The 112941-nt window shown below is 71.5% G+C and carries 104 protein-coding genes, 1 pseudogene and 1 riboswitch; of the genes and pseudogenes, 40 read left to right on the top strand and 65 right to left on the bottom strand.

Annotated elements, in window-relative coordinates; all coding sequences use genetic code 11:
• Window positions 1-28: 28 nt before the first annotated feature.
• Together rsrA and ACZ63E_RS13455 are read right to left on the bottom strand one after the other, a co-directional pair.
• Window positions 29-349 (bottom strand): mycothiol system anti-sigma-R factor, encoded by a 321-nt coding sequence (gene rsrA / locus ACZ63E_RS13460; protein WP_284744382.1) that lies wholly within the window; start codon window positions 347-349, stop codon window positions 29-31.
• Window positions 346-969 (bottom strand): sigma-70 family RNA polymerase sigma factor, encoded by a 624-nt coding sequence (locus tag ACZ63E_RS13455; protein ID WP_465312868.1) that lies wholly within the window; start codon window positions 967-969, stop codon window positions 346-348. Before ACZ63E_RS13455 ends, rsrA begins: the two co-directional genes overlap by 4 nt.
• Before the next feature lie 194 nt (window positions 970-1163).
• On the opposite strand from ACZ63E_RS13455, the gene ybaK reads away from it, so the two are divergent.
• The gene (ybaK, locus tag ACZ63E_RS13450) at window positions 1164-1640 is read left to right on the top strand and encodes a Cys-tRNA(Pro) deacylase (RefSeq protein WP_465336218.1); all 477 of its coding nucleotides are present in this window, start codon (window positions 1164-1166) and stop codon (window positions 1638-1640) included.
• A gap of 9 nt (window positions 1641-1649) precedes the next feature.
• On the opposite strand, the gene ACZ63E_RS13445 is transcribed toward ybaK, so the two are convergent.
• The 3 genes from ACZ63E_RS13445 to ACZ63E_RS13435 are packed head-to-tail and all read right to left on the bottom strand — an operon-like array spanning window position 1650 to window position 3782.
• Window positions 1650-2408, bottom strand: a complete 759-nt coding sequence (locus ACZ63E_RS13445; protein ID WP_465336217.1) for a phosphotransferase — start codon at window positions 2406-2408, stop codon at window positions 1650-1652.
• Between the two features lie 10 nt (window positions 2409-2418).
• Window positions 2419-3027 carry an alpha/beta hydrolase family protein gene (locus tag ACZ63E_RS13440; RefSeq protein WP_465336216.1) on the bottom strand — a complete coding sequence of 203 codons (609 nt, stop codon included), beginning with the start codon at window positions 3025-3027 and terminating at the stop codon, window positions 2419-2421.
• Window positions 3024-3782: an SOS response-associated peptidase gene (locus ACZ63E_RS13435; protein WP_465336215.1), complete on the bottom strand. Its 759-nt coding sequence runs from the start codon at window positions 3780-3782 to the stop codon at window positions 3024-3026. The genes ACZ63E_RS13440 and ACZ63E_RS13435 overlap by 4 nt, the downstream gene beginning before the upstream one ends.
• A gap of 117 nt (window positions 3783-3899) precedes the next feature.
• Here ACZ63E_RS13435 and rsgA point away from each other — a divergent pair, with 117 nt between their 5' ends.
• The 4 genes from rsgA (at window position 3900) to ACZ63E_RS13415 (ending at window position 7655) form a co-directional block, all read left to right on the top strand.
• Entirely contained in the window at window positions 3900-4922 is a 1023-nt protein-coding gene (gene rsgA / locus ACZ63E_RS13430) for a ribosome small subunit-dependent GTPase A (protein WP_465336711.1), read from the top strand.
• Between the two features lie 101 nt (window positions 4923-5023).
• Window positions 5024-5917, top strand: a complete 894-nt coding sequence (locus ACZ63E_RS13425; protein ID WP_465336214.1) for an SCO4651 family lipoprotein — start codon at window positions 5024-5026, stop codon at window positions 5915-5917.
• Window positions 5918-5987: 70 nt separating this feature from the next.
• Entirely contained in the window at window positions 5988-6734 is a 747-nt protein-coding gene (locus tag ACZ63E_RS13420) for an SCO4651 family lipoprotein (protein ID WP_465336213.1), read from the top strand.
• A 33-nt stretch (window positions 6735-6767) separates the two neighbouring features.
• Entirely contained in the window at window positions 6768-7655 is an 888-nt protein-coding gene (locus ACZ63E_RS13415; RefSeq protein ID WP_465336212.1) for an NAD-dependent epimerase/dehydratase family protein, read from the top strand.
• A 39-nt stretch (window positions 7656-7694) separates the two neighbouring features.
• Here ACZ63E_RS13415 and ACZ63E_RS13410 read toward each other — a convergent pair whose 3' ends face one another.
• Together ACZ63E_RS13410 and ACZ63E_RS13405 are read right to left on the bottom strand one after the other, a co-directional pair.
• Window positions 7695-8186: a DUF6912 family protein gene (locus ACZ63E_RS13410; RefSeq protein ID WP_465336211.1), complete on the bottom strand. Its 492-nt coding sequence runs from the start codon at window positions 8184-8186 to the stop codon at window positions 7695-7697.
• Window positions 8183-9589: a WS/DGAT/MGAT family O-acyltransferase gene (locus tag ACZ63E_RS13405; protein WP_465336210.1), complete on the bottom strand. Its 1407-nt coding sequence runs from the start codon at window positions 9587-9589 to the stop codon at window positions 8183-8185. Before ACZ63E_RS13405 ends, ACZ63E_RS13410 begins: the two co-directional genes overlap by 4 nt.
• A gap of 34 nt (window positions 9590-9623) precedes the next feature.
• Between ACZ63E_RS13405 and ACZ63E_RS13400 the strand changes: the two genes are divergently transcribed.
• Window positions 9624-10385: a TrmH family RNA methyltransferase gene (locus ACZ63E_RS13400; protein ID WP_465312879.1), complete on the top strand. Its 762-nt coding sequence runs from the start codon at window positions 9624-9626 to the stop codon at window positions 10383-10385.
• Window positions 10386-10390: 5 nt separating this feature from the next.
• On the opposite strand, the gene ACZ63E_RS13395 is transcribed toward ACZ63E_RS13400, so the two are convergent.
• Window positions 10391-10765, bottom strand: coding sequence for an HAD-IA family hydrolase (locus ACZ63E_RS13395; RefSeq protein WP_465336709.1), 375 nt, complete (start codon window positions 10763-10765; stop codon window positions 10391-10393).
• A gap of 163 nt (window positions 10766-10928) precedes the next feature.
• Between ACZ63E_RS13395 and ACZ63E_RS13390 the strand changes: the two are divergent.
• Window positions 10929-11306: pseudogene (locus ACZ63E_RS13390) on the top strand (Rv3235 family protein); the annotation flags it as partial.
• Window positions 11307-11720: 414 nt separating this feature from the next.
• On the opposite strand, the gene secA reads toward ACZ63E_RS13390, so the two are convergent.
• The 7 genes from secA to ACZ63E_RS13355 form a co-directional block, all read right to left on the bottom strand.
• Complete coding sequence (gene secA / locus ACZ63E_RS13385; protein WP_465336209.1) at window positions 11721-14609, bottom strand: preprotein translocase subunit SecA; 2889 nt, start codon at window positions 14607-14609, stop codon at window positions 11721-11723.
• Window positions 14610-14813: 204 nt separating this feature from the next.
• Complete coding sequence (hpf, locus tag ACZ63E_RS13380; RefSeq protein ID WP_465336208.1) at window positions 14814-15500, bottom strand: ribosome hibernation-promoting factor, HPF/YfiA family; 687 nt, start codon at window positions 15498-15500, stop codon at window positions 14814-14816.
• A 1094-nt stretch (window positions 15501-16594) separates the two neighbouring features.
• The gene (locus ACZ63E_RS13375; protein WP_465336708.1) at window positions 16595-17389 is read right to left on the bottom strand and encodes a ComF family protein; all 795 of its coding nucleotides are present in this window, start codon (window positions 17387-17389) and stop codon (window positions 16595-16597) included.
• A 72-nt stretch (window positions 17390-17461) separates the two neighbouring features.
• The gene (locus tag ACZ63E_RS13370) at window positions 17462-19171 is read right to left on the bottom strand and encodes an LpqB family beta-propeller domain-containing protein (protein ID WP_465336207.1); all 1710 of its coding nucleotides are present in this window, start codon (window positions 19169-19171) and stop codon (window positions 17462-17464) included.
• Window positions 19168-20889, bottom strand: coding sequence for an MtrAB system histidine kinase MtrB (gene mtrB / locus ACZ63E_RS13365; RefSeq protein ID WP_465336206.1), 1722 nt, complete (start codon window positions 20887-20889; stop codon window positions 19168-19170). Before mtrB ends, ACZ63E_RS13370 begins: the two co-directional genes overlap by 4 nt.
• Window positions 20890-20896: 7 nt before the next feature.
• Entirely contained in the window at window positions 20897-21574 is a 678-nt protein-coding gene (mtrA, locus tag ACZ63E_RS13360) for an MtrAB system response regulator MtrA (protein WP_005150760.1), read from the bottom strand.
• A gap of 157 nt (window positions 21575-21731) precedes the next feature.
• Window positions 21732-22046: a bifunctional 3-phenylpropionate/cinnamic acid dioxygenase ferredoxin subunit gene (locus tag ACZ63E_RS13355; RefSeq protein WP_465336205.1), complete on the bottom strand. Its 315-nt coding sequence runs from the start codon at window positions 22044-22046 to the stop codon at window positions 21732-21734.
• Window positions 22047-22210: 164 nt separating this feature from the next.
• Here ACZ63E_RS13355 and ACZ63E_RS13350 point away from each other — a divergent pair, with 164 nt between their 5' ends.
• Window positions 22211-22996, top strand: a complete 786-nt coding sequence (locus ACZ63E_RS13350) for an IclR family transcriptional regulator (protein WP_465336204.1) — start codon at window positions 22211-22213, stop codon at window positions 22994-22996.
• Here ACZ63E_RS13350 and ACZ63E_RS13345 read toward each other — a convergent pair.
• Window positions 22993-23961 (bottom strand): helix-turn-helix transcriptional regulator, encoded by a 969-nt coding sequence (locus ACZ63E_RS13345; RefSeq protein ID WP_465336203.1) that lies wholly within the window; start codon window positions 23959-23961, stop codon window positions 22993-22995. The genes ACZ63E_RS13350 and ACZ63E_RS13345 overlap by 4 nt on opposite strands.
• 64 nt (window positions 23962-24025) lie before the next feature.
• Here ACZ63E_RS13345 and ACZ63E_RS13340 point away from each other — a divergent pair, with 64 nt between their 5' ends.
• The 3 genes from ACZ63E_RS13340 (at window position 24026) to solA (ending at window position 27750) form a co-directional block, all read left to right on the top strand.
• Window positions 24026-24499, top strand: coding sequence for a hypothetical protein (locus tag ACZ63E_RS13340; protein WP_465336202.1), 474 nt, complete (start codon window positions 24026-24028; stop codon window positions 24497-24499).
• 66 nt (window positions 24500-24565) lie between these two features.
• Entirely contained in the window at window positions 24566-26623 is a 2058-nt protein-coding gene (locus ACZ63E_RS13335; protein WP_465336201.1) for an FAD-dependent oxidoreductase, read from the top strand.
• Window positions 26620-27750 carry an N-methyl-L-tryptophan oxidase gene (gene solA / locus ACZ63E_RS13330; RefSeq protein WP_465336200.1) on the top strand — a complete coding sequence of 377 codons (1131 nt, stop codon included), beginning with the start codon at window positions 26620-26622 and terminating at the stop codon, window positions 27748-27750. The genes ACZ63E_RS13335 and solA overlap by 4 nt, the downstream gene beginning before the upstream one ends.
• On the opposite strand, the gene ACZ63E_RS13325 is transcribed toward solA, so the two are convergent.
• The 3 genes from ACZ63E_RS13325 to ACZ63E_RS13315 all read right to left on the bottom strand — a co-directional run bounded on the left by ACZ63E_RS13325 (window position 27739) and on the right by ACZ63E_RS13315 (window position 29793).
• Window positions 27739-28392: a dTMP kinase gene (locus tag ACZ63E_RS13325; RefSeq protein WP_465336199.1), complete on the bottom strand. Its 654-nt coding sequence runs from the start codon at window positions 28390-28392 to the stop codon at window positions 27739-27741. The two genes, solA and ACZ63E_RS13325, sit on opposite strands and share 12 nt — an antisense overlap.
• Window positions 28393-28453: 61 nt before the next feature.
• Complete coding sequence (locus ACZ63E_RS13320; RefSeq protein WP_465336198.1) at window positions 28454-29218, bottom strand: hypothetical protein; 765 nt, start codon at window positions 29216-29218, stop codon at window positions 28454-28456.
• Window positions 29215-29793: a papain-like cysteine protease family protein gene (locus tag ACZ63E_RS13315; protein ID WP_465336197.1), complete on the bottom strand. Its 579-nt coding sequence runs from the start codon at window positions 29791-29793 to the stop codon at window positions 29215-29217. The genes ACZ63E_RS13320 and ACZ63E_RS13315 overlap by 4 nt, the downstream gene beginning before the upstream one ends.
• Before the next feature lie 247 nt (window positions 29794-30040).
• On the opposite strand from ACZ63E_RS13315, the gene ACZ63E_RS13310 reads away from it, so the two are divergent.
• Complete coding sequence (locus ACZ63E_RS13310) at window positions 30041-31039, top strand: hypothetical protein (RefSeq protein WP_465314230.1); 999 nt, start codon at window positions 30041-30043, stop codon at window positions 31037-31039.
• On the opposite strand, the gene ACZ63E_RS13305 is transcribed toward ACZ63E_RS13310, so the two are convergent.
• On the bottom strand, window positions 31040-31645 hold the full coding sequence (locus ACZ63E_RS13305) for a TetR/AcrR family transcriptional regulator (RefSeq protein ID WP_465336196.1): 606 nt from the start codon (window positions 31643-31645) through the stop codon (window positions 31040-31042).
• Window positions 31646-31694: 49 nt separating this feature from the next.
• On the opposite strand from ACZ63E_RS13305, the gene ACZ63E_RS13300 reads away from it, so the two are divergent.
• Window positions 31695-33122, top strand: a complete 1428-nt coding sequence (locus ACZ63E_RS13300; RefSeq protein WP_465336195.1) for an MFS transporter — start codon at window positions 31695-31697, stop codon at window positions 33120-33122.
• A 1-nt stretch (window position 33123) separates the two neighbouring features.
• Here the strand turns inward: ACZ63E_RS13300 and ACZ63E_RS13295 are convergent, their stop codons facing one another.
• The 4 genes from ACZ63E_RS13295 to ahcY form a co-directional block, all read right to left on the bottom strand.
• Window positions 33124-33465, bottom strand: a complete 342-nt coding sequence (locus tag ACZ63E_RS13295; protein WP_465336194.1) for a VOC family protein — start codon at window positions 33463-33465, stop codon at window positions 33124-33126.
• A complete protein-coding gene (locus ACZ63E_RS13290; RefSeq protein WP_465336193.1) occupies window positions 33462-33905 on the bottom strand; it encodes a type II toxin-antitoxin system VapC family toxin in 444 nt (147 codons plus the stop codon). Before ACZ63E_RS13290 ends, ACZ63E_RS13295 begins: the two co-directional genes overlap by 4 nt.
• Window positions 33899-34186, bottom strand: a complete 288-nt coding sequence (locus ACZ63E_RS13285) for a FitA-like ribbon-helix-helix domain-containing protein (protein WP_465336192.1) — start codon at window positions 34184-34186, stop codon at window positions 33899-33901. Before ACZ63E_RS13285 ends, ACZ63E_RS13290 begins: the two co-directional genes overlap by 7 nt.
• A 110-nt stretch (window positions 34187-34296) precedes the next feature.
• Window positions 34297-35769 (bottom strand): adenosylhomocysteinase, encoded by a 1473-nt coding sequence (gene ahcY / locus ACZ63E_RS13280; protein ID WP_465314236.1) that lies wholly within the window; start codon window positions 35767-35769, stop codon window positions 34297-34299.
• A 91-nt stretch (window positions 35770-35860) separates the two neighbouring features.
• On the opposite strand from ahcY, the gene ACZ63E_RS13275 reads away from it, so the two are divergent.
• Window positions 35861-38116, top strand: coding sequence for a hypothetical protein (locus ACZ63E_RS13275; protein ID WP_465336706.1), 2256 nt, complete (start codon window positions 35861-35863; stop codon window positions 38114-38116).
• Window positions 38117-38164: 48 nt separating this feature from the next.
• Here the strand turns inward: ACZ63E_RS13275 and ACZ63E_RS13270 are convergent, their stop codons facing one another.
• The 4 genes from ACZ63E_RS13270 to ACZ63E_RS13255 all read right to left on the bottom strand — a co-directional run bounded on the left by ACZ63E_RS13270 (window position 38165) and on the right by ACZ63E_RS13255 (window position 42226).
• Window positions 38165-38827, bottom strand: coding sequence for an LPXTG cell wall anchor domain-containing protein (locus ACZ63E_RS13270; RefSeq protein ID WP_465336191.1), 663 nt, complete (start codon window positions 38825-38827; stop codon window positions 38165-38167).
• 270 nt (window positions 38828-39097) lie between these two features.
• Window positions 39098-40624 (bottom strand): amino acid permease, encoded by a 1527-nt coding sequence (locus ACZ63E_RS13265; protein ID WP_465336190.1) that lies wholly within the window; start codon window positions 40622-40624, stop codon window positions 39098-39100.
• Between the two features lie 86 nt (window positions 40625-40710).
• Window positions 40711-41628, bottom strand: a complete 918-nt coding sequence (locus ACZ63E_RS13260) for a cation diffusion facilitator family transporter (RefSeq protein ID WP_465336189.1) — start codon at window positions 41626-41628, stop codon at window positions 40711-40713.
• An 85-nt stretch (window positions 41629-41713) separates the two neighbouring features.
• On the bottom strand, window positions 41714-42226 hold the full coding sequence (locus tag ACZ63E_RS13255) for a helix-turn-helix domain-containing protein (RefSeq protein WP_465336188.1): 513 nt from the start codon (window positions 42224-42226) through the stop codon (window positions 41714-41716).
• Between the two features lie 240 nt (window positions 42227-42466).
• Here ACZ63E_RS13255 and ACZ63E_RS13250 point away from each other — a divergent pair, with 240 nt between their 5' ends.
• Entirely contained in the window at window positions 42467-45385 is a 2919-nt protein-coding gene (locus ACZ63E_RS13250) for an AfsR/SARP family transcriptional regulator (protein WP_465336187.1), read from the top strand.
• A 705-nt stretch (window positions 45386-46090) separates the two neighbouring features.
• Here ACZ63E_RS13250 and manA read toward each other — a convergent pair.
• From manA to ACZ63E_RS13225, 5 genes are all read right to left on the bottom strand, one after another.
• Window positions 46091-47320: a mannose-6-phosphate isomerase, class I gene (gene manA / locus ACZ63E_RS13245; protein ID WP_465336704.1), complete on the bottom strand. Its 1230-nt coding sequence runs from the start codon at window positions 47318-47320 to the stop codon at window positions 46091-46093.
• 54 nt (window positions 47321-47374) lie between these two features.
• On the bottom strand, window positions 47375-48469 hold the full coding sequence (locus ACZ63E_RS13240; protein WP_465336186.1) for a hypothetical protein: 1095 nt from the start codon (window positions 48467-48469) through the stop codon (window positions 47375-47377).
• Complete coding sequence (locus tag ACZ63E_RS13235) at window positions 48453-48674, bottom strand: Trm112 family protein (protein WP_465336185.1); 222 nt, start codon at window positions 48672-48674, stop codon at window positions 48453-48455. The genes ACZ63E_RS13240 and ACZ63E_RS13235 overlap by 17 nt, the downstream gene beginning before the upstream one ends.
• Before the next feature lie 77 nt (window positions 48675-48751).
• A complete protein-coding gene (locus ACZ63E_RS13230) occupies window positions 48752-50107 on the bottom strand; it encodes a phosphomannomutase/phosphoglucomutase (RefSeq protein ID WP_465336184.1) in 1356 nt (451 codons plus the stop codon).
• An 80-nt stretch (window positions 50108-50187) separates the two neighbouring features.
• On the bottom strand, window positions 50188-50544 hold the full coding sequence (locus ACZ63E_RS13225; RefSeq protein ID WP_465314245.1) for a DUF3499 domain-containing protein: 357 nt from the start codon (window positions 50542-50544) through the stop codon (window positions 50188-50190).
• Between the two features lie 79 nt (window positions 50545-50623).
• On the opposite strand from ACZ63E_RS13225, the gene ACZ63E_RS13220 reads away from it, so the two are divergent.
• A complete protein-coding gene (locus tag ACZ63E_RS13220) occupies window positions 50624-51088 on the top strand; it encodes a metallopeptidase family protein (RefSeq protein WP_395926432.1) in 465 nt (154 codons plus the stop codon).
• An 8-nt stretch (window positions 51089-51096) separates the two neighbouring features.
• Here the strand turns inward: ACZ63E_RS13220 and ACZ63E_RS13215 are convergent, their stop codons facing one another.
• From ACZ63E_RS13215 to ACZ63E_RS13205, 3 genes are all read right to left on the bottom strand, one after another.
• Window positions 51097-51564, bottom strand: coding sequence for a hypothetical protein (locus tag ACZ63E_RS13215; protein ID WP_465336183.1), 468 nt, complete (start codon window positions 51562-51564; stop codon window positions 51097-51099).
• A complete protein-coding gene (locus tag ACZ63E_RS13210) occupies window positions 51561-54830 on the bottom strand; it encodes a glycosyltransferase (RefSeq protein WP_465336182.1) in 3270 nt (1089 codons plus the stop codon). Before ACZ63E_RS13210 ends, ACZ63E_RS13215 begins: the two co-directional genes overlap by 4 nt.
• Before the next feature lie 287 nt (window positions 54831-55117).
• Window positions 55118-55405, bottom strand: a complete 288-nt coding sequence (locus ACZ63E_RS13205; protein WP_465314302.1) for a WhiB family transcriptional regulator — start codon at window positions 55403-55405, stop codon at window positions 55118-55120.
• Window positions 55406-55666: 261 nt separating this feature from the next.
• Between ACZ63E_RS13205 and ACZ63E_RS13200 the strand changes: the two genes are divergently transcribed.
• Window positions 55667-56428, top strand: a complete 762-nt coding sequence (locus tag ACZ63E_RS13200; RefSeq protein ID WP_465336702.1) for a site-2 protease family protein — start codon at window positions 55667-55669, stop codon at window positions 56426-56428.
• 9 nt (window positions 56429-56437) lie between these two features.
• Here ACZ63E_RS13200 and ACZ63E_RS13195 read toward each other — a convergent pair whose 3' ends face one another.
• The 4 genes from ACZ63E_RS13195 to mshB all read right to left on the bottom strand — a co-directional run bounded on the left by ACZ63E_RS13195 (window position 56438) and on the right by mshB (window position 59304).
• Window positions 56438-57193: a hypothetical protein gene (locus ACZ63E_RS13195; protein ID WP_465336181.1), complete on the bottom strand. Its 756-nt coding sequence runs from the start codon at window positions 57191-57193 to the stop codon at window positions 56438-56440.
• Window positions 57194-57285: 92 nt separating this feature from the next.
• Complete coding sequence (locus ACZ63E_RS13190; protein WP_465314247.1) at window positions 57286-58077, bottom strand: hypothetical protein; 792 nt, start codon at window positions 58075-58077, stop codon at window positions 57286-57288.
• Window positions 58070-58462: a hypothetical protein gene (locus tag ACZ63E_RS13185; RefSeq protein ID WP_465336180.1), complete on the bottom strand. Its 393-nt coding sequence runs from the start codon at window positions 58460-58462 to the stop codon at window positions 58070-58072. The genes ACZ63E_RS13190 and ACZ63E_RS13185 overlap by 8 nt, the downstream gene beginning before the upstream one ends.
• Window positions 58459-59304: an N-acetyl-1-D-myo-inositol-2-amino-2-deoxy-alpha-D-glucopyranoside deacetylase gene (mshB, locus tag ACZ63E_RS13180; RefSeq protein WP_465336179.1), complete on the bottom strand. Its 846-nt coding sequence runs from the start codon at window positions 59302-59304 to the stop codon at window positions 58459-58461. The genes ACZ63E_RS13185 and mshB overlap by 4 nt, the downstream gene beginning before the upstream one ends.
• A gap of 113 nt (window positions 59305-59417) precedes the next feature.
• Between mshB and ACZ63E_RS13175 the strand changes: the two genes are divergently transcribed.
• A complete protein-coding gene (locus tag ACZ63E_RS13175; protein WP_465336178.1) occupies window positions 59418-61199 on the top strand; it encodes an ABC transporter ATP-binding protein in 1782 nt (593 codons plus the stop codon).
• Window positions 61200-61440: 241 nt separating this feature from the next.
• Here the strand turns inward: ACZ63E_RS13175 and ACZ63E_RS13170 are convergent, their stop codons facing one another.
• From ACZ63E_RS13170 to typA, 6 genes are all read right to left on the bottom strand, one after another.
• Window positions 61441-62457 carry an ABC transporter permease gene (locus ACZ63E_RS13170; RefSeq protein ID WP_465336177.1) on the bottom strand — a complete coding sequence of 339 codons (1017 nt, stop codon included), beginning with the start codon at window positions 62455-62457 and terminating at the stop codon, window positions 61441-61443.
• A gap of 82 nt (window positions 62458-62539) precedes the next feature.
• Entirely contained in the window at window positions 62540-63469 is a 930-nt protein-coding gene (locus ACZ63E_RS13165) for an ABC transporter permease (RefSeq protein ID WP_465336176.1), read from the bottom strand.
• The gene (locus ACZ63E_RS13160) at window positions 63462-64478 is read right to left on the bottom strand and encodes an ABC transporter permease (protein WP_465314253.1); all 1017 of its coding nucleotides are present in this window, start codon (window positions 64476-64478) and stop codon (window positions 63462-63464) included. Before ACZ63E_RS13160 ends, ACZ63E_RS13165 begins: the two co-directional genes overlap by 8 nt.
• A 188-nt stretch (window positions 64479-64666) precedes the next feature.
• Window positions 64667-66478: an ABC transporter family substrate-binding protein gene (locus ACZ63E_RS13155; protein WP_465336175.1), complete on the bottom strand. Its 1812-nt coding sequence runs from the start codon at window positions 66476-66478 to the stop codon at window positions 64667-64669.
• A 290-nt stretch (window positions 66479-66768) separates the two neighbouring features.
• Window positions 66769-68505, bottom strand: a complete 1737-nt coding sequence (locus ACZ63E_RS13150; protein ID WP_465336174.1) for an ABC transporter family substrate-binding protein — start codon at window positions 68503-68505, stop codon at window positions 66769-66771.
• 376 nt (window positions 68506-68881) lie between these two features.
• Entirely contained in the window at window positions 68882-70807 is a 1926-nt protein-coding gene (gene typA / locus ACZ63E_RS13145) for a translational GTPase TypA (protein WP_465336173.1), read from the bottom strand.
• Window positions 70808-71001: 194 nt separating this feature from the next.
• Between typA and ACZ63E_RS13140 the strand changes: the two genes are divergently transcribed.
• A complete protein-coding gene (locus ACZ63E_RS13140; protein WP_465314257.1) occupies window positions 71002-71157 on the top strand; it encodes a hypothetical protein in 156 nt (51 codons plus the stop codon).
• 12 nt (window positions 71158-71169) lie between these two features.
• On the opposite strand, the gene ACZ63E_RS13135 is transcribed toward ACZ63E_RS13140, so the two are convergent.
• Complete coding sequence (locus ACZ63E_RS13135; protein WP_465336172.1) at window positions 71170-71469, bottom strand: YciI family protein; 300 nt, start codon at window positions 71467-71469, stop codon at window positions 71170-71172.
• 213 nt (window positions 71470-71682) lie between these two features.
• Here ACZ63E_RS13135 and trpS point away from each other — a divergent pair, with 213 nt between their 5' ends.
• Window positions 71683-72648 (top strand): tryptophan--tRNA ligase, encoded by a 966-nt coding sequence (trpS, locus tag ACZ63E_RS13130; protein WP_465336171.1) that lies wholly within the window; start codon window positions 71683-71685, stop codon window positions 72646-72648.
• An 80-nt stretch (window positions 72649-72728) separates the two neighbouring features.
• Here the strand turns inward: trpS and ACZ63E_RS13125 are convergent, their stop codons facing one another.
• From ACZ63E_RS13125 to ACZ63E_RS13115, 3 genes are read right to left on the bottom strand one after another with little or no spacing between them, the layout of a single operon-like run.
• A complete protein-coding gene (locus ACZ63E_RS13125; RefSeq protein WP_465336170.1) occupies window positions 72729-73118 on the bottom strand; it encodes a (deoxy)nucleoside triphosphate pyrophosphohydrolase in 390 nt (129 codons plus the stop codon).
• Window positions 73119-73165: 47 nt separating this feature from the next.
• Window positions 73166-74485 (bottom strand): ATP-binding protein, encoded by a 1320-nt coding sequence (locus tag ACZ63E_RS13120; protein ID WP_465336169.1) that lies wholly within the window; start codon window positions 74483-74485, stop codon window positions 73166-73168.
• Complete coding sequence (locus tag ACZ63E_RS13115; protein WP_465336168.1) at window positions 74482-75198, bottom strand: response regulator transcription factor; 717 nt, start codon at window positions 75196-75198, stop codon at window positions 74482-74484. The genes ACZ63E_RS13120 and ACZ63E_RS13115 overlap by 4 nt, the downstream gene beginning before the upstream one ends.
• 147 nt (window positions 75199-75345) lie before the next feature.
• Here ACZ63E_RS13115 and ACZ63E_RS13110 point away from each other — a divergent pair, with 147 nt between their 5' ends.
• The 3 genes from ACZ63E_RS13110 to ACZ63E_RS13100 are packed head-to-tail and all read left to right on the top strand — an operon-like array spanning window position 75346 to window position 78289.
• Window positions 75346-76443 (top strand): LolA family protein, encoded by a 1098-nt coding sequence (locus ACZ63E_RS13110; RefSeq protein ID WP_465336167.1) that lies wholly within the window; start codon window positions 75346-75348, stop codon window positions 76441-76443.
• Window positions 76440-77414, top strand: a complete 975-nt coding sequence (locus tag ACZ63E_RS13105) for an ABC transporter ATP-binding protein (protein ID WP_465314264.1) — start codon at window positions 76440-76442, stop codon at window positions 77412-77414. The genes ACZ63E_RS13110 and ACZ63E_RS13105 overlap by 4 nt, the downstream gene beginning before the upstream one ends.
• The gene (locus tag ACZ63E_RS13100) at window positions 77411-78289 is read left to right on the top strand and encodes an ABC transporter permease (protein ID WP_465336166.1); all 879 of its coding nucleotides are present in this window, start codon (window positions 77411-77413) and stop codon (window positions 78287-78289) included. Before ACZ63E_RS13105 ends, ACZ63E_RS13100 begins: the two co-directional genes overlap by 4 nt.
• On the opposite strand, the gene ACZ63E_RS13095 is transcribed toward ACZ63E_RS13100, so the two are convergent.
• A complete protein-coding gene (locus ACZ63E_RS13095) occupies window positions 78259-78990 on the bottom strand; it encodes a dienelactone hydrolase family protein (protein WP_465336165.1) in 732 nt (243 codons plus the stop codon). The genes ACZ63E_RS13100 and ACZ63E_RS13095 overlap by 31 nt on opposite strands.
• 134 nt (window positions 78991-79124) lie before the next feature.
• On the opposite strand from ACZ63E_RS13095, the gene ACZ63E_RS13090 reads away from it, so the two are divergent.
• The gene (locus ACZ63E_RS13090; protein ID WP_465336164.1) at window positions 79125-79934 is read left to right on the top strand and encodes a helix-turn-helix transcriptional regulator; all 810 of its coding nucleotides are present in this window, start codon (window positions 79125-79127) and stop codon (window positions 79932-79934) included.
• Between the two features lies 1 nt (window position 79935).
• Here ACZ63E_RS13090 and ACZ63E_RS13085 read toward each other — a convergent pair whose 3' ends face one another.
• The 3 genes from ACZ63E_RS13085 to ACZ63E_RS13075 are packed head-to-tail and all read right to left on the bottom strand — an operon-like array spanning window position 79936 to window position 83602.
• Complete coding sequence (locus ACZ63E_RS13085; protein ID WP_465336163.1) at window positions 79936-80943, bottom strand: ABC transporter ATP-binding protein; 1008 nt, start codon at window positions 80941-80943, stop codon at window positions 79936-79938.
• Window positions 80943-82574 carry an ABC transporter permease gene (locus ACZ63E_RS13080; protein ID WP_465336162.1) on the bottom strand — a complete coding sequence of 544 codons (1632 nt, stop codon included), beginning with the start codon at window positions 82572-82574 and terminating at the stop codon, window positions 80943-80945. The genes ACZ63E_RS13085 and ACZ63E_RS13080 overlap by 1 nt, the downstream gene beginning before the upstream one ends.
• Window positions 82550-83602 carry a thiamine ABC transporter substrate-binding protein gene (locus ACZ63E_RS13075; RefSeq protein WP_465336161.1) on the bottom strand — a complete coding sequence of 351 codons (1053 nt, stop codon included), beginning with the start codon at window positions 83600-83602 and terminating at the stop codon, window positions 82550-82552. The genes ACZ63E_RS13080 and ACZ63E_RS13075 overlap by 25 nt, the downstream gene beginning before the upstream one ends.
• Before the next feature lie 22 nt (window positions 83603-83624).
• Window positions 83625-83732: riboswitch (TPP riboswitch) on the bottom strand.
• A gap of 32 nt (window positions 83733-83764) precedes the next feature.
• Between ACZ63E_RS13075 and ACZ63E_RS13070 the strand changes: the two genes are divergently transcribed.
• Both ACZ63E_RS13070 and ACZ63E_RS13065 read left to right on the top strand, forming a co-directional pair.
• Window positions 83765-84049 carry a 4a-hydroxytetrahydrobiopterin dehydratase gene (locus tag ACZ63E_RS13070; protein ID WP_465336160.1) on the top strand — a complete coding sequence of 95 codons (285 nt, stop codon included), beginning with the start codon at window positions 83765-83767 and terminating at the stop codon, window positions 84047-84049.
• A 75-nt stretch (window positions 84050-84124) separates the two neighbouring features.
• A complete protein-coding gene (locus ACZ63E_RS13065) occupies window positions 84125-84253 on the top strand; it encodes a hypothetical protein (protein WP_364453334.1) in 129 nt (42 codons plus the stop codon).
• A gap of 177 nt (window positions 84254-84430) precedes the next feature.
• Here the strand turns inward: ACZ63E_RS13065 and ACZ63E_RS13060 are convergent, their stop codons facing one another.
• The 3 genes from ACZ63E_RS13060 to ychF all read right to left on the bottom strand — a co-directional run bounded on the left by ACZ63E_RS13060 (window position 84431) and on the right by ychF (window position 86635).
• The gene (locus tag ACZ63E_RS13060) at window positions 84431-84898 is read right to left on the bottom strand and encodes a hypothetical protein (protein WP_465314272.1); all 468 of its coding nucleotides are present in this window, start codon (window positions 84896-84898) and stop codon (window positions 84431-84433) included.
• The gene (locus tag ACZ63E_RS13055) at window positions 84898-85485 is read right to left on the bottom strand and encodes an ArsR family transcriptional regulator (RefSeq protein WP_465336159.1); all 588 of its coding nucleotides are present in this window, start codon (window positions 85483-85485) and stop codon (window positions 84898-84900) included. The genes ACZ63E_RS13060 and ACZ63E_RS13055 overlap by 1 nt, the downstream gene beginning before the upstream one ends.
• Before the next feature lie 67 nt (window positions 85486-85552).
• Entirely contained in the window at window positions 85553-86635 is a 1083-nt protein-coding gene (gene ychF, locus ACZ63E_RS13050; RefSeq protein WP_465336158.1) for a redox-regulated ATPase YchF, read from the bottom strand.
• 102 nt (window positions 86636-86737) lie between these two features.
• Here ychF and ACZ63E_RS13045 point away from each other — a divergent pair, with 102 nt between their 5' ends.
• Window positions 86738-88138 (top strand): DNA-3-methyladenine glycosylase 2 family protein, encoded by a 1401-nt coding sequence (locus ACZ63E_RS13045; RefSeq protein ID WP_465336700.1) that lies wholly within the window; start codon window positions 86738-86740, stop codon window positions 88136-88138.
• A gap of 7 nt (window positions 88139-88145) precedes the next feature.
• Here ACZ63E_RS13045 and ACZ63E_RS13040 read toward each other — a convergent pair whose 3' ends face one another.
• The 3 genes from ACZ63E_RS13040 to ACZ63E_RS13030 are packed head-to-tail and all read right to left on the bottom strand — an operon-like array spanning window position 88146 to window position 92458.
• Window positions 88146-88337, bottom strand: a complete 192-nt coding sequence (locus ACZ63E_RS13040; RefSeq protein ID WP_465336157.1) for a DUF1737 domain-containing protein — start codon at window positions 88335-88337, stop codon at window positions 88146-88148.
• A 21-nt stretch (window positions 88338-88358) separates the two neighbouring features.
• The gene (locus ACZ63E_RS13035; RefSeq protein WP_465336156.1) at window positions 88359-91310 is read right to left on the bottom strand and encodes an AAA family ATPase; all 2952 of its coding nucleotides are present in this window, start codon (window positions 91308-91310) and stop codon (window positions 88359-88361) included.
• Entirely contained in the window at window positions 91307-92458 is a 1152-nt protein-coding gene (locus ACZ63E_RS13030) for an exonuclease SbcCD subunit D (RefSeq protein WP_465336155.1), read from the bottom strand. The genes ACZ63E_RS13035 and ACZ63E_RS13030 overlap by 4 nt, the downstream gene beginning before the upstream one ends.
• A gap of 226 nt (window positions 92459-92684) precedes the next feature.
• Here ACZ63E_RS13030 and rmuC point away from each other — a divergent pair, with 226 nt between their 5' ends.
• Together rmuC and ACZ63E_RS13020 are read left to right on the top strand one after the other, a co-directional pair.
• Entirely contained in the window at window positions 92685-93599 is a 915-nt protein-coding gene (gene rmuC, locus ACZ63E_RS13025; protein WP_465336154.1) for a DNA recombination protein RmuC, read from the top strand.
• 1118 nt (window positions 93600-94717) lie between these two features.
• Window positions 94718-95602, top strand: a complete 885-nt coding sequence (locus ACZ63E_RS13020) for a DUF6542 domain-containing protein (protein ID WP_465336153.1) — start codon at window positions 94718-94720, stop codon at window positions 95600-95602.
• A gap of 69 nt (window positions 95603-95671) precedes the next feature.
• On the opposite strand, the gene ACZ63E_RS13015 is transcribed toward ACZ63E_RS13020, so the two are convergent.
• Entirely contained in the window at window positions 95672-96667 is a 996-nt protein-coding gene (locus ACZ63E_RS13015) for a 4-hydroxy-3-methylbut-2-enyl diphosphate reductase (protein WP_465336152.1), read from the bottom strand.
• Window positions 96668-96818: 151 nt separating this feature from the next.
• Here ACZ63E_RS13015 and ACZ63E_RS13010 point away from each other — a divergent pair, with 151 nt between their 5' ends.
• The 6 genes from ACZ63E_RS13010 (at window position 96819) to ACZ63E_RS12985 (ending at window position 101293) form a co-directional block, all read left to right on the top strand.
• Complete coding sequence (locus ACZ63E_RS13010; RefSeq protein WP_465336151.1) at window positions 96819-97550, top strand: lipid droplet-associated protein; 732 nt, start codon at window positions 96819-96821, stop codon at window positions 97548-97550.
• A complete protein-coding gene (gene xseA, locus ACZ63E_RS13005; protein WP_465314285.1) occupies window positions 97547-98782 on the top strand; it encodes an exodeoxyribonuclease VII large subunit in 1236 nt (411 codons plus the stop codon). Before ACZ63E_RS13010 ends, xseA begins: the two co-directional genes overlap by 4 nt.
• Complete coding sequence (locus ACZ63E_RS13000) at window positions 98779-99168, top strand: hypothetical protein (protein WP_465314286.1); 390 nt, start codon at window positions 98779-98781, stop codon at window positions 99166-99168. The genes xseA and ACZ63E_RS13000 overlap by 4 nt, the downstream gene beginning before the upstream one ends.
• Entirely contained in the window at window positions 99165-99389 is a 225-nt protein-coding gene (locus ACZ63E_RS12995) for an exodeoxyribonuclease VII small subunit (RefSeq protein WP_465336150.1), read from the top strand. The genes ACZ63E_RS13000 and ACZ63E_RS12995 overlap by 4 nt, the downstream gene beginning before the upstream one ends.
• Window positions 99390-99475: 86 nt before the next feature.
• Window positions 99476-100531, top strand: a complete 1056-nt coding sequence (gene glpX / locus ACZ63E_RS12990) for a class II fructose-bisphosphatase (RefSeq protein WP_465336149.1) — start codon at window positions 99476-99478, stop codon at window positions 100529-100531.
• A 9-nt stretch (window positions 100532-100540) separates the two neighbouring features.
• Window positions 100541-101293, top strand: coding sequence for a S1 family peptidase (locus ACZ63E_RS12985; RefSeq protein ID WP_465336148.1), 753 nt, complete (start codon window positions 100541-100543; stop codon window positions 101291-101293).
• Between the two features lies 1 nt (window position 101294).
• Here the strand turns inward: ACZ63E_RS12985 and ACZ63E_RS12980 are convergent, their stop codons facing one another.
• From ACZ63E_RS12980 to ACZ63E_RS12970, 3 genes are all read right to left on the bottom strand, one after another.
• The gene (locus tag ACZ63E_RS12980) at window positions 101295-102284 is read right to left on the bottom strand and encodes an NAD(P)/FAD-dependent oxidoreductase (protein ID WP_465336147.1); all 990 of its coding nucleotides are present in this window, start codon (window positions 102282-102284) and stop codon (window positions 101295-101297) included.
• Between the two features lie 67 nt (window positions 102285-102351).
• Window positions 102352-102999 carry a TetR/AcrR family transcriptional regulator gene (locus tag ACZ63E_RS12975; protein WP_465314291.1) on the bottom strand — a complete coding sequence of 216 codons (648 nt, stop codon included), beginning with the start codon at window positions 102997-102999 and terminating at the stop codon, window positions 102352-102354.
• 53 nt (window positions 103000-103052) lie between these two features.
• Window positions 103053-104363 (bottom strand): lipase family protein, encoded by a 1311-nt coding sequence (locus ACZ63E_RS12970; RefSeq protein WP_465336146.1) that lies wholly within the window; start codon window positions 104361-104363, stop codon window positions 103053-103055.
• 148 nt (window positions 104364-104511) lie between these two features.
• Here ACZ63E_RS12970 and ACZ63E_RS12965 point away from each other — a divergent pair, with 148 nt between their 5' ends.
• Complete coding sequence (locus ACZ63E_RS12965) at window positions 104512-105909, top strand: class II fumarate hydratase (RefSeq protein ID WP_465336145.1); 1398 nt, start codon at window positions 104512-104514, stop codon at window positions 105907-105909.
• A 4-nt stretch (window positions 105910-105913) separates the two neighbouring features.
• Here the strand turns inward: ACZ63E_RS12965 and ACZ63E_RS12960 are convergent, their stop codons facing one another.
• Window positions 105914-106939, bottom strand: a complete 1026-nt coding sequence (locus ACZ63E_RS12960) for an aldo/keto reductase (RefSeq protein ID WP_465336144.1) — start codon at window positions 106937-106939, stop codon at window positions 105914-105916.
• Between the two features lie 99 nt (window positions 106940-107038).
• Here ACZ63E_RS12960 and ACZ63E_RS12955 point away from each other — a divergent pair, with 99 nt between their 5' ends.
• The 4 genes from ACZ63E_RS12955 (at window position 107039) to ACZ63E_RS12940 (ending at window position 112777) form a co-directional block, all read left to right on the top strand.
• Window positions 107039-107902, top strand: coding sequence for a helix-turn-helix domain-containing protein (locus ACZ63E_RS12955; protein WP_465336143.1), 864 nt, complete (start codon window positions 107039-107041; stop codon window positions 107900-107902).
• Window positions 107903-107954: 52 nt separating this feature from the next.
• Window positions 107955-109643 (top strand): PstS family phosphate ABC transporter substrate-binding protein, encoded by a 1689-nt coding sequence (locus tag ACZ63E_RS12950; protein ID WP_465336142.1) that lies wholly within the window; start codon window positions 107955-107957, stop codon window positions 109641-109643.
• Between the two features lie 40 nt (window positions 109644-109683).
• Complete coding sequence (locus ACZ63E_RS12945; protein WP_465336141.1) at window positions 109684-111216, top strand: ATP-dependent DNA ligase; 1533 nt, start codon at window positions 109684-109686, stop codon at window positions 111214-111216.
• Window positions 111217-111484: 268 nt separating this feature from the next.
• A complete protein-coding gene (locus tag ACZ63E_RS12940; RefSeq protein WP_465336140.1) occupies window positions 111485-112777 on the top strand; it encodes a S53 family peptidase in 1293 nt (430 codons plus the stop codon).
• The last annotated feature ends 164 nt before the right edge of the window (window positions 112778-112941 follow it).

Raw genomic sequence — 112941 nt, 5'->3', positions numbered from 1 at the left:
GTGCGGGGGCCTTTGTCGTGCTCGGGCGCTATTCGGAACGCTGCTCGAGGGTGATCTCGGTGCGTTCGACCGTCACGCCGCCGCGCGTGGCGACGGTCTGGCGGATCGACGCGCGCAGCCGGCTCTTCAGCTCGGCCGGGGCGTGGTCACCGCCGCACTTGCGGGCCAGGAGCTGCTTGATGTGCTCGTCGATGCCGTACTCCTCGAGGCACGGCGGGCAGTCCTCGATGTGGGCGCGCAGCGCGGCGTCACGCTCGGCGCTGCACTCCCGGTCGAGGAGCAGGTAGATGTCGGCGAGCGCCTCTTCGCAGCGGACCTTGTCGGACGCGCCTTCGCACATGTCGTTCATCGCCCGGCCACCTCTTCCTTGGCGCCACGGATGAACCCGCGCTCGGTCGCGACGTCGGCGAGCAGGTCGCGCAGCTGGGCGCGGCCGCGGTGCAGGCGGGACATCACGGTGCCGATGGGGGTGTCCATGATCTCGGCGATCTCCTTGTACGCGAAGCCCTCGACGTCGGCCAGGTAGACGGCCAGCCGGAACTCCTCGGGCAGCTTCTGCAGGGCGGCCTTGACGTCGGTGTCGGGCAGGTTGTCCATCGCCTCGACCTCGGCCGACCGCAGCCCGCTCGAGGTGTGGCTCTCCGCCTTGGCGATCTGCCAGTCGGTGATCTCCTCGGTGGGCTGCTGCACCGGCTGCCGCTGCCGCTTGCGGTAGCCGTTGATGTAGGTGTTGGTCAGGATGCGGTACATCCAGGCCTTCAGGTTCGTCCCGGCCTTGAACGACGCGAAGGCGGCGTACGCCTTCAGGTAGGTCTCCTGGACCAGGTCCTCGGCGTCGGCGGGGTTGCGGGTCATCCGCATCGCGGCCGAGTACAGCTGGTCGAGCAACGGCATGGCGTCCCGTTCGAAGCGCTCGGCGCGCTCCGCCTCGGTCGCTTCTTCCGGCGCTGAGTTCTGCGTGCTCGGCAAACCGTTCCCTTCCCGCTCGGCGTCGACGCGCGTGCGCGCATACGACGACGTCGAGTTTACGCGGGGGCCGGGCACACCGCGGTTCGCCGGTGCCTCGGGGCGGCGACGGCTGCGAGAGCGTGTGGTGGCAAGGGTGGTGGTCACGTCCCGTACAACCGATCGGGGGCAGTGGACATTCCCTAGACTTCCGTCCCATGGCTGGCAAGGGCACCCCGGCGACCGCGGCGTTGACCAAGCAGAAGGTGGCGCACACGCTGCACGCGTACGACCACGACCCGCGCGCGGAGTCGTTCGGCCTGGAGGCGGTGGAGGCCCTGGGCCTCGACCGCGCGAGGGTGTTCAAGACCCTGGTGGCCGAGGTCGACGGCCGCTTGACGGTGGGCGTGGTCCCGGTCACGGGCCAGCTGGACCTGAAGGCACTGGCGGCCGCGGCCGGGGGTAAGAGGGCCAAGATGGCCGACCCGGCGGCGGCGCAGCGGGCGACGGGGTACGTGCTGGGCGGGATCTCGCCGCTGGGCCACCGGAGCCGGCTGCCGGTGGTGGTCGACCAGTCGGCGGAGAAGTTCGAGACGGTGTTCTGTTCGGCCGGGCGGCGGGGGCTGGAGGTGGAGTTGGCACCGGGGGATTTGATTCGGCTGACTGGGGCTGTTGTGGCTCCGATCGCGGCTTGACCTGCGGTTTCACGCGAGCAGCGCACGCAGCCAGACGCCACGGTGCTGCTCGAGGTAGTCGGCACGGCGGCGCCAGTGCGTGCCGTGGCCCTCGTTCCAAAGCCGGAGCCAAGGCTCGGTCCCCGCGGCCGCCTGCGCGGCCAGGAAGTCGTGCATCGCGCGGGCACGCGGGCCCAGCAGGCTCGCCAGCTCACAGCGCTGGGCTTCGGCCAGGTCGTAGGCGTCGGCGAGCAGCCGCATCCGCCGGGCCGCTTCGGCCGGTGCCACCCCGCCGGTGAGCAGCGCGAAGTCGTTCGCCGGGTACGCGAGGTCCCACAGCCGGGTGCCGGGCGCCGCGGTGTCCCAGTCGATGAACGCCCAGCGGGGGCCGGCCACCAGGTTCCACGGCGCGAGGTCGTGGTGGGCGATGATCTCGGCGCCGTTCGCGGGGATGAGCACCTGCCACGACGCCCCCGGCGGCGGCACGAAGCCGGCGACCGCGTCGTGGAAGTCGCGGACCAGGCGGCCTACCGCGACCACCGCCGCATCCGGCTCCAGCAGGTCGATCCGGCCGGGCCACGGCACGTCCCCCGGGATGAACTCGAGCACCTCGCGGCCGCGCTCGTCCAAGCCCAGCGGCCGGGGCGCGCCGCCGAACCCGGCCGAGTGCAGGTGCTCGAGCAGGGCGTGCACCGATGGCGTCCACGGTCCGGCCGGCCGGCGCACAGTGGCGCCCACCCGGACCACCCCGGCGCTCACGTTTCCGCCGGTGAGCGGGATCTCCTCCACGACCGAAGCCTCAGCCGAGCGGGCGCAGCACCCGCGACAGCCACTCCGTCGCCGCCCGCGCCACCGTGTCCAGGTCCTTCGACAGGCTGTGGTCGCCGTCGACCAGGACGATCTCGTGGTGCGGGCCCGCCTTCGGACGGCCGAACGGGTCGCTCTCGCCCTGCAGGACCAGCACCGGGACCTCGACCGCGTCCAGCTCCGGCTGGCGCGTCTTCTCCGGGCGGCCCGGCGGGTGCTCGGGGAACGCCAGGCACAGCACCGCCACCGCCTGCCCGGCCGCCGCCGTCCGGCAGGCGACGCGGGCGCCCGAGGAGCGGCCGCCGAACACGAGCGGCAGGGAGTCGAAGCGCTCCGACAGCTCGTCCGCGATCGTCAGCCACGCCGTGTCCAGCTGGTTCGCCGGGGCCGGCGCGCGGCGGCCGGCCACCCGGTACGGCTGCTCGACCAACGCCACGTGCACGCCGGCGCCCTGCGCCGCGCGGGTCACCGCGACCAGGTCCGCCGCGCCGAGGCGGCCGCCCGCGCCGTGGCCGAGCATGAGCACCGCCGACCCTTCCTCGGCGCAGTGCAGGTAGACCCGGGCCGGGCCGTACGCGGTTTCGATCGCGAGGGCGGTCATGACTTCGGCACATCGAACAGCGCGCCCTCTTGTGCCGGGTCGACACGCTCCAGCAGCTCCGGGCCGTTGTTGCGGACGTTGTTCACCCGGCTCGAGATCGGCCGCAGCTCCAGCGACGACACGATGTTCTCGGGTGTCGGCACCAGCAGGTCCTTGACGTCTTCGCGGTCCGGGTCCAGCCAGCCGTCCCAGTGCGCCTTCGGCACGATCAGCGGCATCCGGTGGTGGACGTCGGTGAGCTGCCCGGCGGAGTCGGTCGTGATGATCGAGAAGGTGATCAGCGGCGCCGCGTCCTTGTCGTCCTTCGGGTGCCAGCTCTCCCAGATCCCGCCGAACGCGATCGAGGAGCCGTCCGGCTCCGTCATGTAGAACGGCTCCTTCTCCTTGCCGGTGCGGCGCCACTCGAACCAGCCGTCGGCGGGCACCAGGCAGCGTCGCGACACGAGCGCGCGGCGGAAGGCGGGCTTCTCGGCGGCCGTCTCGGCCCGCGTGTTGATCATCCGCGAGCCGACCGACGGGTCCTTGGCCCAGAACGGCACCAGGCCCCACTTCATCATCCGCAGCGAGCGCTCGGCGGGCTCGTCGGAGAGCACCTGGCCCTCGTCGTCACGCGGGTGCCGCTGGACGACCGTGACCACGGTCTTCGTCGGCGCGACGTTGTGGTCGGCGCGCGCGTGGCCTTCGGTGAGGTCGATCGCGTCGAACTCCTCGATCAGCTTCGCCGGGTCCTTCGTGGCGGCGTAGCGGCCGCACATGACCAACCTCCTCGCGTACCGGAACAGCCGGGACGCCATCGTTACACGCAGGCCAGGGCCGTGGCGAGCGGCGTGGGATCATTCGGGTGGGCACCGGTGCACGAGAGGACGACGGGTTTGGCGCGCAACGACTGGAGCAAGCTGGACGAGTCCGACGTCCGCGTGCGCCCCGGCAAGGGCACCCGGCCTCGCAGCAAGCGCCGTCCCGAGCACGCCGACGCCGTCAACGCCATGGTCATCGGCAAGGACCGCGGCCGCTGGACCTGCGCGGTCAACGCCGACCCCGGACGGGTGATCACCGCCATGCGGGCCCGCGAGATGGGCCGGACGCCGGTCGTGGTCGGTGACCGCGTCGGGATCGTCGGTGACGTCTCCGGCAAGCCGGACACGCTCGCGCGCATCATCCGCGTCGACGAGCGAAGCAGCTCCCTCCTGCGCACGGCCGATGACACCGACCCGTACGAACGGCTGGTCGTCGCCAACGCCGAGCGCCTCCTGATCGTCACCGCGCTCGCCGACCCGCCGCCACGCACCGGATTCATCGACCGCTGCATCGTCGCCTGCTACGCGGGCGGCGTCGAGCCGGTGCTGTGCCTGACGAAAGCCGACCTGGCCAGCCCGGACGAGCTCCTCGCGGGCTACGCGGGTCTCGACATCCCGGCGATCGTGACCCGCTACGACGAAGAGCCCGAAGGCCTCTCGGAGATGCTGAAGGACCGCGTGACGGCGCTGGTCGGGCACTCCGGCGTCGGCAAGTCCACGCTGGTCAACCGCCTGGTGCCGGACGCCGAGCTGGCCACCGGCGTGGTGAGCGCGGTCGGCAAGGGGCGGCACACGTCCGTCGCCGCGGTGGCGCTGCCGCTCCCGGACGGCGGCTGGGTCATCGACACGCCCGGCGTCCGGTCGTTCGGGCTCGCGCACGTGACCGCGGACGACATCGTCGACGCCTTCGAAGAGTTCGCCGCGGCCGCCGAGGAGTGCCCGTCGGGCTGCGGGCACCTCGGGCCGCCCGAGGACCCGGACTGCGCGCTCGACGACGTCGTCACCGACGGCACGGCGCTGCCCGAGCGGCTCGCCTCGTTGCGGCGCCTGCTGGCCTCGCGGGGTGGCCACGAAGTGACTCGCGCCACGGATTCCTGAGGCAACGCGGAACCCGATGCGGATCGTCACCGTCACATCGGTAACCATTCGCCCGTTCGGGCGATATGCCGAGCGGAAGATCCAATCCTGAGGGGATTTTGATGCGTAAGACCACCCTGGTCGCCGCCAGCGCCGTCGCGCTGGCGCTGACGCTGTCGGCGTGCTCCGGCAACTCCGCCACCGGTACGGCCCAGCCGGCCGCGGGCCAGTCCCAGCCCGACGGCGGCAGCGGCCTCGCCTCACCGTTCACCGACGCGATCCAGCTGGCGTCGGCGTCGAAGCAGGGCACCGAGAAGTCCAAGTCCGCGAAGTTCACGATGGAGGGCTCGGTCGCCGGCCAGACCCTCAGCGCGAACGGCGCGATGGCCATCGACGGCGCGAACACCAAGTTCTCGATGACCAGCACCGCCGCCGGTGAGACCACCGAGATGCGCATGGTGGACAAGGTCATGTACATCAAGCTGCCGGCCGAGCAGCAGAAGCAGATGGGCACCGACAAGACGTGGGCCAAGATCTCGGCCGACGGCACCGACCCGATCTCGCAGGCGATGGGGAGCGCGCTTTCGCAGTCGGCGGAGCAGAGCGACCCGAGCAAGATCCTGGACCAGGTCTCGAAGGCCGGCCGGATCATCTCGTCCGACCAGGCCGAGCTGAACGGCGAGCAGGTCAACCACTACAAGGTGGAGCTCGACGTCGCCAAGGCCGTCGACCAGTTCACCGGCCAGGTCCCGGCCGCGGCGCGCCAGAAGCTCACCGACATGCTCAAGGGCAAGGACCTCAAGATCCCGGCCGAGCTGTGGCTGGACAAGGACAACCTGCCGGTGCAGGTCACGATGGACCAGACCTCGATGATGCAGGCGCTGGGCATGCCCGGCGGCACCGAGTCGAAGTTCACGATGAAGTACAGCGACTGGGGCACCCAGGTCGACGTGGCGGCCCCGCCCGCCGAGCAGGTCGTCGACCTCGGTGAGCTGATGAAGAAGGCCGGCCGCTGAGCTAGCGACCGTGCGTAGCGGCGGCTCCCCCGAACGGGTTCGGGGGAGCCGCTGTGTTTTTGTTGTCCCCATGCGCAAAGCCGCCGTCGTGCTGGTGCTCGCCCTGCTGGCCGGCGCGTGCTCCGATCCGCCGCCGCCCCCGTCGTTCTCCGACGCCCGGGCGCTGGCCGACGCGGCCACGGCGGCGACCACGGCCGGCGGCTCGGCGAAGTTCGCCACCGACGTCGCCGTCGGCTCGGTGCGGTCGAAGGGCCAGGGCCAGGCGCGCTTCGGCGCCGGCGGGACGTCCCAGGTGATGACGACGGACTTCATCGGCGAGCCGATGGAGCTGCGGCTGGTCGGCGGGAAGCTGTACGCGAAGGTGCCGGAGGGCTCGCGCGACGAGGTCGGCGCCGGGAAGCCGTGGGTGGTGGTCGCCCAGGACGGCACGGACCCGTTCTCGCAGGTCCTCGGGGGCAGCCTCGCGCAGCTGGCGGCGCAGAACGACCCGGCGCACACGCTCGGCGAGATCCGCACGGCGGGCACGATCGTCTCGGCCGAGCGCACCGACCTCGGCGGCGTGGCGGCCGAGCACTACCGCGTCGACCTGGAGCTGGCCCGGCTGGGCAGCGACCTGCCCGCGGGCCTGTCGGCCGACGAAGCCGGGCGGCTCGGCGGCAAGTTCCCGGTGGAGCTCTGGCTCGACACCACGCACCGGCCGCTGCAGATCGTCCTCTCGCCGGCGCTGCAGGGCGGCGAAGCCCGCATCACGACGCGGTACAGCGACTGGGGCGCACCGGCCGACATCCAGCCGCCGCCCCCGGACGAAGTCGGCTAGTCACGTTTTCTCCCGCGGCCTCGTCCACGCCGCATGAGCAAACGAGTGATGGTGATCGGGGCGACGGGCGTGCTGGGCCGCCCCGCGGTGCGGCGGCTGCTGGCGGCAGGGCACGAGGTGAGCGGCCTCGCGCGGTCGGCCGACCGGGTCGCAGCGGTGGAAGCGACCGGCGCGAAGCCCGTGACCGGCGACCTGTTCGAGACGGCTTCGCTGGTCACGGCGTTGCGCGGGCACGACGCGGTGCTGAACCTGGCCACGCGGATTCCGTCGAAGCCGACCAGTCGGTCCGCCTGGGCCCTCAACGACCGCGTCCGGCTGGCCGGGAGCGCGGCGCTGGCCGCGGCGGTCCGCGAGGTCGAGGAGGTGCGCACGGTTGTCCAGGAGGGGATCACGTTCGTCTACGCCGACGGCGGCGACCGCCTGCTCACGGAAGACGCTCCCCTGCGCCCTCGCGGCGTGACGGCGTCTTCGGTGACGGCGCACGAGAACGTGGCGGCGTTGACGGACCGCACGGTGGTCCGGCTCCGGATCGGCACGCTGGTGGGCACGGACGCGCTGACGGCAACGCTCCTGACCGCGGCCCGGCGCGGGGCGCCGCTGATCATGGGCTCGCGGCAGGACTGGACAACGGCCATCCACCCATCCGACGCGGCGGCGGCAGCGGTGGCGGCTTTGGACGCGCCTTCCGGGGTTTACAACGTGGGGGCGCCGGCGGTGGTGAAGGGCGTGCTGGGTGAGGCGATGGCCGCGGCGGCCGGGGTCCGGAAGGCGCGGGCCGTGCCGAAGTGGCTCCTGTCGCGGGTCCCGATGGCCGAGCCGATGGCGCGGTCGCAGCGGGTGGATTCGACGAAGCTGACGGCGGCTACCGGGTGGACGTGTGAACGGCCGGTGCCGGGGCCGGAGTGGTTCACGGAGGACTGATGCACAAGTTGTCCACAGGTGCACCCACCTGTGGACAACTCAGAGAAGCTCCAGCAAGAACGGGAGTTCCTGCGGCGCGTACCAGGCCAGCTCGTGGTCTTCCGCGTCCCCCAGCGTGAACTCCGCATCGGGGTCACCCAGATCCGCCGCGTCGATCACCGCAGACGCGGCGGACACCGCCTCGGCCGCCTCGGCCGCGTCCACGTGGATGGCCGCCACCGCCGAAAACGGGATCGGGCCGCCGATGCGGACCACCGGGGCGTCGAGGTCCGGGCGCAGCGTCACGCCTTCGACGTCCGCCGAAATCACCACCCGGCGAGGCTCGCCCTTCTCCTCCGCCGCGATCAGGCGCAGCGAGGCCCGGGCCGCGTCCAGCAGCGCCGCGTACTCCAGCTCTTCGTCCGAACCGCTCGAGTACGCCTCGCGCAACGCCGGCGTCAGCGCGAACGCCGTTCCGCTGCGGGCGCGGAACTCCCCCGAGGTTTCGAGGTCGCGAAGCATCGCGATGGTCGCAGGCAGATAGACCCTCACCAGTGCGCACCCTTCAGCTCTTCCAAGGACTCTTCGATCATCCCGGCCACGAGGTCGACGTCGAACGCGGCCTTGCGGTCGCCGTTGAGTCCGAAGTAGACGCCGCCGTGGTACGACGTCACCCCGATCGCCAGCGCCTGGGTGCGCATCAGCGGCATCACCGGGAACATCTCGACCAGTCTGGCCTCTCCCGCGTACATCGGCATCTGCGGGCCCGGCGAGTTGGTCACCATGACGTTGAAGATGCGCCCGGACAGCGACCCCGCCGCCCGCGCGCCGAGCGAATGCAGCGTGGCCGGCGCGAAGCCGCCGACCTTGAGGAGCCCGCGCGCCGCCACCGAACGGCCCGAGTCGAGGTGCTCGGCCATCGCGTGGCCGATGTGCTGCAGCCGCAGGACCGGGTTCGGCTCGCCGACCGGCAGGTCGACCAGGTACGCCGCCACCTGGTTGCCGACCAGCGCCGGCGTCGAGTACTCCGCCGTCTCCGCGTCGCGCACCGCCAGCGGCACCAGCGCGCGGATCGTCGCGTTCGGGGTCAGCGACTCCTCGCGCGAGAGCAGCCACTCGCGCAGCGCGCCCGTGATGGCCGCGAGGACGACGTCGTTGACCGTGCCGCCGTGCGCCGCGCGGATCTTCCGGTAGTCCTCCAGCCGCGTGCGCACCACGGAGAACACCCGGCCGCCGGACACCCGGACGTTCAGCGGCCCGGACGGCGCCGGCTTCACCAGCGTGCGCAGCGTCGACGCCACCCCGCCGACCGTCTCGGCGAGCTTGCCCGCCGTCGCGAACGCGTCGTTCGCCGCCGACCGGACGTTCTCCACGACCTCGCCCGGGCGCTGCACGCCCTCGCTGATCGCGTCCAGCACCAGCTGCGTGCGGTTCGGCTCGCGGCGCGGCGTCCAGATGTCCTCGAACGGCTCCGGCTCGGCCGGCGTCGGGTCGAGGATGAGCTGGCCCAGCTCGATCGTGCCGACTCCGTCCACAACGGACTGGTGCGTCTTGGTGACCAACGCCACGCGGTCGCCGGACAGCCCCTCGATGAAGTACGCCTCCCAGAGCGGCCGCTCCGGCGCCAGCCGCCGCGACATCAGCCGCGCCACCAGGTCGAACAACTGCTCGTCACTGCCCGGCTGGGGCAGCGCCGAGCGCCGGACGTGGTAATTCAGGTCGAAGTCGACGTCGTCCACCCACACCGGCCGCGCCAGGTGCCCTGGCACCTCCGCGACGCGCTGCCGGTATCGCGGCAGGTAGGCCAGCCGCGCCCCGACGAGGTCGAGCAGCTGCGCGTAGCTGAACCCGGAGCGCGGCCGCTCGAAGATCGCCACCCCGCCGACGTGCATGGGGGTCGCGTGGTCCTCGAGGTAGAGGAACGAGGCGTCCAGCGCGGAGAGGCGGTCGGGCATGAGGCGATCGTCGCACAATGCGAGACTGCCCGGTGTGGGTGATGAGTCGACTGTCTCGCCGAAGGACCGCTTCCTGACCGTGTACGGCCGGAAGCCGGTGCTCGAAGCGCTGGCGGACGACGGTCTGCAGGTGGACAAGGTGATCCTCGCCGACACCGCCCGGGGCCCGGGCGCGGTGGAGATCCAGCGCGCGGCGAAGGCCGCGGGGGTGCAGGTGCAGCGCGCCAGCGCCCACCGGGTCAAGGTGCTCGCCGGCAATGGCAAGCAGGACCAGGGGGTGCTCGCCGACGTCGTCGCGCCGCGGATGCGTGCGCTCGAAGCCGCGCTTTCGGACCGGCGGCCGCCGTCGCGCGTGCTGCTGCTCGACGGCATCACCACCCCCGCGAACGTCGGGATGATCCTGCGGACGGCGACCGCCGCCGGGCTGGACGGCGTGATCGTGCCGCGCCGCGGCGTCGCGGCGCTCGACCCGCTGGTGGTCAAGGCTTCGGCCGGGGTCGCGTTCCGCGCGCCGGTGCTGCGCTGCGGCTCCGCGCGCGACGCGGCCGAGATGCTCACCGAAGCCGGCTTCGGGATCTACGCGCTGGGCGCGTCGGCTCGCACCACGGTGTTCGACGTCGAGCTGCCGCAGCGCGCGGCGTTCGTGCTCGGCGGCGAGACGGCCGGGGTCGGCGCCGAAGTCGGCGAGCTCGTCACGGAATGGCTGTCCATTCCCATGCCGGGTGACGTCGAGTCGTTGAACGTCTCGGCCGCGGCGGCGGTCCTGTCTTTCGAATTGGTGCGCCGGGGCCGCTGACCGTCTCACCCGTCCGGGAACAGCACGTCCAGTTCGGCGAGCGTCTCCTCGACGGACCGGTGGTGCACGCCGACCATCCCCGCCTCGACGGCGCCCCGGATGTTCGCCGCCGAGTCGTCGACGAAGGCGCACCGCGCAGCGGGCAGCCCGAGCCGGTCGGCCGCGATCCGGTACACCGCCGGATCCGGCTTGGCCACGCCGACTTCGCCCGAAAACACCAGCGCGTCGAAATAGTCGAACATCGTGTTCTTGACCTCGTTCGACGCCCCTGGCGCGTTGGACAGCAGCGCGGTGCGGACGCCTCGTTCGCGGACGGCCGCCAGGTAGTCGTAGAAGCGGACGGCGTCGGGATCGGTGAGAACCCCGGCGAAATCGACCAATAACCCCTTCAGCACCCGGCACACCATAGCCGGGTGGCTACGCGGTGTCTCGCCTAGCGCAACACTGCCGGGGAATCCATCCCTTCCGCGGTTCTGTGCCTAATCGAGCGATTCCTGTCTCCTTTCCGGCCGGTTCCGCCCTCTAAGCGGTGGACGCGGCGAAATGCCGAGTCCGGGAGGGGAGAAAATGATCGACGAACATCGCCTGAGAACGCTCGCCCACTACGAAGCGCCACGCCGGGCTGACCGTCCGGCAGCGCTGACCCCGGAGGAGCACCGCCACGCCGCAACCCGGTGGCCGGTGCCCCGCCAGCTCGAATCGGGTGACGTGGGCTTGCTGCTGAACATGCTCCTCGAGGCCTACGACGGCCGCCGCCCGGCGGCGCAGATCCGCGCGCTGGTGGCGCCGGAGGTCTACGCGGGACTGAGCGCGCCGCGGACGCGCCAGCCGCGGCACCGGACGCAGACGGTCCACACGTGCACGGCGGTCCCGGACGTGATCGAAGCGTGCGCGCGAGTGGAGGCGGACGGCCGGTCGTACGCCCTGGCGGCCCGCTTCACGCGGACGCCGTCGGGGTGGCGTTGTGTGCGGTTCGCGTTGCTGAAAGCCGCAGCGTCCGGCCCGGCTGCCGCAGCGAGCAGCGGCGTGAGGCGGGTGAAGAGGGCACGCTCCCCGCCGCGGCTGGCGGCGGCCGCCGTGCGAAGTGGACAGCGCAGGGTGCGAAGTGGACAGCGCCCATGGCCACGGTGCGAAGTGGACCCCGCGGCGCGCTCGGCCGATGCGCGCAGGTGGCAGCGGCAGCCAAGTCGGGCCACCAGCCAGCCCAGGATCGCGGTGCGAAGTGGACCCCGGTGGCAGCGAAAGCCAGGCCGGGCGTCGTCGTCGCGGGCGGCCCCCTACACAAAACCGGGGCGTGCGGTCCAAGCCGCACGCCCCGGTTCCGTGGTCACTTCGTCAGCGACGCGGGCCCTTCTTGCCCTTCTTCGCGGCGTCGCGCTGGGCAGCGCGGCGGTCACGGCGAGTCCCCCCGCCGCCTCCGCTCGCGGGCTCGGCTCCGCCGTCGGCGTGGGACTCGACCTCGCCGTCCTCGCCCGGGCCGGACAGGGTCACGCCCGGCTGCTGACCGCCGCCGCCGAGGCCCTTGCCGCGGAGGGCGGCCGGGACGGACTCGGTGTCGGTTGTCGGCGGCTGGGGCGGTGCCGGACGGGCGTGGCGCCCCTCCGCCGTGGCCTGGCCGTTGCCCGAGCCGACTCCCGCCGGCAGCGCGGCCGCGTCCTCGGCCGGGGGCGCCTCGGCGCGCTCGACCTGCAGGTTGAACAGGAAGCCGACGGCCTCCTCCTTCAGCGAGTCGAGCATCGCGCGGAACATGTCGAAGCCCTCGCGCTGGTACTCGATCAGCGGGTCGCGCTGCGCGAGCGCCCGCATGCCGATGCCCTGCTTGAGGTAGTCCATCTCGTACAGGTGCTCGCGCCACTTGCGGTCCAGCACCGTCAGCATCACCTGGTGCTCCAGGGTCCGCATGCCGTCCGGCCCGACGAGCGCGTTGATCTCGGCTTCGCGCTTGTCGTAAGCGTCGCGGGCGTCCTGCAGCAGCGCCTCGCGCAGGCCGTTCGCGTCAAGGTCGCCGTCCTCCATCAGCTCTTCCCAGTCGAGGCTGACGGGGTAGAGCTGCTTCAGCGCCGTCCAGAGCTTCTCGTGGTCCCAGTCCTCGGCGTAACCGTTGGCCGTCGCACCGTCCACATAGGCGTTGACGACGTCCTCGAGCATGCCCTCGATCTGGTCGCGCAGGCTCTCGCCGGCCAGGACGCGGTGGCGCTCGGCGTAGATCACCTTGCGCTGCTCGTTCATGACCTCGTCGTACTTGAGGACGTCCTTGCGCTGCTCCATGTTGATCTGCTCGACCTGCGTCTGCGCGCTCTTGATGGCCTTGGAGACCATCTTGTGCTCGATCGGCACGTCGTCGGGCAGCCGCATGGTCGTCATGACGCGCTCGACCATCGTCGCGTTGAAGCGGCGCATGAGCTCGTCGCCGAGCGACAGGTAGAAGCGGGACTCGCCCGGGTCACCCTGCCGGCCCGACCGGCCGCGGAGCTGGTTGTCGATGCGGCGCGACTCGTGGCGCTCGGTGCCCAGCACGTACAGGCCGCCGGCTTCGCGGACCTCTTCGGCCTCGGCCTTCGACTCTTCCTTGACCTTCTCCAGGACGGCGGGCCACGCGGCCTCGTACTCCTCGGAGTGCTCGACCGGGTCCAGGCCCTGCTCACGCAGCACGTGGTCGGCGATCAGGTCGGGGTTGCCGCCGAGCACGATGTCCGTACCGCGGCCCGCCATGTTCGTGGCGACCGTGACGGCGCCCTTCTGGCCGGCGCGCGCGACGATCAGCGCCTCGCGGTCGTGGTGCTTCGCGTTCAGCACCTCGTGCGGCACGCTCAGCTTCACCAGCAGCTTCGACAGCCGCTCGGACTTCTCGACACTCGTCGTGCCGACCAGGACCGGCTGGCCCTTCTCGTGCCGCTCGGCGATGTCCTCGGCGACCGCCTCGTACTTCGCTTCCTCGGTCTTGTAGATCAGGTCCGGCTGGTCGGCGCGCACCATCGGCCGGTTCGTCGGGATCGGCACCACACCCAGCTTGTAGGTCTGGTGGAACTCGGCGGCCTCGGTCTCGGCCGTACCGGTCATGCCGGACAGCTTGCCGTAGAGGCGGAAGTAGTTCTGCAGCGTGATCGTGGCGAGCGTCTGGTTCTCGGCCTTGATCTCGACCTTTTCCTTGGCCTCGATCGCCTGGTGCATGCCCTCGTTGTAGCGGCGCCCGTGGAGCACGCGGCCGGTGAACTCGTCGACGATCGCGACCTCGCCGTTGCGGACGATGTAGTCCTTGTCGCGGTGGAAGAGCTCCTGGACCTTCAGCGCGTTGTTCAGGTACCCGACCAGCGGGGTGTTCGCGGCCTCGTACAGGTTGTCGATGCCGAGCTGGTCCTCGATGAACCGGACGCCCTTTTCGGTGACCGCGACGGTGCGCTTCCGGACGTCGACCTCGTAGTGGTACTTCGAGTTGATCAGGTTCGTCTTCTCGACGCGCTCACGCGAGCCCATGGTGGTGGTGTCGATGCCGTTCATCAGCGGGGCGAGCCGCGCGAACTCGACGTACCAGCGCGACGACTGGTCCGCCGGGCCCGAGATGATCAGCGGCGTCCTGGCCTCGTCGATGAGGATCGAGTCCACCTCGTCGACGATGGCGAACTGGTGCCCGCGCTGCACGCAGTCGTCGAGGCTCCACGCCATGTTGTCGCGCAGGTAGTCGAAGCCGAACTCGTTGTTCGTGCCGTAGGTGATGTCGGCGTTGTACTGGGCGCGCCGGACCTCCGGCTGCTGCTCCGAGAGGATGACGCCGACCTCGAGCCCGAGGAAGCGGTGGATGCGGCCCATCCACTCCGAGTCGCGCTTGGCCAGGTAGTCGTTCGTCGTGACGACGTGGACGCCCTTGCCCGGGATCGCGTTGAGGTAAGCGGGCAGCACGCAGGTCAGGGTCTTGCCCTCACCGGTCTTCATCTCGGCCACCTGACCGAGGTGCAGCGCGGCGCCGCCCATCAGCTGGACGTCGAAGTGGCGCTGGCCGAGCACCCGCTTGGCCGCCTCCCGGACGACCGCGAAGGCCTCCGGCAGCAGCTCGTCGAGGGACTCGCCATCGCCGTTCCGCTTGCGGAACTCTTCGGTCTTGGCCCGCAGCTCGGCGTCGGTCAGGTCCTTGACCTCGTCTTCGAGGGTGTTGATGTGATCGGCGATCCTGCCCAGCCGCTTCACCATCTTTTGCTCACCCGCGCGGAGCAGGCGGTTCAGCACCATCCGGTCGACCTCACTAGCTGATCATGACTGCGCCCGGGCCGGTCCCGGGCAGATTTTCCCGCGGCGGCCGCCGTGGTCGGCGCCACCGTCCCACCCCATCGTAGGGAACGGTGGGCGTCGTGTGCACACGCCGTAGGTCCTGACATGCGGATGGCCCGCACGCGGGCGCGTGCGGGCCATCGGCGAGGCCTCCTTCGAACCGGCTCAGCCGAGCCGGATCACGCCGTAGTCGAAGCCTTTCCGCCGGTAGACCACGCTGGGCCGGCCCGCATCCGAGTCGTTGAAGAGGTAGAAGTCGTGGCCGACCAGCTCCATCTCGTAGAGAGCCTGGTCCACCGTCATGGGCTCCGCGGTGTGCTGCTTCTCGCGGACGACGCGGCCGGGCTGGTGACCCAGGTCGTCGTCGGCCCAGCTCTGCTGCTGCGGCAGGTGGATCTCTCCGGCGACCGCGAAGCCGTTCGTCTGCGGTTCGGCTTCGGGGGCGTCCAACACCGCGGTCTGCGCGGCGGGACTGGCTGCGGCCGGGGATCCACCACCCGGCAGTGCCGAGGTCGCTTCGGCGACCGACTCCGGGCGGCTGCGCCCGTAGTGCACGCGCCTCCGGTCGTGTGTCCTCCGCAGCCGGTTCTCCAGCTTGGTGACTGCGGAATCGAGCGCTGCGTAGAAGTCGGCGGCACACGCTTCAGCGCGTACGGCCGGGCCACGCCCCTTTCCGGTGATTTCGACGCGCTGGCAGCTCTTGGCCTGGCGCCGATTGGGTTCGTGGAACAGCTCCACGTCGTACCGGATGACTTTCCTGTCGTAGCGCTCGAGGCGGGCCAGCTTTTCGCTGACGAGTGCCCGATAGTGGTCGGGCACCTCCACGTTGCGGCCCTTAACGACGATGTCCATACACGACCTCCCTCGCTGAGATGACTGCGAGCTGTTGAGTTCACACACGGCGCCGGTATTGCGGGGACGGAAGCCCGGATCGCGGGCCGAGAAGGAGTTCGGGAACGGTTCACGACGTCTCGTGCCGGAGCCCGAACGCGGACTCAGCGCACCTCCGGCGCCAGGGACATGGGCTCGTCACCTCCCTGCCTGCGGGGATTGCTGATTGCGGAGCACGTTAGCTTCCTCACGCCCGTTGCAACAGCCCCCGAGCCGGGGGATGTCGAGGAATGAGACTCCGTCACCCGGCGCAGTGAGCGGGGGGTGAACACCAGAAAACACCCGCTGGTCGGACGCGGTGCACGCAGCGTGCTTTCACACGGACGGCGCATCGCTGCCGGCTGGTGGACGCCGAGGGTGACGGCCCCGTCCGCCGCAGCCGCCACTCCGGTGGAGTGGTGTGGCGGCCGAGTGGTCGTGATCAACACCCTCATGCCCGGACAACGGGCGCGAGGCGGGCTGCGTTCCCGGTGGATGTCACTCGTGTAGGTGACGGTGGGGTCACCCGGCCGCGAGGTTGTTTTGGTGGTTGCTCCTTTTGCTGGTGGGGGTGGGTGGCTCGGGAATGGCTGGGTGGGTTCGCGCGATGGGTTGAAAGCGGTCTTGGGCTCACCTGCATCTCACTTCGCGGCCGGGTTGGCGCGGAGGCCGGGACGATGGCTCGCTCGGCTTGAGCCGCTCGCCGAGGCGGCGGGTGCGCCGGTATCACCCGACCGCGGGAGTTGCTTGGTTGCTCCTTTACCGGTGGGACCAAGTGATGGGATCGGCGACGGTCGCGACTTGGGGGTTGGCGGTGCGCGGCGGTTGAAAGCGCTCTTCGGCTCGCCTGCATCTCACCTCTCTGCCGAGTTGGCAGGGGTTGCGACGATCACCGTCGCACCCTGCTCCGCACCGCAGCAGGATCCGTGGGCTGCCGAGTTCGCGCCGAGGCCCGGAACGGTGGCTCGCCCGGCCCGACCAGCCCACCAACGTGGCACCTCCCAGGGCGCCGGTTCTCACCCGGTGGGCAGCTCGGCCTGACCCGCCCGCCGACGTGGCACCTCCTCGACCGCCGGTCACCCGGCCGCCAGCAGAGTAAGGACAGCCGCGACCTCGAAACCCTCCGAAGCCAGCGCTCGGACGCACGCCGCGGCTGTGGCTCCCGTCGTCACCACGTCATCCAGCACCACGATCGGGAAGCCCGGTGGTGGCCGGCCGGATTCGCGGAAACGGAGCCTTCCGGCGAGGTTGGCCATGCGCTCCGCCCGGTCCAGGCCGACCGCGTCCCGGGCTCCGCCCGCCAGTTCCAAAGCCGGGGCGACGACCACCTCGAAACCGCGCGTGACCAGGGAACTCGCGGCAAACCCAGCCAGCCGCTCGACGTGCGGGCCGCCGCGCACCCGCGACGCCGAGGGGCGGCTGGGCGCCGGGACAAGGCAAATCACCCGCGGCGGGGGTGTGGCGAGGGCCGCGCGGGGCGCGGTGGCGGCATCCGCCGAGAACGCCGGAGAGGCGCCGCCCGGCCCGGCCGAGCGGGCGGCCAAGCTGGCGGCCAAGCTGGCGGCCGAACCCGGCGGACTGGCCCGGGCCGCGGAAACTCGCAACGGCAACACAGCCAACGCCTCCGCCAAAGCCCGCCCCAGCGAAGGCGCCAAATCCCGCCGTCCCCGCTCCTTGTACGCGATCAGCAACCGCCGCCCGACGCCGCGATACCGGGCCAGGGCGAACACCCGCACCACACCCGCCGTCGGGACGCGGACCACCTCCGACACCGAGCCCCACACCTTCGCGCACTCCGCGCAGCACGGCGCCCCGCGGGCTCCGCACGCGGCGCAGCGGCTCGGGATCACCAGGTCGAGCAGTTTCTTCAGCACACGGACAGTGTCACCGCCGGCACCGACAGTTTCGAACGTCCGGACGTCACCCGAACCGGTGAAACACGATCAACCCGGGTAGAACGGGTCCGCGTCCTTCATCGTGTGGTTCTGGGGCCGCCACACCTCGCCCAGGGCCGACGCCGTCCACAGGCCGCTCGCGTCCGCCACCACGATCTGGCGGCTGGGGGCCGCCGTCACGCCGTGGACCGGGACCGTCAGGTTGGAGCTGTTGAACGCGTCCATGCGCTGGCCGTCCACCGTCACCTTGACCACCGGCTGGGAGTTCGACCTCGTCACCGCCACCAGCGAGTCCGGGCCCACCCAGTCCACGTCGACGACCTCCTGGAGGTCGTGCGGCTGGAGGTGACGGGGCTCGCGCAGGGCCACCGTGTCGTTCGTGCCGACCACCGAAGCCACCCACAGCTGGCCGTTGACGATAGCCGCCACGCGGGCGCCGTCGCGGGAGAACCGCAGCTCCGTGATGCCGCCCTGCTGGGTCAGGTCCGTGGCGTTGACCTGCAACGGCGTCCACTGGCCGTTCGGGCCCACCACCAGGCGGCCCACCGAAATCTGGTCGACCACCGTCCACACCTCGCCGGTGCCGGGCCGCCACGTCGGGCGGCTCAGCGTGCTGCCGCCGAGGGTGACCGGGGTCAGGTCGTGGCCGAGGTCGCCGATCCGCAGCCGGACCTGGCCGCCGTCGCGCTCCACCACCGCCAGGCGCTTGCCGTCGATCGACTGGGCCGCGCTCACGACGTCGTAACCGCCGTTGCCCGCCGGGCCGGGCACCGGAGCGCCGTCACCCAGCGAACGGACGCGGCCGCCCACCGTCATCAGCCCCAGCAGCTCCAGGCTGAGCGACAGCGGCGCGCCGTACGCGGGCAGCTCGTTCGACCGCCAGTCCGGGTGGTTCGCCACCAGCGGCGCGCCGTCGGCGAGGATGCGGATCCGCGCCGAAGTCACGTACTGGAGCGAAAGGACGATCTGCGCCGCGATCAGCTTCCGGACCTCGTCGGGGACGCCCGCCAGCCCCGACAGCGGCACCACGAGCGTCCCGTCGTCGAGGCTCTTGACGTTCGTGTCGATCTCGATCGGCTCGCCGAGCAGGTTGCGCACCGCGCCGGCCAGGCTGGTCGACGGGCCGTTCACCAGCAGGTCCATCACCTTGCCCGGCAGCCCGGACTGCGGCTTCGCGACGACGTAACGCCGGTCCTGGACGAACGTCGCCGCCGTGTCCGAGTAGAAGCTCACCGGCACCGCGGTGTAGTTCTCGCTGAAGTCGGACTCGGTCGCGTACAGCTCGGGCGGCGGGTCGATGATCCGCCACTGGCCGCTCGCCTGCTTGCGGACCTTCACCTGCACCAGCGCCGAGCTGTAGTCCGGCACGAACGCGCTGTTCTGGTCGAGCGTGCCGATGTCGATCCCGCGCACGTTGACGACCACGGTGTTCGGGTCGGGCTGTGGGTTGGTGTCGAAGACCGTGCCGAAGGTGTTCTGGATGATCGTGAGGCTGCGGCTCGGGCGCCAGTTCGCGCGGCCCGCGTCGTCCAGGTAGGCGCGGGCGGCCGCGTAGCCCTGGCCCGGCTTGAGCGTCGCGCCGATGAAGTCGCGGACCAGCGTCAGCGCGTCGATCCCCGGCTGCGGCTCGGGCACAACGTCACCGGAGCCCTGCCCCTGGCGTTCGCCCGAGACGACGACGGGCTGGGATTCCAGCGGCACGTTCGCGCAGCCGGCCACCAGCACCAGGCACGCCAGGGCGATCAAAAGCCGTTTCACTGCCCGATTTCCTCACGTTCGGCGAAGATCGCTTCCGGAGCAGGCACCTCGATGATCCCGAGCGGCACTTCGGCGGCGACGCGGTCGGGCGGCGGCAGCACCAGCGGCGGGTCACCGGCCGGCACGTCCTGGCGGCGCGGCAGCAGGAGCCGGAAGCAGGCGCCCTGGCCCAGCTCGCCCCACGCGTCGAGCTCGCCGCCGTGCAGGCGCGCGTCCTCCTGGCTGATCGCCAGGCCGAGCCCGGTGCCGCCGGTACGGCGGTTGCGCGACGGGTCGGCGCGCCAGAACCGGTTGAACACCAGGTCCGCCTCGCCGAGCCGCAGGCCGACGCCGTGGTCCCGGACCGTGATGGCGACGGCGGTTTCGTTCGCCCCGACCGTCAGCACCACCGGCTTGCCCTCGCTGTGGTCGACGGCGTTGGCGAGCAGGTTGCGCAGGATCCGCTCGACGCGCCGGGCGTCGACCTCGGCGACGACCTCCTCGTCGGGCAGCACCAGCTCGACCGAGCTGCCCGCGTTGCCGGCGATCACCCGCACCTGCTCGACCGCGCGCGTCGCGATCGGGCGGACGTCGATGAACTCCGCCGACAGCTCCTCGACGCCGGCGTCGAGCCTGCTGATCTCCAGCAGGTCGCCGAGCAGGGCCTCGAACCGGTCGAGCTCGTCGACCAGCAGCTCGGTCGAGCGCGCGAGCCCGGCCGGGAACTGCTCGCGCGACGCGTGCAGCACGTCCGCGGCCATCCGGACGGTGGTCAGCGGTGTGCGCAGCTCGTGCGAGACGTCGGAGGTGAACCGGCGCTGCAGGCCGCCGAACTCCTCGAGCTGGCGGATCTGGCCCTGGATGCTGGCGGCCATCCCGTTGTAGGACACGGCCAGCTTCGCCAGGTCGTCCTCGCCGAGCACGGTGAGGCGCTGGTCGAGGTCACCGCCGGCGAACTGCTCGGCCGCCGCGGCGGCCTGCCGGACCGGGCGCACCACCTGGCGGGTCACCAGGTTCGTGATGCCCGCGAGCAGGAGCAGCAGCACGAGCCCGCCGACCAGCAGCGTGTTCTGCACGGTCGAGACGGTGTTCTGCTCCGTCGTCAACGGGAACAGCAGGTACAGCTGCAGCGGGCTGGCGACGGTGTTGAGCGGCGTGCCGACGATCAGGTACGTCGTGCGCATGCCGGCGCCGTCGGTGACCGTGTGCTCGAGCCAGCTCATCTGGTCGGCCTCGACGAACTGGCGCAGCCGCGGCGGCACGTTCTCGAACGGGCCCGCGGACGCCGACACGGCGCCGGACTGGTCACGGCCGCCGCTGGCGAGCACCGGCACGAACGTGCCCGCCGCCGAACCGGCCGCGTCCTGGCTGGTCGGCGTGATCGCGATCTTCTTCAACGCGTTCTGGAGCCGGAGCGTCATCGCGTCGTAGTTCTCGCCGCCGAGCCCGACCAGCTCGCCGGCGGCGGTGTCGGCGGCCGCGCGGGTCTGCGCGATCGCGGCTTCGCGCTTGGTGTCCAGCAGCCGCTCGGTGATCTGGTTCTGCAGCACCATGCCCAGCACGAACACGACGGCCGAAGACAGCGCGAGCGTCGACACCGTGACGCGGAACTGCAGCGAGTGCTTCCACAGCTCGTTGAAGGCGACCGCGCGCCGGCGCGCGAAAACGACGACACGCCGGACCAGGCGTGCCGTCGAACGCGCGAACGCGGGAAGCCGTCTCGGGGCCTCGAGGGTCATCGACTCATCACGGCGGGCCGGCCTTGTACCCCACGCCGCGAACGGTCAACACCACCTCGGGGTGTTCCGGGTCCTTCTCGACCTTCGAGCGCAGGCGCTGGACGTGCACGTTCACCAGGCGTGTGTCGGCGGCGTGCCGGTAGCCCCACACCTGTTCGAGCAGCACCTCGCGGGTGAACACCTGACGCGGCTTGCGCGCGAGCGCCACCAGCAGGTCGAACTCCAGCGGGGTCAGCGGGATGGCCTTGCCCTCACGCGTGACCTCGTGGCCGGGCACGTCGATCGCCAGGTCGCCGATCGTGAGCGACTCCGCGGGTTCGGCCTCGGTGCGGCGCATCCGGGCGCGGACCCGGGCGACCAGCTCCTTCGGCTTGAACGGCTTGACGACGTAGTCGTCGGCGCCGGACTCCAGGCCGAGGACGATGTCGACGGTGTCGCTCTTGGCGGTGAGCATGACGATCGGCACCCCGGACTCGGCGCGGATCGCCTTGCAGACGTCGATCCCGTTCATCCCGGGCAGCATCAGGTCGAGCAGGACGAGGTCGGGTTTCAGCTCACGCAGCGCGGGCAGCGCGCGTGAGCCGTCGGCGACCACGGCCGTGTCGAACCCCTCCCCACGGAGCACGATGGTGAGCATCTCCGCGAGGGCGGGGTCGTCGTCGACCACGAGAACACGTGCCTTCATGTCCACATATTCGCACTAGTTCCGGCGCCCGCACGCACGACCCGCGTGTTTGACCACCAGAAAGATCAAGATCGGCACCGGCCCCTGCTCCATCCGGGTGCCCCTGGACGGTCCGTGAAGGCCGGGACGCGGCCTTCACGGACCTGCGGAGGAAGGCTCAGGGAAGGGCCGGGACGGGCGCGTCGACGAAGACGGCGCCGTCGGTCACGACCACGCGATGGGTCCGCACCGGCGCCTTGGCCGGCAGGCAGGTGGGCACGCCGGTGCGCAGGTCGAACCGCGCCGCGTGCAGCGGGCATTCGACGAAGCAGCCCTCGAGCCAGCCGTCGGCGAGCGAGGCGTCCTGGTGGGTGCAGGTGTCGTCGATCGCGAAGAAGCCGTCTTCGGTGTGGAACAGCGCGATCGGGACGGGCCCTTCGATGCGGAGGGACTCCCCCTCGGGCAGGTCGGCGGTGGCGCAGGCGCGGATCATCGGGGCCTCCGGGAACGGGTGACGGGAAACCGGAACAACGGGTGAAAGTTGCGCATCGCGCGACACTGCGCTTCCTGCGCAACAATCCGGTTCCGACGGCGGCCGCGTCAAGAGATTCGCCCACTCAGCCGATAGGGACGGCGCAAAACGGATACTGTTGCGCTATGCGGAACCAGGACTCGGGCAACGCAACTCAAAGCCAGGTGCAGTCGGTCGACCGCGCGATCAGCGTCCTCGAGCTGCTGGCCCGGAACGGCGAAACCGGCATCACCGAAATCGCGGGCGAGCTGGGCGTCCACAAGTCGACGGCGTCGCGGCTGCTCAGCGTCCTGGAGTCCAGAGGCCTCGTTGAGCAGCTCGGCGAACGCGGGAAGTACGCGATCGGGTTCGGCATCGTGCGGCTGGCCGGCGCCGCGACCGGCCGGATGGACCTGGCGAAGCTCGGCCGCGTCAGCTGCCGCACGCTGGCCGAGGAGCTCGGCGAGACCGTCAACATCGCCATCGCCGACGACGGGGTCGCGATCAACATCAGCCAGGCGCGCGGCGCGGCGGCGATCACCACGCAGAACTGGACCGGCCAGCGCACCCCGCTGCACGCGACGTCCAGCGGCAAGATCCTGCTGGCGTACATGGGCGACACCGAGCGCAAGCGGGTGCTCAAGCGGAAGCTGGAGCAGTACACCCCGCGCACGACCGTCGAGCCGGACGAGCTGATGACCGAGCTGGAACGGGTCGTCGAAGACGGCTTCGCGGCCTGTTACGAGGAGCTCGAGCTCGGCATGCACGCGGTCGCCGTGCCGATCCACGGCCCGGGCGGGGACGTCGTCGCCGCGATGAGCGCTTCGGGGCCGTCGTACCGGCTGTCGAAGCAGCGGGTCAAGCAGATCGTGCGGCCGATGACCGACGCGGCGGACGAGCTTTCCGCGCAGCTGGGCTACTTCCGGGACTAGGGGTACAGCCGCGCCATCGCCGTGATCGTCTCCGCGAGGTGCGCGACGAGCTCGGCCGGGGCCAGCACCTGCGCGTCCGCGCCGAGCCGCAGCAGCCCGGCGGCCGCGTGGGGCACGCTTTCCAGCGGGATCGTCGCGCGCTGCCAGCCGTCGGCGTCCGGCGGTTCGAGCGTGCGCAGCGCCAAGCGGGTGGCCCGCGGGCCGAGGATGTCCGGCAGAGCGGCGATCCCCGCCGGCGAGAGCCGTACGACGGCCGTCTCGGCGGCTTCGCTCTCTTCGTACCGTTCGACGTGCTCACGCCAGAACTCCGCCAGGTCGAACCCTTCGGGCCGGGTGAAGTGCTCGTCCAGCGCCGTGAGCCGTTCGATGTTGGTGACGCGGTAGGTGCGCGGTCGCGGCCCGGCGACCAGGTACCAGACCCCCGCCTTGAGGACCAGGCCGAGCGGGCGCAGCCGCCGCGTCACCACGCCGGGAGTCGGCGACCAGCGGCGGTAGCGGACCTCGACGACCTGGTCCTGCCACAGGGCTTCCGCGGCCGCGAGCAGCTGCGGCACCGGGTCCGCTTCGCGGTACCAGCCGGGCGCGTCGAGGTGGAACCGCTGGCGGATCCGCACGGACGCGTCGCGGTACGGCGTCGGCAGCGCCGCCATCAGTTTCAGCTCGGCCGCGGCCACCTGGGCGCCCAGGCCCAGCTCGGCGGCCGGCTGCGGCAGGCCGGTGAGGAACAGCGAACCGGCCTCGCCCGCGGTGAGGCCGGTCAGCCGGGTCCGGTAGCCGTCCAGCAGCTGGTAGCCGCCGTTCGGGCCGCCCTCGGCGTAGATCGGGACACCCGCGGCGGCCAGCGCCTCGACGTCGCGGTACACGGTCCGCGCGGTCACGCCCAGCTCGGCGGCGAGGCGCGACGCGCTCATCCGCCCGCGGTTCTGCAGCAACAGCAGCAGGGACACCAGCCGGCTCGCACGCACCCGGCGAAGTCTGCCAGCGACCACTGACAGAAGATGTCAGTGACGGCGGCCCAAGATCACCGGCATGACCGATTTCGCCTTCTTCCACGGCTCCTGGACCGTCGTCAGCCGGCGGCTCCGCACCCTGTTCGCCGGGAGTGACGACTGGGACGTCTTCCCCGGCACCACCACCTGCACCCCGCTGTTCGACGGCGGCGGCAACACCGAGGAGATCCTCTTCCCGGACCGCGGTTTCCGCGGCTTCACGCTGCGCCTGTTCGACGTCGAGCGGAAGGAGTGGTCGATCTACTGGGCCAACAGCCGCACCGGCGTGCTGCAGCCGCCGGTCGCCGGGACCTTCACCGACGGCCGCGGTGACTTCTACGGCGACGACGTCCACAAGGGGAAGCCGATCCGGGCGCACTACATCTGGTCGGACATCACGGACACCTCGGCCCGCTGGGAGCAGGAGTTCTCCGCCGACGGCGGGCAGAGCTGGGAACCCAACTGGGTCATGGAGTTCACCCGGGCCGGATCGGGCACCTTTTCGGGCGCTTGACAGTGCGTCGCGCATGACGCACTTTGTTGCCGAAGACGCAACTTCGTCGCCCCGGGAGGGAACGCGATGGCAGCACGGCCCCGGGTGGTCGTCCTCGGCGCCGGCCTCGTCGGCTGCGCACTGGCCGACGAGCTCACCGAACGCGGCTGGACCGACGTCACCGTCCTGGGGGTCGACGACGCCGGTGACCAGCCGGGGCTGGTGTTCCGGACCGACCCGGACCGGACGCTGACCGAGTTCGCGAAGTACACGGTCGCGAAGTACGCGGGTCTCGACGGCCAGTGGTGCTTCAACCCGGTGGGCAGCCTGGAGCTCGCGACCACGCCGGAGCAGCTCACGGAGCTGAAGCGGCGGCACGGCTGGGCGACGTCGTGGGGGGTGCGCGGGTTCCTGCGCACCCCCCACGAGTGCGCCGACCTGCACCCGCTCCTCGACCGGACCCGCGTGCTGGGTGGGTTCCACGTTCCCGGTGACGGCCTCGTGCACGCCCGGCGCGCGGCCGAAGCGCAGGCTCGGCGGGCGAAGGCGCGCGGAGCCCGCTTCACCACCGAGAAAGCCGTGACGATCGAGCGTGTGGCCGGGCGCGTCACCGGCGTGGTCACCGCGGCCGGGCGGTTCCGCGCCGACGTGGTCGTCTCCTGCGACGGCTCGGGCGGGCTCGTCGGGCTGAGCGTCCCGCAGGTGGCGCTGACCCACGAGTATTCGCTGACGTCGCCGCTGCCGGATCTGGCCGGGCACAACGACGAACACGTCCAGGCGGGCAAGCCCGTGCTGCGTCACCTCGGGACCGGGAGGTACGTCCGCGAGCACGTCGACCGGCTCGGCTTCGGTGTCGCCGCGGCCGCCGACCTACTGCCCGCGCTGCGTGACGCCGGCGTCGAGTCGACCACGACGGTCGTGCTCCCCGGCACCCCGGACGGCAGGCCGCTCCTCGGTGAGCACCCGGACCTCGACGGCTTCTGGGTGGCCGAGGCGATCCGCGTCGAGCACTCCGCGGGAGCCGCGCGTGAACTGGCGCGCTGGCTCGTCGACGGGCAGCCGTCACTCGCCCTGCACGGCTGTGACCTCGCCCGGTTCGCGCCGTCGGCCCGGTTCACCGCGCCGGTGCGGACCAGCCCCTTTCACGAGCGCCAGGAGGCACTCGGCGCGCGCTTCGGGACGGTCGACGGCTGGGCGCGGCCGGAGCAGTACGCAACCGAGGTGGGCGCGGAAGCGCGCGTGGCTCGTGAGCGCGTCGCGATGTTCGATCTCACGCCCGCGCCGCGGCTCGCCGTCACCGGGCCGGGCGCGCTGCCGTTCCTGCAGGCCATGACCACGAACGACCTGGCAACACCGCCGGGCACGGTGACCCGCACGCTGCTGCTCGGCGAAGACGGCGGTCTGCGCGGGGAGCTGGCCGTGGCCCGGCTCGGCGTCGAGCGGTTCCACGTCGGCGCGGGTGGCCGGCTGGACTTCGACTGGCTGCGGCGGCACTTGCCCGGCGACGGCACCGTGCAGATCCACGACACGACGCCGGGAACGTGCTGCCTCGGCGTGTGGGGACCGTCGAGCGGCGAGGTCCTGCCTGAACTGTCCACAACGGACTGCGCCGCCGAGGAGACGTACGTCGGCGACGTTCCGGTCGTCGCGTTGCGACTGTCCACTGTGGGCGAACCCGGCTGGGAGCTGCACACCACGGCCGATCTGGGCCGCCGCCTGTGGGACGAGCTGCGCGAACGGGACATCGCCGTCGCCGGTTATCGAGCGTTGACCAGCCTGCGATTGGAAGCAGGAGGCCTTGTCGCCGGGGTCGACTTCACCACCGAGCACGATCCCTACGAGGCCGGCCTCGGCTTCGCCGTCCGCATGGACAAGGGGTATTTCCTCGGCCGCGACGCGCTGAAGGACCGTTCCGAAGCGACGGTGAGCCGCCGCCTGACGCGCCTGACGGCCGAGGACATCGTGCTGGGCAAGGAACCCGTGTACGTCGAAGGCCGCGCGGCCGGGTACGTCACCAGCGCCGGTTTCGGCCACACCACGGGAAGAACCATCGGCTACGCCTGGCTGCCGGTCGAGTACGGCAAGCCGGGGACTCCGGTGGAGATCGAGCACGCCGGGACCCGCGTGCCGGGGAGGGTCGGATGACGCACTACGACGTGATCGTGGTCGGTCTCGGCGGCATGGGCAGCGCCGCGGCGTACCGGCTGGCGCAGCGCGGGCAGCGGGTGCTCGGCCTCGACCAGTTCGCGCCGGTGCACAACCGCGGGTCGAGCCACGGCGGTTCGCGGATCACGCGCCAGGCGTACCTCGAAGGCCCCGAGTACGTCCCGCTCCTGCTGCGCGCGCACGAACTGTGGGACGGCCTGGAGCGCGACAGCGGACGGCGGCTGTTCACGCGCTGCGGCGGGATCATGGTCGGCACGGCGGACTCGCGGACGATCACCGGAAGCCTCGCGTCGGCGACGGCGTTCGGCGTCCGGCACGAGCTGCTCGACGCGCGGGAGATCCGGCGCCGGTTCCCGGCCATGGCGCCGTCGGCGGACGAGGTCGGGCTGTACGAGCCGGGCGCCGGTCTGGTGTCCCCCGAGGGCAGCGTCGCCGCGCACCTGCAGCTCGCCGCGCGGTGCGGCGCGGAACTGCACCACGAGGAGAAGGTGTTCACCTGGAGCACGATGGCCGGCGGCGTGCGCGTCGGCACTTCGCACAACTACTACACGGCCGACCGCCTCGTGCTGGCTCCCGGCGCGTGGGCGGCCGAGCTGCTGCGCGACTTCGGCGTCGCGTTCACGGTCCGGCGGCAGGTGCAGTACTGGTTCGCACCGTCCGGTGGGGTGGCGCCGTTCCGGGAACACCCCGTCTACATCTGGGAAGGCGACGGCTACACGTTCTACGGCTTCCCGGCGCACAACGCGCCCGCGGACGGCGTGAAGGTCGCGTTCCACAGCGGCGGCCGGCCGTGCACGCCCGACGGGATCGACCGGAACGTCTCCGCCGACGAGATCCACGAGATCACGTCGGTGGTGAAGCGGCACCTGCCGACGCTGCCCGGCGCGTTCCTCCGCGCGGCGACGTGCATGTACACCGACACCGCCGACGAGAGCTTCGTAGTGGCCCGGCACCCGGGCGAAGAGCGCGTCGTGCTCGCGTGCGGCTTCTCCGGCCACGGGTTCAAGTTCGCCCCGGTGATCGGCGAGGTCCTCGCGGACCTGGTGGTCGACGGCGGCACGGCCCACCCCATCGGCCACTTCGACCCGGCGCGGCTACTGGCCTAGCAGCGTCGTCGCGAGCGCTTCGAGGTCGACTCCCGTGACGCCGTCCAGGACGTGCCACGGCGCCAGCCAGCCCGACGCGGCCAGCTCGTCGTACACCGCGGCGCACCGGCGCTGGAGACCGTCGTCGGTCTCGAAGGCGTCGCGCTCCCGGTCGGCCTCGACCGCCGCGCGGCGTTCGGCGCGCTCGGCCGCCACCGCGGGCTCGACACGCAGCAGCAGCTGCGCGTCCGGGCGGGGCAGGCCGAAGCGGCCGACCTCCAGCTCCCACACCCACTTCACGACTTCGCCGTTCGCGTCCTGCCGCAGGCGTGCGGCCGCGTACGCGGCGTTGGATGCGACATAACGGTCCAGCAGGACGACGTCGTGCGCGTCCCGCAGCGCGCGGATGTGGTCCGCGGCGCCGCTGCGGTCCAGCGCGTAGAGCACGGCCATGCCGTACACGGAGTCGGCGAGGTCGCCGTGCCCGCGGTGCAGCGCCTCCTTGACGAGGTCCGCGTGCACGCTCTCGCCGTACCGCGGGAACGCCAGCGACACCACGCTCGCGCCCTTGGCGCGCAGCTGCGCCGTCAGCCCGTCGGTCAGCGTCCGCTTGCCCGCGCCGTCGAGCCCTTCGATGACCACCAGTCGACCCACGCGCGTCATTATCGGTGGTGGACCGACGGGCCCGGTGGAAGGGGATCGACACCGGGCCCGCCGGCACGTCTCATGCGGGGTTCCGCCGCAGGTGGAGCACGTACCCGGCGCCGCTGACCGCGAGCACGCCGACGAGGATCAGCAACGGCACCCAGCCCGTGTCGTGGCTCGACGGCGCCGGGCCGCCGTCGCCGCGGGGCATCACCTGGGAGGTGGCGTCGTAGCCGCCGGCCTCACCGTCGCGGGCGTAGGCCGAGCCGGGCAGCTTGTCCGCGTACCGCCCCGAAACCGTCCGCTGGTAGTCGGCCACGGTGATCGCGGCCCGGTCGTCCGACAACGGCGTGACCCGGCCGTCGCGGACGGCGTACCAGGCGTCGACCTGCGGCTCGTGCAGCAGCTGGGCGCCCGCCGGCAGCTTCCGCGCGTACGCGCTTTCGACGTCACCCGAGGCGATGTTGCCGATCTGCCAGGCGCTGTCGCCGTCGCGGACCGACCAGAGCGTCGCGGTGCGGCCGTCGGAGGCCCGGACGGGGATCGCGAAGTAGGCGAAGTCCCCCGGCGCCGCGCCCGGCTTGCCCCCGACGAAGTCCGGCGAGAGCTCGTAGACGGCGTAGGCGTCCGGCGCGATCTCCACCGAGACCGGCGCCTGCGCCCCTGGGGCCTGCGCGAAGAACCGGACGAGGGTGTCCCGGAGCCCGGGCGCCGCGGCCGCGGTGTGCGCGGCCACGGCGTCGGCGCTGCTGATGCCGGCGGCCTGGGCCGCGCCTGACACCGGTGCCGTCATCAGCAGCGCCGAGCCGGTCAGCACGGCGAGCACGAGCGCCCGCCTGCTCATCGGGCGATCCCGGTGAGCGTGTGCGTCCAGGTGAACGACGAGTTGTGCGTGTAGTAGCCGTAGGTGGACCAGTTGTAGCGCCGGGACGCGCCCGGGTCGCTCCAGGTGACCCAGTCGCCGCCGGTGTCGTAGCCGGAGACGACGTGCGTGTGGCCGCCGCCGGAGCGGTAGCCGACGCGGGTCTCGATCGGCCGGTCGGCCGCGGTCTGCGTCCGGACGTCGGCGTAGGAGACGCGGTGGTCGAGGTACCGGCCCGGCGAGCTGAACCCGAGCCGGGCGAAGGCGCGTTGCGGGTCGGCGAGCGTGCCGGTCAGGTTCGCGCAGTCCTGGCCGGTTTCGCCGTGGGCGAGCTGGCAGAAGCGCGTCTGGCTGACCCCGACGCCGTGGGACGCGGCGATCGTGGCGCCCGAACCGGCCCAGCACCACTGGTTCTTCTGCTGCGCCTGCATCGTGATCCGGGTCTGGTGGGCGGGCGGCACTCCGGGCGCGGCGGCCAGGGCCTGAGCCGGCGCGACCAGGCACAACATCAGGCACACGCCCAACGTGGCGGGTACCCGGCTCGACTTCACCAGCACAGACGGCCTCCTGCGGAGGAGTGGGCGAACCAGCGGTGGTCACAACGGTGAACAACGCGGTCACAAGGAGCAAGAACGCCATCTGGCTGAACGGACCGTTCCGGGGCACAGCCGGAACGCGGAACAGTCACCATCACGTGGCCAACCACCCTGAACGGGGGTCGGCACCGCCACTCTACGCTGCTAACGTGAACGTTCCGCGGTGTTCACGCCCAGCGCACACACTGGTCGGGTGAAGGGACGAGCGGTGGCACAAGACGGGAACCTCCCACTGATCATCGATGGCGCCCGCGCGACCCGGGCATCGGTCGCCGAGCTGCCCAAAGAGCTGACCGAGGCGCTCCGCACCGGCGAGTTCCACCACGCCCTGCGGCTGGCGATCGCCTACCGGGGCCTCTCCCTGGCGCGGCTGCGCGCCCACCTCGCCCTGCGCGGGGTCCAAATCGGACAGTCGACGCTGAGTTACTGGCAACGCGGGCTGCGCCAGCCCGAAGTGCCGAAGGCGCTCCCGGCGGTCCGGGCCCTCGAATCGGTCCTCCAGCTGCCCGCGGACGCCCTCGTGGTCCTCATCGGACCCCGACTGGTCCGCCGTGGCCACCAGCCCGCGGCGTCGTTCCACGACCTGCGGTCCGGTGACATGGGGTCGATCGTCGAGGACCTGCTCGCCGAGCTCGGCGCGTACCCGTCGTCGAACCACTACAACGCCGACCTCGAACTGCTGTCGGTCCACGACACGATCCAGTTCGACGCCGAGCACCGCCAGGTCAGCCTCCGCACGCGCCTGGTGACGCGCGCCCGGCGGCACGGCCCCGACCGCTACCTGACCGTCTACAACGGCGATCCGGGCTGCCGGATCGACGACGTCGAGCTGATCACCGACGAGGGCTGCCGCGTCGGGCGGATGCGCCGCAACCCGGACGCGGACACGATGGCGACGGAGCTGCTGTTCGACCGCAAGCTCGCCGAGGGCGACATCCACGTGTTCTGCTTCGAGGTCCGCGACGACTCGGGCTCGGCGTCCCCGGGGTACTACCGCATGCTGCGCGACCGGTGCGCGAGCTACCTCGTCCAGCTGCGCTTCGACCGCAACGCGCTGCCGGCCCGCTGCACGCGTCAGGTCCGCGCCCGCGACGACGCCCTGCCGGTCGTCGCGGAGGAGCTGGCGTGCGACATGGGCGGCGTGAGCAGCGCGTTCTTCAGCGACGCCGGGCCGGGACTGGCCGGCGTCGCCGTCGAGTGGAACTGATCACCCCACTCCGTTCCGCAGTGCGGTGAACAACCGTTCCAGCCGTTCGCGGTGGTCGGCCGCCACGGCGTCCGGGTCGCCCTGGTTGATGAGCCGGCTCGCGGTCTCCACCAGCACCGTGCCGTAACCGCCGATGAAGAACGCGGCGAACAGCGGCCCGTCGCCGTCGTAGGCCGGGTCGCTCGCGAGCTCGTCGGCGAGGAGCCGCTGCAGGTCCGAGCCGATCTCCCGCACCCGCGCGAGCAGCGCGGGTGAAGCCGCGACCGTCCGAAAGAACGGGATCGCCCCGTCGGCGACGCCGGACAGCCCGTGGCGCTCGTCGAGGAGCCGGAAGGTCGCGTCGCGCAGGGAGTCGAGCACGTCGACGCCCGGAGCGCGGTCGCGCACCGCGGAGCGCAGGACGTCGGCCGCGTCGACCTGGCGGTCGAGCAGGAGGTCTTCCTTGCGCGGGAAGTGCTTGAAGACCGTCACGCTCGAGACGCCGGCCTCCCGCGCGACCTCGGCGACCGTGACCTCGTCGAACCCGCGCTCGAGGAACAGCCGGGTCGCGACCTCCGAGATCTTCGCCCGCGTTTGCGGTCCGCCCCGCTCGCTGGTCCTGGGCATCCGACCACCCTCTCTTGTGTCACTAAACTTAGTGAGTTAACTTAGTGGCATGACCACCGACATTGTCACCGCCCGGTCCCCCCGGTCCTTGCGCGAGGCGTGGATCGCCCTGGCGGGCCTGTCCGCGGTGTTCCTCTTCGAGATGCTCGACAACTCGATCCTGAACGTCGCGCTGCCGACGATCGGCCGCGAGCTCGGCGCGTCGACCACCACGCTGCAGTGGGTGACCGGCGCGTACGCGGTCGTCTTCGGCGGCCTGATGCTGGCGTTCGGCGCGGTCGCCGACCGGTTCGGCCGGCGCCGGGTCATGCTCATCGGCCTGGCGCTGCTCGGCGCCGCGAGCCTGGCGACCGCGTTCGTCACCGACGCGGAACAGCTCATCGCCGTCCGGGTGCTGATGGGCGTCGCCGCCGCGATGACCACCCCGGGGTCGATGGCCCTGGCCTTCCGGCTGTTCGACGACGACGGCCTGCGCGTCCGCGCGACGACCCTCATCTCGACGGTCGGCCTGGTCGGGCTGGCGATCGGCCCGACCGCGGGCGGGTTTGTGCTCGCGATCGCGCCGTGGCAGGTTCTGCTGCTGGTCAACGTGCCGATCGCGCTCCTCGCGATCGTCGGCATCCGGTCCGGCATCTCCCCCGACAACCCGGCCGAACTGCACCGCGACCCCATCGACGTCCCGGGCGCGGCGCTGGGCACGGTGACGATCGTGCTCGCGCTCGTCGCGCCGACGCTGTTCGTCCACGAAGGCACCGGCTCGTGGTCGCCGTGGACGGCCACCGCGGCGGCCGTCGTGACGGCGGTGTTGTTCGTCCTCCGTGAGCGCTCGGCGCGGCACCCGCTGCTCGACCTGAAGCTCGTCGCGCACCCGCTCGTCTCCAGTGGCCTGGCGTTCAAGGCCGCGGCCGGGCTGGCGACCGCGGGCCTCGGCTACCTGGTGACGCTGCAGCTGCAGCTCGACTGGGGCTGGCCGCCCGCGCTCGCGGCCGCCGGGCTGCTGCCGCAGGTGGTGGTCCTGGTCGCGGGCGGCGCGTTTGTCGGCCCGTTCGTGCGGCGCGTCGGCCTCGAGCGGGCGGCGTGGCTCAGTGCGTCGGCGGTGGTGGCCGGGCTCGCGTTCTATGGGCTGTTCAGCCGGCTCGGGTACGTGTGGGTCGCCATCGCGCTGGTGCTGGTGGCCGCCGGGATGCGCGTGGTCGGCGCGGTCGCCGGCGTCAACGTCCTGCGCGGCCTGCCGGAGAACCGCACGACGATCGGCGCGGCCCTCACCGACACGGCGACCGAGGTGACGTCCGGCGCCGGCATCGCGGTCACCGGCACGATCCTCGCGGCCCTGTTCACCGGCGAAATCACCACGGCGCACTGGAGCGCGCTGCAGACCGCGCAGTTCCGGGACGCCGTGATGATCGCGGGGGTCACGCTCACCGTCGTGGCCGGCGCGCTCGTCGGGTGGGGCATCGCGCGCTCGCGGCGCGCCTGACTCAGGCTGGCCCGCCGCCGATGCCGAGCTCGTTGCCCTCGGGGTCGCGGTAGATGATCTTGCGAACGCCGTTGTCGTACGCCTCCTGGTCGGCTGGTTCGATGCCTCGCGCGGAGATCCCGGCGACCCGCTCGTCGAGGTCTTCGACGAAGAGGGTGTGCATGGCGAGCCCGGCCCGCTCGGGCCGCTCGACGACGTAGACCGAGCCGTGTTCCGTGACTTCCCACAGCACTTCGGTCTTGTGCACGACGAACGTCGGCGGGGAGCCGAAGAGCTTCTCGTACCAGGCGACGGCGCCCGCGAAGTCGCGGACGGCGATGCCGGCGAAGAGGTTGACGGTCACAGCACCTCGAATCCGTTGGCTTTCGCGGCGTCGGCTTGCCGCTGGTCCCGGGTGACGAAGGTGACCGGCTCGCCGCCGGTCAGCTCGGCGGTGTCGTGCATCGCGACGGCGATGTGGATCGCGTCGAGAGTGCGCACGGGATAGTTGTCCGTGACCAGCCGGCGAGCGGCAGCGAATATCCGCGGCGGCTCCAGTGGGATCACCCCGAGCACCGACCGGGTGTCCTCGTCGAACTGGGCCAGGAACGCACGGGCATCCGGAATCCGGCCGGTTCGCTTGGCCGCCGTGACCGCACTCGCGAACTCGAGCCGGGTCAGCTCACTGGTGAGCACGAGGTGGTCACCGTCGATCAGCAGTTTTCGCAGCTCGGCGTGCTCGGGCTCGTCGACGAGGTAGGCACCGACCACCGCACTCGTGTCGGCGTAGAGAACAGTCACCATTCACCCCTGGTCCAGTCGAGTGCCTCGCTGACGGCCGTACCCCAGCCGCGCGAGAGTTTCTCCAGTTCGTCGTGCCCCGGCGCCTCGCCTTCCGCCTCGTAGGCAACCAGCTTTCCCTCGGCGATCAGTCGCCGCTTCCACTCCGCGCGGGTTTCGGTCTTCGCCACTACGCCCCTCAACGCTTCCGTGACCAGGTCGTTCATGCTGCGCCCTTCGGCCTCGGCTCGCGCTTTCAGCCGGGCGTGCAGCTCGTCGTCGATCCGGGTGATCAACTGTTTCACCCCACCATGATAACACGTCACCCATTCGAGCTATCACTGTTCAAGACGCAATACAAAAGGCCGCCCCGAACACTTTCGGGGCGGCCTTGACCTGCTGAAACGCAAAAACCTCAGTACCGGTAGTGCTCCGGCTTGAACGGCCCTTCCACATCCACATCGATGTATTCGGCCTGTTCCTTGGTGAGCTTCGTCAGCTCTCCGCCGAGCGCGTCCAGGTGGATCTTCGCCACCTTCTCGTCGAGCTTCTTCGGGAGGCGGAAGACCTCGTTGTCGTACTCCTCGTGCTTGGTGAACAGCTCGACCTGCGCGATCACCTGGTTGGAGAAGCTGTTCGACATCACGAACGACGGGTGCCCGGTCGCGTTGCCGAGGTTGAGCAGGCGGCCCTCGGACAGCACGATGATCGTGTTGCCGTTCGGGAAGATCCACTCGTCGACCTGGGGCTTGATGGTGATGCGACGGATGCCGGGGTAGCGCTGCAGGCCCGCCATGTCGAGCTCGTTGTCGAAGTGACCGATGTTGCCCAGGATCGCCTGGTGCTTCATCTTCGCCATGTGCTCGACCAGCACGACGTCCTTGTTGCCGGTCGTCGTGATGACGATGTCGGCCTCGGGCAGCGCGTTCTCGAGCGTGCGGACCTGGTAGCCGTCCATCGCCGCCTGCAGCGCGCAGATCGGGTCGATCTCGGTGACGACCACGCGCGCGCCCTGGCCGCGCAGGGACTCCGCCGCGCCCTTGCCGACGTCGCCGTAGCCGCAGACCACCGCGACCTTGCCGCCGATGAGGACGTCGGTGCCGCGGTTGATGCCGTCGATCAGGGAGTGGCGGATGCCGTAACGGTTGTCGAACTTCGACTTCGTCACCGCGTCGTTGACGTTGATCGCCGGGAACAGCAGCTCGCCGGCCGCGGCGAGCTGGTACAGCCGCAGGACGCCGGTGGTGGTCTCCTCGGTGACCCCGCGGATGCCCTCGCCGATCTTCGTCCACTTGCCGGTGTCGGCCGCGACCGAAGCGCGCAGCAGCTCGAGGAACACGCGGAACTCGTCCGAGGTGTTCTCGTCCGGGGTCGGCACGACGCCCGACTTCTCGAACTCGGTGCCCTTGTGGACGAGCATGGTGGCGTCACCGCCGTCGTCGAGGATCATGTTCGGACCCTCGCCGTCCCAGGTGAGCATGCGCTCGGTGCACCACCAGTACTCCTCGAGCGACTCGCCCTTCCACGCGAACACCGGGACGCCCTTGGGCTCCTCGGTGCTGCCGTGCGGGCCGACGACGACCGCGGCCGCCGCGTGGTCCTGGGTCGAGAAGATGTTGCAGGACGCCCAGCGCACCTCGGCGCCCAGCGAAACGAGCGTCTCGATCAGCACGGCGGTCTGCACGGTCATGTGCAGCGAACCGGAGACCCGCGCCCCGCGCAGGGGGTAGACCTCCGCGTACTCGCGCCGCAGCGCCATCAGGCCCGGCATCTCGTGTTCGGCGAGGCGGATCTCCTTGCGGCCGAATTCGGCGGCTTCGAGGTCGGCGACGGCGAACTCGATGCCGCCGCGGGTCTGGTGCCGCTGGGCAACGCTTTCGGGGGTCATAGTGGCGATTCCTCCAAGACTCGACGACACCGGAACACTACCGTTGTCCGCTCCACAGTCCCCAGATGGTTAGGAGACCCTTACCGTGGCCATGCCCGGCTCGGACACCCGCGTCGTCGAAATCCGCGTCGCCGGGCTCGTGGGCACCAGCGGCGAAACGCTGCTCGACGCGGTCGCGACCGTCGACGTCGCCGGCGACGGGCTGGGCCGGGTGATCCGCCCGGCGGACCGGCTGCGCCGCCCGGCGCCCGGCCCGGTGCTGCCGGCGCTGGGCCGGTCGATCCCGCGGACCCTCGAGGGCTACCTGTGGCACGGCATGACCTCCGGCGGCGCCGCGAAGGCCACCTGGGCGCTGCTGTTCCCGTTCTCCCTGGCCAACGTCGCGTTCTGGATGCTGCCGCCGGCGTCGCCGGACCGGCGGCTCGCGCGGGTCCTCGGCGCGGTCTGCCGCGGCCTGCTGCGCGTCGGCGCCCTGCTGCTGACCATGCTGCTGATGGGCCAGCTCGCGGCGATCGCGCTCGACCTGTTCGCCGCGCAGTGCCTCGCCCCCGGGTCGGGCTGCCTGCCCGTGGTCCCGGACGCCGTCCGCTCGGTCCCCGCGCGGATCGCGGTCGGCGTGCTGCCCCTGCTGCTCGTGATCTTCGTGCTGCACCGGATTTCGTCGGCGACCTGGGCGGTGCACGCCGACGGCGACCTGACCGCGGGGCCGCTGCGGATGCGCGCCGACCCGGAGACGCCCGCGCTGCGCTGCCTGCACACCGTCGCCGCGCTGGCGTCGGTCGCGCTGCTGCTGCTCGGCGGCCCGTTCCGCGTGCCGGGCGAGGGCTTCGACCTGGTCGTCTGGATCGTCACGCTGGCGCTCGTGCTGGCCACCGTCATCGCCGCCGCGATCGGCGTCGACACCGGCCGGTTCGCCCGGCCCGGGGTGCTCGCGTTCGCCGGGCTGCTGGTCGTCGTGGCCGCGGTGCGGCTGCGCCCCGGCACGGGCCCGCTGCCGGGGACCAACGGCGTCGTCGAAGGGCTGGGCGCGGCGCTGGTCGTCGTCACGGTGCTGTTCGCGCTGTTCCTGGCGCCGGCCGCGGTGCTGGCCCGGCCCGGTTGGAAGCACAAGCCGCGCCGGCTGCGGCCGTGGGCGGGCGGCTGGGCGGCCGCGCCGGTGCTCGCGCTGGCCGGGCTGCTCGGCGGCGGCTTCGGCGCCGGTCTCACCGAAGCCGTGCGACGGCTTTCCGGGGCCGAACACCTGCAGGTGCCCGACACGTATGTGCTGGTCACGGTGTTGTGGGGCGCCGGGCTGGCGCTGGCCGCGGTGCTCGCCGGGCTGGGCTTCGCGGTCGCCGTCCCGCTGCGCCGGCTGCGGCGGGGCGTCCCGGCGATCGTCGAGCTCATGGAGCACGACGAGCGGCAGGAGGCCCAGGCCGCGGCGGCGTGGGCGCGTTCGGCCTGGGAACGGCGGCACCTGCACCACCTGGCGCTGACCGTCGCCTCCGCAATGTCCGCCGGCGGCGCCGCGCTGCTGGTGCTGCGCTTCGGGTTCGGCGTGGTGCCCGGCTGGTTCAAACCGCTGTCGGCGATCGGCGTCGTCGCGCTCGGCGCGCTGGCCGCGGGCCTGCTGCGCGTCGTCTACACGGCCGCGCGCACCCCGCAGCGCAGCCGGCACCTCGGCGCGCTGGCCGACCTCGTGTGCTTCTGGCCGCGCGCGGCGCACCCGACCGTGCCGCCGTGTTACGCGCTGAAGGTCGTCCCGGAACTGGCCGCGCGGGCGCGGGAACACCTCGCCGACCCGGGGACACGCGTGGTGCTCTCCGGCTACAACCTCGGCAGCCTGCTCACGGTGATGGCCGCCGCCCGGCTCGCGGCCGAACTGCCGCCCGAGGACCTCGAGCGCGTCGGCGTGCTGACCGCCGGTTCGCCGCTGCAGTGGGGGTACCAGCGCGCGTTCCCGGCGTTGCTGCCGCAGGAGGCGCTCGAGCGGCTGTTCGCCGACCTCGAGGGCCGATGGCGCGCCCTGTGCCGCGGCACCGACATCTTCGGCGGCGGCGTGACGACGTGGCGGCACGAGGTCTCCGACCGGCAGCTCTACGGCGTCGGCTTCCAGCCCGAAGGCGGTTCGGGCCCGCTGAAGGCGAAGGCCGACGAGAACGGCGTCCTGATCCTCGGCGGTGACCACTGGCTGCCGGACCCGCTGCGCGGCCCGACCGGGCGGCACCGCTGGGCGGCGGGCGTGCTCAAGCACCAGGACTACGTCGTCGACGCCGAATGGGACCACGCCGTCGCGATGGCCGCCGGTCTCGGCAAGCCGCGCGGCGGCGAGCAGGGCCTGCTGTGGGACTTCCCCTCGAAACAGTGAAGGCCCCTCGCCGGAGCGAGGGGCCTTCGACCGTGAGCTAGCTCAGCTTCACTCGGAAGCCTTGCGGCGGAACTTCAGCAGCGCGAGCAGGCCGCCACCACCGAGCAGCAGCAGCGCGGCGATCCACACCAGCCACATGTTGTCGAAACCGGTGTTGGCCAGGCCACCGCCGGTGCCGGACTCGTTGCCCGCCGGGACGGCGGCCGGAGCGGTGGAGCTGGTCGGCGCGACCGAGGTGTCGGAGGTCGCCGGGGAGCTCGGCTTCGTGGTCTCGGTCGGCTTGGTGACCGGCGGCTTGGTGGTCTCGGTCGGCTTGGTCTTCGTGCCGCAGAGGAACCACTTGTCGATGTCGGCCTGGTGGCCGTTGCGGCTGAACGGCGCGCGCAGGTCGTTCCACGGCGCGGTCTTCTCGAGGCCCTTGGCGCCCGGCGTGTAGTCGTTGAAGCCGTCGTCGCCACCGATGACGACGATGCGCTTCACCGTGACGCCCTCGTGCACCTGGGAGATGTTGAGGCGGTTCCTGACGATCTTGAAGTCGACGTCGCTCTGGCTGAGGTCCGTGCCCTCGGCGCACGGCGTCGCCTTGCCCGGCGTCGGGTGCGGGCGGTTGTCGTCACTGTGGCAGGCCAGCGCGGAGCCGGCGGTGCCGAGAAGGGCGGCGGTGGTCAGCGCGACGATCGCGATCGCGCCGCGGAAGGTACGACTGCGCATTCAGAACTCCTGTACCGGCGGGGAAGAGAACCTGCGAAATCTGTGATCGCGCCGCTACCAACGGTTGAATCACGCTGCTGTAATTCACCCATCGGTGCCACACGAAGGATCGAAAGGTATCGCACGTCACTTCGCCCGCTACACGGGGTCCCCTTTTAGGCACAAAAAGCAAGATCGTCATCCGCTGACCGGTCCGGGCGGATGCGCAAAAAGCCCCGCCGACCTGCGTGAACACAGGTCGGCGGGGCCGCCACGATCGGGTGGGTGAAGCTAGGCGTCCGGTGCCTTGGCGGGTGCTTCGACGCCGTCCGCCTGCCGCTTGCCGAGCAGCGAGTGGCGGCGGCTGTAGGCGAAGTAGAGGACCACGCCGATCACCATCCACACGATGAACCGCAGCCAGGTCAGCACGGTCAGGTTCAGCATCAGCCAGAGGCAGGCCAGGATGGCCAGGATCGGGATCAGCGGCACCAGCGGCACCTTGAACGCGCGGGGCAGGTCGGGCCGCGTCTTGCGCAGCACCAGGACGCCCGCCGACACCAGCACGAACGCGAAGAGCGTGCCGACGTTGACCATCTCTTCGAGCTTGTCGGCCGGGAAGAACGTCGCCGCGAGGGCGACCAGGCCGCCGACGATCAGCGTCGCGCGCTTGGGCGTGCCGTGCTCGCCGGTCTTCGCCAGGCCGCGCGGCATCAAGCCGTCGCGGGACATCGCGTAGATGATCCGGACCTGACCGAGCATCAGCACCATGACGACGGTGGTCAGGCCGGCCAGCGCGCCGAAGGAGATGAGGTTGGCCGCCCAGTCGACGCCGTTGGCGGAAAACGCCGTGGCGAGCGTCTTGTGGCTGCCGTCGCCCGCCGAGGTGGCCAGGTCCTTGTACGACGTCATGCCGACGACCACGAGCGAGACCGCGACGTACAGCACGGTGACGATGATCAGCGAGCCGAAGATGCCGCGCGGCACGGACTTCTGCGGGTTCTTCGTCTCCTCCGCGGTGGTCGCCACGATGTCGAAGCCGATGAACGCGAAGAACACCAGCGAGGCGCCGGCCAGCAGCCCGAAGACACCGTACGAGCTGCTCGCGCCGCCCGCGATCAGCGAGAAGAGCGACTGGTCGACGCCGGTCTCGCCGGAGCCGCCGGTCGAGCCCGGCGGGACGTACGGCGAGTAGTTGGCGCCCTTGATGTAGAAGATGCCGAGGATGATCACGAACAGCACCACGGCGACCTTGATGCCGGTGATCACCATCGAGACCCGCGAAGACAGCTTGGTTCCGACGGCGAGCAGCGTCGTCAGGATCGCCACGACGACCAGCGCGCCCCAGTCGACCGTGACACCGCCGATGTCGAACGTCGTCTTCGCACCCTTGCCGAACAGATAGCCCAGCACCGTTTCGAGGTAGACCGACCAGCCCTTCGACACGGCGGCGGCGCCGACGGCGAGCTCGAGGATCAGGTCCCAGCCGATGATCCACGCCATGAACTCGCCGAACGTGGCGTAGGAGAACGTGTACGCGCTGCCCGCGACCGGCACCGTCGAGGCGAACTCGGCGTAGCAGAGCGCCGCCAGCGCACAGGCGATCGCGGCGAACACGAACGCGAGCGAGACCGACGGGCCCGCGTAGTCACCGGCCGCGCGGGCGGTGAGCGTGAAGATGCCCGCGCCGATCACGACCGCGACGCCGAAGACCGTGAGGTCCCAGGCGCTCAGGTTCCGCCGGAGCTTGGTGTCCGGCTCGTCGGTGTCCGAAATGGACTGCTCGATGGATTTAGTGCGCCACAATCCCGTTCCGGGCACCGTTGACCTCCTGCGGCTGGCCTGCATGTATCGCAGTAGGTCACCCTATCGGGTCAGGAGCGTGACGGCTCGCCGAACGCCCGGGCCTACTGCGCGAGACTGCGGTCGAGGTCCGGTTCGAGGTAGATCAGCTTCGCGACCGGCACCTTGGCGCGCACGCGCGCCTCGGCGTCGTCGATGGCCGTGGCCAGCTCGGCGGTGTCGAGGCCGGGCACCATGGCCAGCTTCGCCGCGACCAGCAGCTCGTCCGGGCCCATGTACTGCGTGCGGATGTGGATGACCCGCTCGACCTTGCCCGCGGCGAGCTCGTCGACGATCGTCGCGAGCACCCCTTCGGTGACGCCTTCGCCGATGAGCAGGCTTTTCATCTCGACGATGAGGATGATCGCGATGACACCCAGCAGCGCGCCGATCGCGAGGGTGCCCACGCCGTCCCAGACCGGATTGCCGGTGACGACCGAAAGCCCGACGCCGAGGAGCGCGAAGACGAGCCCGATCAGCGCGCCCGCGTCCTCAAGCAGCACCACCGGGAGCTCGGGCTCCTTGGCCTGGCGGATGAAGCCCCACCAGCTCGTGTTCCCCTTGATCTTCCTCGACTCGCCGACGGCGGTGTAGAAGCTGTAGCCCTCCAGCGCGACCGCGACGACCAGGATGATCACCGCGACGATCGGCGCGTCGAGCGGTTCGGGGTGCCCGACCTTGTGGACGCCTTCGTAGATCGCGAAGGCCGAGCCGAGGGTGAAGAGCATCAGCGCGACGATGAAGGAGTAGAAGTACCGGTCGCGGCCGTACCCGAAGGGGTGTTCCTGGTCGGCCGCGCGCTTCGACGTCTTCTGGCCGAGCAGCAGCAGGCCCTGGTTGGTGGTGTCGGCCAGCGAGTGCACGGACTCCGCGAGCATCGACGACGACCCGGTGACGAGGAAGCCGGCGAACTTCGCGGCCGCGATTCCGGCGTTCGCCGCGAGCGCGGCGATGATCGCCTTGGTTCCGCCTCCAGCTGACACGACCGCTCCCCTGGTTGGTCCTGAATGTCCGGGTGGAGCGTAATGGGAGCAGCCCCGGCCGGTCGTCACCGGCCGGGGGTTCGCATCAGGCGATGGCAGCGATGTCGCCGTCGTCGAAGTAGATCGACTGGTGCAGCCGCCCGCCGAGCGCCGCCGCATACCGGGCGAGCACCTCCAAGCCGGAGATCTTGCCCTGTTCGATCTGGGATATCCGGCCCTTCGTGACTCCCATCCGCTCGGCCAGCTGCTGCTGAGTCAGGCCGCGGCTCCGGCGAATCTCGGCAAGTCGGTGCCCTTGAACGGTGGCGAGCAGCTCCCGCTTGCCCGCCTCGACCGCTTCCTCGCCGCCGGCTCGCTCGACATGCGTGGCGCGGACGTCTTTCCAGCGTGCGTAACCCGTCATGCTCGGCCCTCCTCTGCCTGACGTTCCTTTGTCCCCGACAACAAGCAGGACACTTGATCGCCAAGGGTCGAAAACGAACAGGATCCGCACGGTACCCGGCCGAAGCTCCTTGAGGTTCTGAAGTCTCGACCCGACGATCGTGTCGACCAACGGCCGCCCGAGACCGGGACCACCTTCCGCCAGCGCGTCGATCACCTGGACGACCCGAGCGTGTGCAGTGCCATCGAGCCGCACTGTCCACTCGAGGACTTCGTCGACGACGTGGATTTTCCCAGTCCTGCCCACCCATCAGTCGAGTATACCGATCACTATACTTACTCGAACGGGCGAACGCCAGGCAGCGAGCGTGCCGGCCGGGTCGACCGGAGCGCCGTTTTCTGTCGTACCCCTCCGCTACCGTGGCTTTCCCTGCTCACCAGACTGGGGGAAGGTGACATGGCGCACTTCGCCGTGCTCGGTCCGCTCGCCGTCGAGAGCCCGCCGGGCCAGTGGCCGGTCCTGCGCGGCGATCGCCAGCGCACGCTGCTGGCCGTGCTGCTGCTCAACGCCAACCAGCACGTCCACGTCGACGTGCTGGTCGAGGCGCTGTGGCCGGAGCGGCCGCCGAAGTCGTGGACGTCGAACCTGCACACCTACCTCTCGCGGCTGCGCGACCGGATCGACGGCCTGCGCGTCGACCACGGGCCGCCCGGCTACCGGCTGCGCGTCGAGCCGGCGGAGCTGGACCTGCTCGGCTTCCGGGAAGCCGTCGCCGAAGGGCGCCGCGCCGGGGACGCGCTCACCGCGGCGGGGCACTACCGGCGGGCGCTCGGCTTGTGGCGGGGGCCGGTGCTGGCCGGGCTGCACGTGCCGCGGCTCGACGCCGACGTCGCGCGGCTGGAGTCCGAACGCCTGGCCGTCTTCGAGGACTGCGTCGACGCCGAGCTCACCGCCGGCCGGCACGGGGAGCTGACCGGCGAGCTGCAGGCCATGATCACCGAGCACCCGCTGCGGGAGCGGCTGGCCGCGCAGCTGATGATCGCGCTCCACCGCGCCGGGCGGCAGGGGGACGCGCTCGAGGTCTACCGCCGGCTGCGGACCACGTTGATCGACGAGCTCGGGGTCGAGCCCGGCGCGGAGGCCCGCCGGGTGCACGCGGCCGTCCTGCGAGGTGAAGACCCCGTGCCGCGGATGCCGCCGCCAGTGTGGCCGGTCTGCCAGCTGCCGCCGGACATCGGGGACTTCACCGGCCGTGACGTCGAGCTGGCCGAGCTCGCGGACGTGCTGAGCGACGGGCAGGGCGTCCCCGTCGCGGTGCTGAGCGGCGAGCCGGGCGCCGGCAAGAGCACCTTGGCCGTGCGGGCCGCGCACCGGCTGCGGGCGCGCTTCCCGGACGGCCAGCTGTACGTGCCGCTGGTGGGCCGCGACATCGGCGCGGTGCTCGCCGACCTGTTGCGCGCGCTCGGGGTGCCCGGCCCGGCGGTGCCGGACGACGTCGGGGCGCGCGCGGCGGCGTTCCGCGGCCGGCTCACGGACCGGCGGGTGCTGGTGGTGCTCGACGACGCCGTCGACCCCGGGCACGTCCGCACGCTGCTGCCGGGCACGCCGGGCTGCGCGGTGCTCGTGACGAGCCGGCGCCGGTTGAGCGGGCTGGCCGGCGCGCACCGGCTGCCCCTCGGGCCGCTGTCGGAGGACGACGCGGCGTCGCTCCTGAACCGGCTGGCGGGCGAGCGGGTCGGCCGGGAGCGCGCCGACGCCGTCCGGATCGTCGCGGCGTGCGCGCGGCTGCCGCTGGCCCTGCGGATCGCGGGCAGCCGGCTGGCCATCCGCCCGCACCTGCGGCTCGGCGAGCTGGCCGACCGGCTCGAGGACGAGGTCCGCCGGCTCGACGAGCTGACCGTCAGCGACCTGGCCGTGCGCAGCAGCATCGCGCTGAGCTACGAGGGGCTGCGGCCACCGGCGCGGCGCGCGTTCCGGCTGCTCGGCCGGTGCCGGCTGGCCGACCTCCCGGCCTGGGCGGTCACCACGCTGGTCGACGACCCGGACGCCGACGAGGCCGTCGAAGAGCTCGTCGAGGCGAGCCTGCTGGAGGCGCGCGGCCCGGACGGGACGGGCGAGGGCCGGTACCGGATGCACGACCTCGTCCGGTTGTACGCGGCGGAAGGGCCGCCGGAGCGAGGTGGCGAGGCGACGGTCCTCGCGGCGACGCTGGCCCTCGCCGACGCGGCCGCGGCCCGCCTGCCGCGCACGGTGCCGATGCCGCCGATGACCCACGAGCCGCTCGCGCAACCGTTGCCCGGTGTGCTGGTGGCGCGGCTGCTCGAGCGTCCGGACGAGTGGTTCGCGGCCGAGCGGGCGAACCTCCTGCTGCTCGTCGGGACGTTGGACGCGCGGGAAGCGTTGCTGCTGCTGGACAAGCTCAGCGTGTACCTGTACCTGCACGGCCATTACACCGACATGCGCGCGGCGTACGAAACGGTGCTGGCGGCCACGGAAGACCTCCGGGCAGCGGCGATCCTGGCGTTGCTGCGGCACGCGCGCGGGCAGTACGAAGAGGCCGCGTCGGCGTACCGTGACTGTGCGAAAGAGCTTGAAGCGCAGGGGGATCGTCATACGCACGCGTGGGTCCTGGCGAACCTGGCGCATTGCCTGATCGGGCTGGGACGTGCGGAAGAAGCGTTGCAGACCGCCGCGGACGCCCGTGAACTGTTCACTGTGGACGGTCAGCCGGAGGCTCTTCTGGTGCGCACCGCGGAGTCGGCGGCGCTGCTGCGGCTCGGCCGGGTGGCCGAAGCCCGGGAGGTCGACCGGCTGGCCGTGGCTTCGGCGCGCGAAGCGGGTGACCCACGCCAGATCGGCACGGCGCTGCACGGGTTCGCGTGGTCGTCCCTGCTGACCGGCGACGGCGCCGCGGCGACCACGGCGATCACGGAGTCGGTCGACCTGCTGCGCGGCTCGATGGCCCGCTCGGCCCTGGCGAAGTCCCTACGCACCCTGGGCGCGATCTCGGCGGCGACGGGCTCCCGCGACCGAGCGACAACGGCGTTCGGCGAGGCTCTTCAGCTGGCGCGAGAGCTGGACGAACGGCCCCGCGAGCTGTCGTGCACCCGAGCCCTGGCGGCGAGCTGGATCGGCGAAGGCCGGGCGGCGCAGGCGATCCCGGTGCTGCGGGCGTGTTTGGCCGAGTTCCGCGAGATGGGCGGAAAGTCCGCGACGGGCCTGACGTGGCTGGTCCTCCAGCAGGCCTGCAAGGCAACCGGCGACGCCGCGGGCGCCCTGGAGGCGGCCACTGAGGCGGCAAACCTGGCCGACCCGCGCGACGCAAGCGCGGCCGTCCTACGCCAGGCCCTACTCGCCTTAACAGCCCCAGTCTGACCCGCCGACGGCCGTGTCGACCCTCCAATCACGCGCGATGCCCCTCAAATCACGCGAGATGCCTCCCCAATCACGCGAGATGCCCCTTCAAACACGCGTGATGCCTCCCCGATCACGCGAGATCCGCCCTCAATCACGCCAGATCCGTCCCCAGCCACGCTAGGCCGGTCCTGATCACGCGAGATCCGTCCCCAATCACGCCGGATCCGCCGCCAATCACGCGAGTTCCGCCCGCAATCACGCCAGACTCGCCCCTGACCACGTGCCGCTCTCCACCCTGCCCTCGCCGCGGCGCGGGACGCGCTGAGCAAGCACTACCTGCGGGAGTCGCGAGAGCTGCGGGAAGTCGCGAGAGCTGCGGAGAGCCGCGCCAGCCCGGCCCCAACCTCGCCAGATCCGCCCTCAACTACGCGAGATCCGCCCCAACCGCGCGAGATCCGCCCGCCGCGACCGCCCGCCTCCCCATCAAGCCCCGAGCTGGGTGGTGCCGCCCCCTCGCGGCACCACCCTCAGCCCATGGGCGCCGGGCGTTGCCGTCCGGCGCCACCCCCAGCGGACCGGCTGCGCGCGTCGGCGCACCAGGGTCCCCCCTTGGTGTTGATGGTTCCCGATGCCGCCACACGGAACGCACACAGAACCGCCGCCCCGCGAAACAACGAAAGCCACCGCCGGTGCGACCGGTGGTGGCTTTCGAACAAACCCGAGTCAGTCCTCGCAAGTCCCCGCAGTGGCACGGAACAGCTGGGACCGCGCGCCACCCACGGCGCGCACCCGCACCGGCGGATCCGCCGCCGGCAGCCAGACCGACTGGCCGCGGCGCAGCTCGACCTTCTCGCCGTCGTCCGCCGTCACCAGCAGGTCGCCCGCCGTGCACAGCAGGATCTGCGGCCCGGCGCTGTCGACCGAGATCTCGTCGTCCTGGCCCGCCGCCCACTCGACGCGGGACAGCTCGAACTCCGGCGCGTCCGTTCGATACACCGAAAGACGCTCGCCCGTGTCACCACACTGGACCGGCATCTCGCCGCACGCGAAGTCGACCACACGCAGCAGCTCCGGGACGTCGACGTGCTTCGGCGTCAGACCACACCTCAGGATGTTGTCCGAGTTCGCCAAGATTTCCACGGCCGTGCCGTGCAGGTACAGGTGCAGGTTGCCGGCCGGCAGGTAGATCGCCTCGCCCGCGCGCAGCGTCAGCCGGTTCAGCAGCAACGCCGCCAGCACGCCCGCGTCCCGCGGGTGCGTCTCGCCCAGCTCGAGGATCGTCCGGCACTCGACCGCGAACTCGCCGTGCTCCTGGACGTGCCGGACGCACGAGTCCAGCACCTCCGGCAGCAGCGAGTCGAGCGACGCCTGGGGCAGCGTGATCCACGTCGTGAACAGCGCCCGCAGCCCGGACGGGTCCGGCTGCGCCTCGATCAGCCCGGTGTACTTCGCCAGCCCCGGCGTCTCGATCGCCTTCAGCAGCTTCACCGTGCGCTCCGGCTCGCGGAACCCCGCCAGCGCGTGGAACTCCGTCAGCGCGCAGACCAGCTCCGGCTTCGCCGTCGGGTCCGGGTAGTTGCGGTTCGCCGCCTCCCGCGGGATGCCCAGCTTCTCCTCGCGGGCGTGCCCCTCCGCGGCCTGCGCCGCCGACGGGTGCGCCTGCATCGACAGCGGCTCCTCCGCGGCGAGGATCTTCAGCAGGAACGGCAGCCGCCCACCCCACCGCTTCGCGCAGCGCTCGCCGAGCTGACGCACCGGGTCGGCGTCGACCAGCTCGAGCAGGCTCCGCTCGGTCCCGTCGGGGCCGATGACGTGCGACGGGTCACCCGGGTGGGCGCCCATCCACAGTTCGGCCTCGGGGTGCGGCGCGGGTACCGGACGGCCCAGCAGCTCGGGGATCGCCGTCCGCGATCCCCAGGCGTAGGGCCGCACCGCGTTGCGCAGCAGCTCCACTGTCACCTCAACTCCACTCCTTCGGCACCGGCCGGCGCCGGTGCTCGGCGCGTCTCACGCCGTGGCGGGTGCGAAGCGGCCCGCGCCGCCGATGCTGCCCGCCGCCAGCCCGAGATAGACCGCCGCCAGTTCGAACCGCAGCGCCAGCACCGCGGCCCGCACGATTTCGTCGGCCTCGATCTCCTCGGCCGGCGCGATGACGTCCGCCCCGGGCAGCAGGTCCTCCGCTTGGAACCGCGCCGCGTCCGTGGCCGGACCGGTTCGCACCGAGAGAAGCAGCACCCGAGTCTGGATTTCACCAGAGGAATCGTCCGGATCAGCGAAGATGTCACGCTCCCGGCCGCCCGATTGTGCCGCCCGCCGCAACGCGGGACGCGCGAGTGCCTGCCGATAGTCTTCAACGTCACACACCGTGGCCGCGTGGGCCGCGAACGCGTGCGCAGCGTGCTCGCCGACGGCGACCGCCACCGGGTCGAGCCCCCACAGCAGGGGCACGTGGTCGGCGACGCGCAGCGCGAGCGCCTTCGCCGGGTTCGCGAACGACTCCCGCGCGAGGTAGTCCTTTTCGGCTTCCAGGTCGAGCTGGTCGGCCAGCGCCTGGACGTCCGAGACGAGCAGGCCCAGCGCGTTCGCGGTGAGCAGCCCGGCGGCCAGGCCGCGCGGGAACGCCAGCTCCGGCGGCACCGGGATGCGTGGCGCCAGCAGCAGGCCCTTGCCCGCCACGGCGGCCGCCACCGGCCCTTCGGACGGCGCGGAGAGCACCACCGAAGCGCCGAAGCGCGCGGCGCGTTCCAGCGACGCGGCGAGCTCGCGGTCGCCGGCGTCGTCGGTGTGCGCGAAGACGACGTCGAGCGCGCCGATCCAGCTCGGCACCACTTCGGCGACGACGACCGGGACCGGGCACGACGGGGCCAGCAGCGCCGCGAGCAGCCGGGTGAGCGTGCGGCTCACCCCGGGCCGGTCGATCAGCACGACCGACCGCGGACGGCCGACGTCGAGCCGCTCGGACAGCTCCAGCTCAGCGGCCATCTCGGCGGTCGCGCGCACCTGGGCGCCCGCCATCGCGGCGGCCCGGAGCAGCCCCGAGCTGTCGGCCTCGGCCAGCCGCCCGGGGTCGTCGAGCAGCGAGTCGTCAAGCACTGTCGGCATCGGAGTTTCCGGTGTCGCCGGGACGGGTGGCCTCGTCGAGGAGCAGCACCGGGATCCCGTCACGGACCGGGTACACCCGGCCGCACTCGGTGCAGGTCAGCGCGTCGGCCTCGGGGTCGTCCGGCGTCCCGGGGCGCAACGGGGCGTGATCGGGCGACGGGCACGCCAGGATCTCGAGGAGCTGGGCGTCGAGCGTGATGGCCATGGTTCCTCCATACCACGCAGAGAGGTGTGATGAAGGGCACCTTCAGGACACAGTTCGTCCCTTCATCGTGAACGGGGTCAGCTGCGGATGATCGCGAGTACTTCGTCCACCAGACCCTGCACGGCCTCGGCGTTGGCGGCTTCGACGTTGAGCCGCAGCAGCGGCTCGGTGTTCGACGGGCGCAGGTTGAACCAGGCGCCGCCCGCCAGCTGCACGGTCAGGCCGTCCATCTCGTCGAGCTCGACGCCGGAGCGGGTCCCGAAGCTGTCCTTGACCGCCATCATCTTCGCGACCTGGTCGTCGACGGTCGAGTTGATCTCACCCGAAGCGGCGTAGCGCGAGTACGCGCTGGTCAGCTCCGACAGCGGGCCGGCCTGCTCGCCGAGGGCGGCGAGCACGTGCAGCGCCGCCAGCATGCCGGTGTCGGCGCGCCAGAAGTCGCGGAAGTAGTAGTGCGCGGAGTGCTCGCCGCCGAAGATGGCGCCGGTCTTGGCCATTTCGGCCTTGATGAACGAGTGCCCGACGCGCGTGCGGACCGGCTTGCCGCCGTGCTCGGCGACGATCTCCGGCACCCCCTTGGACGTGATCAGGTTGTGGATGATCGTGCCGCCCGGGTCTTTGGCCAGCTCGCGGACGGCGACCAGCGCGGTGATCGCGCTCGGCGAAACCGGCTCGCCGCGCTCGTCGACGATGAAGCAGCGGTCGGCGTCGCCGTCGAAGGCCACCCCGGCGTCCGCGCCGACCTCGCGCACCTTCGCCTGCAGGTCGACGATGTTCTTCGGGTCGAGCGGGTTGGCCTCGTGGTTCGGGAAGGTGCCGTCGAGCTCGAAGTACATCGGCAGGACCTCGATCGGCAACCCGTCGAAGACGGTCGGGACGGTGTGCCCGCCCATGCCGTTCCCGGCGTCGACGACGATCTTCAGCGGCCGGCTGCCGGACAGGTCGACGAGGTTGCGCAGGTAGGCGGCGTACTCGGTGAGGACGTCCCGCTCGGACACGCTCCCGCGCTGCCCCTCGAACTCGGGCACCCCCTGCTCGACGGTGTCGCGGACCTCGGCGAGCCCGGTGTCCTGGCCGACCGGGGACGCGCCGGCGCGGCACAGCTTGATGCCGTTGTACTTGGCCGGGTTGTGGCTCGCGGTGAACATCGCGCCCGGCAGGTTCAGCGAACCGGACGCGAAGTACAGCTCGTCGGTGCTCGCCAGGCCGATGCTGACGACGTCGAGGCCCTGCGAGGTCACCCCGTCGGCGAAGGCCGCGGCCAGCCCGGGCGAGGAGTCGCGCATGTCGTGGCCGATCACCACCGACGGCGCCTCGGGCTTGATGAGCAGGGCGAACGCGGCGCCGAAGGACCGGACGAGGTCCGCGTCGAGCTGCTCGCCGACCACGCCGCGAATGTCGTACGCCTTCACGATGCCCGAAAGGTCTGGCACGCCGTCTCCCCGCGAATAGTCGTCCCGGCGCCCGCTGCGCCGCGCGGAAAGCCTACCGGCGGCGGAGGTGGGTGACGCGCTCAGGCGCGACCGGGCAGCACCCGGAGGTGACCGCGGCGCCCCGAGGGCCCGTCCGGCTCGGTCACCGGCGGCGCGGGCTGGTCCGACCGGCCCGCCTCGCGGACGGCCTCGGCCAGCGCGGTCAGCTCGTCGGCCGACGGGTCCGGAGCGGCGAAGGCGCCTTCGTGCCGGACGACTTCCCAGCCCTTGGGGACGGTCAGCCGCAGCGCGTGAGCTTCGCAGAGGTCGTACGAATGGGGCTCGGAGGCGGTGGCCAGCGGGCCGACGACGGCGGTGGAGTCGCTGTAGGCATACGTCAGCGTGGCCACAGCCGGCTCGAGACAGCCGGTACGCGAACACTTCCGTACGCTCCGCACGATCGGAAACGATAGCGCGTCGCCGCAAGCTAGGAGGAGCGACACGCGCTGGGACGTGCGGACCGCATAGACTTCCGGAGTGGCGACGGCTCGTGACTACCGACAACGGCGGCGCCTGCGACGGGACCGGCACGGCCGGGGCCTGCGCGGGACGCTGTATCCGGCGACCCTGCCCGCCGCCGCGAGCCGCGCGGAGCGGTTCGACGCGCTGGTGCTCGACGCGCTGGAACCGATCGAGGCCCGCTGGCGCCACGAGCTGACGAAGCTCGACGTGGCGGTCGACGACGTGCCGGAGGTCCGCGAGAACGGGCGGGCGCCTTCGGACGGGGTTCTGCACGACGGCGCGGTGCCGTTGTCGCGGCTGGTGCCGGCCGGGGTGGACCGGACGGGGATGCCCACGCGGGCGCGGATCGTGTTGTACCGGCGGCCGTTGGAGGCCCGGGCGAAGGATCCGTCGGAGCTGGCCGAGCTGGTGCACGACGTACTGGTGGAGCAGGTGGCCGGGTACCTGGGTGTGGAGCCGGACGTCATCGAGGGCGAGTAGCGCCGGTCTCAGCGGACCGGCCCCCGCTCGTCGACGAAGTACGTGGGCTCGCCGAGGAAGACCTCCGGCTCGACCGGGCCGTACGCGACGTTGAACGTGTCCAGCCAGTACGACCAGTCCTGCATCCCCGCCGCGCTGCTGAAGCGGTAGTTCAGCTGCCACCGCACCCACTCGCCCGGCGCCAGGCGCACCGCCGGCGGCCGACGCGGCCGGGGCGGCAGCCCGGACAACGCCCCGACGCGCGGGAGCACCCGCAGCCGTCCGTCGTCCTCGCGCAGGCTCACCTCCAGCGCGTCCGCCGTCGTTTCGACCGGCTCGAACGCCTCCGCCTCGCGCATCCGCACCACGTGTGCGGCACCGTCCGGCAGCGGAGGCACGACGAACCCGACCGGCGCCGCGTTCCGGACGGCCGCCGCCGGTCCGCCGCGGGAGCGCTTCGTCCACGACGTCCGGACCCACTGCGCCGTGACGATCACCGGCGGCGACGCGCCGGGACCGCCGTCAGCAGCGTGAACAGCACCGCCGCCAGCTGGGCCAGCAGCAGCAGGTTCCGTTCCGTCCCCGGGTACTCCACCGTCACCTCCGACGACGTCGGCGGCACCGACACCGCCACCTGGTGCCCCCAGGCCGGCACGATCGGCACGCTCTTGCCGCCCACCGAAGCCTTCCAGCCCGCTTCCTGCTCGGCCGCCAGCACCAGCAGCCGCCCGGTCGGGCCGTCCGACACCCGGACCCGGACGTCCGGCAGGCCCGCCTGGACAGGCGCCACGCCCGGGGCGTTCCCCGGCGCTCCACCGCCCGTGACCGCCGCTTTCGCCTGCTCCGGCGAGATCAGGATCACCTGGCCCGCCGGGGAAAGCAGGCGGAGCACACCGCGGCCGTCCGACGTCGGGGCGGCGACCGACACCATTTCCTTCGCCAGCGGCGGGTACGCCTGCGGGTCGACGCCCGCCGGCAGGACCACGTACTGCACCCCCGCGGCCGCCGCCGCGGCGAACGTGCGTTGCACCGCCGCCGCGTCGCCCTGGCCGAGGTCGCGGCGCCAGGCGGCCAGCCGGGCCGGGGTGCCGGGGGTCGGGGCCAGCTCGTCGTCGCCGTAGTGGGGCAGGCGGCCGCCGATCTGGCGCGTCGCGTCCGGCGCCAGGTCGAGCACCGAACGGCCGGACGCCGACAGCTCCGCCGTCACCTCGGGCGCGAGCGAAGGCCGGGCGCCCGCGCGCAGCGGGCCCTGGCCGCCGACCGCCACCGCGCTCGCCGCGAGCGCCAGGAACACCACGACCCCGGCCGCCGCGAACACCTTCGGCAGCCACGTCGCCGGCATCCCGGCCGAACCGCCGCGCTGCCACGAACCGAGCACCACCCACAGCAGCCCCGCGCCGACGATCAGCAGCGGCACCCCCGCGTGGCCGTGCGTCGCCACTCCGCCCTGCAGCGGCGTCGCCGTCACCAGCCGCACGACGACCAGGCCGCCCGCGCCCAGCGCGCCCAGCGCGAGGCCGCCCGCGGCGAGCTTCGTCGGCCGGACGACCAGCGCCACCAGCGCCGCCGCGATCACCACGACCCCCACCGGCCACGCGCCCGCGCCACCCGGGTCGAGCCCGGCCAGGTCGGTGCCGGACACCGTCGCGGCCGCGCCGCCGAGTCCCTGCACGAGCAGCTCCGGGTGCCGGAGGAGCACCGTCGGCCACGGCAGCAGCAACGCGAGCGGCACCAGCACCACGATCCCGACCGACGCGATCCGGCGCGCCAGCCCGGTCGGCGCGGGCAGCACGACGAACCCGATCAGCAGCCCGGCGAGCGCGAGCCCGTGCGCCAGCGGCGAGAACGCGCCGAGCAGCGCCACGCCGAACGCCGAGAGCGCCGAGACGTGCAGCCACCGCGTGTCCGCCCGCACCAGCAGCCCGGCGATGCCCGCGGCGACCGGCGGCAGCACCAGGTGCACCACCACGACGTCGAGCCGGCCCTGCGCCACCCCGGCGGTCGCGGCCGGCAGCAGCGCGTAGGTCGCGGCGACGACCGCGCGGACCCACCGGCGCACGCGAAGCCGTCGTGTCGCCGCGTACGCGCTCAACGCGGCCAACGGGATGTCGCCGAGGAGCAGGATCGCGACGAGCGCGGCCGGGCCGCCGATCGGCGCGAACACCGCGCCGAGCGTGCCGAGCACCGGCAGCGTCGCGGACGTCGGCGCGCCGGTGCCGCCGGCGATCGCGTGCCACGGCGCGAGGTACGACGCCCAGAGCTCCCCCAGCCCGCCGACCGGGAGCAGCTTGCCGCCGAAGAGGTCGAGCCCGAGGCGGGCCCGGTTGACGAACAGTCCCAACGCCGTCATCACGACCAGAAGCACCACCGGCGGCGCGAAGATCGTGGCGGCGAGCACGCGCCGCCGGTTGACCTCGACAAAAACGAGCTCCGGTTCGGGCGCCTCCTCGGCGACGTCGACCGGTTCGGGCGCCGGGGTTTCCGGCAGCGCGACGGCGACGAGCGTGCCCGGCCGCCGCAGCCCGGACCCGCGCGAGCTGACCCCGCGCAGCGCGCCCGCGGGCAGGGCGTCCGGCCCGACGGGACGCGTCTCGCGAGCGTCGAGCGCTTCCGGGGTCACCCATGCCGACTCGGTTTCGACGGTTTCGGGCACGGTCCCGAGCGCGACGTCGTTCTCCACGCCCCGGCGCACCAGGCCGACGACACCCGCGCGTGCGGCGTTGCGCAGCCGCGTCCAACGTCCGGTGAAGAGCCCGCGAACCGTGCCCGGCCGCGGATTCCGCCGTCGGTGGGCACGCGCGGCACGCAATCCGCCGCGTCCACTGAGGAGGTACGTCGCGGCGGCGAACTCGGCGCGCGCTTCGCCGGTGCGGCGCAGCACGACGAAGGCAAGCGCGCGCAGCACCGAAAGCAGCGGGAGCCGGATCATCCCCAGCCAGAAGGAAAACGGCGAGCAGTTCACGAGGAACACGCGCAGGCCGTGAGCGCGGTTCGTGACGGCGAGCGGCCCGGTGACCGCGTCGACCGCGCGTTGCCCGGTCGTGACGGCGCGCGCGTGCCGCACCCGCGCGGCCGGTACGGAGAGCACGAGCCCGCCGGCCGCGTTCGCGCGCCAGCCGAAGTCGAGATCTTCGCGCAGCAGCGGGAAATCCGGGTCGAAGCCGCCGAGGTCGTCCCAGGCGTCGCGGCGCACGAGCGAGCCCGCGCTGGGCACGGCGAGCACCTCGGCCGGCTCCTCGCCGCTCGCGGCGACCTGCTGGCGGTGCCCGGACGCGTCGGTCGACAACCCGGCTTCGACGATCAGCCGCGGGTCGGCCCAGTCGAGCCCGAGCGAGCCGAGCACGGTCGCCGACGGCGTTTTGGTGGCGACGTTCAGCAGTTCCTTCAGGCAGTCCGGCTCCGGCGCGCAGTCGTCGTGCAGCAGCCACAGCCACGATCCCGGGTCGCCACCCCACCGCTCGGTGGCGTGCTCGACGGCTTCGGCGACCGCGGCGGCGAAGCCGGTATCACGCGAAAGCGTGATGACGCCGGAGAGCACGGGAGAAGAATCCGGGCCCGCCGACTCGGGGTCGGCCGCCTCGGCGAGCAGCCGCGGGGTCGCGTCGGTCGAGCCGGTGTCGACCGCGAGCACGTACCGCGGCCGGACCGTGCTGCGGCGCAACGAAGAAAGCGCCAGCGGCAGCCAGTTTTCGCCGTTGTGACAGACCACAATGGCCAGAACGGGCGCGGTGCGCAGGACGGGCGGCGCGGCGGTGCGGGGCAACAAACGCTCCAGATCAGGCGACGGATCGGTGCGGCCACCCTACGGCCCCGGCCCGTCACCCGGTGGTGAACCCACACACACCGCGTGCCATGCAAAGCGCCCACGCGGTGGAACCACGCGGGCGCGTCACACAAACCAGCAAGACCCCGACCAAGCCGGCCGATCCACGCTCAGCCGAGCCACAGGGGGTCCGGGGGCGTGCCCCCGGGCGGGGTCTGGGGGTTGCACCCCCAGAAGATACCGAAACGAGCGATCATGGTTCGCGCGTTCCGCGAACACACCTCTCCCTAGATCGCTCGTTTCTTCAGCTTCCGGCGCTCCCGCTCGGACAGACCGCCCCAGATGCCGAAGCGCTCGTCGTGGGCCAGCGCGTACTCAAGGCACTCGTCCTTGACCTCGCAGCCCAGGCAGATCCGCTTGGCTTCACGGGTGGAGCCGCCCTTCTCGGGGAAGAACGCCTCCGGGTCCGTCTGCGCGCACAGAGCGCGTTCCTGCCAATCCTGCTCTTCGTCGGTGGCATCGATGAGCTCGGTGAGATCTCCCAGAGCCTGCTCCGGGATCTCGCCCCAACCCATGACGTGCCCCCATTCCTTCCCATCGGCTTCCAACCGCACGTCCGCCTCCTCGCTCCCTAGCACTCCCCAGGCTGGCGGTGGTGAAACGACACTCGCCGTCCCCTCGACGGCGAATGACATCACTGTGATTACACCCGTGTAGTGCGGTCAGGTCAAGCGGAGTAGCGAGTTCGGGGGACCCTTCGGCCCGATCGCGCAAGGGGACACGCCGGTAACTTCACACCGGGCATACGGAAGACTGGAGGCGTGCAGAAGTCAGCAGTGCGCCCCAGCCCGGTCTTCCTCGGCATCCTCGCGCTCACCGTCGCCGGTGGCGTCATGGCCGCGTTCGGTGACATCAACACCATCTTCGTCCGCGACCGCGACCCCCTGCTCATCGCCGGCGTGGTGATCTTCGTCGCCGCCGGCTGGGTGGCGTCGTTGTCGTTGCACGAGTTCGGCCACGCGATGGTCGCCTACCGCGGCGGCGACTACAGCGTCGCCCACAAGGGTTACCTGACCCTCGACGTCCGGAAGTACACCGATCCGGTGCTCTCGATCGTGCTGCCGCTGGTCTTCCTGATCATCGGCGGCATCCCGCTGCCGGGCGGCGCGGTCTGGATCAACCGCGGCGCGCTGCGCTCACGGGCGACGTCGTCGTGGGTGTCGCTGGCCGGCCCGCTGAGCAACCTTGCGGTCGGCGCGGCGCTGGCGCTGGTGGTCTCGGTGGTGCCGATGTCGGGCGGCCTGGTGATCGCGATCTCCTACCTGGCGCTGCTGCAGATCGTGACGTTCATCTTGAACATCCTCCCGATCCCGGGCCTCGACGGCTGGGGCGCGATCGAGCCGTACCTGCCCCCGCAGGCGCGCGAGCTCGGCGCGAAGGTCCGCCCGTGGGCGCCGATCATCCTGTTCGCGATCCTGTGGTTCATCAGGCCGGCGAACGCGGCTCTGTGGGACGGCGCGTACTCGATCTTCGGCCTGTTCGGCGGCTACGTGGACGGCGCGCAGATCGGGGCGAGCGTGTTCCGCTTCTGGAACTGACGCCGGGGCTCAGCGGCCGAGCCAGGCGTGCGCGCGCTGCCACGTCTCCCGCAGCCCGGACCGCTCACCGAGGTAGTCCCCCGCGACCCCGACGACCGGCAGCTTCCCGATCGCCCGGTGCAGGAACTTCCCCTTCGGCCGCTTCTCGAGCTCCTCGGTGATGCCGCGCAGGCCGTGACCGAGCCGCCACAGCGTGCTCGCCGCGGCTTTGAGCGTCGCCTTGCCGTGCTTCTTTTCCGACGCCGTGAGCTCTTCGGTCAGCCTTGCTGCTTCTTCGGCCTCGGCGGTGTCGTCGTGGCCCGCCGCGAGGCCGGCGTCGAGGTCGCGGTGGAACAGCACCCACGCGATCAGCTGTACCCGTGTGCCGACGTCGGTGACGCCGTACTCGCCCGCGATCGCGCACAGCAGCAGCCCCTGCGACGCCGCACCCATGGTGTCCTGCACCGGCACCCGGTCGGCGAGCGCGCCCCCGAGACCCGGCAGCGCGGTAAGCAGCGCCGTGAAGCAGCCGACGCGGTTCATCCACCAGCTCGACCGGTCGTACCCGGTCATCTGCGTCCAGGCGGCCGTCCCGGGGACCTTCACGGAGGTCACGCCCTGGATCAGCTTCGCTTTGAGCCCGGAGTCGACACCGGCGAGATCGTCCGCGCGGGCCTGCATCCCGAAGGGATCGGACTCGCGCAAGGCGTCGAGCATCGGCCCGCAAGCCCGCACGAACGGCCGCAGGACGGCCACCACCTGCCGGTCGGAGATCGTTTCGGCCACGTCCCGGTTCCCTTCCCTCGCGGCCCCGGTGCCGGGGCGTGGCCGTAGTCGCCGCCGCTTGGGGCGTTGTTACGGCTCTCGCGCGGGGAAGGTCAGCCCCGGTGCTCCGTCAGCCAAACGTGTGCGCGCTTCCAAGCCACCCGCAGGCCCGAACGCTCACCGAGGTAGTCCCCCGCCGCCCCCACCACCGGGAGCATGCCGATCGCGCGGTGCAGGAAATTGCCGCGGGGACGCTTCTCCAGCTCGCCCGTGATCGCCAGCAGGCCGCGGCCGAGGCGCCACAGCGTGCTCGCCGCCGCCTTCACCGTCGCCTTGCCGTGCTTCTTCTCGGACTCCGTCAGCTCCTCGGTCAGCTTCGCCGCTTCGTCCGCCTCCGCCGCTTCGTCGTGGTCCGGATGCCGGCCCGCCGCCAGGTCCGGGTCGACGTCGCGCTCGAAGAGCACCCACGCGATCAGCCGGACCCGCGTGCCGACGTCGGTGACGCCGTACTCGCCCGCGATCGCGCACAGCAGCAGCCCCTGGGACGCCGTTCCCAGCGCGTCCTGCACCGGGAGCCGGTCGGCCAGTGCTCCGCCGAGGCCGGGGATCGACGTCAGCAGCGCTGTGAAGCGGCCGACGCGGTTCATCCACCAGCTCGACCGGTCGTACCCCGTCATCCGCGCCCACGCGGCGGTTCCGGGCACCTTCACCGACGTCACGCCGTGGATCAGCTTCGCCTTGAGCCCGGACTCGACACCGGCGAGGTCGTCGGTCTCCTCCCGCCGGGCGCGCGCCTGCAGCCCGAACGGGTCGGACTCGCGCAACGCGTCCAGCATCGGCCCGCACGCCCGCACGAACGGCCGCAGCACCGCCACGACCTGCTTGTCCGAAATCGCCTCAGCCACGTCCCGGTTTCCTTCCCGTCGCCCGGCCCAGCCCGCCGCCGAGCACCATCGCGCCGGGCAGCGCGCTGGCGCCGAGCAGGAGCAGCGCCCGCCAGTCCTGGATCAGCACGAGATCACCGCCCGGGCCCAGCATGCCGACCCCGAAGACGACGAGCACCCACACGGCGAGGGGTACCCACGAAAGAGAGGGGCGCACCAGCTTCGCCGTGGTCGCCACCAGCCAGGGGGTCGTCACGGCGCCGACCAGGACGGTCACCGGCAGCGGCACCACCCCGATCCGCAGCGGCAGGAAGAACAGCTCCAGCACGCCGAGCAGCACGGTGTCGATGACGAGCAGCACGAGGAGCAGCCGCTGCTCCCGGGTCAGTGGCTCCGGCACGGTCACAGCCCGCCGAACAGGTCGTCCGCCGCGCCCTCGGCGGGCCCGTGGGCCAGCACGAAGGAGTCCTTCGCGGGAATCGGCTGGGCGATCTCGTTCGTGAGGGCGAAGTACGGGACGGCGCCGTCGACCACGGTCAGCTGCGTCGCGTGCGCGCGCAGTGCCGCGATCTTCGCCGGGACATACGCGGCGACGTCGAGCGTCGTCGTGATCTCTTCGTCCGGGGTTGCCGGCAGCTCGTCGTCCGGCGGGACGCGGTAGGCGGGCGGCTCGCCGGCCCGCAGCGCGGCGAGCCCGGCGTGCGTCGCGCTCCTGGCCGCCACCGTGTGGAACACCCGCACGACCGGCTCGGCGCGGGTCGCCGCCGCCATCGTCACCTCATGCGCGCGGATGTGGTCGGGGTGGCCGTATCCGCCGAAGGCGTCGTAGGTGACGACGACCTGCGGCCGTGCCTCCTCGATCACCTCGGCGAGCTGCGCGGCCTGCTCGTCGAGCGAGCCGCCGGTGAACGCCCGCGGGTGCGACGCCGACGGCGTGCCCGCCATGCCCGAATCGCGCCATCGCCCGATCCCGCCCAGATAACGATGTCGTGACACCCCCAGCGCGGCGCACGCGGCCTTCAGCTCGGCGACGCGGTACCCGCCCAGCTGGTCGGCGGCCCAGGCGCCCAGGCCGGCGAGCTCGGGCAGGCCGGCCATGACCTCACCCTCCTCACCGAGCGTGCAGGTCACCACGGTCACCTCGGCCCCCTCGGCGGCGTATCGTGCGATCGTGGCGCCGGTGGTGATGCTCTCGTCGTCGGGATGGGCGTGGACGAAGAGCAGCCTGCGCGGTACCGGGGAGATCACGGGTTGAGCGTAATTCCCGTGCTCCGACCTTCGTCGGGGACACCCTCGGTTATCCTCGCGCGAGTCGCGACCGCCGCGTCGCGATCGTCTGTACCCCCACGAAGGGCATCTTGGTGAGCACTGAAGCAACTTCGGCGGACGTCGCCGGCGTGTCCGGATCCGTTCTGTCGATCTCCGATCTGAGCGTGTCGTTCCAGACCGAGGACGGCGTCGTGAACGCCGTCAAGGGCATCGGGTTCGACGTCAAGCCCGGCGAGATCGTCGCCGTGGTCGGGGAGTCCGGGTCCGGCAAGTCCGTCACGTCGATGTCGGTGCTGGGCCTGCTGCCCAAGACCAGCCGGATCGCCGGCGAGCTCCGCCTCGGAGAGCGCAACCTCGCGGACCTCAAAGAGAAGGACATGCAGAAGATCCGCGGCAACCAGGTCGCGATGATCTTCCAGGAGCCGATGACCGCGCTGAACCCGGTCTACACCGTCGGCTGGCAGCTGCGCGAGGCCCTGCGCTCCCACCAGGAGATCTCCAAGGCCGCCGCGGACGCGCGCGCCGTCGAGCTGCTCGACATGGTCGGCATCCCGAACCCGCCGCTGCGGTTCAAGCAGTACCCGCACCAGCTCTCCGGCGGTCTGCGCCAGCGCGTGGTCATCGCCATGGCGATCGCCTGCGACCCGCAGGTGATCATCGCCGACGAGCCGACCACCGCGCTCGACGTCACCGTGCAGGCGGAGATCCTCGGCCTGCTGCGCAAGCTGCGCGACACCCTCGACACCGCGATCGTGCTGATCACCCACGACATGGGTGTCGTCGCCGACATGGCCGACCGCGTCATCGTGATGTACCAGGGCGAGATCGTCGAAGAGGCGCCGGTGCGCGAGCTGTTCGCGTCGCCGAAGGAGGACTACACCCGGCGGCTGCTCGCCGCGGTGCCGGTGCTCGGCCAGCGCCCCGAGGGCCGCCGGCTGCTCGACGACGCCGGGATCGCCACGGACAGCACCGAGGCGGCCAAGATCGCCGAGGAGATCCGGCTGGCCGACGCCGAGCTGGAAGCCGTGATCGAGGAGGCCGCGCCGGCCCTCGAGATCAAGAACCTGGTGCTCGAGTACCCCGGCCGCCGCGGCCAGAACAAGAACCGCGCGGTCGACGACGTCTCGCTGACCATCGCCAAGGGCGAGATCGTCGGCCTGGTGGGCGAGTCCGGCTCCGGCAAGACGACGGTCGGCCGCTGTGCCGTCGGCCTGCTGCGCGCGACCGAGGGCACCATCGCGATCGCGGGCAAGGACATCACCAAGATGTCGGCCAAGGAGATCCGGCCGCTGCGCCGCTTCTTCTCGATCGTGTTCCAGGACCCGGCGTCCACCCTGGACCCGAAGATGACGATCGGCGAGTCGATCGCCGAGCCGATGGTGCTGCACAAGGTGCTGGGCGGCAAGGAGCTGTCGGCCCGGGTGCGGTCGCTGCTCGACAAGGTCGAGCTGGGCGGGCACTACATGAACCGCTACCCGCACGAGCTCTCGGGCGGCCAGCGCCAGCGCGTCGCGATCGCCCGCGCGCTGTCGCTCGACCCGGCACTGCTGATCGCCGACGAGCCGACGTCCGCGCTCGACGTGTCGGTGCAGGCCCGCGTGCTGGACCTGTTCCTCGACCTGCAGCAGTCGCTGCAGTTCGCGTGCCTGTTCATCAGCCACGACCTGGCGGTGGTCGACCTGCTCGCCGACCGCGTCGCGGTGATGCAGCACGGCAAGCTCGTCGAGGTCGGCACGCGTGACCAGGTGCTGCACTCGCCGCAGCAGGACTACACGCGCCGCCTGCTGTCGGCGGCCCCGGTCGCCGACCCGGTGCTGCAGGCCGAGCGCCGCGCGGCCTGGGAGGCCGGCAAGCTGGCCCCGGTCGCCGACTGAGGCTCTGAAACGCACTGAAGGCCGCCACCCGGCTCGGGTGGCGGCCTTCGTCGTTCCAGGGCAGCTCAGCCGTCGCGGACCCAGGTCCAGGTCGATACACCGACGGACGACACGCGTACCCGAGAAGCGAACACGCGTACCTGGACGGACGACACGACCGCCTCGGAGCGGACCCCGACGTGTCGTCCAGCCAGGTACGCGTGTTCGCTTCTCGGGTACGCGTGTCGTCCGGAAGCAGCTGTCAGCCGACGCGGATTCGGGGGTCCAGGATGCCGTACAACAGGTCCGCCACCAGGTTCGCGATCACCACGCTCGCCGCGATCACCACCAGCCAGCCCATCAGCACCTGGGGGTCGTTCTTGTTGACCGCCTCCACCAGCAGCGTGCCCATGCCGTGCCAGTTGAAGACCGTCTCCGTGATGATCGCGCCCGTCACCGTGGCGCCGAAGTTGACCGAGAACAGCGTCATCACCGGGATCAGCGCGTTGCGGAACGCGTGGCGCCAGATCACCCGGCTGTTCGACGCGCCCTTGGCGCGCGCCGTACGCACGTAGTCGGCGCCCAGGACCTCCAGCATCGACGCCCGCTGGAACCGGCTGTACGCCGCGAACGTGATCGCCATGATGGACAGCGTCGGCAGCAGGAACGCGCCGACGTACTTCGCGAGCGCGTCACCCACTCCGGTGGCCGAGAGGCTCTCCGGGCTCGTCGTGCGCAGCCAGGGGTCGCCCAGGACGTCGGCCAGGCCCAGGTCGCGCACCCAGATGTTGGCGCGGATCGCGTATCCCTTGAGGACGATCGCGACGCAGAAGATGGGCATCGAGAACATCAGGAACGCCAGCGTCGTCGCCGCGTAGTCCCAGATCGAGTACTGCTTGACCGCCGCGAGCACCCCGACCAGCACGCCGAAGAAGAGCGCCAGGATCGAGGCCGCGAGCACCAGCTCGAGCGTCACCCCGAACGCGGCCATCACCTTCGGCTGCACCGGCGTGAACGCGTTGCCCTGCGCGATCGAGATGCCCCAGTCGCCGCTGAGGAAGTGCCCGAGCCAGGTGAAGTAGCGGGCGAAGACGCTCTGGTCGAGGCCCAGCCTGTGCTCGGTGTCGGCGATGGCCGACGCGCTGATCCCGGGTTTGCTCCGCAGCTCGCCGAGCGGGTCGCCGGTGTTGGCCACCATGACAAAACAGAGGAACGTGCCGACCAGCAGGACCGGGATCGAGATGACCAGCCGTCTGAGCACGTAGAGCACGAGGTTCATCCGAAACCCCCAGGTCCGGCGATCCCGCGGCACGAACGGCCGCGGGGGTGACCGGAAGCACCGGTCACCCCCGCGGGTGCGTTCAGGCCTTCATTCTCCGCTGGCGCGGGTCGAAGGCGTCGCGAAGACCGTCACCGATGAAGTTGATCGTCAGTGAAATCAGCACGAGCACGATGAACGGCCCGAAGAACAGCGCCGGCCGCGTCTGCAGCTGGGCGTAGTTCTCCAGGATGACGCGGCCGAGCGAGGTGTCCGGCAGCTGGACACCGAGGCCGATGAACGACAGCGCGGCTTCCGCCAGCACGGCCTGCGCGACCGCGAGGGTCGCGTTGACCGTGATGCTGCCGACCATGTTCGGCACCAGGTGCTTGAAGATGATCCTGGTGACGCCGGCCCCCGAAGCGCGCGCCGCGTCGACGAACTCACGCTGCGACAACGACATCGCTTCGGCCCGGGTGATCCGGGCGATGGGCATCCACGCGAACGCCGACAGCACCAGCGCGACGATGTACCACGTGCCGCCGCCGAACACCTTGGCGAGGATGGCCGCCGCGGCGATCTGCGGGATGATCAGGAACAGGTCCGTCACCCGGGAGATCGCCGAGTCGGTGAACCCGCGCAGGTACCCGGCGACCGCGCCGAACACCACACCGATCACGGTGGCGAGGATCGACACCGTCAGCGCGATCAGCAGCGAGTACTGCGTCCCGCGCAGCACCTGCGACACCATGTCCTTGCCGACCTGGGTCGTGCCGAGCGGGAAGTCGCCGCTGGGCTTGGCGAAGGACGGGAACGAGCTGTCCTGGTAGCTGTGCTTCCAGAAGATCGGCATCAGGATGCTGAGCAGCACGATGAGGACCAGCACGGCCGACGACGCCATCGCCAGCTTGTGGTGCAGGAACTTGCGCAGCACCAGCTTGCCCTGGCTGCGGGGCTCCGGCAGGGCTTCCGAAGGGAGCGTGCCTTCGGTGCTCGCGGCTTCGCTCGCGATAAGAGAGTTCAAGTCAGCCAACGCGAATCCTCGGGTCCAGGATGCCGTACATCAGGTCGGCGATCAGGTTGGCGATGATCACGAGGGAGGCGATCACCACGAGCCAGCCCATCATGACCTGAGTGTCGTTCTTCGTGACCGCTTCCACCAGCAGCGTGCCCATACCGTGCCAGTTGAAGACCGTCTCCGTGATGATGGCGCCGGCGAGGACCGAGCCGAAGTTCACCGAGAACAGCGTCGTCACCGGGATGAGGGCGTTGCGGAACGCGTGCCGGAAGATGACCCGGCCGTTGGCCAGGCCCTTGGCACGCGCGGTGCGCACGTAGTCCGAGCCCATGACCTCGAGCATCGAGGCGCGCTGGAACCGGCTGTACGCGGCGAAGCTGATCGCCATGATCGACAGGGTCGGCAGCAGGTACGCGCCGATCGTGCTGGTTATGAAGTCCCCGACGCCGTCGGTCTTCAGCTGCTCCGGGCTGGTGGTCCGCAGCCACGGGTTGCCGAGCACGTCGGACAGGCCCAGGTCGCGCACCCAGCCGTTGATCTCGATCGCGTAGCGCTTCAACACGATCGCGACGCAGAAGATCGGCATCGAGAAGAGCAGGAAGGCGAGGGTCGTCGCGATGTAGTCGATGATCGAGTACTGCTTCACGGCGGCCAGCACACCGATGATGATGCCGATGACCAGCGCGAGGATCTCGGCCCCGACGACCAGCTTGAAGGTGACGCCGAGCGCGGCCATCACCTTGGGGGCGACCGGCGCGAGGGCGTTGCCCTGGGCGATGGAGATGCCCCAGTCGCCGGTCAGGAAGTCACCGAGCCACGAGAAGTAGCGGGGGATGATGCCCTGGTCGAGACCGAGCTTGGTGGCCGTGGCGGCCAGCGCTTCCTTGCTGATCTGCGGGTTCTGCCGCAGCTCGCCCAGCGGGTCGCCGGTGCCGGCGACCATGACGAAACACAAGAAAGTCCCGACCAGCAGGACGGGGATCGATATCGCCAGACGGCGAAGGATGTAGATCACCAGGTTCAACGAACTGCTCCTCATCCGGGCCTGGTCGTCAGAAGTGCGCTGGACCGCTACCCGGTTGTCTACCGTAGTGGTGGTAACCCTACGGTCAACAGCTACTTCCGGTGGGTACCGGGGGCCCGGCTTGTGGCCGGACCCCCGGTACCTCCCAGGTCATCTGGAGCGAGGGGAAAGAAGAGTCGGGACGAGCCCTACTTCTTCTGCTCCCACTCGCCGACGTTCCACAGAACACCGTCGTACGACTGCATGTAGACGCGGTCGACGCCCTTGAACGCCCACATGCTCGGCGTCTGGAACAGCGGCAGCGAAGCGTAGTCGTCCGCGATGGCCTTGTCGGCCTCCTGGTACTTCTGCAGCTTGACCTGCTCGTCGGTGGCCTTCACCGCGGCGGTGTACGGGTCGTCGATCTTCTTGTCGCACAGCGCCTGGTAGTTCTGCTCACCACCGTTGTCCGGGCAGACGTAGATCGAGCGCGACTCCGCCTTGAACGGCTGGGCGGACCAGCCGAACAGCGCGATGTCGTAGTCACCGGTCGAAACGCGGCCACCCTTGAGGAAGTTGGCGTCCGTCTCGTCCTTGACCTCGATGCCCGCGGCCTTGGCCTGCGAGATGATGATCTCGACGGTCTGGCTGCGCCGCGCGTTCTGGTTGTGCGTGATCTTGAACGAGGCACGCACGCCGTTCTTCGCGAAGATGCCGTCGCCACCCTTGACCCAGCCGGCGTCGGTCAGGGTCTTGGCCGCCGCGTCGGCGCCCAGGCCCGCCTTGCTGCTGTACAGGTCGGTGTAGCCCTCTTCACCCTGGAAGAACACCAGGCTGTTGAGCGGCTCCGCGTCCGCCTGGACCTCCTTGAGCAGCTTGTCGGTGATCTCCTTGCGGTTCACCGACTCGAAGAACGCCTTGCGCAGGTCCTTGTCCGCGAACATGCGCTTGAAGTTCAGGTCGAGGTGCTCGTAGGTCAGCTGCGGGGCCGAACCGTAGGTCACGCCCTGCGCCGCGAGGCCCTTCATCGTCTGGGCCGCGGTGGCGTCCGGCTGGGTCGACGCCGCGACGTCGATCTCACCGTTCTGCAGCGCGGTCGCCATGGCCTTGGTGTCTTCCATGGCGCGGACGACGATCTTCGACGGGCCACCCTTGCCGCCCGCCCACTGCGGGTTCTTCTCGAGGGTGACGGCCTTCTGGTTGGCGTCGAACGCGGTGATCTTGTACGGGCCCGACGACGGCATGATGTCCGCCTTGAAGCCCTTCCACTCGTTCGTCCAGAAGTCACCGGCGGCCTTGACCTGGGCCGGGTCGCCGGTCGGGGCCAGCTTGGTGATGTCGGCGATGCCGGTCTTGGCCTCGAGGATGTGCGCGGGCATGATCGCCGGAGCGTTGAACAGGCCCTTGTAGTCGAGGTACGGCTCGCTGTAGTCGGTGACGAAGGTCAGGTTGTCCTTGCAGGTCGCCTTGTTGATCAGCGAGTAGCCGGTGGTCGAAGCCGAGTTGAACGGGTTCTTGCCGTCCGGGCCCTTGGCCAGGCCGCTCTGCGACAGCCACGCCAGGTACATGTCCTTGCAGTCGTACGGCTGACCGTCCGACCACTTGATGTTCGGCTTGATCTTGTAGGTGACCTGCTGCGGTTCCTTCGACGTGACGTCCCACGACTCGAAGACGTCGCTGTTCAGCAGCACCTTGTTGTTGCCGTCGAGCTTCAACGTACCGGAGAGCACCGCGGCCAGGATGTAGTTGTTGTACGAGCTGTTGGTGTCCGGGGTCTGGTTGTTGTACCCCGAGTACCCGTCGTCGATACCGATCGTGACGGTACCGTCGTACGCCTGCGTGTCCGCGAGCTTGAACAGGTCACCGGTCTCGGCCTTGCCGACAGCCATCGCCTTGACGTCGGTCGACGATCCGTTGGTGTCCGTGCTGCCCGAACCCGAATCGCCGCCGCTGCAGGCGCTCAGCAGCAGCGAAGCGCCGGCGACGAGCGACAAAGCGGAGACTGCTTTGGATCTCCTCATGAAGTGTGCCCTCCTAGCACTGAGCCCTTGAATATCGGGACAAGGGCCCACACCGCTCCGGTTTGGATGGGCCGGAGCCTACGACACGCCAAGCGACACTCAACTGGCGCACTGCGGGTGCACGCTAGAAAGGAAAAGCACCGACAGTCACCAGTTCAGGGTCGATCGTGACCAAAGGGTGACTTCCAGTGGACATCCAGAAATACGACGGTTACCTCACGGATTCAAAGACTCCTACTCGAAGGCGTCAGTGAAGATCACCCGGTAGTACTGAATGCGTAGCCGAGCGATTACTTCGGGCCGCGAGTCCAGTTCACCGCCGACCCGAACGGGCCCACCATGGGGGGACCCGGTGTGACGCCCGAGATGCCGGAGCCGATCGCCAGGGTGTCAGCCATCTGGAACAGCGGAATCACCACGTTCTGGCGCCAAAGTTCAGGCTCAAGAGTGGTCAGCGCTTCGGCGATCGGGGTCGACCCGGACAGCGCCGCGTCGATCGACGGTTGCAGCGCCGGGTCGCAGAATCCGGCCGAATTGCCCGGAACGACGGGTTTGTTCGGTTCGGCGGTCGTGGCGGTCTGCTCCAGCCGGCAGCCGAACGTCGACGCGAGCACCGACGCCGTGTCGCCGCCGGCCGCCTGCGGCACGACGGCGATGTCGATCCCGACGTTGCCCGCCGAGTCGCCGGTCGGCTGCTGGACCCCGTCGACGACCGGCATCGCGAGCAGGCCGCTGAACAGGTCACGCGGCTGCGGCGTGATCGGGTTGACCTCGATGCCCTGCGCGGCGAGCTGGCCGGTGAGCTCCTTGGCGATCGACGCGTACGGCTCCTGGGTGCCGGGCGAGGCGATGACCAGCGAAAGCGCCTTGCCGTTCTTGCGCCAGCTGCCCGCGGTCTTGGTGTAGCCGGCCGCCTTCAGCGACTCCTCGGCCTTCGCGATGTCGGGCGCGGTCGGCGGGCCGGGCGGGATGGTCGCCGAGTACCCGCTGACCGACGGCGCCTTCACCTGGGCGTCGGCGTGCAGCGCCGACGACGGGCCGCCGTTGACCCCTTCGGTGATCAGCTTGCTCCGGTCGATGAGCGCGGCGATCCCCGCGCGGACCTGCGTGTCGTGCAGGGTGGCGCTGACCGGGCGCAGCAGCACGTCGGCCACCAGCGGCCGGGCCACGGTGTGCAGCTTGACCGCCGGGCCGAGGTCGCCGAGCCGCTTGAGCTGGTCGCCGGTGGTCCTGGCCAGCGCGAACTGGTCGTTGCCGCTCTGCAGCGCGGCCAGCAGGGTCTGCGGGTCCGAGCGGCGCAGCACGATCCGGTCGATCGCGGCGGGTTTCTCCCAGTAGCGCTCGTTGCGCTCGAGGATGACCTCGCCGCGGGCGGTGTCGAGGCTCTTGATCGAGAACGGGCCGGCGATGGCCGGGAAGTTCGAGGCCAGCGCCCCGCGCCAGCCGTCGGGGGCGTCCTTGAGCAGGTGCGCGGGCAGCAGGTCCGAGAAGAGCGTCTGCCAGCCGGGATACGGCTTCGCGAAGGTAACCTCGACGCGCTTGCCGCCTTCGCGGGACTGCAGGTCGGTGATCTGCCGGTAGCCGGCGGGCCCGATCACGCCGGGCTGGTCGCGCATCTGGGTGCGCAGGTAGTCGAAGTCCTCGGCGGCGATGGGCGCGCCGTCGGACCAGGACGCGTCCGGCCGGATGTCGTACCCGACCACGAACGGCTGCTGCGAGACCACCGACGCGGACTTCATGAGGTTCTTGTCCAGCTGGGTGCTGCCGTCGTCCTTCTGGCGGAACACCGAGGGCAGCAGCAGCTGCGAGAGCGCCGAGGTCACCTGCGAGGAGTCCGCGAGGTTGTGCGGGTTGTACCCGCCGAGCACGTCGTCGACCCCGACGACGATCTGCGACGGCGTCTTGCCGGTGGTCGACACGGGTGCCACCGACGACGAGACGACCGGCGGTGGCGGGGTGTTCGAGCAGGCGGCGAGCAGCACGGCCGCGAGTGCCAGTACCGGCCCCGCCTTGCGATTCACCCGCACGCCCCGTCCTCCCAGATTCCGCCGATCGGGTCAGCCATGCTCCCACGACCGCCTTCGCGTCCGGAACCGAGATTCCCACACCCGGATCGGCCGGGTCCGGCACCCCAAGGTGGCCGCTATCGAAAAGGACGCACGGAGGACCGTCCGGGTTCCCGGACCGTTCCGGAACGGCGGAACGAACACGGCCCGGACACGGGACGGGATTCACGCGAGGGTGAACACCAGGCTTCGAAGCCGTCGGAGCCCTATAAAGATATAAGGAGAAGAACGGCCGAATTCGTGACTTCGGGTCGGCCGGATATCCACCCAGGGTGACTGACGGCGGAAACGAAAAACCTCCCGGCGGTGACCACCGGGAGGTTTTCGCGATTTCGGATCAGGCGTTGTCGCGGCTCTTCGCGCGCGAACGCTCCTTCGCGCGGGTGTTGACGTCGAGCGTGACCTTGCGGACGCGGACGACCGCCGGCGCGACCTCGACGCACTCGTCGACCGAGCAGAACTCCAGCGCCTCTTCCAGGCCCATCTTGCGCGGGCGGGCCAGCGTCTCCATCACGTCGGCGGAGGACTGACGCATGTTCGTCAGCTTCTTCTCCTTGGTGATGTTGATGTCGAGGTCCTCGAAGCGCGGGTTCTCGCCCACGACCATGCCCTCGTACACCTCGGCGCCCGGCTCGACGAAGAACGTGCCGCGGTCGGCCAGCTGGATCATCGCGTACGCGGTGACCGGGCCGGTCCGGTCGGCGACCAAGGAGCCGCTGTGCCGGGTGCGGATCTCGCCCGCCCACGGGAAGTAGCCCTCGAACACGTGGTTCGCGATGCCGGTGCCGCGGGTCTCGGTGAGGAAGTCGGTGCGGAAGCTGATCAGGCCGCGCGACGGGAGCACGTACTCGAGCTTGATCCGGCCGCTGCCGTTGCCGCTCATGTCCTCCATGCGGCCCTTGCGGGCGGCCAGGAGCTGGGTGATCGCGCCGAGGTGCTCTTCCGGCGAGTCGATGTAGAGGCGCTCGAACGGCTCGTGCAGCTTGCCGTCGATCGTGCGCAGCACCACCTGCGGCTTGCCGACGGTCAGCTCGAAGCCCTCGCGCCGCATCTGCTCGACGAGGATGGCCAGCGCCAGCTCGCCACGGCCCTGGACCTCCCAGGTGTCGGGGCGCTCGGTCGGCAGGACGCGGATCGAGACGTTGCCGATCAGCTCCTGGTCGAGGCGGGCCTTGACCAGCCGCGCGGTGACCTTGTCACCACCGTTGCGCCCGGCCAGCGGCGAGGTGTTCACGCCGATCGTCATCGAGATGGCGGGCTCGTCGACGGTGATCCGGGGCAGCGCCACCGGCGTCTCGGAGTCGGCGAGCGTGTCGCCGATCGTGATGTCCGGGATGCCGGCGATGGCGACGAGCTCGCCCGCGCTGGCCTCGGTCGCCGGGACGCGGGTGAGCGCCTCGGTGACCAGCAGCTCGGAGATGCGGACGTTCTGCGTGGTGCCGTCCTCACGCATCCAGGCCACGGTCTGGCCCTTGCGGAGCTTGCCGGCGTGGATGCGGATCAGCGCGATGCGGCCGAGGAAGTTGGACGCGTCGAGGTTGGTGACCAGCGCCTGCAGCGGCGCGTCGAGGTCGGCGGCCGGCGGCGGCACGTGCCGGAGCAGCGTGTCGAACAGCGGGTCGAGGTTCTCGCTCTCGGGGATCTCGCCGTCGGCGGGCTGCTCGAGGCTCGCCTTGCCGGCGCGCGCGGAGGCGTAGACGACCGGGAGGTCGAGGATCGCGTCGTGGTCGGCGTCCTCGATGTCGCTGGCCAGCTCGAGCAGCAGGTCGTGGGTCTCCTCGACGACCTCGGCGATGCGGGCGTCCGGCCGGTCGGTCTTGTTGACCAGCAGGATCACCGGCAGGCCGGCTTCGAGGGTCTTGCGCAGCACGAAGCGGGTCTGCGGGAGCGGGCCCTCGGACGCGTCGACCAGCAGGACGACGCCGTCGACCATGGCCAGGCCGCGCTCGACCTCACCGCCGAAGTCGGCGTGGCCGGGGGTGTCGATGACGTTGATCGTCACCGAGCCCTCGGGCGTCTGGCGGTGGATGGAGGTGTTCTTCGCGAGGATCGTGATGCCCTTTTCGCGCTCCAGCTCCCCGGAGTCCATCACGCGGTCGACGACCTCGGCGCGTTCGGCGAAGGCGCCGGACTGCCGGAGCATGGCGTCCACGAGGGTCGTCTTGCCGTGGTCGACGTGGGCGACGATCGCGACGTTGCGCAGGTCGGGCCGGGTCTTACCGGTCGCCCGGCCGGTTTCGACGGTAGCGCTGGCTGCGGGCACGCGAGAACTCCTGAACTTCAAGGGTTGGATGGCCGCGTAAGCCCGTCAGGCATCCCGTGACCGGCTCTGGTCACACGCGGACCTCACCCAGGATACCTGCCACCCCATTGTGAGCGGCCCCACGCCCCCACGTCGGTTAGGCTGACCTAACGTGGAAACCCGGTGAACGTCGCCGAATCGGAAGGTGCGTGCGCGTGGGCAAGAAGCCGCAGGACCCGCGAAAGGTCGTGCGCAAGCTGATGAAGGCCGGCAAGGTCAAGAAGAAGTGCTGCCGGTCGAAGCCGCGCTGCAAGAAGTGCCCGGTGCTCGCGCTGAAAAAGGCGAAGGAGAAGCTGGACCTCGCCGCCTAGCTTCCGGCTGGCTCAGTGCGCCACCGCCTCGTTGACCTGGCGCAGTTCGGGCGCCGTCTTCGTCGGCGAGAACTCGATCACCTCGTACTGCGCGAGGTGCTTCACCGCGAACGGGTCGGACGCCAGGATCGCGTCCAGCTTCCCGCGGGACATCGGCCGCGTGATGATCACGCCGCCGACGCGCGGGTTCCGCCGCCCGGACGCGAGGAAGTGGCCGTGCTCGTACTGCTTGTTCAGCCACTCCGCGTGGTCGGGCAACGCGTAGTCGATTTCCTCGATCGGAGCCGTGTAGTTCAGCAGGACGACATACATGGTTAAGACGGTAGACCCGTCCGGCCCGGCGCGCGGCCGTCGTGACCGAGTGTTGACGGATCGGGCTATAGTCGGGGCATGCACGCGCAGACTGCCAGCTGGTGGCCGCCCTCGGCGGCCCACTGACCCTGCGCTGAACTCCAGCGGCCGCCCCGGACGGGCGGCCTTTTTTGTGCCTTCTCCCGGGGTGGTCCCACCTCGAAGGGAAGACACATGAGCAAGCTGTCCGGCATCACGCCGTCGGGTCACGTCCACCTCGGCAACCACCTCGGCGCCGTCCGCCGCTGGGCTCGCGAAGGCGGGCCGGACGACCTGTACTTCGTCGCCGACCTGCACGGCATGACGACCCCGCACAACCCGGCGAAACTCCGATCCTTGGCGAGCGAGCAGCTCGCCGTGCTCATCGCCGCCGGCATCGACCCCGAGCGCGTGTTCGTCCAGTCCGACCTGGCCCGCGAGCTGGGCGCGCTGACCTGGGTCCTGGAGTGCACCTGCAACTACGGCGAGGCCGCGCGGATGATCCAGTTCAGGGAGAAGTCGAAGGGCCAGGCGGGCGTGCGGCTGTCGCTGCTGACCTACCCGGCGCTGATGGCCGCGGACATCCTCCTGCAGGGCGCGGACGAGGTGCCGGTCGGCGAGGACCAGCGCCAGCACGTCGAGCTGACGCGCACGCTCGCCAAGCGCTTCAACAGCACGTACGGCGAGGTGTTCACGATCCCGGAGGCGGTGCTCCCGCCCGCGGGCGCGCGGGTGAAGGACCTGACCGACCCGACGCGCAAGATGTCGAAGTCGACGCGGGACGCGGTCGGCGTGGTGTTCGTGCTCGACGAACCCGACCAGGTCCGCCGCAAGATCCGCCGCGCGGTCACCGACGGCGGTTCGGTGCCGGTGCACAGCCCGGACACCCGGCCGGGGATGGCGAACCTGCTGGAGATCCTCGCCGCGTGCCGGGGTGGTTCGCCGGCGGACCTGGCCGAGGAGTTCACGTCGTACGGAGCGGTGAAGGACGCCGTCGCGGACGCCGTGATCGAAGAGCTGCGGCCCGTGCGTGAACGAGCGTTAACCCTGCTGGAAGACGCCGCCGAGCTGGAGAAGGTCCGCAAAGCCGGCGCCGAGCGCGCGCGGGAACGCGGCGCCCACCGGGTCGACGCGGCGCTGCGGATGATCGGCGCCTGTTGAAGGTCGGGTGAGCGGTGGCGGCGGAGCTCTCGCCGCCACCTCCGGGCCAGGCGTGCAGCCTCTCGAACCGGCGCGCGCGGTCAGGCCAGCAGCGCGCGAAAAGTCGGCAGCAGGATGCGGTCGGCGGGCAGCCAGTCGACGTCGTCCAGGTCGTCGGGCCCGAGCCACTGGACCGCGAGGTGCTCCACCGCGCGCGGCTCTTCGCCGGGCGAGACGAGCTTCGCGGCGTAGATGCGCAGGACCTTGTCCCCCGGCAGCGGCACCTCCGGCCCGACGCGGTCGCCGACCTCGATGACGACGTCGAGCTCCTCACTGCACTCGCGGGCCAGCGCGAAGGCGTCCGACTCCCCGGCCTCGACCCGTCCGCCGGGCAGCTCCCACTGCCCCGCGTGCCCCGGCGGCCAGGCCCGCTGCTGGGCCAGCAGCTTGCCGTCACGCACCAGGGCGGCACCCACGATCACACCGTTCACAGCCCCGGAATCTACCCGGAAGCCGCTTCCCCGGCCTCGCCGAGCCGTCACGCTTCCCCGCCCGCGGCCGTACGCCAGACGGCCACGAACCGCGCGCCGCCGTCCGGCGACTCCCCCACCTGGACGCGCCCGCCGCGCCGCCGGACCGTCTCCGCCACCATCGCCAGCCCGAGTCCCGTCCCGCCGGACGACCGGGCCCGGTCGTCGGCGATCCGGTAGAAGCGGTCGAACACCTTCTCGCGGTGCTCCGGCGCGATGCCCGGGCCGTCGTCGTCGACGACCACCCGCACCGACGCCCGCGACGCCAGCACCGACACCACGATCTCGCCACGTGCATAGCGGCACGCGTTGCGCAGGAGGTTGTCCAGCACCAGCTCCACCTCGGCGTGCGCGGACGACGCCCAGGCCTGCGCGACGGCATTGCTCACCCGCGTCTCCGGAGCTCCCGCCGGCAGCCGCGCGACGGCCGCGCGCACCTCGCTGACCAGCTCGACCGGCTCCGCGGCCGGCACCTCCCCCGCGTCCGATCGGGCCAGCGACAGCAGCCCGTCGAGCAGCGACGAGAGCCGCTCGGCCTCGGTCAAGATGTCCGACAACGTCTCCTGCGAAAGCTCCGGATCCGGGTTCGTCACAGCCACCTCGGCCTGCACCCGGATCGACGCGACCGGCGACCGCAGCTCGTGCGCGGCGTCGCCGGTGAAGCGCCGGAGCCGGTCGCTCGCCTGTTCCTGCCGCTCCAGCAGCGCGTTGAACTCCTCCGCGAGCGCGCGCAGCTCGTCGTGGGAGTCCGGCAGGGCCAGCCGCGCGCCCGGCGGCAGCGAGCGCACCGAACCGCGCATGCGCGCCACCGGCCGCAGCGACAGCCGCACCACCAGCCACGTCGCCAGGCCCGCGACCAGCGCGCCGACCGACGCGACGACCACCAGCCACACCCCGCCGTAGTGCACCGCGGCCGAGAACCCGACCAGGCCGGCTCCCGCGACGACCAGCCGTTGCGCCCCGTCCGGCGCGCTGACGACCGTGCCGAGGTACCGCGCGCCGTCGACCTGGACCGGCTGCCCGGCCTTGAGCGTCGAGACGTCCGAAGGCGACAGCCCGGACGGTGTGCCGCCGTCCACCGGCGCGCCCGAGATGTCCAGCACCCGCAGGGTCACCGGCGCCGCGCCGGAGAGCGGCCGTCCCGCGCCCACCTCGGCGCTCGCCGGGCCGAGCGCGCCCGCCAGCTCGCGGTCGACCGAGTCGATGAGCAGCGGGGACAGCTTCGCCGCGGCCAGCGCGGCCAGCCCGAGCAGGCAGGCCAGGGTGATCGTCGCGGCCAGGACGGTGATCCGGACCTGCAGGGACCGGCCCCGCCACCACGGGATCACGGGGTGATGACCTCGTCGAGCTGGGCGTCCGAAGCCAGGTAGCCGTGCCCGCGCACGGTCCGCAGCAGCGCGCCCGCGCCGACGGCGTCGAGCTTGCGCCGCACGTACCCGACGTACACCTCGACGAGGTTGCGCGTCACGGCCTGCTCCTCACCCCACACCGCGCGCAGCAGCTCGTCCTTCGTGACGACCGTGCCCGCGCGCCCGACGAGCACCTCGAGCAGCGCGAACTCGCGGGGGCTCAGGCCGACCTCCTCGCCGTTCCAGTGCACCTGCCGCAGCCCGCGGTCGACCGCCAGCGCGCCGAGCTTCAGCGTGCCGCGGCCCGCTTCCGGCCCGGCGCGGCGGAGCACCGCGCGGACCTGCGCGACCAGCACCACGAAGGAGAACGGCTTGACGAGGTACCCGTCGGCGCCCAGGTCGAGGCCGTCGGCCTGGTCGATCTCGCCGTCCTTGGCCGAGACGAGCAGCACCGGCGTCGTGACGCCGTCCTTGCGCAGCCGCTCCAGCACGCGGTAACCGGACAGACCGGGCAGCATGATGTCGAGCAGGATGACGTCGAACGAGCCGGTGCCCGCCAGCTGCAGGCCGGTGGGGCCGTCCGCGGCAGTGACCACGTCCATGTCCTCCGCGCGCAGCCCGCGCTGCAGCGCCTTCCGCACGCCCGGTTCGTCGTCGACCACCAGCACCCGAGGTTTCACGCTCCTCATCATGGCCGGTTTGCGCAGGTCCTGTGGGATCTCTCAGCACGATCTCAGCGTGGAAGGGAGAACCTTCAGGGGTATCTCAGCCTCGAGAGGGAAGCGTCGTGGCCAGGGAGCCGGGCACACTCGAGCCCGGGACACCACAGGGAGAGACGCATGAAACCGAAGACGAAGGGCATCACCGCCGCGGTCGTCGGCACCGCGCTCGGCGCCGGCGGGCTCGCGTTCGTCGCGATGCCGGCCAGTGCCGACGACAAGCCGGCGCTGCCGCAGGTGAGCGCCGAGGACCTCGTGCAGTCGGTCGTGAAGGCGAAGCCGGGCGCGTTCGACGGCACGGTGAAGGTCAGCAACGACCTGGGCCTGCCCGCCGTGGGCAACGCGGTGCCGGGGGCGTCGGCGCTGAACATGGACTCGGCGCACATCTTCACCGACGGCGCGGGCAAGAGCCGGCTGGCGGTCACGCAGGGCGCGAGCCAGGAGACCGTCGTCCACGACGGGACCACCGTCTGGGACTACAGCTCCAAGACCAACACCGCGACCAAGGTGACCATCCCGGCCGACGTCGCGCAGCAGAAGGGTGCGGGCAGCGACAAGACCGCCGACCCGGTCGCGGCGAGCACCGAGCTGCTGGCGAAGGTCCGGGAGAGCAGCACGGTGTCGGTCGACGGCACCGCGACGGTCGCGGACCGCCCGGCCTACGAGCTGGTCCTGACGCCGAAGCCGACCGAGCGGACGCTGCTGCGCGAGATTCGCGTCGCGGTCGACTCGCAGACGCGGATGCCGCTGCGCGTGTCGGTGCTGAGCAACGGGACGTCGACGCCGGCCCTGGAGGTCGCGTTCACCGAGATCCAGTTCACCCAGCAGCCGGCCGACCTCTTCACCTTCACCCCGCCGAAGGGCGCCAAGGTGCAGGAGAAGACGCCGACGGTCGACCAGAAGGACAAGGACCTCGCCGAGCAGGCCAAGCAGGACACCAAGGTCGTCGGCGACGGCTGGGACACCGTCGTCACGGGCAAGGTCCCGGCGGACGCGCTGAACGCGGCGCCGAAGCAGCAGTCCGGTCGTGAAGGCCGGGGTGGCAACGCGGACCCGAAGGCGCTGCTCGAGCGCTTCGCCAAGAAGGTCAACGGCGCCTGGGGCAGCGGCTACCTCGTCACCACGAAGGTCGGCACCGCGGTGCTGACCGACGACGGCCGGTTCGCCGCCGGCGCGGTGCCGGAGCAGGTCCTCTACGAAGCGCTGGGTCAGAAGTGACCAGCACCACTGTGGAGTCCGGGGCGGACGTCTCTTCGGAGGCGTCCGCCCCGGCGGTTCCCTTGGCCGCGCGCACCCGGGGACTGCGCAAGGTCTACGGCAGCACCGTCGCCGTGGACCACGTCGACCTCGACATCCCGGAAGGCGCCGTCGTCGGGATGCTCGGGCCCAACGGCTCGGGCAAGACGACCACCATCCGGATGCTGCTCGGCCTGGTCCGGCCGACCGAGGGCGAGGTCGAGCTGCTCGGCCGTCGCATGCCCGAAGCCGCGGCGCACGCGCTGCCGGACGTCGGCGCGCTGGTCGAGGGGCCGGGCTTCCACCCGTTCCTCTCCGGGCGGGACAACCTGCTGCGCTTCGCCGCGGCCGAACCGCGGCTGGCGTCGTCCGGGATCCCGTCCGCCGTGGACTCCGCGCTGGAGCGCGTCGGGCTGACCGCCGCCGCGCGACGGCGGTACAAGGGCTACTCGCTCGGCATGAAGCAGCGGCTCGGGCTCGCCTCGGCGTTGCTCGTGCCGCGGAAGATGGTCGTGCTCGACGAGCCGACCAACGGCCTCGACCCTGCTGGTACCAGGGAGATCCGCAGGATCGTCGCCGAGCTGCACGCCGACGGGGTGACCGTGCTCGTGTCGTCGCACCTGCTGGCCGAGGTCGAGGCGACCTGCACGCACGTGGCGGTGCTGCAGGCCGGGAACGTCGTCGCGCAGGGCGAGCTGGCCGAGCTGCTGGAGTCCGGGAACGCCGCCCTGCTGGTCCGCACGCCGGACGCCGAGCAGGCCGTGGAAGTGCTGCGGGAGCACCGGATCGGCGCACGGCTCACGCCGGACGGCGTCCGCGCCGACCTGACGGCGACGGAAGCGCCGCGGGTGCTGCAGGTCCTGGTGGGCGCGGGGGTCGCGGTCCACGAGGCGACGCGGGCCCGCACCGGGCTGGAAGACCTGTTCGCGCGGCTGACGGAGGGGGCGGAATGACGGCGGTACTCGAGGCCCCGGTGGCCCGCACGGGCCACGACACGGTGCCCCTGCCGCGGCTGCTGGCCGCGGAGCTGCGCTGGATCTTCCGGCGGCCGCGCACGCTCGCCGTGCTCGGGCTGCTGGCGCTGATCCCGGTGATCATCGGCATCGGCCTGACGCTGGTCGACGACACCCCGGCCGGCGGGGGCGGCCCGGACGAAGGTGGCGGGGCGCTGCTGGCGTCCGCGGTCAACAACGCGTTCGTGCTGCCGATCGCGGCGGTCGTGATGTCCCTGGCCCTGCTCCTGCCGCTGGCCTCGGCCATGGCGGGCGCGGACGCGATCGCCGGCGAGACGGCCCACGGCACCCTGCGCGGCTGGCTGATCGCCCCGGTCGGCCGCGGCCGGCTGCTGGCGGTGAAGGCGTTCGGCGTCGCGACGGTGTCGGTGGTCTCGGTGCTGGCGATGTGCGTGACGGGCGTGGTGACCGGCCTGATCATCAACGGCACGGACTCGCTGTTCACGTTGTCCGGCACGACGTTGTCCCTGGGCGGCGCGCTGGCCCGGATCCTGCTGATGGCGGCCTGGGTGGTGCTCCAGCTGTGGGCGGTCGGCGCGGTGGCGCTGGCGATCTCCAGCTGGACCGAGCACCCGATGCTGGTGGTGGCCTCCGTCCTGGCGGCCGACATCGTGTTCACGATCCTGGGGTTCCTGTCGTCGCTGGACTGGCTGCACCCGTTCCTGCTGACGAAGGACTGGTCGATGGCCCCGGCCGAGGTCTTGCAGGACCCGATGGGCACACAGATGCTGGGCGAGGGCGCTTTGCGGGCGGCGTGCTACATCGTGATCGGGCTGTCGCTGGCCTACGCACGACTGTCCACTCGCGACGGCTGAGTGAAGGCGAGGATGCGGCGCCACGCGTCGTCGCAGGCCTCGCCCCACTCCGCGTGCGACCGGTCGAAGAACGAATGCGGCGCGCCCGCGTACATGTGCTGCTCGTAAGGCACGCCGGCCGCGTCGAGCGAACCGGTGAAGGCGTCGAACTCGGCGCGGCTCGTCGCGACGTCTTCGCCGGCCAGCAGCAGCAACATCGGTGCTTCGAGGTCGTCGACGACGTCCTCGACCAGCTTCGGCAGGCCGTAGAAGCCGATCACCCCGGCGAGGCCGAGGTCAGCCGCCGAGAGCCGCCACGACTGACCGGCGCCGAAGCAGAAGCCCACGGTGAACACCGGCCCGTCGCCGAGGAAGTCCCGTGCGGCCGCGACGTCTTCCGCGACGTCGTCCGGCCGCACCTGCGGCAGGTGGCTTTCCCAGTCGAACGCGTCGTCCCGCGCACCGAGGCCCGCGGTGCGGCCGTAGTAGTCGACGGCGACCGTCTCGAACCCGGCTTCGGCGAACCGGCGGGTCAGGTCGCGGTAGAAGGCGTGCACCCCGCGCACGTCCGGCAGCAGGACGATCTTGCGGCCGTTCGGCGCGGCGGGCACCGCGTGGTGGGCGAGGAACTCGACGCTCGAGGTCAGCGTCAGGGGTCCGTCCGCCGCCACCTCGCCCCGGATCGGCGGTGCGGGCGGGCGGCTTTCGGTGCTGTGGCACATGGGAAGTCCTTTCGTCCCGGCCGAGCCTGCCGCGCGCCGGCCCGCGGTCCCAGCCCCTGTCGTGGGGACGGTCCGCCGTTCCTGGTACCAGCAGGGCCAGGTCCGCGGCGCGGAAGAGCCGCACACTGGCACGCATGGACCGGGAACTGGGCCGCTTCCTGAAGTCGCGCCGCGAAGCGGCGACGCCGGCCGGCAGCGGAATCCTCACCGGCCCCCGGCGACGGGTGGCCGGACTGCGGCGCGAGGAGGTCGCGCAGCTCGCCGGGATCAGCGTCGAGTACTACGTCCGCTTGGAGCAGGGCCGGGCGCGCGGCCCGTCACCCGAGGTCCTCGACGCGCTGGCCCGGACGTTGCGGCTCGACGACGTCGAACGCGGTCACCTGCACGACCTCGCGTCGGCCCGGCCCGCCCGGCCGCCGTCGGCCCGCCGGGCCCGCCCGGAGCTCGTGCAGCTGCTGGCGAAGCTGGACCGCGTCCCCGCCCTCGTCCTCGACCACCGGCTCGACGTCCTCGCGTGGAACCCGCTGTCCGCGCAGCTGTTCTTCGACTTCGCGGCGACGCCGGCCCGCAACCTCGCCCGGTTCTGCCTGCTCGACCCGGCGAGCCGCGAAGTGTTCCCGGACTGGCCCGACGTCGCCCGCGCCACGGTCGGCCAGCTGCGGCTGGTCGCGGCGCGCTACGCGACCGACCAGGCGCTCGCGACCCTCATCGGGGAGCTGACACTGCGGAGCGAGCCGTTCCGGACGCTGTGGTCGGGCCGGGTGGTGCAGCAGCGCACGCACGGGCGCAAGCGCTTCCGCCACCCGGTCGCGGGCGAGCTGACGCTGCGGTTCGAGAACTTCGAGCTGCCGGACTCCTCGGGCCAGCGGCTGGTGACCTTCACCGCGGAACCCGGCAGTCCGTCGGAGTCCGCGCTGGACCTCCTCGCGCACTGGGCCGGCTGAGTCAGCCGACCAGTGCGACGCCGTCCGGGTCGAACTCCAGCGTCACCGCGTCCCCGGCCCGCAGGTCCGACGCCGCCGGCGCGACCGCGTCCACTGTGGACTCTTCGAGCTTCACGACGAGCCGGACGTGCTCCCGCCGGTGCACCGCCGCCACGACTTCGCCCGGCACGCCTTCCGCGGCCACTCGCAAAGCATGCGGCCGCAGGCCGAGCCGGACCGGGCCGTCGTCGACGTCCGGGAGCGCGACGTCACCCAGCTCCGTGTGCACCACTCCGCCCGCCGCGACGCCGGCCACGAAGGTCGTCACGCCGAGGAACCGGGCCACGTCCTCGTCCGCCGGGTTGCGCCACACGCGCCGGACCGCGCCCTCCTGGCGGACCTCGCCCGCGTCGAGCACCGCCACGCGGTCGGCGAGCGTGAACGCCTCCTCCTGGTCGTGCGTCACCAGCAGCGCCGTGATCTTGCTGCGCCGCAACAGGTCCGCGAGGTCGATCGCCAGCTGCTCGCGCAACCCGGCGTCCAAACCGGACAGTGGCTCGTCGAGCAGCAGCAGCCGCGGCTTCGGCGCCAGCGCACGGGCCAGCGCGACCCGCTGCGCCTGCCCACCGGACAGCTCCGTGACGCGCCGGCGTTCGAAGCCGGAGAGCCCCACCAGCGCCAGCAGCTCGGCCACCCGCGAAGCCCACTGCGTGCGGGGTACGCCGTGCATCCGCAGGCCGAACGCGATGTTCGCGGCGACGTCACGGTGGCCGAACAGCTGGCCGTCCTGGAAGACCAGCCCGAAGCCGCGGCGGTGGACCGGCACCGCGCCGAGGTCGTCGCCGTCCCAGCTCACCGTGCCGCGCGCCGACGGCTCTAGCCCGGTGATCGCGCGCAGGAGCGTCGACTTGCCCGAGCCCGACGGGCCGAGCAGCGCCAGCACCTCGCCGTCGGCGATGTCCAGCCGGACGTCGCGCACCGCCGTGAACGATCCGTAGCAGACCGTCAGGTCCCGCACCGACAGCGCCATCAGAACTCTCCCACCCGGCCGCGCGCGGCCCCGAGCCGGTCGATCAGCGCGACCGCCAGCACCGTCACGAGCATCAGCAGCGCGCACGCGGCGTACGCCATCTGGTTGTTCAGCTCCCCCGGACGCGCCATCAGCGACGCGACGGCGACCGGCAGCGTCGGCGCCGTCGGCCGCGCCAGGAAGCTCGTCGCCCCGAACTCGCCGAGCGCGACGACAAACCCGAACCCCGCGGCCGCGACCAGCGGCCGCAGCGTCAGCGGCAGGTCGATCTCCCGCCACACCCGCAGCGGGCTCGCCCCGAGCGTCGAGGCGGCCTGCCGCAATCGGACATCAACCGAGCGCAGCACCGGCAGCACCATCCGCACGACCAGCGGGATGATCACCAGCGCCTGGGCCAGCGGCACCAGGTAGGGCGACGTCCGGAGGTCGCCGGGCAGCGCGTCGAGCGTCACCAGGTACCCGAACCCGACCGTCACCGCGGACACCCCGAGCGGCAGCATCAGCACGGCGTCCATGGTTTCGCCGAGCCCGCGCGCAGCCCTCGTCGGCGACCGCCGCAGCGCCACCAGCACCACGGACGCGAGCACCCCGACGACCATCGCGAGCAGCGTCGCGTCGACGGCCACCTTCAGCGAGTTCACCGCGGCGTCCCAGCCGGACACCTGCAGCGCACCCTTCTCGCCAGTGCTGGTTAACGCTCGATAACCGGCCAGGCTCCAGCCGTCCGAACTCGACACCGACTCGGCGAGCAGCGCGACGATCGGCGTCAGCACCAGAGCCAGGACGACCCCCGCGGCGCCGACGGCCCACCACTCCCCGCCGCGCGGGCGCCGCGCCTGGCCGGCCCCGGTCCGGGCGCCTTCCTTGCGACGTCGCGCGAGCCCGCCGAGGACAAGAGCGGCGACCACGGCGGCGAACTGGATCAGCGAAAGGGCCGCCGCGCCCGAGAGGTCCAGGAGGTCGACCGTCCGGAGGTAGATCTCGGTCTCCAGGGTCCGGTACTTCGCGCCGCCGAGGATCAGCACCACCCCGAAACTGGTGGCGCAGAACAGGAACACCACGGCCGCGGCGGACGCGATCGCGGGCGCCAGCGCCGGCAGCGTCACCGAGCGGAACGCCCGCCACGGTGACGCGCCCAGCGCGCGGGCGGCGTCGGTCGTCCGCGAATCCAGCCGCGCCCACAGCCCGGCGACGGTCCGCGCGACGACGGCGACGTTGAAGAAGGCGTTGGCCAGCACGATCGGCAGCACGCCGCCGTCCGGCCAGAGCGCCCGGAACGCCAGCCCGACCACAACGGTCGGCAGCACGAACGGCACCAGAACGAGCGTCCGCGCGAGGCCGACGCCGGGCAGTTTCACCCGGGCCAGCACGAACGCCACGGGCAGCCCGGCCAGCACGGCGACCACCGTCGACGCGGCCGCGCTCGCCACCGTGAACCCGGCTAGCTGCCAGGTCCGCGGGTCGCCAAGGACGACGTCGAGCCCGCCCGCGGCGAACCCGCGGCCGACGATCGCCAGCACCGGCCAGGCGAAGAACACGACCAGGAAGCCGATCGGGGCCAGGCCGAGCAGGGTCAGGCCGAGGCCGCGGGCCGTCCTCGGCGGGGCTAGGACTGCACGAGCGTGCGCCATTCGCCGATCCACTTCTCGCGTCCGGCCTGCACCTGGTCCGCGGGCAGCGTCTGCGGCTTCTGCGGCAGCGGCGCGACCTGCGCCCAGCCCGCGGGCAGGTCGACCCCCTGGCGCGCGGGGTAGACGTACATGTTCGCGGCCACCGTCGCCTGGAACTGCTGCGAGAGCAGGAAGTCGACGACCTTGCGCGCGCTCTCGGTCTGCTTGCCGTTCGCCAGCACCCCCGCGTACTCGACCTGCCGGTAACAGGTGTCGAGCAGCGCCTTGGTGCGCGGCTTCCCGTCGTCACCCACCTCGGCGGCCGGCGAGGAGGCGTACGAAACGACGATCGGGCGCGGTCCCTTGCCGGACGAGCCGGAGAAGTCCTTGGTGTAGGCCTCTTCCCAGCCGCTGACGACCTTGAGGCCGTTGGCCTTCAGCTTGGTCCAGTAGTCTTTCCAGCCCGCCTCGCCGTACTTGGCGACCGTGCCGAGGAGGAACGCCAGCCCGGGCGAAGCGGTCGCCGGGTCCTCGGCGACCAGCAGGTCCTTGTACTTCGGGTCGGCGAGGTCGTCGTAGGTCTCGGGGGCCGCGATGCCCTTGCTCGTGAAGTAGTTCGTGTCGACGTTGACGCAGACGTCGCCGACGTCGACCGCGGAGAGCCGGTGCTCGGGATCGACGGCGTAGCGCTGCGGCCCGCGGTCGGCCTCCGGGCTGGTGTAGGGCTCGAAGACGCCTTCGGTGAGCGCGCGCGAGGCGAAGGTCGAGTCGACGCCGTACGCGACGTCGCCGACCGGGTTGGCCTTGGTCAGCACGAGCTTGTTGGTCAGCGATCCGGCGTCGCCCTGCTTGAGCACGGAGATCTTGATGCCCGACTGCTTCTGGAAGGCGTCGAGCACCTCCTGCGGGGCCAGGAAGGAGTCGTGCGTCACGAGGGTGACGGTGGGCGTCTGCTGCGTGCCACCGTCTCCGTCCGACAGCGAGCACGCCGCGGCGACGGCGCTGACGGCGGCGACGGCCGTCGCGGCGCGAACAGCCCTGCGTTTCATCTACCCTCCTGCACTTTCACCGGACGAGGAGGAAGAGCCCTCCCTTCGCCGGCATGATCCGGTCAGGTGCGAACGGTCGCGGGGTGACCCGCCTCTCAGCCCGGCTGACCGGACTCCCGTGGCAACCGTGCAGCCTAGTCCAGGACGTACGACCATGGAGACATGACGGAAATCTTGAGCGACTCCGAAGCCGACGGACGACTGGGCGCCGGCTGGACCCGGTCCGGCGCGGTGATCTCCCGCGAGGTGGAGCTGGCGAGCTTCCCGCAGGCGATCGAGGTGGTGGACCGCGTCGCGGTGCTCGCCGAAGCGGCCGACCACCACCCGGACATCGACATCCGCTGGCGCACGTTGACGTTCCGCCTCTCGACCCACTCGGCGGGCGGCTTGACGGAGAAGGACTTCTCGCTGGCCGCCGAGATCGACTCGGTGCTTTCTTCGTTGTGACCTCGGTTACGCTGAGTGCACTTTCTGGCCGTTTCGACGTCTCTCGGTAAACAACTTTGCTAGGAGAGACGAGTCATGACGCAGGCGATCGTGGTCGGCACGGCGGCATTCGCGACGATGGTGGCAGCGGCCGGCGGTGTGCTCTGGTTCACCGCCCGCGGCCGCCGTCACCCGGATGCCGGTGAGTTCGATCACAGCCGCTAACAAACGGCAAGATCAGCGCGCTGAGCAGGGCGGAAGCATCGGATTCGGCCTTAGGAAGAGCCATGAACAGCACCGCCACCCTCACCGCCGCCCAGCGCGCCTGGATCAACGCCCTCGCCCCCGCGGTGGTGCTGATCGCCATCGCCCTGATGGGCCTGCTCGGCTGAACCACCGCCGTCAGTACCGCGGCATGTTCGGGATCGCCTTCTCGGCCACTTCGATGAGGGCCTCCACTTTCGGGACGTCGGCCGCCACGTCCTCCGCAGTCAGCGAAGGCGCCTCCGAGGATCGGTAGGCGACTTCGTTGCGGCGGGCCCGCATCCGGTTGAAGGGGCGCAACACGTGCCCCAACGGCGGGTCGAGCTGAGCGAGCACAGCCTCGTAGACGGTGACGTGCCCACCCCGGCTCGTCACGCGCAGGCCCTGGTTCTGCAAGACGGCCGCCAACGCACGCCGCGCGCCGTCGTAAGCCAGCGTGTACGCGCCTTCCGGATCGGTTTCCTTCAGCCGCAGCGCCGAAGCCAGGTGCGTGCGCGCTCGGACGAGCTCGGCCTCGGCGGCCTCCCGCGACGCCGGAACGTGCTCGATCGCACCGCGGGTGATGAACGCGTCGATCCGCTCACGTCCCTGGTTCCACTGGGGCATCAGGCCTCCTGGCCGAGGTTCACCGGGACCAGCGGACGTTCACGCACGCTGGTGACAAACGGATCCGCGCTCTCAGCAGCCCACGACTCGGGCGAGATCCGGTGCACGTTGACCTCACGGTTCAGCTGCCGCGACACGCCTTCGGCCAGGTCGAAGAGCTCGTCCGGATCGGGCGAGCCGACAACGAGCACGTCGACGTCACCGGGCGGCGGGCCGGGTTCACCGCGGTAACGCGCCGCCCAGGAGCCGTAGATGAAGGCCTCGGTCACGCCGGCCAGCCCGGACAAGGCCTCGGCGAGCAGCGGCATCGGCCCGAAGGTGACCGCGATGAGGTCGCTCAACGGCCGGTAGAGAGGGGTGTCGGTGCGGGCTTTGACCAGCCGGCTCCGGCCGACCCGCCGCGCCTCCAGGATCCCGCCCTCGACGAGCCGCTCGACCTCACGCAGGACGGCGGTGGGCGTGACACCACAGGCGTCGGCGAGCTCCGTGATGGTGTACTCGCGCTCCGGGTGCAGCAGGACGAGCGCGAGCAGCTCACCCTGCATGCGCGAACGCAGCAGGGGCAGCAGGCTCGGCGACGCTTTCATTGGGCGCAGTTTATCCTGCGTCCAATGAAAATAACAACCAGTGATCGAGCGCTACGGAGACAGCGCGTCAGACGTTGAAGCGGAACTCCACCACGTCACCATCGGCCATGACGTAGTCCTTGCCCTCCATGCGGACCTTGCCCGCCGCCCGGGCCGCCGCCATCGAGCCTGCCGCCATCAGGTCGTCGTACGAGACGATCTCCGCCTTGATGAAGCCGCGCTCGAAGTCCGTGTGGATCACGCCCGCCGCTTGGGGGGCCGTTGCGCCCTGGGGGATCGTCCAGGCTCGGGACTCCTTGGGGCCCGCCGTCAGGTACGTCTGCAGCCCCAGCGTGTGGAACCCCGCGCGGGCCAGCGAGTACAGCCCCGGCTCCGGCTGGCCGACCGACTCGAGCAGCTCGCGGACCGACTCCTCGTCGTCCAGCTCCAGCAGCTCCGCCTCGACCTTCGCGTCGAGGAACACCGCGTCCGCGGGCGCGACGAGCTTCGCCAGCTCCTCGCGGCGGGCCTCGTCGGTGAGGATCGACTCATCGGCGTTGAAGACGTAGAGGAACGGCTTCGTCGTCAGCAGGCTCAGCTCGCGCAGCGCGTCGAAGTCGACTTCCTTCTGCGCCTGGAAGAGCGTGCGCCCGGCGTCGAGGATCTCCTTCGCCTTCTGCGCGTTGTCCAGCGCGGGCTTGTTCTCCTTCTTGGTCCGAGCTTCCTTCTCCAGCCGCGGCAGCGCCTTGTCCAGCGTCTGCAGGTCGGCGAGGATCAGCTCGGTGTTGATCGTCTCGATGTCGCTCGACGGGTCGATCCGGCCGTCGACGTGGATCACGTCCGGGTCGTCGAACACGCGGATGACCTGGCAGATCGCGTTGGCCTCACGGATGTTCGCGAGGAACTTGTTGCCCAGCCCGGCGCCCTCGGACGCGCCCTTCACGATGCCCGCGATGTCCACGAAGGACACCACCGCCGGCACGATCTTCTCCGACTTGTGCAGCTCCGCCAGCTTGTCCAGCCGGGGGTCCGGCAGCGGCACCACGCCGACGTTCGGCTCGATCGTCGCGAACGGGTAGTTCGCGGCGAGCACGTCGTTGCGGGTCAGCGCGTTGAACAGGGTGGACTTGCCGACGTTGGGCAGGCCGACGATACCGAGGGTCAGACTCACGATCTCGCAGTCTACGTGGCTCGCCCGGCCGGGCCCCACGCGCCCAGCGCCCCGTCGGATTTCCGCCAGCGACGGCGCTGACCTGCTGGCATGCTCGAATCCATGGTCACCGAAACGCTCGCACTCTGGCGCGACGCCGAGCGCTGCTACCGCGTGGTCACCGCCCGCGACTCACGCTTCGACGGCCAGTTCATCATGGCCGTCCGCACCACCGGCATCTACTGCCGCCCGTCCTGCCCGGCGTCGACGCCGAAGGAGCAGAACGTCCGCTTCTTCCCGACGTCCGCGGCCGCGCAGTCCAACGGCTTCCGCGCCTGCCGCCGGTGCCTGCCCGACGCCGTGCCCGGCTCGCCGGACTGGGACGTGCGCGCCGACCTCGCCGCGCGGGCGATGCGCCTGATCGCCGACGGGACCGTCGAGCGCGAAGGCGTGCCGGGCCTCGCGCGGCGCCTCGGTTATTCGGAACGCCAGCTCGGCCGGGTGCTCACCGCCGAGCTGGGCGCGGGCCCGCTCGCGCTGGCCCGGGCGCACCGAGCGCATTCGGCGCGGCTGCTGATCGAGATGTCCGGGCTGCCGCTGACGGACGTCGCGTTCGCGGCGGGCTTCTCCAGCGTGCGGCAGTTCAACGAGACGATCCGCGAGGTGTTCGCGACAACGCCGTCGCAGCTTCGCGCCTTCGCGGCTTCTCGACGCGGCCGTCACGGCGACGCCAGCGGGACGCGCCTCAGCCTGCGGTTGCCGTTCAGGCCGCCATTCGACGCGCCTGGGTTGCTTCGCTTCTTCGCGGCCTACGCGGTACCGGGCGTCGAGGAAGTCACGGCGACGTCGTTCGCCCGCACGCTGCGGCTCGCCCACGGCAGCGGCAGCGTCCGGCTGACGCCGGAGCCGGACCACGTGCGCTGCGAGCTGCTGCTCACCGACCTGCGCGACCTCGGCAGCGCGGTCAGCCGGGTGCGCCGGCTGCTCGACCTGGACGCCGACCCCGCGGCGGTCACCCGTGTCCTCGGCGCCGACCCGGCGCTGGCGCCGATGGTCGAGGCCGTGCCGGGCATCCGGGTCCCGGGCACGGTCGACGGTGACGAGCTGGTGCTCCGCGCCCTGCTCGACAACCGCGTTCCCGCGGCGCTCGGCGACGAGGTGCCGGGCGAGTGGGGCGTGACGCGCCTGTTCCCGACGGCGGCCCAGATCGCGACGGCGGAGCTGGGCGAGGCCGTCGCCGGCGTCGCGGCCGCATTGGCCGAGGGCACGCTGGACGTCCACGTCGGCCGGGACGCGGCCGAGCTGCGCGCCGACCTGCTGACGTGCCCGGGCATCACGGCGTCGACCGCGGACTACGTGCTCATGCGCGTCCTCGGCGCACCGGACGTCCTGCTGACCGGGGACACCGCCGTCCGGCGGGGCGCCGAAACCCTGGGCATCACACCGGATTCGCTGTCCGAACGAGCCCGGGCGTGGACGCCGTGGTGCTCCTACGCCGGGATGTACCTCCGGCGCGCGGCCTGATCCGGCGTCAGCCCTGCTCGCCTCGCCACAGCAGCGCTTGGGCCACGATCACCTGGTCACCGTCGAAGGTCGCGGCCGGTGAGCCGTGCAGGCGGTAACCGAGCTCCAGCGCCTCGCTGACCCGGTGGCAGAACTTCGCGTCGTCCGGTCCGGTGAGCAGGCGGTAGCGAGGCAGGCCGTTCGGCGGCTGGTCCGTCATGCCTTCATCTTGTCCGAGTCCTCAGCCGGCACGCACCTCCACGGTCGAGCCCGTGCGGGACTTCCGGACGCGCAGCCGGGTCGGGATGCGCTGCCGCAGCTCCTCGACGTGCGACACCAGGCCGACGACCCGCCCGCCCGCGCGGAGCTCGTCGAGGATGTTCATCACGACGTCGAGGGTTTCGGCGTCCAGCGTGCCGAAGCCCTCGTCGACGAACAGCGTGTCCAGCAGCGCGCCGCCGGTCTCCCCGGCGACGACGTCGGCCAGCCCCAACGCCAGGGCCAGCGACGCGAGGAACGACTCGCCACCGGACAGCGTCTTCGCCGGGCGGATCGTGCCGGAGTAGTCGTCCAGCACGTCGATGCCCAGGCCGCCGCGGGTGCCGCGCGCGCCGGCCGCGTCCGAGTGCACAAACGAGTAGCGCCCCTGGCTCATCGTCCGCAGCCGGTGGGTGGCGGCGACGGCGACCTCCTCCAGGCGCGCGGCCAGCACGTACGAGCGCAGCGACATCTTCCGGCTGTTCTGCCCGCGCCCGTTGACCACGTCGGCCAGCGCGCGCAGCTCGGCGTACTCCGCTTCGGCCGGGGCGAGCCCGGCCAGCGCCTTGCGCAGCAGGCCGGCCAGCCGGTCCAGCTCCTCGTGCTGCGTGGTGGCGACCCGCAGCGCCGCGTACGCCGAGTCGGCGCGGGCCCGCGCCAGCTGCGCCGAGTCGGCCGCACGGCCGACGTCCGCGACGTCGTCCGGCGAGATCCCGAAGAGGTCCGGTTCGGACAGCAGCGCCCGCGCTCCCGCCGCGGCCGCTTCGGCCTCGGCGATGCCCTGCTCCAGCTTCTCGATCTGTTCGTCCGGCAGCATCGCGGCCCGTGCCTTCTTCAGCGACGTGAACCCCTTCGCCTTGACCGCCGCCTCGACCAGCGTGCGCTGCTGGGCGACGCGTTCCCGGGCGCCCGCGACCGCCGTCCTGGCTTCGGCGACCGCTTCCAAGGCGCCGGCGAGCCCGATCAGGTGTGTTCGCCGGGCGCCGACGTCCGCGAACTCACCCCGCCCGGCGACCAGACGGCGTTCGCGCTCGGCGAGCCGTTCGTCCAGCGCCCGGACGTCGGCCGTGGCCTCGGCCATCGCCTGCTCGGCGCGGTGCCGGCGCTCGGTCCGCAGCTCGAGGTCGCGTTCCAGCAAGACGACCTGCTCGCCGAGCCTCGCCTTCGCCGCTGCCTGCTGCGTCAACGAACCGACCGCGGCACGGGCTTCGGCCAGCTCGGCCGTGATCGACTCGGCTGTGCGCTCGCCGAGCCGCTCCAGCAGGCCCGCCAGCCGCGCTTTGGCCTCTTCCAGCGCGACGACGACCCGCTGCCGCACCGCGTCGGCGGCCTGCTCGGCTTCCTCGGCGGCCCGCTCCTCGGCCGGGTCGACGAGCTCGACGTCCCGGTTCGCGGGCGCCGGGTGCTCGGCCGACCCGCACACCGGACAAGGCCCGCCCGCCGGCAAGGCGGCGGCCAGCTCCGCCGCCATCCCGTCGAGGCGCCGTTCACGCAGGTCGAGCCGGTGCTGCCGGGCCGCCTGGTGCGCGTCGACTACTTCGCGCAGCTTCGCTTCGCCACGCCCGACTTTCGCGCGAGCCTCGGGCAGCTCGGCCGCGTCGCGCACGAAGGTCCTCAGCTCGTCGACCCGGGCGCGGGCGCCGTCGAGCTTCGCTTCCGCTTCGGCCGCCGCGAGGGCGTCCGACCGCAGTTTGCCCAGCTGGCCGGGGATCGCGGCCAGCTCGGCCGTCAGCTCTTCGACCTGCTGCCCGGCGGTGACGGCGGCCAGTTTCCGGTCGTCGCGCCGCATGACGTCGAGCTCCTGCTGCTCGGCCTCGGCGACCAGCTCCGCCACCGCGCCGGCTTCTTCACGCGCGGTGGCCGCGCGCGCCTTTAGGTCGCCGGTCGCCCGGGTGCCGAACTCGCGTAGCTCGACCCCTCGTGCTTTCTCCGCCTGCTCGGCGTCGGTCAGTTCGGCGGCCCGGCGGTCCAGCAGCTCGGCCTCGACGGCCACCCCGGCCGCCCGCCGCGCGGCCGCGACCTCCTGCGCCCACTCGGCGCGTTGCGGCGCCTGCTCGGTGATCTCGACGAGCCGCAGGTGCGCGGTGCGGACCCGGCGGATCTTCTCGGCGCCCGCGCGTTCTTCCTGCAGGTAGACGTCGGCGCGCTGCGCGGCTGACCGGGCCCGGTTTTCCTCCGCGGTGACCTGCCCGACGCGCTCTTCCGCCGTCGCGAGCACGCTGCCGACCCACTCGGCCACAGCGTCTTCGGGCGGATCCTGCTGCGCCTCCTGCGCATACCTCGCCAGCAGCTCTCGCACTTCGCCCTGGCGTTCCGAGAGCAACCGCCCGCGCTCGGCACGCAGGTCGACGAACCAGCGTTCGACGTCGGCGAAGCGCTCGGTGCCGAACAGCCGCTCCAGCAGCTTCTCGCGCTCGGCGGTGTCCGACCGCAGGAACCGGGCGAACTCGCCCTGCGGCAGCAGCACCACCTGGAAGAACTGGGCCGCGGTCATCCCGAGCAGCCGCTCGACGGTGCGCGCGACCTCCTCGATCCGGATCAGGCCCTCCGGCGGCAGCCCGGCGGGCGCGGTGCCGACCCAGCTCAGCGAGACGCGCGCCTGCTGCGTGGTCGTGCCCTCGCCGCGCCGCTTCGGCCGCTGGTACTCGGGATTGCGCACGATCTTGAGGCGGTGGCCCTGCACGGTGAGTTCGAGCGCGACCTCGGTGATCTGGTCGCGCTCGGCCAGATCGCAGCGCAGCCGCTTCGCCTCGTTGCGCGCGCCGGGGACGACGCCGAACAGCGCGAACGCGATCGCGTCGAGCAAGGTGGTCTTGCCCGCGCCGGTTTCGCCGTGCAGGAGGAAGAGGCCGTCGGCGCCGAGCACGTCGAAGTCGACCACTTCGCGCGCGCAGTACGGCCCGAAGGCCTCGACCTCCAGCCTGTGCAGCCTCATTTCGCGAGCGCCCCCCGGTCGGCCGCTTCGAGCGCGTGGAAAAGGAGCTTCTCTTCGCTCTCGGTCGGCGGGGCGCCGCGGCAGTCGTCGAGGAAGCTGCGCGAGATCTCGATGTCGGACCGGCCGCGCACGGCGTCGGAGTACCGCAGCGGGGCGCCGGCGGACCCGCCCTCGGGCTCCCATTCCAGGTGCACGGCATGGGGGAAGCGCGCGCGCAGCCGCCGCATCGCGTCCACCGGCCGCACCCGGTCGGTGACCGTGACCGAGAGGAAGTGGTCGAGGAGCGTGTCGTGTTCCGGCGCGACCAGCAGGCTTTCGAGCTCGCCGCGGAGGGTGGCCAGCTGGCGCGGGACGGGCAGCTCGTGCCGCCGGACCTCGGCGAGTCCACTGTGGTCCAGGTCGACCAGCCAGACAGATTTCCGTTGCCGCGCTTCGGAAAACGAGTACGCTAGCGGGCTGCCGGAGTACCGCAGGTGCTCGGCGAGCGTCTGCGGGCCGTGGAGGTGGCCGAGCGCGACGTAGTCGACGCCGTCGAAGACCGAGCCGGGCACCTGCTCGACCCCGCCGACCGCTATCGTGCGCTCCGAATCCGTGGGTTCGCCGCCGGTGACGAACGCGTGCGCGAGCACGACGGACCGGGTGCCCGGCCGGGTTCCGAGGTCCGCGCGGATCCGGCGCATGGCCTCGGTGAGCACGCCGGTGTGGCCGCGCGCCTCCGGCACGCCCAGCGCGTGGCGGGCCGGTTCCGGCTCCAGGTAAGGGATTCCGTAGACGGCGACCGGCCCGTGGTCGTCGTCGAACAGCACCGGCTCGGCCAGCCCGCCGACAGTGGTACGCAGGTGCAGCCCGCCCGCCGCGGCGAACTCCGCGAAGGCGCCGAGGCGGGGCGCCGAATCGTGGTTCCCAGGGGTGACGACCAGCTGCGCGCCGGCCGCGCGGATCCGGGCGACGGCCGCGGTGGCCACCCGGACCGCCTCGGCCGAGGGCACCGCGCGGTCGTAGATGTCGCCTGCCACCAGGACGGCGTCGACCGCCTCGCCGGCCACGAGGTCGGCGAGGTGCCCGAGCACCGCTTCCTGTTCCGCGAGCAGGTCGGCGCCGTGGAACGTGCGGCCGACGTGCCAGTCGGAGGTGTGCAGGAATCTCACGGTGGCCAAGGTACGACCCGGCTCCGACGAAATCGCGCCGACTCGCCGCCAGCTCACTCGAACGTGTGTACTAACACGAGCGTGCGGATCGGACACGCCCTGCGTGCGGCCGATTTGTTTGCAGGTCAGCTACCCGGAGCGACGGAACGGGTGCGATTTTTGTCGGTGCGGTCCGCCATGATGTCCCCGCGGTCCGATCCAGGCGGCCCGGAGGGAGGAGAGACCAGTGGCGACAGTGCTGACCACGGCGGCGATCGTGCTCGCGGTCCTGCTGTTGTTCGCCGTGGCGGTGTTGTGGCGGCTGTACAACGACGGGATGCGCCGGGCGGACGCGGCGGCCCGGCTGGTGGCGGCGGAGCGGGCCAAGGCGGATCAGCAGCAGCTGGCGTTGCGGCGGTACGAGGTGGCGTTCGCGTCGATCAGCGGGCGCGGCGAGCTGGGCGAGCAGGTGCTGGTAGAGACGGCGCGGGCGCTGGGGTTGCGCGAGGAGCTCCACTTCACGTTGCAGACCGACCTGGCCGGCGGCGGCGCGGCGAAGCCGGACATGATCCTGCGGGTGGGCGGCGGCCGCACGGTGCCGGTCGACGCGAAGGCGAGCATGGCCACGTGGTCCGAAGCGGTGGAGACGGACAACCCGGAGGAGCGGCTCGACGCGCTGCGCACGCACGTCCGGCAGATCCGGTCACGGGCGGCCGAGCTGGCGGGCAAGGGCTACCAACGCTGGGCGGACGCGATCTACGGCACGATCATGTTCGTCCCGTCCGACGCGGCGGTGGTCGCGGCGCTGGACACCGACCCGGAGCTGCTGCGCTGGCTCATCGACCGCCGGGTGTTCTTGTGCGGCCCGACCGGCTTCGGAGTCCTGGCCTCGGCGGCCCTGTTCGCGGCCAGCGACCGAACACTCGAAGCGGACATCGACGCAGTCCGCACGGGAGCAGCGGCGGCCCACCGCGCAGCGGGCGGCGCGGTGGACGCACTGAACCTGTCGAGCACCCATCTCCAGCGGTTCCTGTCGGCCCGGAGGCGAGAGCTGGAGGCGCTGGAGACCTTCCGGGCGACGGTGGCCCCGCTCAGTGAGGCGTCGGGGAGCCCGGCGCCGGTTCCTCCGGTGCGGAAGGGAGACGAACTGGCGGCTAGCTGAGGTTTGGCGGCGGCTGGCTCTTCGCGCCGGGTCGCGGTTGGACGGCGGGTCCTCGGGCCGGGTCGCGGACGGATGGCTCGGGTGTCTGTAGGTCGGTCGGCGAGGCGATCGCTTGGGTACGCGAACCGACCGCGCGGATGCCGCGGGGAGTGCCATGGCGGGGCGAGGCCGCGGTGGCGAGCGGACTGCGGCCAGCGCGGGGACGGCGCGCGGCAGTGCGCAGGTCGGCGGCCAGGGCGGGAAGGCCCGCAGCAGTGCTGGCGGCGCACGGGTCGGCGGCCACCGCGGGCTACCCGCGGCAGTGCTGGCAGCGCGCGGCGGTCCTGCGTTCGCGGCGAGCCATGGTGCCCTGTGAGGTGGCAATGTGCGCGACGGCGCTGCGAGCGCGGAGCAGCCCCGCGCTCGCAGCGCTCGGTGGCCCTCGTTCGCGCCGGCCAGCCCTCGCGGCGAGACTCGGCACCGGGCGAGGCCCATATGCGCGGTGGCGCGTTCGCGCAGCGAGATGCGCTCGCTGCTCGCCTCGACACTCGCAAGGTGACGAGGTGCTCGGCGGCACGTGGGCGCGATCGCATGCAGCGACCTGCGTCTGCCGCAAGACTCGCCCTCGGCACCCGGCGAGCCCTCCACGGCTCGGACGGCGGGCGAGCGCAGCTGCGCAGCGGCTTGCGCTCGCGCCAACTTCGGCAGCGGAGAGTTGCGGCTAGCCACGCGCCCCCAGCACTCGCGACGCATGGCTCGCCTGGCGGCTGCGGTGACCAGCGACCATCCCACCGCCGGGCGGGCTGCGCTCGCGGCCGCCTAGCGGCAGGTCGCGGCGATGGCCAGCATCCGGCGACCACTCATCGCCGCAGCGGTGCGTGAGCGGGAACACCGCAGCGCCCGGCCGCGCAGCGGTTCGCGCTCGTCCCCTCGACATCCGAGCGCACCCACCCCGCCCAACCGCACCCAAAGCCCCCACCTGCGACAACCCCGCCCCGGCACCTCGATCCGAAAGGACTGGACCACCACCACAGCACCACCCCGCTCCGCCACCGGAATCACGCCGCCGGGTGGCGATACACCCACGTCGGCGGCGGTGCTGGCAAGATCTTCACAACCACGAGATACGGTGTTGTGCTGTGACCGCGATTCGCGATCGCCAGAGCGATCCAGATGCCGACGACGTCCCCGTGCCGTGGGACGAGCGTCCTGTCGTCGGTTCGAGGCGGGGGCTTCCGTGGTGGGCGGCGGTTCTCGTCGGCCTCGGGCTGGCCGTTGTCGGCGCCCTCGTCGGGAAGCCGACCCAGACCACCATCCCCGTGATCTTCACGGTCCTCTACATCGGCGGGGCCGTGATCGCGGTCTGCGCGGTGCGCCGCCGGGGGCTGTTCGGGCCGATGGTCATGCCGCCGCTCGTGCTGGCCGTGACCGTGCCCGGCGTGATCCTGCTGACCTCGGGCTCCGAGGGCGACGACACGCTCTCGAAGGTGCTGAGCATCGGCACCCCGCTGATCAACGGCTTCCCGATCATGGCCATCACCACCGGCATCACGCTGCTGATCGGGTTCGTCCGGATCGCCCGCGAGCGCGACCCGGACGCCCCGAAGAAGGCCAAGCGCGCCGCCGACGACGACGGTGGTGACGAGAAGCCGCGCACCAACCGGCCGCGGCCGGCGGGCTCGAACCGCACCGGCCAGACCCCGGTGCCGCCGAGCCGGCGTGGCCGGGAAGGCGAACCGCCCCGCCGGCCACGCCCGCCCGCCGAGGGTGATCGTCGTCCGCAGCGGGCCGCGCCCGCCGAACGTGACCGTGGGGCGCGCAAGCCGCCGCCCGCGGCGGGACGTCGGGCGCCGCGGCCGGACGAAGGTGATCCGCGCCGCCAGCCTCGCGCTGCCGGTGATGCTCCGCGGCGACGTCCGCGTCCGCCCGCCGAAGACGGCCGGGACACGCCGCCGCGGCGGCCGTCCGGCGGCCGGGGTGCGCCGCCGCGGCGGAACCGTCCTTGGGACGACGAAGACCGCTGATCCGCGAAACGGCGGCCACCTCTCGCGAGAGCGAGAGCGAGAGCGGGAAGTGGCCGCCGTTCACCAAGCTCAGACCTTGCGCAGCTCCTTCGGCGGCGCGAAGGTGATCTTCTCGTTGGCCGTCGTGACCTCGTCGACGTCGCCGTAGCCCCGCTCGGCCAGCCAGGCCAGCAGGTCCATGACCAGCTCGTCCGGCACCGAAGCGCCCGAGGTGACCCCCACCGTCGTCACGCCGGAAAGCCAGGCTTCGTCGACCTCGTGCGCGAAGTCGACCAGATACGACGCCCGGGCGCCCGCCTTCAGCGCGACCTCGACCAGGCGCTTCGAGTTGGACGAGTTCGTCGACCCGACCACCAGCACCAGGTCGCACTCGGCGGCCATCGCCTTGACCGCGACCTGACGGTTGGTCGTCGCGTAACAGATGTCGTCGCTCGGCGGGTCCGCCAGCCCCGGGAAGCGCTCGCGGAGCTGGTCGACGCGCTCCATCGTCTCGTCGACCGACAGCGTCGTCTGGGACAGCCAGATCACCTTCGACGGGTCGCGCACCTCGACCTTGTCGACGTCCTCGGCCTTGTCGACCAGCTGGACCTTGTCCGGCGCCTCGCCGGCGGTGCCCTCGACCTCCTCGTGGCCTTCGTGGCCGATCAGGAGGATGTCGTAGTCGTCCTTCGCGAAGCGGTTGACCTCCTTGTGCACCTTCGTCACCAGGGGGCAGGTCGCGTCGATCGTGCGCAGGTTCCGGTCCGCCGCCTCCTGGTGCACCATCGGCGAGACGCCGTGGGCGGAGAACACCACGAGCGCGCCCTCGGGCACCTCGGACGTCTCGTCGACGAAGATCGCGCCGCGTTCGCGCAGCGTCTCGACCACGTGCTTGTTGTGCACGATCTCCTTGCGGACGTACACCGGGGCGCCGTAGACCTCGAGAGCCTTCTCGACGGCGATCACCGCGCGGTCGACACCCGCGCAGTAACCACGGGGTTTGGCGAGCAGCACCCGCTTGCCGGAGGCGGTTCCGGTGATCGTCGGGGTACCCGCGGGCTCGATTCCGGGACTCGCTGAACTCATGGCACCCAGGGTACGGGCAGTCCCGAGACGAACTCGAAGTCCCTTTCGGGTGAGCTTCGTCCCTCTTCAGAGCTGTGCGTGGGGTCACGCTCAGCACCCGAACCCACCCTTTCGGTTGGGCAGGATGGCGTAGATGCGGCAGGCTATACGCATGAAGCCATTCCCGCTCCCCCTCCGGGTCGCCGCGGGCCTCGCCGTCAGCACCGCCGAGCGGGTTCGTGAGCTTCCCCGGCAGCTCGCCGGGCTCCCGGTGACCGTGGTCAGCCAGGTCCTGCAGGCGTCCATGCGGGTGCAGCAGCACGTCACCGAGCTGGCGATCAAGGGTGACAACGCCCTCTCGAGCCTGCGCCCGGTCGAGGACACGCCCAGCTGGGCGACCTTCGACGAGGACCTCGACGTCTCCCCCGCCCGGCCGAACCTGGCGCCGGTCGCGGACGTGCCCGAGCCCCGGTCCGAGATCACGGACATCAACGGTCACGTTCCGTCAGCGGCCGAGCTCGAAGAGGAGCTCGGCGACCCGTGGGCCGAGGAGGAGCGCGCGCTCGCCGAGGAGCACGCCGACGGCGAGAACGACGCCGCGGAGGAGAACAAGCCGAAGCCGGGCACGCCCGCGGTCGACAAGAAGACCAAGGACGAGACCCCGCGGACCAGCGCCGGCGGGTACGACGGCCCGGCCGGGCTGACCGGCTACGACCAGCTCACCCTCCCGCAGCTGCGGGCGCGGCTGCGCCAGCTCTCGATCGCCCAGCTCGAGACGATCCTCGAGTACGAGCGCGCGAACGCCGACCGCTCGTCCTTCACCGGGATGCTCTCGCGCCGGATCGCCAACGCCCGCAAGGCCGAGCAGGCGAAGGAAAACGGCGACGGCACGGAAGGCCCGTGACCGAGACCGAAGCGAGCACCGCCGAGAAGCCCTGGCCGGTCCGGACCGTCGCGCGCAAGATCGGCGACTGGATCCACCGGCTCGGCACGGTCTGGGTCGAGGGCCAGGTCACGCAGGTCAACTCCCGGCCGAACACGCAGACCGCGTTCCTGACGCTGCGCGACCCTTCGGCCGACGTCTCGATGTCGGTCACCTGCCCGAACTGGCTGATCCGCGAGATGGAGCCGCCGCTGCGCGAAGGCGCCAGCGTGGTGGTGCACGCGAAGCCGTCGTTCTTCTTCGGCCGCGGCACGATCAGCCTGCGCGCCGACCAGATCCGCGCGGTCGGCATCGGCGAGCTGCTGGCCCGGATCGAGCGGCTGCGGAAGCTGCTGGCCGCCGAAGGCCTCTTCTCCCCGCAGCGCAAGCGGCCGATCCCGTTCCTGCCGAAGGGGGTCGGGCTGATCACCGGCCGCGCGTCGGCCGCCGAGCGGGACGTGCTGGTCAATGCCCAGACGCGGTGGCCGCACGTCCGGTTCAAGGTGCTCAACACCGCCGTCCAGGGCTCGCAGGCGGTGCCGCAGGTCATGCGCGCGCTGAAGATCCTGGACGCCGATCCCGAAATCGACGTCATCGTCATCGCCCGCGGCGGCGGCAGCGTCGAGGACCTGCTGCCCTTCTCCGACGAGGCGCTCTGCCGCGCGGTCTCGGCCGCGGGCACGCCGGTCGTCAGCGCGATCGGGCACGAGCCGGACACCCCGCTGCTCGACCACGTCGCCGACCTGCGCTGTTCGACGCCGACCGACGCGAGCAAGCGGATCGTGCCGGACCTGCGCGAGGAGACCGAGCGGGTCCGGCAGATGCGTGACCGCGGCCGCCGCGCGCTGCACGGCTGGGTCGACACCCAGACGCGGCTGCTGACCCAGATCCGCAGCCGCCCGTCGCTGGCCGACCCGCTGGGCCCGATCCAGCGCCGCCAGGACGACGTCGACGTCCACCGCGAACGCGCGCGCCGCGCCATGCTGACCCTGCTCGCCAAGGACCAGGCCGAGACCGCGAGCGCGCGGGCCCGGCTCACCGCGCTCGGGCCGGCCGCGACGCTGGCCCGCGGGTACGCGGTTGTGCAGTTCGTCGACGCCGAAGGCAACCTCCAGGTACTCCGCTCCGTCTCCGAAGTCGAGGCCGGTGCCCAGCTGCGCGTGCGGGTGGGTGACGGCGCGATCGGCGCGGTGGCGGAAGGAGAGCAGGGGTGACGTTCCTCCCGCTGACGGTGGACGCGGCTCGCCGCCTGGGCGCATGGCCGCTGCTGGACCAGGCGGTGCGCACCGACCGGGCCGCGGCCGAGTGCTGGACGGCGCTGCTCGCCGGCTGCGGGACGGCCGCGCGCCGTGACCTGGGCCCGCAGCTGCGCCGGCTGTCCGAAGCGACGTCGATGCAGGTCGGTTCACGCTGGTGGTTCGCCGAGGGCGCCGGGCACCGCAAGCGCGTCGCGGGGGCGCAGGAGAACCTCGAAGAGGCGATCGCGGAGGGTGACGGCCAGGAGTTCGCCCTCGCCTTCGTCGGGTACGACCACGCCATGGCCAGCGCGGTAGTGTGCGCGCACAGCCCAAGCCGGAAGGTCGGAGAACGCCCAGCGTGAGTGAAGCCAGCGAGGAACTCGGCTACGAGCAGGCCCGCGATCGCCTCGTCGAGGTCGTCCGCGAACTCGAAGCCGGTGGCCTGTCCCTCGAGCAGTCGCTCGCGCTGTGGGAGAAGGGCGAGAAGCTCGCGAAGGTGTGTGAGCGGCACCTCGAAGGCGCCCGCGAACGCGTCGAGGCCGCTCTGGCGTCCGTCGAGGACGAAACCGGCAACGGCCAGTGACGTTTGCCATGCTTCGGGCGACTGGACCGACCCGCGGTATCTGAGAGACTGGGCGTCCGCCGAACTCGCTTCCCCGGGAGGCCCGCATGACGACCCCCAGCGCCCCACAACGCCGTGAAGCGCCCGACCGCAACCTCGCGATGGAGCTGGTCCGGGTGACCGAGGCCGCCGCGATGGCCGCCGGGCGCTGGGTCGGCCGCGGCGACAAGATCGGTGGGGACGGCGCGGCCGTCGACGCGATGCGCCAGCTGGTGTCGACGGTGTCGATGCGCGGGGTCGTGGTGATCGGCGAGGGCGAGAAGGACGAAGCGCCCATGCTGTTCAACGGCGAAGAGGTCGGCAACGGCGACGGGCCGGACTGCGACGTCGCGGTCGACCCGGTCGACGGCACCACGCTGATGGCCAAGGGCATGCCCAACGCCCTCGCGGTGCTCGCGGTCGCCGAGCGCGGCGCGATGTTCGACCCGTCCGCGGTGTTCTACATGGAGAAGCTGGCCGTCGGGCCCGAGGCGGCGGGCAAGGTGGAGCTCGGCGCGCCGATCGCGGAGAACATCCGGCGAGTGGCCAAGGCGAAGAACAGCAGCGTCGGCGACGTCACCGTGTGCGTCCTCGACCGGCCGCGCCACGAGCAGATCATCAAGGAGATCCGCGACGCGGGCGCGCGGATCCGGTTCATCTCCGACGGCGACGTCGCGGGCGCGATCGCCGCGGCCCGCCCGACCACCGGCGTCGACATGCTGATCGGCATCGGCGGGACGCCGGAGGGCATCATCGCGGCCTGCGCGATGAAGTGCCTCGGCGGCGAGCTGCAGGGCCGGCTGTGGCCGAAGGACGACGCCGAGCGCGAGAAGGCCATCGGCGCCGGGCACGACCTCGACCGCGTGCTGCTGAACGACGACCTCGTGACCGGCGACAACGTCTTCTTCTGCGCCACCGGCGTCACCGACGGCGACCTGCTGCGCGGGGTCCACTACCGCGAGGGCGGCGCAACGACGCAGTCCATCGTGATGCGGTCCAAGTCCGGGACCGTCAGAATGATCGACGGTTACCACCGGCTCAACAAGCTGCGGGCGTACTCCTCGGTCAACTTCGACGGCCACCTGGACACGCCCGACGACGACATCGTGCCCCCGCTGCCGTAGAGGAGATCCGTGACCCGGCGACTGCTCGCCCTGCTGACCGCCGGCCTGTTCGTCCTGGTCACCGGCACCGCCAGGGCCGAGCCCGGCATCGTCGGGGGCGCGAACGCGAGTGAGCCGTACCCGTTCGCGGTGTCGCTGCACTCGTCGACGGGGAAGCTGTTCTGCGCGGGCGCGCTGATCGCGCCGACCTGGGTGGTCACGGCCGCGCACTGCGCGTTCGACAAGGCGCCGTCCGCGGTTTCGGTGCGGGCGGGGACGGCCGATTCGGGGCAGGGCGGCGAAGTCGCCCAGCTCGCCGCCATCATCGTGAACCTGGCGTTCAACACGCAGAGCCCGGCGGGTGACATCGCGCTGCTGCGGCTGGCGACGCCGGTCAAGGCCGCGCCGGTCGCACTGGCGACGGCGGCGTCGCCCGGCACGGCGACCCGCATCCTCGGCTGGGGCCAGACGTGCCCGAAGGTCAACTGCGGCCAGGTCCCGGCGACGCTGCAGCAGCTCGACACGCACATCGTCGAAGGCGCGAAGTGCACGTCGGTGTTCGACGGGACGGCCGAGCTGTGCACGGACAACCCCGGCGGCAAGTCCGGAGCGTGCTTCGGCGACTCCGGCGGCCCGGAGGTCGTGCGCGACGGCGACCACTGGCTGCTCGTCGGCGTCACCAGCCGGCCGGGCAACAACAACCCGGAATGCGCGACGGCGCCGTCGATCTACACGTCCGTCGTCGCGTACCAGCCGTGGATCGCGGAGAAGACGAAGGCCTGACCTACTCGGCGTTGCTGGAGTGGCCCGGGAACAGGTGCGCGTCCGGGTCGAGGGCGACGGCGATGTTGTTGACGGCCGTTGCCGCCTCGCCGAAGCCGGTCGCGATCAGCTTGACCTTCCCCGGGTACGCGGCGACGTCGCCCGCGGCATAGACGCGTTCGCGCGCGGTCGCCATCGTCGAGTCGACGGCGATCGCGCGGTGGTCGATCTCCAGGCCCCAGCTCTCGATCGGCCCGAGGTCGGCGGTGAACCCGAGCGCCGCGACCACGGAGTGGGCCGGCAGCCGCTCGTCTTCGGCGCCCTTCACCGAGACGTCGACGGCTTCGAGCGCGCCGCTCGCGTCCTCGACGAACCGCGTCACCTCGGCGTCGGTGATGATCCGGACGCCGAGCTCCCGCGCCTGCCGCACGATCGACTCGGCGGCGCGGAACTTGGCACGGCGGTGCACGAGCGTCACGCTCGCGGCGATCGGGTGCAGCGCGAGCACCCAGTCGAACGCCGAGTCGCCGCCGCCGACGATCACGACGTGCTGGTCCGCGTGTGCGTCGAACGACGGGACGAAGTGGACCATGCCGCGGCCGAGCCAGCCGTCGCCGGCGGGCAGCGGACGCGGGGTGAACTCGCCGATGCCCGCGGTGATCAGGACCGCGCCCGCACGCAGCGTCTCGCCGCCGTCGAGGGTGAGCTCGACGCCGTCCGCGGCGCTCTCGAGCTTCTCGGCCTTGCGCCCCAACAGGTACTTCGGCGCGAACGGCGCGGCCTGCTTCACCAGGCCGTCGACGAGATCGCGGCCGCGGACCTCGGCGAACCCGCCGACGTCGTAGATCATCTTCTCGGGGTACATCGCGGTCACCTGGCCGCCGGGCTCGGGCAGCGAGTCGACGATGGCCATCGAAAGCCCGCGGAACCCGGCGTAGTAACCGGCGAAGAGGCCGGTCGGGCCCGCGCCGATGATCACGAGGTCGTACGAGTCCCCAGAAGCTTCAGTCATGCTCGCTCCAGCCAGTGGTGGATGGCGGTGATCGAGAACACAGCCGATCCTAGCCTTGCCGGGCGCGTCAGGCGGGGATGTCGCCGTGCCCGAACAGACCGAGCAGCCAGGTGTGGCGGATGGCTTCGCGAGCGCGGTCGTAGGCCTCGTCGGTGGCGAGCCAGATGGCCTGGGTGAGCAGCTCGATCGTCGCGGCGATGACGGTGCGCGCGGTGAACGGCGGCGGGAGCGGCAGGTCGGGGTCGGTCGTGCGCAGCCACGCGGCCGTCCGGTCGAACACCGCTTCACTCGCGCGCAGCACCTCTTCACGCGCTTCGAGGCCCGCGTCGCCGAGGGCGTAGATCTCCAGGAGCACCGCGCGGGCGACCACCGGGCGGCGGCGCACGTACCCGACGACGAAGTCGCCGCACGCGGTGACGGCGGCCAGCGGGGTCGGCGCCTCGGCCGCGACCGCGACCCCCTGGTCGAGGAACTCCCCCGTCAGCGCGCGGTAGGCGGCGAGGAAGGCGTCCTGCTTGCCGGTGAACTGCTCGTAGAACGACGTGCGTGACACTCCCGCGGACGCCGTGACGTGGCCGACCGTCGTGGCGGCGTACCCGCGTGCCCCGACGTTGGCCAGCACCGCCTCGACCAGCCGGGCGCGCTGGGCCCCGGCCACTTCCTCGCGGCTGAGGCTGTGCGGCCCCTTGGGCAGCCGGCGGTCCTGGGTTCTCATCCGCGGCACCGTACCCGGCGGACCGGCCGCGAGGACCGGTCCGCCGGTGAGCGTCAGGCCGGCTCTTCCGGGGCCAGGGAGTTCCCGGCCGGGATGTGCCCGCAGCTCGACGGCGCCGCCTTGCCCGCGAAGCGGTCGACCAGCCACGCGATCGCCGTCGGCGCCCAGGCTGCCGCGCCGCCGACGTGGCTGAACAGGTCGTACTGCGTGTACTTGATCGAGCCGTTGCCGGTGGCGCAGTACTGCCGGGCGAGCGCCCGCACGTCGCCGGCCACCATCACGCCGTCGCCGGTGCCGATGCCCGGGAGGTTGCTCGTGGTCCCTTCGAGGAACCCGGCGTTGCCCTGGGCGATGAAGCCGGGGACCGACGGCGTCGGCGCGGACCCGATGTTGACCTTATTGACCGCGTCGACGAACGGCGCCACGGAGTTCGGGTTCGCGTACTCCGGCTTCGCGATCTTCTGCCACGTCAGCCCCGGGTAGCGGCCGAGGGCGTTGATGATCGACGCGTGCTCCAGGTCGTCGAGCACCTTCAAGCCGTACGGGCTCGCGTACGGCCGCAGGTCGATGCCGAAGCCGCGCGCGACGCCGATCAGCGCCATCGGGATGACGCCGGACCAGACCGGGCTGCCGCCGACGTACTTGAGGTTGTGCGCGGGGTCGACGAGCACACCGCCTTCGGTGAAGCCGACCAGCTTCCGGTTGACGTCGGGGGCGTAGCTCGGCGCGAGCGCGGCCGCCCAGCCGGTCGCGATGGCGCCGCCCGAGTACCCGAGGAGCCCGAACTTCGTGCCGTCGTTCATGCCGGTGGCGGCCGAGCTCGTCACGGCGCGGATCGAGTCGAGCGTGTTCGTGCCGTACTCCGGCCCGGCGGCGAAGTTCGCGGTCTGTCCTTCGGTGTCGGGCACGACGACGTTGTAGCCCAGCAGGAGCGACGGGAGGAGCAGCAGCGACTCGCCGTTGGGCAGCAGGCCGCCGAGGGTGACGTCCCCGGCGATCGCCCGCGACGGCGCGTCGGCGGGGTCGAGCGAGTCGTAGGCCGACTGGTACGACACGGCTTTCGTGGTGTCGCCGGTGATGCTGCGGACGACCGAGGTGACGTTGGCGGCCGGCCGGCCCTGCGCGTCGGTGGTGCGGTAGAGCAGCTGGATGGCTTTCACCGGCGTCGCGAGCCCGACGACGTGGTAGTTCAGCGTCCGGGTCTTGAGGACCGTCCCGGGCGCGTAAGACGACAGCGGTGCGCTGCCGTCGTAGGAGTAGAAGGAATCGGACGACGCGGCGGCGGCCGGGCTCGCCGGCGCGAGGGCGGCGGTCAGCGCGAATGCTGCGGTGAGCGCGGCGAAACGAACGCGGTTACGGATCATGACTCCCCTTTGAATCATGAGGTGGATCACGCGGATCGCCGTAACCTACCAGCGAGTAGGTGTCGTGTACAGCCGCGTACACGATCGACGGAACGGGGTGCGCAACGCCACCACGCGGCGACCCGCGAAAAGGTCCAGAATCGGTGTCATGGCTGACCAGGAATACCGGATCGAACACGACACCATGGGCGAGGTCCGCGTGCCGGCCGCCGCGCTCTACCGCGCGCAGACCCAGCGGGCCGTCGAGAACTTCCCCATCTCCGGCCGGGGCCTGGAGCGGGCCCAGATCCGCGCGCTCGGCCTGCTCAAGGCCGCCGCCGCGCGCGTGAACCAGAAGCTGGGCGTGCTCGACGCCGACGTCGCGGAGGCCATCGCGGCCGCCGCCGACGAGGTCGCCGAGGGCGCCCACGACGCGCACTTCCCGATCGACGTCTTCCAGACCGGCTCCGGGACGTCGTCGAACATGAACGCCAACGAGGTCATCGCGACGCTGGCGACCCGCGCCCTCGGCCGGGAGGTGCACCCGAACGACCACGTCAACGCGTCGCAGTCGTCGAACGACACGTTCCCGACGACCATCCACGTCGCCGCGACCGAAGCCGTCCTCAAGGACGTCATTCCCGCGCTGGAGTACCTCGCGGGCGCGATCGAGGTGCGCGCCGAGGAGTGGGCCGACGTCGTGAAGTCCGGCCGCACGCACCTGATGGACGCCGTGCCGATCACCCTCGGCCAGGAGGCCGGCGCGTGGGCGTCGCAGGTCCGCTTCGGCGTCGAACGGCTGAAGTCCGGCCTGCCGCGCCTCGGCGAGCTGCCGATCGGCGGCACCGCCGTCGGGTCCGGCCTCAACGCGCCGGACGGCTTCGGCGCTTCGGTCGCCGCGGAGCTCGCCACCGTGACCGGCCTGCCGCTGACCGAGGCCCGCGACCACTTCGAGGCGCAGGCGACGCAGGACAGCGTCGTCGAGACGTCCGGGCACCTGCGCACGATCGCCGTGTCGCTCAACAAGATCGCGAACGACCTGCGCTGGCTGGGTTCCGGCCCGCGCACCGGCCTGGCCGAGCTGGCGCTGCCGGACCTGCAGCCGGGCTCGTCGATCATGCCGGGCAAGGTGAACCCGGTGATCCCGGAGGCGACGCTGCAGGTCGTCGCGCAGGTGATCGGCAACGACGCGGCCGTCGCTTTCGCCGGCGCCGCGGGCAACTTCCAGCTGAACGTCAACCTGCCGGTGATCGCGCGGAACGTCCTCGAGTCGGCGCGCCTGCTCGCGGCCGTCTCGCGACTGCTGGCGGACAAGGTCTTCGACGGCGTCAAGGCCAACGTGGATCGCGCCCGTCAGTACGCCGAAGGTTCGCCGTCGATCGTGACGCCGTTGAACAAGTACATCGGCTACGAAGAGGCCGCCGCGGTCGCGAAGCAGGCTCTGAAGGAGCTGAAGACGATCCGCGAGGTCGTGATCGAGCGCGGGTATGTGAAGGACGGCAAGCTCACCGAAGAGCAGCTCGACGAAGCGCTCGACGTCCTCCGCATGGCCCGCGGCGGCAAGTGACTCCCTACCGCCGGCGCAGGCGCGCGTCCGCCAGCGCCGGCGGGGTGTAGTCCTTCTCGGCCGAGTTCAGGTCCGTGCCCGGCGGGACGATCTCGTCGATCCGGTCCAGCACCTCGTCGTCCAGCACCAGGTCCGCGCCGGCCAGCAGGTCGTCGAGCTGCGACGGCGTGCGCGGGCCGATGATCGCCGACGTCACGCCCGGGTGCGCCCGGACGAACGCCGTCGCCAGGTGGGTGAGCGGGCGGCCCAGGTCGTCGGCGATCTTCTTCAGCTGCGCGATCGCCTCGAACTTGACGGCGTTCTCCGGCAGCGCCGGGTCGAACTTGTGCGCCTGCAACGTCCGGCGGCCTTCGGAAAGGTCCACATCGGACGGTTGCAGGTACTTGCCCGACAGCCAGCCGCTGGCCAGGGGGCTCCACGTCAGCACGCCCATGCCGTACTTCTGCGCGGTCGGCAGCACCGCCGCTTCGATGGCCCGGTTGAAGATCGAGTACGGCGGCTGTTCGGCGCGGAACCGCGCCAGGCCCCGCCTATCCGCCACCCACTGGGCTTCCACGATCTGCTCGGCCGGGAAGTCCGACGACCCGATCGCGCGGACCTTCCCGGCGCGCACGAAGTCCGTCAGCACCGAGAGGGTTTCCTCGATGTCGGTCGTCGGGTCCGGCCGGTGCACCTGGTAGAGGTCGACGTAGTCGGTGTCGAGCCGCCGGAGGCTGTCGTCGAGCGCGCGGGTGAGCCAGCGCCGGGAAAGGCCGCCCTGGTTGGGGTCGGAGCCCATCTGGAAGAAGCCCTTGGTGGCCAGCACGACCTCGTCGCGGCGGCCTTTCAGGGCCTTGCCGACGATCCGCTCGTTCTCGCCGTCGCTGTACATGTCCGCGGTGTCCCAGAAGTTCACGCCGGCGTCGAGCGCGGTGTGCAGCATCCGGACGCCCTCCTCGTGGTCCGGATTGCCCCACTTGCCCAGCATCATCGCGCCGAACGCGTACTCGCTGACCGAGATCCCCGTGCCGCCCAGAATTCGTCGTTTCATGCCACCACTCTGGAAGCGGTGAGCGGGCCGGACCAGGTCACGCTCAACCTGGGTCCGCCAGTACCAGGCGGGCCGCCGCGAGCCGGGGATACTGGAGGCATGAGTGACGCAGCCGAGCTGGGCGCCTTCCTGAAGGCGCGCCGCGCCGCACTGGACCCCGCCGACCTGGGCCTGCCGCCCGGGATCACACAGCGGCGCGTCAAGGGCCTGCGCCGTGAGGAGCTGGCGCAGCTGTCCGGCATCAGCGTCGACTACTACACGCGGCTGGAGCAGGGCCGCGCGAAGAACGTCTCGGACGCGGTTCTCGACGCGCTCGCCCGCGCGCTGCGGCTCACCTCCGGCGAGGAGGCCTACCTGCGCAACCTCGCCGCGCCGAGGCGCCGGGACGAGCACGCGCCGCAGCGGGTCCGGCCCGAGCTGCAGCAGCTGCTCGACGCCATCCAGGCGCCGGCGTTCGTCTTCGGCCGGTACCTGGACGTGCTCGCGTGGAACCCGCTCGGGGGCGCGGTCGCGTTCGCGTTCGCCGACCTCGACGAGCTCAACATGCCGAAGCTCATCTTCACCGACGAACGCGCGAAGCAGCTGCACCCGGAGTACGACGCGGTCTGCCGCGAGCTCGTCGCGAACCTGCGCGCGGAGAACGGCAGGCACCCCGGTGACCCGCGGTTCGCCCAGCTGATCGGGGAGCTCTCCCTGGCCAGCGAGCGGTTCCGGCAGCTGTGGGCCGAGCACGCGGTGCAGGAGAAGGCGCAGGGGTGGAAGCTGCTGCGCAACCCCGTCGTCGGCGAGCTGCGGCTGCGGTACGAAACGCTGCGCCTGCCCCAGGATCCCGACCAGGGCCTGGTGATCTACCACGCCGAACCGGGGTCGGAGACCGAGCGCGCGCTCGGCCTGCTGGCCAGCTGGATCACCGCCGGTGAACGACCGGTGAACACTCGGCAAGCACGCACCCACCCGGCGTGACCGCTGCCTAGGCTGCTGCATCTGGGGGAGCCGGGGGCAGAGGAGCAGCACGGTGGGCGTCGGCGCGACGATGCAGTCTCTCGCCGAGATCCTGAGCTCGGACTCGGGCAGTCTGGTCCTCGGGCTCGCCGCGCTGGTCGCGATGGCCGCGCCGTTCGTGGACCGCTACTTCATCCGGCGCCGGCGCATGACGTTCCGGGTGCTCTACAACTCCAAGATCGGCCTCTCCCCGATCGACCTGCACGACGGCGAGAACGGCTCGGCGCAGGCGGCGCCGCAGCTGGAGCAGCTGGCCCGGCTGCTCGAGCGGATGAGCATCGTGGTGATCCGCGTCCACAACACCGGCGGGTTCGACATCGCGCCGGAGGACTTCGAGATCCCGCTCTCGTTCACCTTCGGCAGCCGGATCGTCTGGGACGCGCGGGTGTCCGACGCCACCGACGACGGCCTGCGCCAGCACGTCCGCGACGGTCTCGAGTTCTTCACGCGCGACACCGCGACCCCGCAGCCCGCCGAAGGCGTGAAGCTCTCTCGGGTGCGCGCGCTGCTGCCGAAGCGCTTCGCCGGGCTCGTCGCGTCGGAAGCACCGCCGCCTGAAGCACCCGAGTGGCACGGCGTCCGGTTCGCACGGCTTTCCTTGAAGCGCAAGGAGAAGTTCAAGCTGGTCGTCGTGCTCCGGGAGTCCGAGGGCCACGACGGCGAGATCAGCAAGGAGATCGACCACCACGCGCGGCTCGCCGCCGGCCGGATCAAGGACGACCGCAAGCAGCGCCGGTTCGGCTGGCCGGTGATCACGACAGCGGTTGGGGTGCTGCTGACCGGCGCGCTGCTGGCGACGCTGATCGTGTCCTGGTCCCGGCCGGCGGTCGACAGCGCGTTGTGCGCCACCGGGAAGCTGTCGGTCCAGGGGTCGAGCGCGTTCGTCCCGATCATCAACGGCATCGCCGGCGAGTACCACGGCCAGTGCGACGGCGCGGCGATCACGACCCAGGCGACCGGCAGTGTCACCGGCGTCCGCGCGCTCGCCGTCGTCGACGCCGCGGGCAAGGACGAGCTGGCGGTGCTCTCGGACGGCCGGTCGGGCGAGGCCGGCCCCGAGCTCGAGGCGAAGGCCGTCGCGGTGGTCGTGTACAGCCTGGTCGTCAACCGCGCGGCCGGGGTCGACAAGCTGACGACCCAGCAGGTCAAGGACATTTTCAGCGGCCGCGTGCGGAACTGGGACCAGCTGCGGCCGGGGCCGTCGGTGCCGATCGGGATCGTCGGGCGGGGGCAGGAGTCGGGCACACGCAAGACGTTCGAGCAGAAGGTGCTCGGCGGCGCGGAGGACCGGCTGACGTCGGACTCGTGCCGCAAGCCCGAGCGCGACCCGGCGGCCGCCACCACGCGCTGCGAGCGTGGCACGACCGCCGAAGTGCTCACCGAGGTCGCGGCGGTGCCCGGCGCGATCGGGTACGCCGACGTCCCGGCGGCCAAAACCGCGGCCGCCCGTGACCAGCAGGTGAGCGTCGTGCAGCTCGACGGCCACTACCCCGACGTCACGACCGTCGACGCCGGGTACCGCTTCTGGACCGTCGAGTACCTGTACACGAAGGGCGTGCCGTCGAACGGGAGCGTGCTGAAGCGGTTCCTGGACTACCTGGCCAGCCCGACCGCGCGGGCCGAGCTGCAGGACGCCGGGTACACGCCGTGCGTGGCCAAGGACGGCCTGCTCGACCCCCTCTGCACCAGGCCGGACATCTGACCGTCCTGAAATTGTCGGTAGTCCGGGTCATGATGTCCGGGTGTTGCTGAGCGAGATAGTCCGGGCGTCCGCCGAGCTGGCGGCGACGAGGTCCAGGAAGGCGAAGATCGCCCTCCTGGCCGCGGTGCTGCGCGCCGCCGAGCTCGTCGAGCTGCCGGTGGTGATCGCGTACCTGACGGGGCAGACGGCGCAGGACAGGCTGGGTGCGGGCTGGCGCACCCTGGCCGGGCTCGGCGCCGGGTCCGCGCCCGACCCGGTCGCGACGGTGCTCGAAGTGGATTCCGCGCTGACCGAGGCGGCCGGCGTGGCGGCGGGCGCCGGGTCCTCGGGCCGGCGGCAGGAGATCCTGCGGGCGCTGTTCGAGCGGCTCACGAAGAGCGAGCAGGAGTTCCTGTTCCGGCTGGTCACCGGCGAGCTGCGGCAGGGCGCGCTGGAGGGCGTGATGGTCGACGCGGTCGCGGCGGCGGCCGAGGTGCCGGCCGTCGACGTGCGGCGGGCGTTCATGCTGTCCGGGAAGCTGGGTGTCACCGGTGTCGCGGCGCTGACCGGCGGGCAGGCCGCGCTGGCGGAGTTCCGGCTGACACTGGGCACGCCGGTCAAGCCGATGCTGGCGTCCCCGGCGGAGTCGCTGGAGGAGGCCGTCGCCGAGCACGCCGAGGCGATCGTCGAGTACAAGATGGACGGTGCGCGGATCCAGGTGCACCGCCAGGGCGACGAAGTGCACGTCTGGACGCGCACGCTGCGCGAGATCACCGGGAGCGTCCAGGAGCTGGTCGAGCTCGTGCGGGCGCTGCCGTGCGAGTCGGTGGTGCTGGACGGCGAAACCCTGGCGCTCACCGACGCCGGGCGGCCGCGGCCGTTCCAGGACACGATGAGCCGGTTCGGCAGCACGCGCGAGGAGCAGGTGAAGGCGCTGCTGCTGCGGCCGTACTTCTTCGACTGCCTGCACCTCGACGGCGTCGACCTGCTGGACGCGCCGCTGTCCGAGCGCAATGCGGCGCTGCGGAAAGTCGCCGGGGCGCACGTGATCCCCGGCGAGGTCGGTGTCGCGCGTGCGGCCGAAGTGCTGGAGGCGGCGATGGAGGCCGGCCACGAAGGGGTGATGGTCAAGGACCTGGCGTCGGCGTACGCGGCGGGGCGGCGCGGGCGAGCGTGGCTGAAGGTCAAGCCGGTGCACACGATCGACCTGGTGGTGCTGGCGGCGGAGTGGGGCCACGGCCGCCGCACGGGCACGCTGTCGAACCTCCATCTGGGCGCTCGCGACCCGGACGGCGGCCCGCCGATCATGGTGGGCAAGACGTTCAAGGGCATGACCGACGAGATCCTGGCCTGGCAGACGAGGACGTTCCAGGAGATCGAGACCCACCGCGACGACTGGACGGTGTACGTCCGCCCGGAGGTCGTGGTCGAGATCGAGCTGGACAGCGCCCAGGTCTCGACCCGCTACCCGGGCGGCCTCGCGCTGCGCTTCGCCCGGGTGGTCCGCTACCGCCCGGACAAGGACCCGGCCGAGGCGGACACGATCGAAACGGTCCGCGGCCTCCTCCACGGCGACCGCCCAGAAGAAACCTGACCCCCCACCCAGGCACGTGTCGTCCACCCAGGTACGCGTGTCGTCCCTTCAATCACGCGTGATGCCTCGCCAATCACGCGAAATGCCCACCCAGTCACGCGTGATTCCCCTTCCCACCCCCGAAAGGAGCCGCTACGAAAGTCTTGATCACGACATCGCGCGTCTTCGGGGTGCTTTCCTCCTAAAAGGAAAGACGAAAGTCGATGTTGCCTTCTCCCCGTCGTGAGCAGAGTGGCTGACGGAGTTCCTTCAGCCACGGGAGAAAAGCATGAGACTGCGCGCTGTGTCCGGCTTGCTCGCGAGCACCACGTTGCTCGTGACCGCGTTCGCCGCACCCGCCGGCGCGACGCCGGTGCCGAGCACGCCGAACGCCGGGCACCAGCCGTCGAAGCACCACTTCTCGGCGGCCGCGCAGTCGTTCGTCGGCGCGAACACCGTGGAGAAGCGCGTCGCGAAGCTGGAAGCGGCGATGGCGTCGCTGCCGAAGGAGAGCACGGCGTACAACACGACGAAGCTGTGGAACGCCGGGATCACCGGCGCCGGCAGCACCGTCACGACGCTGGTGTCCTTCGGCGACGACCAGGTCAAGCAGGTCCTGGACACCTACTCGAAGAACCACGGCCTGCCGCCGGCGAACGTCGAGGTCATCGAGCCGTCCGGGGCCGTCCCGGCCTGCACCGACCCCGGTGTCGACACCGCCACCTGCCAGGGCTGGGGCGGCGAGACCGACCTCGACGTCACGATGATGCACGCCCTGGCGCCGAACGCGAAGATCATCGTCGCCGCGACGCCGGTCGCCGAGACACAGGGCTTCACCGGCCTGCCCGAGATGATGCACGCCGTCGACTACCTGACCGAGCACAAGCTGACCGACGTCATCTCGATGAGCTTCGGCACCACCGAAGAGAACTTCCCGTCGTTCGACTCGATCAAGACGCTCGACCCGGCGCTCGACCGCGCGAGCAAGGCCGGCATCACGATGGTCGCCTCCTCCGGTGACGACGGCCCGACCGGCGGTTACCTCTACGGCCCGGGCAACTACCCGTACCGCGTCGCGAGCTGGCCGGCGTCCGACCCGCGCGTCACGACGCTCGGCGGCACCCAGCTGCACCTCGACGCGACCGGCGCGCGCACGAAGCCGGACGACGTCGTGAACGTCAAGGACAACGGCTTCTCCGAAGGCGCGGGCCTCTCCAAGACGTACGCGCGGCCGAACTGGCAGGACGGCGTCAAGAAGATCACCGGCAGCAAGATGCGCTCGTTCCCGGACATCAGCATGGAAGGCGTCTTCGGGACGTCGCAGTCCGCGCCGCTGTTCGCCGGTGTGCTCGCGCTGGCCGTCCAGGCCAAGCACGGCAAGCTCGGCCAGATCAACCCCGCCCTCTACACGAAGCTGGGCCCGGCCGGCACCAAGGCGGGCATCGTCGACGTCACCGAAGGCGACAACAGCCAGGACGGCGTGACCGGCTTCACCGCGGCGAAGGGCTTCGACATCGCCAGCGGCTGGGGCACGGTCGACGCCTCGGTCTTCGTTCCCGCGCTGGTCAAGGCGCTGAAGTAGACCACCGGGTGGGGGGGGGGGGGGGGGGGGGGGGGGGGGGGGGGGGGGGAAGAGGGGGGGGAGGGGGGGGGGGGGGGGGGAGGGGGGGGGGGGGGGGGCGGGAGAGGGGGGGGGGGGGGGGGGACGTGAAACCCCTGCGAGCGGGGGGGGGAGGAAAAGGTTGC

It is taken from the genome of Amycolatopsis sp. NPDC104819 (assembly GCF_055583145.1).
The sequence above is the reverse complement of the archived record's forward strand: the minus strand, read 5'-3'. Positions and strand labels throughout refer to the sequence as shown.

Coding starts and splice junctions, on each gene's coding strand:
- rsrA (WP_284744382.1), bottom strand. CDS start 349: ATGAACGACATGTGCGAAGGCGCGTCCGACAAGGTCCGCTGCGAAGAG.
- ybaK (WP_465336218.1), top strand. CDS start 1,164: ATGGCTGGCAAGGGCACCCCGGCGACCGCGGCGTTGACCAAGCAGAAG.
- ACZ63E_RS13440 (WP_465336216.1), bottom strand. CDS start 3,027: ATGACCGCCCTCGCGATCGAAACCGCGTACGGCCCGGCCCGGGTCTAC.
- ACZ63E_RS13435 (WP_465336215.1), bottom strand. CDS start 3,782: ATGTGCGGCCGCTACGCCGCCACGAAGGACCCGGCGAAGCTGATCGAG.
- ACZ63E_RS13425 (WP_465336214.1), top strand. CDS start 5,024: ATGCGTAAGACCACCCTGGTCGCCGCCAGCGCCGTCGCGCTGGCGCTG.
- ACZ63E_RS13420 (WP_465336213.1), top strand. CDS start 5,988: ATGCGCAAAGCCGCCGTCGTGCTGGTGCTCGCCCTGCTGGCCGGCGCG.
- ACZ63E_RS13415 (WP_465336212.1), top strand. CDS start 6,768: ATGAGCAAACGAGTGATGGTGATCGGGGCGACGGGCGTGCTGGGCCGC.
- ACZ63E_RS13405 (WP_465336210.1), bottom strand. CDS start 9,589: ATGCCCGACCGCCTCTCCGCGCTGGACGCCTCGTTCCTCTACCTCGAG.
- secA (WP_465336209.1), bottom strand. CDS start 14,609: ATGGTGCTGAACCGCCTGCTCCGCGCGGGTGAGCAAAAGATGGTGAAG.
- hpf (WP_465336208.1), bottom strand. CDS start 15,500: ATGGACATCGTCGTTAAGGGCCGCAACGTGGAGGTGCCCGACCACTAT.
- mtrB (WP_465336206.1), bottom strand. CDS start 20,889: ATGACCCTCGAGGCCCCGAGACGGCTTCCCGCGTTCGCGCGTTCGACG.
- mtrA (WP_005150760.1), bottom strand. CDS start 21,574: ATGAAGGCACGTGTTCTCGTGGTCGACGACGACCCCGCCCTCGCGGAG.
- ACZ63E_RS13355 (WP_465336205.1), bottom strand. CDS start 22,046: ATGATCCGCGCCTGCGCCACCGCCGACCTGCCCGAGGGGGAGTCCCTC.
- ACZ63E_RS13350 (WP_465336204.1), top strand. CDS start 22,211: ATGCGGAACCAGGACTCGGGCAACGCAACTCAAAGCCAGGTGCAGTCG.
- ACZ63E_RS13340 (WP_465336202.1), top strand. CDS start 24,026: ATGACCGATTTCGCCTTCTTCCACGGCTCCTGGACCGTCGTCAGCCGG.
- ACZ63E_RS13335 (WP_465336201.1), top strand. CDS start 24,566: ATGGCAGCACGGCCCCGGGTGGTCGTCCTCGGCGCCGGCCTCGTCGGC.
- solA (WP_465336200.1), top strand. CDS start 26,620: ATGACGCACTACGACGTGATCGTGGTCGGTCTCGGCGGCATGGGCAGC.
- ACZ63E_RS13325 (WP_465336199.1), bottom strand. CDS start 28,392: ATGACGCGCGTGGGTCGACTGGTGGTCATCGAAGGGCTCGACGGCGCG.
- ACZ63E_RS13320 (WP_465336198.1), bottom strand. CDS start 29,218: ATGAGCAGGCGGGCGCTCGTGCTCGCCGTGCTGACCGGCTCGGCGCTG.
- ACZ63E_RS13305 (WP_465336196.1), bottom strand. CDS start 31,645: ATGCCCAGGACCAGCGAGCGGGGCGGACCGCAAACGCGGGCGAAGATC.
- ACZ63E_RS13300 (WP_465336195.1), top strand. CDS start 31,695: ATGACCACCGACATTGTCACCGCCCGGTCCCCCCGGTCCTTGCGCGAG.
- ACZ63E_RS13290 (WP_465336193.1), bottom strand. CDS start 33,905: ATGGTGACTGTTCTCTACGCCGACACGAGTGCGGTGGTCGGTGCCTAC.
- ahcY (WP_465314236.1), bottom strand. CDS start 35,769: ATGACCCCCGAAAGCGTTGCCCAGCGGCACCAGACCCGCGGCGGCATC.
- ACZ63E_RS13275 (WP_465336706.1), top strand. CDS start 35,861: ATGCCCGGCTCGGACACCCGCGTCGTCGAAATCCGCGTCGCCGGGCTC.
- ACZ63E_RS13270 (WP_465336191.1), bottom strand. CDS start 38,827: ATGCGCAGTCGTACCTTCCGCGGCGCGATCGCGATCGTCGCGCTGACC.
- ACZ63E_RS13250 (WP_465336187.1), top strand. CDS start 42,467: ATGGCGCACTTCGCCGTGCTCGGTCCGCTCGCCGTCGAGAGCCCGCCG.
- ACZ63E_RS13240 (WP_465336186.1), bottom strand. CDS start 48,469: ATGCCGACAGTGCTTGACGACTCGCTGCTCGACGACCCCGGGCGGCTG.
- ACZ63E_RS13235 (WP_465336185.1), bottom strand. CDS start 48,674: ATGGCCATCACGCTCGACGCCCAGCTCCTCGAGATCCTGGCGTGCCCG.
- ACZ63E_RS13205 (WP_465314302.1), bottom strand. CDS start 55,405: ATGGGTTGGGGCGAGATCCCGGAGCAGGCTCTGGGAGATCTCACCGAG.
- ACZ63E_RS13170 (WP_465336177.1), bottom strand. CDS start 62,457: ATGAACCTCGTGCTCTACGTGCTCAGACGGCTGGTCATCTCGATCCCG.
- ACZ63E_RS13155 (WP_465336175.1), bottom strand. CDS start 66,478: ATGAGGAGATCCAAAGCAGTCTCCGCTTTGTCGCTCGTCGCCGGCGCT.
- ACZ63E_RS13135 (WP_465336172.1), bottom strand. CDS start 71,469: ATGTATGTCGTCCTGCTGAACTACACGGCTCCGATCGAGGAAATCGAC.
- trpS (WP_465336171.1), top strand. CDS start 71,683: ATGAGCAAGCTGTCCGGCATCACGCCGTCGGGTCACGTCCACCTCGGC.
- ACZ63E_RS13115 (WP_465336168.1), bottom strand. CDS start 75,198: ATGATGAGGAGCGTGAAACCTCGGGTGCTGGTGGTCGACGACGAACCG.
- ACZ63E_RS13110 (WP_465336167.1), top strand. CDS start 75,346: ATGAAACCGAAGACGAAGGGCATCACCGCCGCGGTCGTCGGCACCGCG.
- ACZ63E_RS13100 (WP_465336166.1), top strand. CDS start 77,411: ATGACGGCGGTACTCGAGGCCCCGGTGGCCCGCACGGGCCACGACACG.
- ACZ63E_RS13095 (WP_465336165.1), bottom strand. CDS start 78,990: ATGTGCCACAGCACCGAAAGCCGCCCGCCCGCACCGCCGATCCGGGGC.
- ACZ63E_RS13090 (WP_465336164.1), top strand. CDS start 79,125: ATGGACCGGGAACTGGGCCGCTTCCTGAAGTCGCGCCGCGAAGCGGCG.
- ACZ63E_RS13085 (WP_465336163.1), bottom strand. CDS start 80,943: ATGGCGCTGTCGGTGCGGGACCTGACGGTCTGCTACGGATCGTTCACG.
- ACZ63E_RS13080 (WP_465336162.1), bottom strand. CDS start 82,574: ATGGCGCACGCTCGTGCAGTCCTAGCCCCGCCGAGGACGGCCCGCGGC.
- ACZ63E_RS13075 (WP_465336161.1), bottom strand. CDS start 83,602: ATGAAACGCAGGGCTGTTCGCGCCGCGACGGCCGTCGCCGCCGTCAGC.
- ACZ63E_RS13070 (WP_465336160.1), top strand. CDS start 83,765: ATGACGGAAATCTTGAGCGACTCCGAAGCCGACGGACGACTGGGCGCC.
- ACZ63E_RS13065 (WP_364453334.1), top strand. CDS start 84,125: ATGACGCAGGCGATCGTGGTCGGCACGGCGGCATTCGCGACGATGGTG.
- ACZ63E_RS13060 (WP_465314272.1), bottom strand. CDS start 84,898: ATGCCCCAGTGGAACCAGGGACGTGAGCGGATCGACGCGTTCATCACC.
- ACZ63E_RS13055 (WP_465336159.1), bottom strand. CDS start 85,485: ATGAAAGCGTCGCCGAGCCTGCTGCCCCTGCTGCGTTCGCGCATGCAG.
- ACZ63E_RS13045 (WP_465336700.1), top strand. CDS start 86,738: ATGGTCACCGAAACGCTCGCACTCTGGCGCGACGCCGAGCGCTGCTAC.
- ACZ63E_RS13040 (WP_465336157.1), bottom strand. CDS start 88,337: ATGACGGACCAGCCGCCGAACGGCCTGCCTCGCTACCGCCTGCTCACC.
- ACZ63E_RS13035 (WP_465336156.1), bottom strand. CDS start 91,310: ATGAGGCTGCACAGGCTGGAGGTCGAGGCCTTCGGGCCGTACTGCGCG.
- ACZ63E_RS13015 (WP_465336152.1), bottom strand. CDS start 96,667: ATGAGTTCAGCGAGTCCCGGAATCGAGCCCGCGGGTACCCCGACGATC.
- ACZ63E_RS13010 (WP_465336151.1), top strand. CDS start 96,819: ATGAAGCCATTCCCGCTCCCCCTCCGGGTCGCCGCGGGCCTCGCCGTC.
- glpX (WP_465336149.1), top strand. CDS start 99,476: ATGACGACCCCCAGCGCCCCACAACGCCGTGAAGCGCCCGACCGCAAC.
- ACZ63E_RS12980 (WP_465336147.1), bottom strand. CDS start 102,284: ATGACTGAAGCTTCTGGGGACTCGTACGACCTCGTGATCATCGGCGCG.
- ACZ63E_RS12975 (WP_465314291.1), bottom strand. CDS start 102,999: ATGAGAACCCAGGACCGCCGGCTGCCCAAGGGGCCGCACAGCCTCAGC.
- ACZ63E_RS12970 (WP_465336146.1), bottom strand. CDS start 104,363: ATGATCCGTAACCGCGTTCGTTTCGCCGCGCTCACCGCAGCATTCGCG.
- ACZ63E_RS12965 (WP_465336145.1), top strand. CDS start 104,512: ATGGCTGACCAGGAATACCGGATCGAACACGACACCATGGGCGAGGTC.
- ACZ63E_RS12960 (WP_465336144.1), bottom strand. CDS start 106,939: ATGAAACGACGAATTCTGGGCGGCACGGGGATCTCGGTCAGCGAGTAC.
- ACZ63E_RS12955 (WP_465336143.1), top strand. CDS start 107,039: ATGAGTGACGCAGCCGAGCTGGGCGCCTTCCTGAAGGCGCGCCGCGCC.
- ACZ63E_RS12940 (WP_465336140.1), top strand. CDS start 111,485: ATGAGACTGCGCGCTGTGTCCGGCTTGCTCGCGAGCACCACGTTGCTC.